Here is a 111,088-nt window from a genome sequence, read left to right on the forward strand (position 1 = left end):
ATGAAAAAACTGACAAACCTTCTAGCAGCAACCGCTCTGACCGCCGCCTCCGCAGCGCCCGCGCTGGCCGAGAAATGGGACATGCCGATGGCTTATTCGGCTTCCAATTTCCACTCGGCCACCGGTGCGGAATTCGCCAAATGTGTAACCACAGGTACAGGTGGCGAGATCGAGATCGTCACGCACCCGTCAGGATCACTGTTCAAAGGTGCTGACATCAAACGTGCAATCCAGACCGGGCAGGCGCCGATTGGTGAGCGTTTGCTTTCGGGGCACCAAAACGAAAACGCGTTGTTCGGCTTTGATTCGATCCCGTTCCTGGCCACCTCGTTTGACGACAGTGCCAAGCTTTGGGAAGCGGCGAAGCCGTCGATCGAGAGCCTGCTGGCCGAACAGAACCTGACGCTGCTTTATGCTGTTCCTTGGCCACCGCAGGGACTGTACTTCAAGAACGAAGTCAACTCGGTTGCCGAAATGGAAGGTATCAAGTTCCGGTCCTACAATAATGCCACCTCAAGGCTGGCCGAGTTGACGGGTATGCTGCCGGTGACCGTCGAAGCGGCTGAGATCAGCCAGGCATTCGCAACCGGTGTCGCTGATGCAATGGTGTCGTCTGGTTCCACGGGCTACGACCGTAAAGTCTGGGAAAGCCTGAATTATTTCTACGAAGTCGACGCCTGGTTGCCCCGCAACTACGTAATGGTGAATTCTGATGTCTGGTCCGGAGTTTCCGACGCGAACAAGAACGTCATCAAGGCTTGTGCCGAACTGGCCGAATATGCCGGAAACTGGCGTGCCAAGGAATATACCGGCTTCACCCTGCAAGGCCTGCGGGATGGCGGTATGACTGTTGGTCCGGCATCTGATCAGATGGTTCAGGAATTGAAAGAGATCGGCGTCACCATGACCAATGAATGGCTGGAAGCTGCCGGAGACGAAGGCAAGGCCATCGTCGACACCTTCAATTCATCGCAATAACCGCGCTTGCGGGCGGTGTATTATTCGCCGCCCGCGATTCATTCAATCATAACAAACGGGGACGGTATGGCGGTATTGCGAGGGCTTCGGTCCGTACTGGATTTCATCTATCTTGCAGCAGGGGTTATGGCGGCGCTCAGCCTGATTGCCATTTTGCTGCTGATTGTCGTGCAGATGCTGGCCCGTTGGACCGGAGAGGTTTTTCCCGGCGCGCCTGACTATGCCGGGTATGCAATGGCCGCTGCCTCGTTCCTTGCCTTTGCCAATGCGCTAAACCGGGGCAGTCACATCCGCGTATCGATCCTGCTGAACGCAGTTCCGGAAGGTGTGCGTCGCATCCTGGAAATCTGGTGTTTTGCCGTCGGCTCTGCCGTCATGTGGTATTTTTGCTGGTACGCCTACCGCTTTGTCTACTGGAGCTGGAAGTTCAACGATATCAGCCAAGGGCAGGACAAAACCGCCCTTTGGATTCCGCAATCCACCATGCTGATTGGCGCCGTGATCCTCGCTATCGCTCTGACCGATCACCTCATCCACGTCGTCTTCAAGGGTGATCACCGCATCGTCCGCGATCTGGCTGATCAGAGCCACGGGGAATAGGGAATAAGAGCATGGAAAACCTGTCTGTCATCATCCTCTTTCTCTTTGTTCTCTTTACGCTTCTGGGCACCGGTATTTGGGTCGGACTGGCCCTGATGGGCGTTGCCTGGGTCGGGATGGAGTTGTTCACGACCCGCCCCGTGGGCGACGTGATGATCACCACCATCTGGTCTGCGTCTTCGTCCTGGACCCTGACGGCGCTGCCCATGTTCATCTGGATGGGTGAAATTCTCTATCGAACGCGATTATCCGAGGACATGTTTAAAGGCTTGTCGCCATGGATGGCTCCGCTTCCCGGAGGGCTGGTGCATACGAACATCGTCGGCTGCACCGTATTTGCAGCCGTCTCGGGCTCGTCTGCGGCCACATTGACCACCGTCGGTAAGATGTCGATCCCGGAGTTGCGCAGGCGCAACTACCCCGAGCGGATGATTATCGGGACTTTGACCGGAGCGGCGACGCTGGGCCTGATGATCCCGCCATCGCTGACGTTGATCGTCTATGGCGTGACGATCAATGAATCGATCACCAAGCTGTTCTTTGCGGGCATTCTGCCGGGCCTCGTGCTCGCTGCGATGTTCATGGGGTATGTCGCAATTTACTCGAAGCTGGGCAAAGACTGGAATCCGAACCAAGAGGGTAAGCTGTCCTTCTCCGAAAAGATTAAGAACTCGCGTTTTCTGCTCCCTGTAATCCTGCTGATCGTGGTGGTCATCGGCTCGATGTATCTGGGCTATGCCACTGCGACGGAGGCTGCAGCGTTCGGCGTGATCGGGGGGTTGCTGCTGGCCGCAGGGCAGGGGTCGCTCAACTGGAAGACCTTCACCGAGAGCTTAATGGGTGCCACGCGCACCAGCGCGATGATCGCGCTGATCCTTGCAGGCGCGGCCTTCCTGTCGCTTTCGATGGGTTTCACTGGCCTGCCTCGTGGTCTGGCGGACTTGATCGCAGGTTGGGAGTTGACCCGATTCGAGCTGCTGATGGTTTTGTTGGTATTCTACATCATTCTGGGTTGCTTTCTTGACGGTATTTCTTCCGTCGTGCTGACCATGGCGGTGGTCGAGCCAATGATCCGCGACGCCGGAATTGATCTGATCTGGTTTGGCATCTTTATCGTGGTCGTCGTCGAAATGGCGCAGATCACACCGCCGATTGGCTTCAACCTGTTTGTGATGCAGGGGATGACTAATCATGAAATGAGCTACATCGCCCGCGCTGCGATTCCGATGTTCCTGATCATGGTGCTGATGGTCTTCCTCCTGATCTGGTTCCCTGAACTCGCCACATGGCTGCCCGAGAACCTGCGAGGGACCCCGGGCGGGTAGGGCAGCGCAGTGAACCCGCTGCTCTGGGCGGCGCGCAACGGCCCCTATGTTCTGGTCCTGGGGCTGGCTGCGGGGTTACTGCTGCCAGCTCTGGCCGAGCCGATGCGCCCACTATTGCCGCCGCTTGTGGTCCTGTTGCTGTTCTTGACCATTCTACGGATGGAGCCAGTGGCCATCTTGGGATCTCTGACCGATCTGGGTCGGGTCCTGATAGCGGTGATCGGTTTTCAGGTTCTTACGCCGCTGATCGTTGTCTCAATCGGATTTGCAGGTGGATGGACGGGTACGGCGGTCGTTCTGTCTCTGCTGATCATGACTGCGGCACCTTCGATCTCGGGCAGCCCGAACCTCTGCATGATGATGGGATATCCCGCTGAGCACGCAATGCGCCTGGTCGTGGTTGGGACGGCTTTGCTACCTTTTACCGCTCTGCCGATCTTCTGGCTGATGCCCGAGCTTGGAGATATTGGGGAAGTCCTGAAAGCTGTATTTCGCCTGTTTCTTACGATTTCTGGCGTTACACTTGTCGCCGTCTTGCTGCGTCAGAAAATGTTGCCGCGCCCATCTAAAGCAACACTACTGCAGCTTGAGGGCGGTGCCACGATCACCTTGGCCGTGTTTGTTATAGGATTGATGCCATCGGTCAGCGCGGCGGCTCTGATTGATCCGTGGCTGGCCGTGTTCTGGATCGCTTTCGCCTGTCTGATGAATTTTGGCGCGCAGATTGCCACCTTCCAACTGACTCGCAAGCGCTGGGCGTCGGCGGAGGCGACTGCGGTGTCGCTGATCGCGGGCAATCGCAACATCGCGCTGTTCTTTGTCGCTTTGCCACCCGAGGTCACCGCGCCGATCATGGTGTTCATTGGCGCGTATCAGATACCGATGTACCTGACGCCTTTGGTCATGCGCCGGATGTATTCCGGGTGATCGACCTACGTGTGTTCCATAGATATTTGCTTTAGCTTAACAGAGCGGCTGGTTAATAAGTGATATTAAGAGCTTATGTCATGCTGACAAATAGCGGATTCAGAGGCGGATCGAGGTGATATCTACGAAGCCAAGGAAGCTTTCGGCTGTCTCGTTATAGCGAGTTGCCACACGCCGCGCATTCTTCAGTTTGTTAAAGCATCTCTCGACCAGGTTTCTCAGCCGGTAGAGAGGCCAATCCAACCCAACGCGCCTCTTTCGGGACTTTCGCATTGGGATCACCGGTCAAATGCTCCGGCTGTGCAGTTCGGCGCGAATGCGGTCGGCATCGAAATCTTTATCGGCTAGCTGCACGAACGGCTCCGGCAGGTTGTCGTCCATAACCCGATCAAAGCCGAGGTCGAGCGGACACAGCCGCCTTTTTACCGACCAAGGTCCGCTCTTGGTAAAAGGCTTGGCCGGGCTGCATGCTGCGCTGGATTTCGGCAGCAGAGAGCCCAAAACGCGCAATGCTGCGTCTTGCGTGAAGTTCTGCAGTTAAGATTAGGCAACGCGCAACGAAGTAGGTCTTCCAACCTCCGCCGCGATTTCGTTGAGCAGTGCGAGAGCAGTGTCACTTCGGCTCTTAGGAATAGATCTTGCGACGTAGGCAATCGCCGGAGGCTCAGGAAAGATGCCTTCCATAACCTCTAGGTCTGAAGACAAATGGAGGCCGTTCATCAGTGCTACGCCAAGCCCTGCGCGCGTTGCCGCAAGAATGCCAGAGACGCTCGGGCATTCGAGAACAGCATCGAACTGGTGCCCCATTACGGTGCCGTGTGATTGCGCCCAATGCTTGTAAAAACAGTTCTCATCGAAGGCGAGGAACGGCACAGGTGCGTCCGGTTTCAACGGTAGGTCATGTGACTTGATCCAATGCAGCCGATCCTCGTAGAGCACAATGTCGTCGCGGCGAACCTCGTCTCTCAAAACCTGAATGACTGCGATATCGATTTCGCCCGCTGACAACCAATCCGACAAAGTTAGGCTCTGACCTATCCTAGTGTTTACCTTGGTATCGGGATGCAAGCGCGTGAACCGCCCGAGAATACGTGCCACGTCTCCACCAGTCGTGTCTTCGGTCATTCCCAAACGAATGATGCCAGCCAGAGGTTTCTTGCCCAGTGCGGCCAGAGCTTCGTCATGCAAATCCATCATCCGCCGCGCATATTCTAACAAGCGCTTCCCAGCCTCCGTGAACAATGGCCCACCGGCACGTCGTGCCAACAGTTCACAATCCAACACTGTTTCAAGCCGCTTGATTTTATGACTCACCGCAGGTTGCGACAACGCCAGATGTTCAGCGGCGCGCGTAACGCCACCGTGGGCAGAAATTGCAACCAAAGCACGCAGGCCTTCGATATCGAGGCGCTCAGTCATTCGAAAATTCGATCATGTTATGACAATCATTCATTTGATGTATTGATTAGCAAAGGGCTAAGGCTGGGAAAAGTAGAAAATGGAGTTTCCCTCATGGCCCACCTTGTTGATCAAGATGTTCTCATCAACGGCACACGCATTACTCACGGCGTGCATGGACACGGAGCCCCCGTGGTTCTTCTCCACGGCACGCCTTCCTCTTCCTATATCTGGCGCAACATCCTCCCGACGTTGGTTGAGTCCGGCTACAAGGTTCACGTGTATGACATGCTCGGTTACGGGTTGTCTGAGCGCCCGCAAAACACAAGCGTCGACACATCCGTTACAGGTCAGGTGCCGATCCTTGAGGGACTGCTGGAGGCATGGGAGCTCGATGACGCCCACATTGTCGCGCACGACATAGGCGGCGGCGTCGCACAGAGATTTGGTATTCGGTCCCCCGAACGGATGCGAAGCCTGACCATGATCGACGTAGTCAGCTTCGATAGTTGGCCTTCCAAGCGCACACATAAACAGATGCAGGCAGGGCTCGATAAGCTGATCAATGCGAGTGACGCGGACCACCGCGAACACTTCCGAGATTGGCTCTACTCGACGGTCCAGAACAAGGAACGTTTGGCAGAAACGTCGATGGAGACTTACCTCGACTTCATCTGCGGCCCGGTCGGACAAGGTAGTTTCTTCCAGCATCAAGTGATGCATTATGAGCCCAAGCATACTGACGAGATAGCACCGCGATATGCCGAGCTTGGGCAAAAGCCGGTGCAACTCATTTGGGGGGCAGATGATGCGTGGCAGGTCGTTGACTGGGCGAACAGATTGCATGCGGCAATACCCGGTACAGAGCTGCATGTGCTGGAAAACTGCGGTCACTTCTCGATGGAGGATCAGCCCGAAAAAGTCTCAACGTTACTAGTCGACTTTCTCGGTCGGAATTCGTGACGTAGAAGAAATAATGCTGCCGTTCCACAAATGAGAGTGGACGGTAGCTTCGTCCGCTTGTCGGGCCACCATCCGTCTTCCAGCTTCGCTCGCGCAGCGAGTGTCTCCTTTGATGGGCTAGCCGCTGCGACGAAGCCCACCGATCAACGGCGGCTCTGGACCGCTCAGCGAGCTAACAGCACTTCAGCGCATCGCCTTTACTTCTGGAGGGAAATTGCCAGTCTTGGGGCACACGTCAGCATCAAAAGGGCCAAGCATGAACGCCAACTTGTTTTTCACCAACGTAACGGCCAACGCAATAGTGATGTTTGCACGACTGGTGACTGCGGTTCGGGCGATATGGGATGGTGTGGAACCTGTCCAATCCAAACGTGTGTATTTTGCAAACCACACCAGCAATGGCGATTTCGTTTTGATCTGGGCCGTTCTGCCGCCGTCTGTCCGTCGCCGGACCCGGCCAGTGGCGGGAAGTGACTATTGGCTGACGTCAAATCTGAAGTCCTTTATCGGCCGCGACGTGTTCAATGCGGTGCTGATTGACCGAAATCCTGAGACCCGCACGGACGATCCGATCACCCAAATGGTTGAAGCATTGGACGACGGCAACTCATTGATCCTGTTCCCAGAAGGCACCCGCAACATGAGTGACGAGCCACTTTTGCCCTTTAAAACCGGTCTCTTTCATTTGGCTACAAAACGTCCCGATGTCGATTTGGTTCCGGTATGGATCGAAAACCTCAATCAGGTGATGCCTAAAGGCGAGATTTTCCCGATCCCGCTGATCTGTACTGTGCGTTTTGGCGGAGCGCTGCGGCTGCAAACAGACGAGAGTAAGGACATGTTTTTGAAGCGAAGCCATGCCGCTCTTGTCGCCCTAAAAAACAGTGGAGACGACGCATGAGCGCGCCCTATGAATTCATCCTGCTTTTGGGCGGCGTACTTTGCGTATTGATCCTAGCATCTTTGGTGGCCTCCATCTTGAAGAAACGCGTCGGGCCCGATGACACCAATCCTGTCATCGAGAACCTGGTAGCGCGAATAAATGCCTGGTGGGCCATGGTGGTGCTTTTGGCAATTGCAATGTTCTTCGGACGTGCAGGCGCGGTAATCCTGTTTGGATTTCTGTCCTTTGCCGCAATGCGCGAATTCCTGACACTGACCGCCAAATCCCGTGCCGATCACTATTCTCTTGCCGTCGCGTTTTTCGTTGTCTTGCCGTTTCAGTACTATCTGGTCTGGATCGACTGGTACGGCCTCTATTCGATATTCATACCAGTCTACGCCTTCTTGTTCCTACCGATCATTTCTGCGCTTCGGGGCGAGACAGACAATTTCCTTACCCGCGTTTCGGAAACCCAATGGGGGCTGATGATCTGTGTGTTCGCGGCCAGTCACGTCCCAGCGCTGCTTACACTTCAAATCCCCGGCTACGAGGGCAAATCAATCCTTTTGATCGCCTTCCTGGTGGTGGTCGTCCAGGGATCGGATGTTCTGCAGTATGTTTTCGGCAAGCTGTTTGGGCGCCGCAAGATCGCACCGGTCTTGTCGCCAGCAAAGACCTGGGAGGGTTTCCTTGGCGGCGTTTTGTCATCCAGCATGCTCGGCGCCCTTCTTTGGTGGATGACACCATTTACTCTTTGGCAGGCCTTTCTAGTTTCGCTGCTGATTACCGTCATGGGTTTTTTTGGTGGCCTTGTGATGTCGGCCATCAAACGCGACAAGGGCGTCAAAGATTGGGGGCACCTGATTGCCGGCCATGGCGGCATCATAGACCGGCTCGATTCGGTTGTATTCTCGGCGCCAATCTTCTTTCACGTCGTGCGTTACTTCTGGTCGACCGTATGAGCCTTCTTCAAAACAAGGCCGTTCATGGACTTGGAGGGTTTTTGCTGATGGGAGGATGGGCCGCTTTTGCCAATCGCGCACACGAGATGCCTGCACCATTGCTCGCTGGTCTGGTTCAGGGGATTTTGACCGCCACCATCACACTCTTTCTGAAGCGGATTATTGAGAGCATCTTTCATCGCACGACTGGAGTGTTCCGGTTGGCTCTCCCACCTCTCGCCGCCTTTATGATCTCTCTTGTTTTTCTGACGGCGATACACACTTTCGCCGGCACACCTGCATTGCTGGCGACGATTTCAGTTCCACTCACCATTTCGACGCTTTATGCGTTCTTCTACACACTTGCCCTGAGCCGCCATGTCTGAACGTCGCCCAATTGCCAGTCGTGATACAAAACTTGCCGCGCGCGTTGCCCGGGCACTGGCGGAACGTGGCGTGTCGCCCAACCGTATCTCACAGTTCTCCATGGTGTTTGCGGCTCTGGCAGGTTTGGCGTTCTGGCTGTCAGGTGTAACAGACGGTTTCTTGACGGCGATCTGTCTTCTTGGCGCGGCGCTTGGCTGTCAGTTTCGGTTGCTTTGCAACCTCTTTGACGGAATGGTTGCGATTGAAGGTGGGCGCGGCGCGGCTGATGGGCCGTTCTGGAACGAAGCGCCGGACCGGGTGGCGGATGCATTTATTCTGATCGGACTTGGATTGGGAACAGGGCACCCCACTCTTGGTTGGGCCGCCGCTGCATTCGCGATCGGAACAGCTTATGTGCGCGAGCTGGGCAAGGCTCAGGGGCAAAGTGCCGATTTCAGGGGTCCCATGGCCAAGCCACAGCGCATGGCGGTCGCGACTGCGGCTGCAATCCTTTCGATCTTCGTCCCCGTGATATTAGGATGGCCCGTTCTGTACATCGCCTTGTGGATCATTGTTCTGGGTTCGGCGGTCACGGTACTTCGCCGGAGCTTTAGCATAATCGCGATCTTAAGGTCCGCATCGAACGGAACCGAATAGAGAGAGATTCGAAATTCCCGCAACATACTTTGGCTCTATTGTTACAACGAGAATCGACCTGCTAGATTACGTGCTATTTGGTGGAAATTCGTGAATGCAGCGAATGTCGGAAACGCGAGCTGCGGCTGTAATATCCCCTGGCTCTCTTCAAGGTCAGTTATCCTCTTGGTCATTGGGGTCGGCTTCATTGCAGCCATTGCTCTGAAACTCGGCCCGCCTGAAACGTTCGCCATTTATTTTGCCGCTTTTGTCGTTATCGGTTCGGTCATCGGCAATTCCATCGTCAAGGGTCTGGCTTCGGCACTGATGGGCATCCTGATCGCCATGGTCGGTCTGGACTCGATTTAGAGCGAGGAGCGCTATACGTTCGGGTCGTTCGATCTGTCCAATGGCATTGGCTTGGTACCGCTGATGATTGGCGTCTTCGTGTTGGGCGAGGTCTTTAACCAGTTGGAAACCCGGCGCAAAACCACCGGCAACACCCAAGAGAACGAACGTGCAGCGGACGGAAACAGTCTGACCTGGGAGGAATACAAACCTTGTCTTCCGCATGCATTGCGTGGTGGGTTCATTGGTGTGGGTATCGGTGTTTTGCCAGGGCTTGGATCAGCCATCGCAGCGTTTATCTCTTATGGAGAAGGCAAACGCCGTGCAAAGAATGCCGAAATGTGGGGTCAGGGGGCGCTTGAAGGAGTAGCGGCGCCCGAGGCTGCCAACAACGCTGTGTCGGGACCGTCGATGGCGCCGCTGCTGACGCTGGGCATCCTGATCACACCCTACATCGTGATGGTGGTCTATGCCGCCTCAGTCGAGGTGTCTGTGGGCCGAATGTTCCTTGCAGGTGTCATTCCGGGGCTGTGTTGGCCAGTCTGATGCTGATGGTCACGATCTATCTGATCGCTAAGATCGAGAACCTACCAAAGGGCGAATAGAAAGGCTGGGACGAAGTGTTCCAGTCGGGCCGCGAGGCCGGTTGGGGACTGTTCCTGATCGTGATCATTCCGGGCGATATCTATGGTGGTATCTTCACTCCCACAGAGGCTGCCGCTGTATGCACCTTGATGGCAGATTGGACGCCTCGCTCGACCCAGCAATGGCGCGAAGAGCAATTGAGGTTGGCTGGGCAGTAGCACACCCTTGGGCCGACCAACGCCCCGGATGGAGCGGCTTTGTCATGATCTATACTCCGACCTCATCAGAAGAGCTGGATGTCGCCATCGATCTGGTAGAAAGTTCGTACACCTTCATCACCGGCAACTCTTTGAGTTAAGCACGTGTTGCCCAATAGAGTGCAGGGATGCCTGCTTTCTGTCAGAGATCAGTTTCAGCCACCTTGTTTCTCGCGGTCAATTTCTTTCTTACATTTTTGCCATGGCGAAGCGCTCGATACGTTCAAGCCTTTCGCATCAATGGTAGCTCCTGTCCCGCGAAGTTGAATTTGCAAAGCTCAGCGTCGAAGGTCCGCTTCGGGCTGAAAAAACTATCAGGCCACAGCCGTGGAACGCAGGATTTAAGTTTGTCGCGATTGTCGCCGGTGGCTGTGTCTGGTGACAGCACCTACAAAGCGAAACTCGAAAATCCGTTCATTCTTTAGTATCAGGCACACCCAGTTTTCGCAGATCTTCTACCCATCGATTGAGATACGCCTCACTCTTGAATGGCGCGTTCATTGCCTCTTGGATGGTGAATTCGGGATTGGCCGTTAGAAATTCATCGATAACGGCTTGCGCATCACTGGGAAGACCAAGACGCAAAAGAACTGGCGCGTAGGTGCGCTTCAAGCCGTCTGGTATTTCGTTCATCTGTTCAATTGAAACCCTTGCATCTTCATACTTCTCAGCGAAGTACTGAGCCCAACCCAGATTCCAAAGATACCAGTCTTGGTGATGTGGATTCAGCCGAATCGCCAGTTTCATGCGCTCAACGGCCTCAGGTGCCTTGCCGTCATAGACGAGCGGATCGATGGAATCTGCCAGCACAGATGCCGAATTTGGATTCAGGGAAATAGCTTTGTCATAAAGCGAAGCTGCCCGCTCAAGATTACCGCTCTGAGTTGTTGCATTGGCTAAGACCCAATGACCCTTGAAATTGAAGGGTTCCAATTCAATAGCTTTCCGCGCCATCTCAAATGCGCGCGCCAGCGACTCTTCGCGCGTCAAAGAGATGGTCCATCCCCAACGATACCCGTTTATATGTGCCCAAGCGTTTTCGACATACGCCCCGGCGTAGTTCGGATCAAGAGCAATTGCTTTTGCGCTAAGCTCTTCTGCCCTGATGTTTCCTTCTTTTGTGAAGGTAAACCACTCTTCCTGCGCGCGTTTGCGCAATTCGTAAGCGCCAAGACTATCAGTAGGCTGATGCTTAAGGCGGCTGTACTCCGCCAGATCGATATTTGTGGAGAGAAGCGAAGCTATCGTTCGGGTTATCTCATCTTGTACTGAAAAAATGTCCTGTAGGTCTCGATCATAGCTGTCTGCCCAGATATTCTGGCTCGTCGTCGCATCAATGAGTTGGGACGTCACGCGCAAGCGCTCACCTGCAATTTGAACGCTCCCCTCAACGATGTAGCGAACACCCAATTCCTCTGACACTTTCTGTATATCTGCCGGAGTGTCCTTATATGAAAACGTCGAGTTTCGGGCGACCACTAAAAAGTCTGAAAAACGGGACAAGGCGGTCAAGATGTTCTCACTCAGTCCGTCGCTCAGGTAATCTTGGCTCGGGTCGTTGTTGAGATTGTCGAACGCCATGACCGCGATGGAGGGTTTGCCAGACAGGGTCGCAGCTTGTTCATCCGTGTCCGGAGTCAGCACCGCGGACCAAGGTTGCAGCCATGCAGCGGCTACTAACGCCAGGATAATTGCGGTACAACTTACCATGACCAAGCGAGTTTTTGTTGGCTTATTCGCAAGTGGTACGACAGGAGAAACGATGGTTTTCGCCTTGTCATCCATTGTAAGGCTGTACACGTGAACGGGGTCGGGGATGTTCTTAACCTCTCGCATTCCCAAATCTTCGATGGTGAGATCGAGCTGGGTATGTACCTGTTCGAAAACACTAGCCGACATGTAAATGCCATCCGGGACAGCCAGGCTTTCAATGCGTGCGGCGACATTTACACCATCCCCATAAATGTCATCCTGATCTACGACGATGTCGCCAACATTGATGCCGATCCGGTATCGCACCTGCGAATCTTGCGGCAGGTCCGCGTTAGCGACCCCTATATAGTGCTGCATGTCCACCGCACATCGAACGGCCTCAACCGCGCTTGCAAACTCAAGGAGCAAACCGTCGCCCATCAATTTAACGATGCGCCCATGTCGTGAAGCGACAACTGGTTCAAAAAACTGCTCGCGATGGGCTTTGACCCTTGCAAGCACACTGGCCTCGTCATTTCGAATAAGACGACTATAGCCAACCACATCGGCGGCAAGTATCGCTGCTAGACGTCTTTCCAAAGACTGAACTCCCACAGTGGGAAACACGCTAAACACAAAATTACAACTAAGCCAGACGCGCAAGCCGACCATATAATTTGAAGAAAGCGATTGTTCAGTCTTTTTAAGACCGTCAGCAGCGAACCTGTGCCTGACAACGACGTGCAGTTGTTCATTGAATGCTCGCTTGGGGTTGCGACCGGCCAATTATACTTGCCGCAGAGAACGGCAATACTGAGTCCATTTTCACAGATGCTGCGTTCTGCACAAACGGCGGGTGTTCTAGTGAGGTGGCAAATTTAAAATTCCAGTTTCTGGTTCCCGATGTGCTGCTATCAGTGCCGATTTCGGCTCAGCCACCATGCGTGCATTTCTTCGAACTTTGATTTGAGCGCCAATCCGTCTTTTGTTGCACTAAACTCAACGCGAAGCGGTATCTCTGCAAAGACCTCACGCTCCACTAATCCATCTGGTTCAAGCGCGCGGAGTTGGCTCGTGAGCATCGTTTGGGAGATGCCATCAATATCAAGGCGCCACTCTCCGAACCTCTTTGTTCCGTGGAATATCAGCTCCTTCAAAATCGAGAGTTTCCACCTTCCACCGATCATCGTGAAGATGATTGGTAAGGAACACGGGTCGCCATTCTTTTACGGGCTATCCACTAAAATTCTCCAGTTTCCACTGTTACTAGGGAAATCTGCCTACTTTATAAATTAATGTAGTGGTGCAAAATCTGGCTAAATCAACACTTCAACAAGACATCAGAAAGCGGTTAACATACACGTCATCCTACTGAAACTCGGAGAAAACAAAGCTTCTGCACCAGAACACATGGCAGATCACAAGGCTTGGATAGTCATGACCATATTCGTCTACTCCCACGAGGTGAGCCCGTCGAGGTTTGAATGCAGTTGATGGCGATTGTAGCCGCCGCGCTATGCCGCAATCAGGCGGTAGGCATACCGAGCTTTTCGAGCATCTTGGAGGCCATTGAAACATACCAGCGTGAAACACGTAAGGGATTACGGGAGTGGGTTCGGCACTTCGCCGATCCCCAGAACGTCGCGCTGCCTCACTTCGTCGCGCCTGTAGTATTTGATGTGCCACGCGACGAATGACTGGATACTAACAATTTGACCCTGCGAACTTATGCGCGAATACCGCGCAAGGTAATGGGCGAGCACACTCGATTTTCCTGAATGAAATCAGTGAAAGGAATGTAGTGTTATGCGCGCCCTTACAGGCACTGTAGGGGTTCCCGCAGCACTGTGGCTTCTGCGCACAGTACCGCGGGGCACCTATTCATCCTTGTTTCCTGAGGACAGCAGATCGTTGCCTCTTACGTCGCCATGGCTTTGGCTATATCCAGAACGCAGCCCGCACTTCGGCTGGTCGGTCGCCATTTGGGGTTCGTACCTCTAGCAGCGTGCCTGCGTCCCAATGCTGTGTATCAACCATGCCAATTGCGACGTTTGTGCCAAAGTCAGGTGACCAGGCAGCGGACGTGATTTGACCGACCCGTTTTCCGTCTTTGAACAAAGGCCAAGCCGAACGAGCAGGAGGCACGGGATCACCGGGAATGGAAATCGCGCGGATCTGCCGGGTCGGGCCAGTTTCTACTTCGCGAGCAAGTGCTTGCTTGCCTATGTGGTCACTGTCCTCGCCCGGTTTGCAGAATTTGCCCAAACCACACTCCAGTGGTGAGTTTTCCATTGTCATGTCGTTGCCATAGCTCAACAGCCCGCCTTCGATCCTTTCGATCAGGTTTGGACATCCCGGGCGAACATTCAGATCAGCTCCGGCTTCGAAAAGGGTGTTCCATAGAGGCATACCGTAGGCACCGTTTTCGACATAGATTTCATAGCCGCCCTGTTTTGAGTAACCAGAGCGCGCGACCACAAAGTACGTGTCCTGAAACGCCAATCGTTTGTAACGGAAGAAGCGGATATCCCGAACCTCGTCTCCAAAGACCCGCGCCATCAGGTCATCCGACTTTGGTCCTTGAACGGCCAGTGGCGAGACGTCAGGTTCGAACACCCGCACATCCATACCTGCACCGACGGCCAAACCCTTAATCCACAAAAGCAGATCGCTGTCTGCGATTGAGATCCACCAGCGATCCTCGCTGTGTTTGATCGCCACCGGATCATTCAGCATACCGCCATTTTCGTCGACAATCGGCACGTAGTAGCACTGGTCTTCCTGCATTTTCTCAAGATTGCGAGGGGTCAACCGTCGCATCAGGCGGCCCGCATCCGGGCCATTCAGTTCGATCTGCCGTTCGCAGGACACATCCCAGACCTGGACGTGAGATTTGAGATGCCGGTAATCCGCCTCGACGCTCTCAAAAACGGTAGGCAGCAGCATCCGGTTATAGACGGTGTAGGCGGTAACGCCCTTGTCTTCGACGCCCTCGGAAAAAGGGGTCTGACGCAGGCGGCGGGATTGGGACAGCAGACGCATTTCAAGGGTCCATTGCTTTGGCGCGATCCCGAAGCTGGAACTTCTGGATTTTGCCAGTGGAGGTTTTGGGAAGAGTTTCGAAGACGACGGCTTTGGGGGCCTTGAACCCAGCCAGATGGTCGCGGCAGAAGGCTATGATCTCGTCAGATGTTGTTTCGGCACCGTCGCGCAATTCGACAAAGGCGCATGGTACTTCGCCCCATTTTTTATGCGGCATCGCAACCACGGCAGCGGCCTGTACGGCGTCATGGTGGTAGAGTACTGCTTCGACCTCGACCGAAGAGATGTTTTCTCCGCCGGAGATGATTACGTCTTTCAGGCGGTCACGTATCTGGATGTAGCCGTTTTCATGTAAGACAGCGCCGTCGCCGGACCAGAACCAACCATCCTCAAAAGCTTTCGACGTGGCCTCGGCGTCCTTGTAATACCCCGCCATCACCGTGTTACCCCGAATGGCGATTTCGCCCTGTGTATTGCCGTCACGCGCTACGGGTGTGCCGTTGCTACGGTCGATCACCGTAACCTCTTCGACCATCGGAAAGGCGATGCCTTGCTGCGCTTGCAACTCGGCTTGCTCAGCGGAACTGAGATCATCCCACTCCTCCTGCCAGAGGCATTGTGAGATATGCCCATAGGTCTCCGTCAGGCCGTAGACCTGCATGACGTCAAAACCCATTGCGCGGGTCTTTTCGAGAACCGAAGGCGGCGGCGGTGCGCCTGCCGTCAAAACGCGGATCGCAGGATCGAAGGAGGGCGTGCCGCTCTCGGCTTCGGCTAGCATTTGCAACACGATCGGCGCTGCGCCGAAATGGGTCACGCCATGAGTGCGGATCGCGTCCAGAATACGGTCTGCCGCTGGAACTCGGGTGAAAATGACCGTTGCGCCCAGCATGGTCATCAACCACGGGTGCCCCCAACCGTTGCAGTGGAACATCGGCACCACCGACAGATAGACCGGGTAAGGCGGCATCTGCCAAGCCGTCCCTGTGCCGAGCGCCATCAGATAGGCCCCGCGATGGTGATAAACAACGCCTTTCGGGCGACCGGACGTACCGGACGTATAGTTTAACGCAATGGCATCCCATTCATCATCGGGCAGTTCTATTGGTAGCGGTGTGGCTTCGGTCAACGCGTCATAGGTTTGACCACCAAGGCTCTCACCCGTAACCGCAGGATCGGCGATCTCGACCACTGGCAAAGATCGACCGAGAAGATCAAAGGCTTTGGACAGAAGCGGTACAAGCTCCTGATCCACGATTACCAGTTTCGTGTCCGCGTGATCCAGAATGTAGGCGATGGTTTCCGGTTCCAGCCGCGTGTTCAGCGTGTTGAGGACCCCGCCCGTCAGCGGCAGTGCAAAGTGCAACTCGAAGAGTTCCGGGATATTTGGGCTCAGCACTGAAACGGTATCGCCCTTCTGCACGCCAAGTTCGACGAGCCCACCGGCCACAGCACGAATACGGGTTGCAGTTTCGGCCCATGTTCGCTGAGTGTCACCATAGATCACCGCTTTGCGCGCGCCGTGCAGGTTTTCGGCGCGGCGCAGAAAGGATATCGGCGATAAGGGCACATGGTTGGCCCGCGTCTTCTGAAGAGCCTCGAAATGGTGACGCATCCCGGTTCCGCCTGATTTAGCTGTTAGGCCGCACTCGGGCGGCGGTTTTGTTTGCAAAGGCTTCCAGACGCGCACGAGCCGCAGGTTGGGTATTGACCACTCCGCCAACCACGGCCTCTGCATAGGCTGCATCCATGCCGGACATATTGTTCAAGTGGCTGATCGCAGAGCAGATGGCAAAGTTGGTCAGCGGCAGGTTCTGCGCAATTTGTTCTGCCAACTCCATCGCCTTGGCCATGCTACCGCCATCTTCAGTGATGTATTGCGCCAATCCCAGATCGACGGCCTCTTGCCCCTGATAGACGCGGCCTGTCAGGATCATGTCGATCATGCGGTACTTACCGATCATGTCTGAAACACGGATTGTCGCTCCACCACCGGTGAAAATCCCGCGCTGTCCTTCGGGCAGGGCAAAATAGGTGCCCGGGTCGATCACCCGGATATGTGCCGCGCTGGCAAGTTCCAGTCCTCCGCCAACAACCGCTCCTTTTAGGGCGGCGATGATCGGCACACCGCCATATTCCATCTTGTTGAAAGCCTCATGCCAGCGCAGACAAACATGCATGAAGTCATCCGGGCTACGGTCGGCTTTCCAATGTTCGACCAGATCAAGGCCTGCGCAGAAATGGTTGCCTTCACCGGCCAAAACCACAGCTCTAACACCGGCTATGCGGGCACCGCTGAAAAAGCGTATCAGTTCCTCGATGGTGGCCACATCCAGCGCGTTGCGCTTTGAAGGGCGGTTCAATGTCACGACAAACAGGCCGTTCTCACGCTCTGAAATCGCGAGGTTTTCGTAAGTGTCGGGGTTCACGACATCATTCATGGGTCAGGTCCCTTCAAGGAATTATTCGGGGAAGGCCGCATCAAGCAGGCTTCGCGAGCCGTACATGATGCGGGTGTGTTCGGTAGTGCACTCGGGCAAGACGTGCTGGGCAAAGAAGAGGGCAGTAGCGATTTTCTGGTTCATGAACTGCGCATCCTGTCCGGTGTCCAGCGCGGCTTGAGCAGCCAATGCCCCCTTCGCCAGCTTCCATCCGGCCGCGAGCGTACCTGCCAACATCAGGAAGGGGACAGAGCCGGCAAAGGCCGCGTCGACATCCTTTCGGCTGCTTTCCAACAACCAATCCAAGGCGATCTCGAACGCGCCTCGCGCTTGCGTCAGGCTTGCCCCGATAGCTTGTGCAGTGGCATCTCCATACGCCAGTTTCGCCTCGGACTCTGCAATTCGGGCAGCGAAAAGACGGGCGGTTTCACCACCGTCGCGCATCACCTTGCGCCCCAGAAGGTCATTCGCCTGAATTGCGGTAGTGCCCTCGTAAATGGGTAGAATGCGAGCATCCCGATAGTGCTGCGCGGCACCGGTTTCCTCGATAAAGCCCATGCCGCCATGAATTTGCACACCCAGCGAAGCGACCTCGACCGCGCGTTCCGAGCAGAAACCCTTAACCAGCGGAACCATGAATTCGGCCAGAGCGGTCAACTGGGGATCACTCTGATGATGTGCAAGGTCCAACAAGCCCGCGGTTGCCGCCGCCATAGCCCGCCCACCTTCGGTCAGGCTGCGCATCCGCATGAGCATGCGACGCACATCCGGGTGCTCGATGATTGGGACAGCGTCCTTGACCTGACCGTTCACCGGACGGCTTTGTACCCGTTCGCGCGCATAGGTCAGCGCGCGCTGATAGGCACGATCAGCGGTCGCAATGCCTTGCACCCCAACGGAAAACCGCGCCGCGTTCATCATGATGAACATGTATTCCAACCCGCGATTTTCCTCGCCGATCAGGAACCCCGTGGCGTCCTTATATTCCAGCATCGCCGTCGGGCTGGCGCGGACACCTAGCTTGTGTTCAATGCTCACGCAGTTGACCGTGTTCTCGGCCCCTACCGCGCCATCCGCTTCCACAAGCTTCTGCGGCACGATGAACAGGCTCAGCCCTTTTGGCCCGGCGGGTGCATCAGGAATACGCGCCAACACCAAATGGATGATGTTCTCGGTCAGATCATGAGCGCCATATGTAATGAAAATCTTGGTGCCAGATATGCCATAGCTGCCATCCGCGCGTTGCACCGCTTTGGTCGCCACGCGGCCAAGATCGCTGCCCGCTTGTGGTTCCGTCAGGTTCATCGTGCCGGACCAGCGTCCTGCGATCAGCGGCTCAAGATATGTGGCTTTCTGTTCGTCCGAGCCAGTCAGCAGTAGCGCCTCAATGGCCCCATCGGTCAGCAACGGGCAAAGGCCAAAGCTCATGTCGGCGGCATTCAGCATCTCTACCGCCGCCGCGCCAACAGTTCGCGGCAGTCCCATGCCGCCATAATCCACCGGGTGAGTCAGTGCCTGCCAGCCCATTTCGACGAACTGAGCATAGGCATGCGCGTCACCTTCAGGCATCGTCACGCGCCCGTTGTCGAACCGGGCACCCAGCGTGTCGCCGATATGCGACAATGGCGCAATCTGTTCACCGCAGAACCGGGCATAGCCTTCCAGCACGGCAGCAATATCAGACAGGTCGTAGTCTGAATACGCCGCCAACGATGACACCTGCTCCCAATGAGACAGGTGTTCGATACAAAACATCAAATCCTGGACGGGCGGCTGATAGGACATCCTAGGCTCCCTGGCGGCAACTATGGTTTCGCGTCATCTATCTGCTGAAGAGATTGCCGATAAGCTCATATTTTGCCAAAATGCTATCCGATCACGCCAAACAGAGATCTCTATGACCAGCCAGGACCCTATCTCTCTGACGACCGTATCAGCTGCATTTATTCAGGATTGGCTGGATGCACTTGGGTCTCGTTGCACCCCGGAAGAGATGGCTTCTCTGCTGGAACGCTCAGGCCTTCAAGCCCGCCCAATGGCACCAACTCAACGTGTCACGCTGAATGAGATCGCCCGGCTTTATCAGCTTGCCGCGCCCGAGACCGGGGACGAAATGATGGGGCTCTGGAGCCGCCCGATCCGGCCCCGAGCATTGCAGCATCTTGTGACGGTGCAGCGCGGCGCAGGCAGCCTGACCTCGGCTCTCTATCGGTTCTCGACGTTCTGGAACCTGCTCCTGGATGACTTCTATTTTGACCTACACAGCAAATCAGACGAGGTGGCGCTGACTTTGGTGCCTTACTTGGTTGAAACCCAGCCGCAACGGTTCGGCCACATGCTGATTCTGAAACTTGCGCATGGGCTGCTATCCTGGCTCAGCGGATCAGAAACGCCGGTGCAAACGGTTTGCTTTGCCTTCGCCCGTCCGGAGTTTGCCGCGGACTATTCGGTCGTCTTTCCATGCCCCGTCGAGTTCGACGCCCCACAAACCAGTATTCGCTTCGACTCACGCCAATTCACCCGCCCGATCACCCGCAGTCCCGCCGAGGCATCCGTATTTCTCCAGCGTGCGCCGCTGGATTGGATCTTTACCGGCTCGCGCGCCCATACTTACAGCCTGCGCGTTCGAGCCTTTCTTTACGGAGCGACATGGCAGGCTTGCCAGCTTCCGGATGCGGCCCGCGCTCTAAAAATAACGCCTCGGACGTTGAACAGACGCTTAAAAAACGAAGGAACGTCCTTTCAGGACATAAAAGACGCCCTACGCCGCGACATTGCGATACGGGCACTTCAGCAAAGCACGGACAGTATAGATCAAATCGCGTTTGACACTGGCTTCTCGGCTCCGGCGAACTTCCACAGGGCTTTCCGAAAATGGACAAACCGGACACCGGGGTCATACCGGATGTGAGTTCGAGACTCGGTCAAGAAGTCTCTTAACGAATGATCCGAACCCGTACTCTAATCTATGTCTTGAATGCAGTAGAAGATGCACCGGTTCTCCTGCATGTAAATCCACTAGCGCGAATTTTGGTAGGTTTCAGAAACTACGCTCAAATGAGAACATGGTTCGGCTATCGTAGGGGCCACCCCATTGCCCAAAGCGGCATTTGTGCTGACAGTTCGTTAGTTCTGATGAAGTCATTAGAGGTTCTATGCCGTGCATCCTCTGGGATTACAATCCAGGTGCTCGCGGCTGATTCAAAAGAATAATGTCATCCAACAAGAACATCGGACAAACGTTCAACCAACGCTCTTTGAACAACTGCAAACCTTGGAGTGTTTGCTATTTCGTCCAGCGTTGCGACCCAGAGCGGAACCTCAATTTCTGGGGTTACGTCGTGCGATCTCCGAAGCCGGGAGTCCGCGTTGCCAAAGAATGCTGGCAAAAATGTTTTTCCGATTCCCGCGGCAGCCATTTGCTGTAGCACTAAGAAACTGTCTGCTCCGTTGGTCATTTCGTCAGCGCTGACATTCTGCGCCAGCCATTTGGCAGGGAGTGAACGGCTTAACGCCCCATCAAGCCTCATCCATTTGCGTTTGTCGGAACCGTCGTCAAAAACCCCGAATGACAGTGTTCCTGCCCGCTGACCAATTAACCCCTCCCCGAGCTTTATTGATGGGCGTACAGCTATGTCCGCAGTCAGACGGGATAGATCGTGGTGATTGTTTCCGCTCAACAAAGTCAGTTTCAAGCCGGGGTAGGTGAGTGAGATATCGTTAAGTATTTGCGGGAGAACGATCTGACAAAGACTGTCGGTGGACGTAATTCGCACATGGCCTACAGGAGAACGATTTGCGCCGACAATCGCACGCTCCATGGAAAGCACGGCATCTTCAACACTTTCCATAGCCGAAAAGATCGCGCGGGCTTCAGGGAGAACGGAGTATCCCGACGGGCTTCTTTGAAAAATGAGGCAGCCGTTTCGCTCTTCGAATGCGGCAACCCTGCGCAGGACCGTAGCATGTGTCACCCCCAAGGCAGACGCCGCCGCGTTCAGCGACCCGAATTTGCTCACCGCAAGTGCGTATCGAATGTCATCCCAATTCTCATTGTTCATAAATTAACAAGTAGCGACCAATAACAAACAATTACAAGTAATTTCGTTCAAGTTAATATTCGATTTATTGAACAGGGAGACACATCATGATGAATAAGTTCTCAATCTTCGCGGCAGGTTTATTGTCAGTTGCCGCTCTTGGCACGGCCATCGCCCAGGAAAGTGAGAATCCGGCTGTGAAGGCTCGGACCTCAATCATGCAGCTTTATTCATTCAATCTTGGCACTCTCGGCGGCATGGCCAAGGGAGAGACGGAGTACGATGCGGAGGCCGCAACACGAGCCGCGAATAACCTTGTCGTTCTGACGCAGCTCGATCAATCCGCGATGTGGCCCGCCGGAACCGACAATGTTTCCGACCCCTCCACGCGCGCTCTACCCGCTATATGGGAAAACTTCCCGGACGTCGGTGCCAAAGGGCAGGCCATGGCTGACGCTGCTGTTGCGATGCAGGCTGCGGCAGGACAAGATGTTGAAGCGCTGAAAGCGGCAATGGGAGATTTAGGTGGAAGCTGTTCGGCATGTCACAAGGCATACAGAGCGCCAAAGGACTGATTAGGCATTGATGGTGCGGCGTTCTATTCTCTTTGTCGCTGGTGCCGTAGTTTTGGTCGGGTTGGCCGGTTTGGTGCTGACCCGACCGCAAAGATTGGATCAGGTTCAACTGGACGGTATTACTCCCGATCTCGCGAGAGGTGAGGCCGTTTTCTTTGCAGCAGGATGTGCATCCTGCCACTCAGCGCCGGACGCGGTTGGAGAGGAAAAGCTTATGCTCGCCGGCGGTCGTCGGTTTGAGACGGATTTCGGCACTTTCATAGCCCCCAATATATCCAGTGATCCATCTGCCGGTATCGGTTCCTGGTCCGCGCTGGATTTAGCCAATGCCCTGATCCATGGGACCGGACCCGAAGGGCAACACTATTACCCAGCGTTTCCATATACATCCTATGCCAACATGACCGCCGATGATGTTGTATCGCTCCATGCATTTCTTGGCACATTGCCAGCGGCCGTGACCGAAAGCGATGCGCATGAAGTGGGTTTCCCCTTCAGCGTTAGACGAGGGTTGGGAGGATGGAAGCTATTACACCTGGCACTAGGTTGGGCGGTTGAAGGTGATCTGACTGATCAACAAAGACGAGGCCGGTATCTTGTGGAGGCGCTGGGGCACTGCGCTGAATGTCATACGCCGCGAAACGGCTTGGGCGGTTTGAAACGAGATCTTTGGCTGACGGGTGCGCCAAACCCAAGCGGGAAAGGTCGCATTCCCGGGTTAACCCCAGACCAGCTTGATTGGTCCGAAGCTGACATAGCGGAATACCTGAAATCTGGCTTCACACCGGATTATGACAGTGCTGGTGGTGAGATGGTTGAAGTTATCGAAAACACATCTCGGCTTACAGATGACGACCGTTTAGCAATTGCCGCCTATTTGAAAGCTGTTCCTGTTTCGTCGACAGGGCTTTCATCCGAGTAACAGTCGTTTGACGCTATGATGCGGGCGCCGGTGTCTACAGTCGACCTCATATAACCGACCATATGTCTCGCTTCCATTCTTAAGCACGAATTGCTGGTTACCATGCTGTCGGCTTGGCAGAATGTCGGGTCATTGCTTCAGTGACTTCAAACCGAAACTGCTGATCTTAGTTGTTCCTTACCAATTTGGTTCTTCGAACCTTGCAGATACGGCGTTCCACGCTCCAGAACCAAGAACTCATTACCTAACGAATAAGCGAACTCAAAAAACTGTTCGACTAAGACAATTGCCATGTCGCCCCGATCCCGCAGCTGGCGAATGACTTCTCCGATCTGCTTGATGATGTTGGGTTGAATACCCTCCGTTGGTTCGTCCAACAGAAGAAGCTTTGGTTTTGTGATCAGCGCGCGCGCGATTGCAAGCTGTTGTTGCTGACCACCAGACAAGTCACCGCCACGCCGCGAAAGAAACTCTTTGAGGATCGGAAAGAGGTCGAAGATATAGTCGGGGATTGTGCGATCTTTGCGCGGCAGGCAGGCATAGCCGGTTTCGAGGTTCTCAAGAACCGTCAAAAACGGAAAAATCTCGCGGCCTTGCGGAACATAAGCCACGCCTTTTCTGGCGAGCTCATAGGATGTGGCGTTGCCGATCTCTTCACCGTTCAGCAGGTAGTTACCTCCGCTGCGGGGATGCGTGCCAGATATGGCCTTCAACAGGCTGGTTTTGCCGACGCCGTTGGTTCCCATCACGCAGGTCACCTGACCCTGGCGTGCGGTAACGTCAACGCCGTTCAAGATCTGGCTGCCGCCATAATGCAAAGATAAATCGGAGATTTTCAGAAGGTCAGCGGCCAAGATAAACCTCGATTACTTTTTCGTTCTGAGTGACGTGGTCCAACGACCCTTCGGCGAGAACCGACCCCTCATGCAGCACAGTTACTTTGCAATTGAGGCGACGGACGAATTCCATGTCGTGTTCGACAACGACGACGGCTCGAGTTTTGGCCGCTTCGACAAGAATGTCGGTTGTGTGCTGTCGCTCTGCCGGGGTCATCCCGGCCGCAGGCTCATCCACCAGCAGCAACTGTGGATCTTGAGCCAGCAGCATACCGATCTCGAGCCATTGCTTCTGCCCGTGACTGAGCTCGCCTGCCTTGCGGTCCAGGGATTGTCGCAGCCCGATTTCCTCGGCCAAAGCGGCGACTTTCTCATGATCTTCCTGACGTGCCCGGAACCGGAGTACAGAAAGCGGCCCGCGTTTGTTTTTCAGGGCAAGCATCAGGTTTTCGCGGACGCTTTGATCTTCGAAGACGGTCGGGCGCTGGAACTTTCGCCCCACTCCGGCCTGGGCGATCTGGCTTTCGCTCATCGACAGCAACGAGACCGACTTTTCACCCCAAAGAACGTGACCGTCATCAGGCTTGGTCTTGCCGGTGATGATGTCCATGAACGTCGTCTTTCCCGCCCCGTTCGGGCCGATGACAGCGCGCATTTCGGCTGGGCCGATTTGGAACGTCAGGTTGTTGATGGCCTTGAAACCGTCAAAGGCCACGGAAACACCAGAGACTTCTAGAAGCGTGCTCATTCATTCGCCTCCTTTTCACGCAGCGATCCAAAGTCCGGCCCCAGATCGGCACCGTGTCGGTCAGGCGCACGGCGTTCGGTGAGCTTGTCGATCAGCCCCCCTACGCCGCGGGGCGCGAACAGCGTGACCGCGACAAACGAGAACCCAAGCAGAATGGTCCACCAGTCGACCCACTGGATCGTATAAAACCCGAGTGAGATGTCGGGGGCTTGCCCGCCTGTAAACCAAGTGGACAGCAGCGAGACGAAAGCCGCACCGATGACGGCTCCGTACAGCCTTCCGCGTCCACCGATTGCCACCCAAACGGCGAGGTAGATTGAGGCGATGGGGGCGATTTCAGCCGGGTTGATGATGCCGGCTTGGGGGTAATAGAGGGCCCCGGCAATGCCGCAGATCACGGCGGTGAAAGTGAAGATAAACAGCTTATAGACCTCGACCGAGTAGCCGAGGAACCGGACACGGCTTTCATCGTCACGGATGGCGCGAATGACCGATCCGAACTTACCGGACACTACCCATGCGCAGACTAGGTAGCCCAGACCAAGCGCCAGGGCAGACGCCCAGAAGAACAGGATCGAAACCGTTGATTGCGGCACCGAGTCCAGGCCCGGCAGGTTCTGCAGCCCGGACAAGCCATTGTTCCCGCGCAACCCGCTGTCGTTTTGGAACAGGTACAGGGACAGCGCGAGCGTCATCGCCTGCGTTAGGATCGACAGGTAAACCCCGGTCACGCGGCTGCGGAACGCCAGCCATCCAAAGACTAGAGCCAGCAGACCGGGAACCAGCACGACGGCAGCCAGTTGTAGCGGCAGTGAATGCGCGATGGCCCAGATCGGGGGAAACTCGGAAGCACCAACAACGCCGAAAATCTGAGTGGCGATGCCATCCGAGATTTCCTGTGCCGTTGGTGGCAAGGCAGAAGCTGCGAGGCTATCGACCACGATAATCTCGGTGCGGGCATACATCAGCCACATGCCTATGGCGTAGCCGCCAATGCCAAAGAAGGCCATGTGCCCCAGCGACAGGATACCCGTATAGCCCCACACCAAATCCATCGCCAGTGCGGCAAGGCATAGGCAGAGCGTCTTACCCAGCGTCTTGATAAAGCTGGTGGAAATCAGCCCGATGCCAAACCCTTCGCCCAGAACAGTAATGATCGCCGTAAACAGGGACAGGATGATCAGAAAGATGGCGACAGAGGGATAGCGCAGCACCAGTGGCTTGCGCATCGGCTCGGTTGTGGATGTCATGTCAACCATATCACGCTTCCGCCGCCCGACCTTTGAGCGCGATGATGCCGCGCGGTCGGAATTGAATGAACAGGATGATGAACAGGATCATATAGGTCTGTGCCGCCAGAGTATTGGACGGGTTAAACCATTCGATCCCCTTTTGCAGCGTTCCAACCATCGTCGCGCCCAGCAGCGTGCCCCAGATGTTGCCGACTCCGCCGACAACGACCGTCATAAAGCTTTGCACGATGTAGTCAGAGCCCATCTCGGATGTAACTTTGGCGTAAAGCCCGATGGCCACGCCAGCGATGCCCGCGATGCCCGAACCCAGGCCGAATGTCAGCATGTTGATCCGGTCCGGGTTGATGCCCATCGAGGAGGCCATGCGAGGGTTCTGTGTCACGGCGCGCACCTCCAGCCCCAGCCGGGTCCGATTCATGACGATCAGGAATAGTGCCAGAAACAGCAACGCTAGTACGAATATCGCGATGCGGATGTAGCTGATCGATACGATGTCGTTCAGCACCATCGACCCGTCCAACCATTCCGGTGCGGTCAGAGGACGCGCTTGCGTGCCGAAGATGTTCTTGGCCAATTGTTGAAGCGCGATCGAGACGCCAAAGGTTGCAAGCAGGGTTTCCAGCGGGCGATGATACAGCCAACGAATGACCAATCGCTCCAGCAGAACTCCGGCCCCGAAGGTCACAAGAAAGGCACAGGGAATTGCGACAAAGATTGAGAGCGTCAGATCGGGAATGAACAGCTGTACCACGTAGCCGGTGTAAGCGCCCATCATGATGAATTCGCCATGGGCCATGTTGATTACCCCCATGACGCCGAAGGTGATCGCAAGTCCAATCGCCGCAAGGAAGTAGATCGATGCCAGAGACAGTGCATCCAACACCAAATCAGCCGTCTGGTTTAAAGCGACCTGTGTTTCGATGTTGTCCAGCGCTGCCTGCGCAGCAAGTGCGATCGGCAGAGGGGCCGAGACGTAAACCCGAAAGAACTTATGATTTTGAACGGCTTCGGCAATGTCATCTTGTGTCACCAGCGGGGCCGCAAGACCCTGTTGGGCCAGCACCTGATAGGCGGCCTTTCGTGCGGCGTCCTCGTCCAGGCTCGCCACTTGCACACCGGCGACGGTATCGCCGTTTATGTTGGCGATAAGGGTTTGCTTCATGGTTCCTGAATCTACCGGTTCCGGTGCCAAGCCATTTGCGACAAGCAGGCTATAGGCCTGTTCCTGCGACAGCGCGTCTGATCCGACCTCAATGCCAACCGCCCCATCCGGAACGTCATCCGCGACCTTGATTTCGGATGAAACCAAAGGATTGAGCGTTGCCCGGACATCGACGCTCAGGTCGCCAGCGAAGCTTTCGATGGCAGCTAGTCTTGCGGCCTCATCCTCGTCAAAACGGATCGTCAGCAAACGCTCCAGCCGGTCTTTGCGCGCTTTGAGATCGGCGTCTTGTTCAGCCTCGATTGAACCGCGCAGTGCGGACAGGTGCGACGCCTCGGCGTCTCGCTCGATCGCTGTCAAAGCAACGTCGCGGGTCTTGGGATTGGGGTCGTTCAGTTGAAACTGCACCAGAGCAGAGGCGATCAGACCTCGAATGCCGGAATTTGGCTTGAGTTGTTTATAGTCCTTCTTGTCGACAACCCCGATCTCCGTCCCGTCAGAGACGTCGAATATCTGCAACCCGCCGTCAGCCTTTGAAGCAAAGACAAACAGACCGGTTTCCTTGTTGAACCACATGCCCTTCGCTTGCCAACGCTCCAAGACGGTCTGCGCTTCGGGCAGTCCACTTTGCGCCAACGCGTCAATCGCCGGGCCAATTGTCTTGCGAGAGGATTTCTGGATCACCTCCGCGTAGGACTGCAATACCTGCTGCACCGGGGCGTCTGCGGATTGCGCTTGCAAAAGAGTAGGGACCACAAGGACCAGCAGGGCAAGCACTGCCCGCCTGAACGGAAGCGTCATTTAGGAAGACCTTTGTATTGAGCCTCGGGGCACAAGACGCGCCCCGAGGAATTCAGGTGAAGTCCTTAGTAGTTGGACTTGATCTGCACGCAGCTCTCAGTTTCGGTGTTGTACATACCGCAACCCAGCTCTTTCCAATCCGACACGAGAACGGCGGATTCAGGCAGATAGTCGGTCCAGGCGTCGCCCGGAACTTCTTCGGTCTGGCTGATGATGTCGAACTGACCGTCTTCCTGGATTTCGCCGATCAACACCGGCTTGGCCAAGTGGTGGTTCGGCAGCATCACCGCTGTACCGCCTGTCAGGTTCGGGAATTCCTGACCGTACATGGCAGTCCGAACCGCGTCGACATCGGTGGTTTCAGCAGCCGTCGCCGCGTTCACCCACATGTTGAAGCCAATATAGTGGGCCTCCATCGGGTCGTTGGTCACACGCTCTTCACCCATGCGGACTTTCCACGCTTCGACCCATGCGTCGTTCGCATCGCTTTCGGCTGATTGGAAGTAGTTCCAAGCCGCCAGATGACCGACGAGGTTTGTCGTATCGAGGCCTGCCAGCTCTTCTTCGCCGACCGAGAAGGCGACAACCGGAATATCGTCAGCTGAGATGCCAGCAGCGGCCAGCTCTTTATAGAAACCAACGTTTGCGTCGCCGTTGATGGTCGAGATTACGCCGACTTTCTTGCCGCCCGCGCCAAGCGCAACCACATCGGCTACGATCTTGGACCAATCCGAATGACCGAATGGCGTGTAGTTGACGAAGATATCTTCTTCCGCGATGCCCTTCTGCTTCAGATAGCTTTCGAGGATGTTGTTCGTGGTCCGTGGGTAAACGTAGTCAGTCCCCAACAGAGCGAATTTTTCAACTTCCAGTTCGTCTAGGAAGTAATCGGTGGCAGGGATCGCCTGCTGGTTCGGTGCGGCACCGGTGTAGAATACGTTTTTCGAGCTTTCTTCACCTTCATACTGAACCGGGTAGAACAGCAGACCGTTCAGTTCTTCGATCACCGGCAGGACTGATTTACGAGATACCGACGTCCAGTTGCCAAAAACAACATCAACTTCATGGACCGTCAGCAGTTCGCGCGCCTTTTCAGCAAACAGCGGCCAGTCAGAGGCCGGGTCAACAACTACAGCCTCAAGTTCGCACCCCAGAAGACCACCGGCTTCGTTTTGTTGTTCGACCAGCATTTCCATTGTGTCTTTCAGCGTGGTTTCCGAAATGGCCATGGTGCCGGACAACGAATGCAATACGCCGACCTTGATTGGGCAATCGGCCAGTGCAGGCAATGAACTGGCCAACAGAACTGCGGCGGTTGTGGTGAGAAGTTTGGTGTGCATCAGCATTTCCTTTTATGCGATGCGCAGCAGGGTTGTTCGGGCCGCTGAAACGTCCCATATACCCCCCTACGCATATTTGCGGTGTGCGAGGGCGTCTTCAGGTTCCTAGGCCGGGCACCTTCGCACATTTTCCAAGCCGTCTTGCGGCGCACCACAGTGCTAAGGCAGATTTACCCGGGCGTCAGAGTCTCATGGCCTGAGTTCTTGGATTGATTCAGAGGACTGCCTAAATTTGCGGCGATGCAGCATGCTCAGCCTAATAATGCGGCGCTGCAGCGAAGCGTCTTTTAAGCGCCGCCCAGGATCAACAGGTTGCACTGATCCAAATATTGCTTGGCAGTTCGGCGTGCTGCGCTTGCCTTTGCCGCATCTGAACCAAAGGTCGCAGTTTGCAATAGACGCGCATGTGCATGCTTGGAATTTACCCTGTGGCTTAAGACCAATTCGGTATTGTCCGCTGTGGCCGTCGCTTCCAGCAAAGACACAAATCCGCCACGGCGCAGTTCATAGTCCTGAGCTTTAGCATCGTTCAACAGCCACGCATGTTCCATTTCGGCTGAAAAGCGGCCCGCGCAGCTTGCAAACGATTTGACCATGTCACTTTCGGCATAAAGTAGTCCAGCAGACATTAAGAAGCATGACATTGAAAGGAAAATTGTTCTCAAAGCGCCCATATCTTAACCATTGCAACTGAAAATGTGCCCGTCAAGGCGGCGCTTATGAAATCAATGACTTGTAGCTTACGGGTTGCTCAGAACCGAGAGGCCCGATCTTCCCAGGTTCAGTGCTTGGTTATTCAGTTTTGCTCTGCACTAACGTTCAAGCTTGTAACAAAATGTCGAAGATGCTGAGCCAGCATTCCATACCGGCTTCAAGACCAAAGTACACACACATGCTATCACCAAATATCTCATCAGTCGGGCTGCGGTTCTTCTTCTTGAAGCAAGTTAACGACTTCATCGATCGCGGGATGTCGTCTCGATTTATGCGGAAGTTCCAGAGCCAGCACCTGGCCAGTTTCGATGCTTTCCTGTGAAACTTTCATAAGGTGCCCGGATCGAAGCGCCTGCTCAACCAGGCAACCATGCCCCATGAGCACGCCCGCGCCAGACTTCGCTTCTTCTAGGGCAAGGGCGTAGAGCGAATATCGCGGTCCCCTCGTCGGCTCACCAACTGAAACACCTGTCGCCTCTGACCAATTTGACCAGTCTTCATGCCACGTCTGATCGTGCAACAGCTGTGCAGACACGAGATCTAGCCCGGCTGACAGATTCGGTGAGCAAACAGGGAGAATTCTGTCTTTCGCCAGCACGATCTGATCCGGGGTTCCACTCGGATCAGAAAAGAACACGGAAAGATCAATTAGCTCTCGCGACAGGCTTGGGGGTTTCTCCATCGCAGTCACTGAGACGCGCAGGTCGGGGCGTTTTTCGCGCAGTTTGCCCAGTCGCGCTGGTAACCACAGCTGCGCTATCGAGGGCAGGGCGGCTATGTGGAAATCCGGGTTAGGCGCCAGATTGCGCAGGCTTTGTGTTGCCGCCGCTAGAAGATCGAAGGCCTCCGTGAACTCTTTCGTCAGCGTCCTCCCTGAGGATGACAACGAGATGCCATGGGCATTTCGTTCGAAAAGCGCAGTTCCGGCCCAAGCCTCCAAGGCCTTGATGTGCTGAGAGACTGCGCCAGCTGTAACGCCCAATTCCTCGGCGGCGGAAACGAAGCTTTCCAGCCTTGCGGCTGCCTCGAAGGCACGCAATGCATTGAGAGGTGGGCCCTTGGGGCGACGGGGTGCAACAGCCACTAATACCAGCCTTAGTTTTTCTAAGCCGAGAAATAGCAAAACTGGTTTGCTTTGTCATGCGATCTGTCCAATCTGGACAAAGCAAAGGAGGGAATTGCGATGACCATAGAAACGAGAAACTGGGTCCCTGCGGACTGTGAAGCCCTTGTCCAGAAGATCGCGACCGACACGTCACGCACCTCTTCCCGGGAACTGCTGGAGCGTATCGAGCATTTGGCGGACCGAAACCGGGAGATCCACGAGCAAGAGTGCTTTAACCTCAATCCCGCGACCAATGTGATGAACCCACGAGCCGAAGCGCTGCTGTCTTCGGGCATTGGGTCTCGGCCCTCGCTTGGGTATCCCGGCGACAAGTACGAAATGGGTCTGGAAGCCATCGAAGAGATCGAGGTCATCGCGGCAGAGCTTTGCGCGGAAGTCTTCGATGCGAAGTTCGCTGAAATCCGTGTGCCATCTGGTGCGATTGCCAATCTCTATGGCTTCATGGCCACCTGCAAAGCGGGTGATACGATCATTGCTCCGCCTGCATCGATCGGCGGGCACGTCACACATCACATCGCGGGATGCGCCGGGTTGTTTGGTTTGCGTACAGTGGATGCACCAACAGATGCTGATGGCTATACTGTCGACCTCGACGCGCTGCGCACGCTTGCGCAAAAGGAGCGTCCCAAGCTGATTACTGTTGGTGGCAGCCTCAATCTTTTTGAGCACCCGGTAAAAGAAGTGCGCGCTATTGCAGATGAAGTCGGCGCCAAGGTTATGTTTGACGCCGCGCATCAATGCGGGGTCATCGCGGGCAAAGCCTGGCGCAATCCGTTGGCCGAAGGGGCGCACTTTATGACCATGAGCACGTATAAGAGCCTAGGTGGCCCTGCGGGTGGTCTAATCGTTACAAATGATGCTGAGATTGCAAAGGCCCTGGACGCCATTGCCTTCCCGGGCATGACAGCAAATTTCGATGCGGCGAAGTCGGCTGCTCTTGCCGTAACGATGCTGGACTGGCGCGACTATGGGCAGGACTACGCCGCCGAGTTGATCGCTATGTCCCGAACGTTGGCGCAAAGCCTCGATGCCCAAGGCGTTCCCGTGTTCGCAGGGCGCGAGGGCTTTACCGCGTCTCACCAGTTCGCTGTTCTGGCAGAACGGTTTGGCGGCGGACAAACTGCATCCAAGACCCTGCGCAACGCCGGGTTCCTGGCGTGTGGCATTGGCTTGCCTGCACCGGAAGTTGCAGGTGACATGAATGGCTTGCGCCTCGGCACTCCCGAGTTGGTGAGATGGGGCATGACGTCTGATCACGCCGACAGACTAGCTTCTCTGATTGCGCGGGGATTGAAGGGTGAAACTATCGCCGCCGAGGTGACGGACTGGCGACGCAGTTTTTCGAGTGTGCACTTTGTTAACCTTTAGAATTGCAGAAATTTTCCGCCAAGGCCGGCTCTGCAGAAAGGCGAGCTTCTCTGGAACACTCTATCGTTGCGCCCCATAGTGGGACAGGAACATTGCCACGCATTCATGCATGATGCCGTTGGTCTCCTGTTTCTCACCCAGCAGGAATTCAGGCCAGTAGAAGAAATTCTTGACCAGAGCCAGGAGCTGGCCGGTGGCGAATGCGGGGTCGGCCTTGCGTAGCACTCCGGCCTCCATCGCTTGGGCGATCAGCTGGGTCATCGGGTAGTCATGCGCCGCGTTCTCGGCAAAGAAGGCGCGAGAGCGATCGAGGTCACGCAGGAATTCCGAGATAACCATGCGGTTCAATCCCATGGCGACCGGGTCGGTGATCACACCAACGAAACGCTCTAGCGCCTCGGTCAGCTGTTCGTCCAGCGGTCGCGAGGGGTCATAGTCGACAGGCGCCATCACTTGATTGCGCGCGATCATGATCTGGGTGATCTCGTCGAACAGCGCCTCTTTCGTTTCGAAATGATTATAGAGCGTGCGACTCGATACCCCCGCTCGTTTGGCGATGCTGGTGGTCTTTGCAGCCAGAAACCCGTTCTCACGGAATTCCTCGATCGCCGCTTCTACAATATCTTTTCGTTTTTTTTCAGTCAGTTTCACGTCAGATCATCCTTCTTCGCCGCAAAATGTAAATTTTACTGTTTACAAATCACCTGCTTTCTCTAAATGTAAACACAGAAGTTTACAAAGCAACCCCGAAACCGAGGCTCAAACAATGACCTTCACCGCCGGAAAAAACGAAATCACCTTCAAGTCCTTTGGCGTCGATTTGGCCGCCGATCTCTATCTTCCTGAAGATTTCGACCCGTCCAAAAAGTACAAAGCCATCGTGGGCGCGAGCCCCTTTCCACAGGTCAAAGACCAGATCCCGGCGACCTATGGCCCGGAAATGGCCTCACGCGGCTTCATCTATCTGGGCTTCGACTATCTGGGTATGGGCTCGTCCCCGGCGCTTCCCGGAGAGCACAAGCAGTCGCGCTATATGTTCCGCCTGATCGAAAATACATGGGACGCGGTGTCTTATCTGGGCACGCTGCCGTTCGTGGAAGAAATCTACGGTCTGGGCGTGTGCCAAGGCGGTTCGATCATCGCATCCGCCGCCGTGACCGATCACCGGATCAAGAAGATCGCCATGGTGTCCGGCATGATGGCGGCGGATGCGTTCCAATGGACCGACCGCGATATGGCCAACCAGCAGATCGCCGCCGCGAATGCGTCGAAGCAGAAAATCTATGAAACCGGCGAGCCCGACTATGTCGCCCCATTCCTTCTGAACGACGACATGAGTCGCGAAGAGTTTATCGAAGTGGGTGGCAACCCGATGGTTGGCGAGAGCTATGACTATTATGGGCGCGATGGGGTCAAAGGCCCGGTTGCTGTTCCAACCTTCACCAACATGCATATTGGCGATCAGGGAATGCAGTCCTTGATTTCTATCGGGGAAGCTTATGCAGACAAGATCGTTCAGCCGTCGTTGACCATCTAGAGCAGTTCGGCCTTCACTGCGATCTGTTCGACGGCGTTTGTCGAGAAGCTGACCAATGAGCATGAAGAGCTGGCATTTGACGAGTTCAGCCATGTGGATTTCTACTACAAGCCCGAGGCAGTGAAAGCGTCGACCGACGCCGTGGCCGAGTTCTTCAACAAGTAGGGCGTCTGAGAGGCTTTGACCCCGGGCAGCCTCACCATTGAAAGCACAGGCAAATGACCAATTCGAACCTCTTCAGCGTCAAGGGCTGGAGTCCCGAGCGTGCCGGCGACCTGACTGGAACCAGCTGATTGTTCCAGAAACAGAAGATCATCGCATAAGGAGACCCCTCATGACATTCGACAGAAACTCCACCACCACAGATGTCCTTCAAGGCATTGACCTGACAGGAAAAGCGGTACTGATCACCGGCGGCTCGACCGGTTTGGGCGCGGAAACCGCTCGGGCGCTGGCCGCCCAAAGTGCCGATGTGACGATCGTCGCCCGCTCGCCCGAGAAACTGGCCCGCGTGGCCGATACCATCAAAGCCGAGACCGGACGCGAGGTCGAAACGGCTTCGCTGGAGCTAGACAAGCCAAATACGATCCGCGCCTTTGCAGAGGGATGGTTGGCCAAGCATGACACGCTGGACATCCTAATTAATAATGCAGGGATCATGGCTACGCCTCTGGCGCGGACCGTCGAGGGGTGGGAAAGCCAGTTTGCCACCAACCATTTGGGTCACTTCCTGCTGACCAACCTTCTGGGTAATGCGATCAAAGCCTCCGGGTCTGCGCGGGTCGTGAACTTGTCTTCGGCAGGTCACTGGATTTCAACCGTCGATCTGGATGACCCGAATTACGAGAGCCGTGATTACGATGCCATGCAGGCCTACGGACAATCAAAGACGGCAAACATCTGGATGGCCACTGAACTGGCCCGCCGTTGGGCTGATGATGGTGTGACAGCCTTTGCCGTCCACCCCGGCGGCATTCAGACCGAACTCGCCCGCAATCTGGATGCCGGTCTTGAGGAGCGGTTTGAACAGATGTTCAAGGATATGCCTGACCTGTGGAAAACCATCCCTCAAGGCGCGGCGACCTCGTGCTGGGCGGCGACCAGCCCCGATCTGAATGGCAAAACCGGTCTTTATCTTGAGGACTGTCATATATCCGAGCCGGGCGGCGAAGACTTCGCAGTCGGAGGCTATGTCCCGCATGCCTATGACGCCGAAGGTGCAGGGAAGCTCTGGGATCTTTCGAACAAATTGTTGGGCACTGACTTCTAAACAAACGGGGGTGCTGAAGCGCCCCGTTTCCTGTTGGAACGGTGGAACGAACCCTTCGACCGCTGATTATCGCGAATTAGGCTTGTAATGGGTCAGAAACATCTGGATGCAATCCGCCATGACGCCCTCGGTGTTCTGCTTCTGCCCAAGCATGAGCTCGGGTGCGTAAAAGAAATCTCGGATCAGGCCGATGAGCTGGCGCGCGGCATAGCGTGGGTCGGCCGGTCGCAGAGCGCCGGCCTCCATCGCTTCTGAAATAAGCTGGCTGATCGGATCCTGAAATGTTGCTAGCTGTGCGTAGTAATCCCGTGATCGATCCAAATCGATCAGCATTTCGGCTGTAACCATTCGCGTCAACGAAATGGTTTCAGGTTCAGTCAGAGCTTCAACATATCGTTCAAGGGTCTCGGCAAGCTGATCGGCCAGATTACGATCAGGATCGAACGGTACTTTTTCCACCGCTGCTTTCTGTTCGATCATGACCTTTGAAATTTCATCCAGCAGCGCGTCTTTGGTTTCGAAATGATTGTAGAGCGTGCGTGACGAAACACTTGCGCGTTTCGCGATTCGGCTGGTCTTGGCCCCACGAAACCCGTGTTCCTGGAACTCTTCAATCGCCGCTGCGACAATATCTTTTCTTTTCTTTTCAGTCAGTTTCACATGAATCACCTTCAAAAGTAAACTAACAGTTTACATATTCTGCCACTTTCCTCTAAAAGTAAGTTGTAAGTTTACTTTCGTCTACCCCTCGCAAGGAGACAAATATGAAAACCGCCCTCAATTCCGTCGCCATCGCCGCCTCAATTGCCATCGCATCCCTTACCCCCGCGATCGGAGAAGAAATGAAAACCCTGGGAACACCCATTACGGCCGAGAACATCGTGGATGTTCTGGAAATTCAACGCGTCACTGCTAGCCTGACCAATGCCGCCGACAGTCAACATTGGGATGTGGTTCGCGACATCCTGGCGGATGAAGTGGACACTACTATCGGCGAGACCGAGCCTGGTGTGTCCAGCGTGAAAACCTCGGACGAGATCGCAACCCGCTGGGCCGGTTTCTTCGAAAGTGCCGACCGGTTCGTCATGCACCATGTCACATCAAACGAGCGCATCTTTTTCGATGACACAGACAACGCCACCGTGTTCAGCAAAGGCGTGATCGTGGTCGAGAACACGCCAGCCGGTGCCTATGCCGAAAGCGGTGGAATGCTTCGCGGCTCCCGTTGGGTCAGCTACGAGTTTGGTCTGAACCGGACCGACGAAGGCTGGAAAGTGATCAAGGTTTTGGTGAGCTACCACGTGCAGGAGTGGGATTCGTTCGAAGCGCCCAAGTAACCGCGCTCTAAAGCAAAGTGTCTCCCGTCCGGTTATCTAGGCGGGGAACGCTGTTCTGGTTCAGCTCATATGATCGTCAAAAAAGGCGACCATGGTTTCCGGGTTCTCGCCGAAATAGTTATAGCCATCGAACCGGGCTGTGGTGCCTTCAACCCAGAACAGTTTCTTGTCCTCGGATCCCAACAGGTCGAAGGTGGTCTGCACGTCCTCGGGTCGTGTCCACAGATCTTCGCGCACTTGGATCACATAAGTCGGCACATTGACGTTAGCCGCGAAGTGATGCGGGGTCATGCGGGCCATCGGGAAGGCGCCCAGCCGCTGTTGTTCTTGATCGACAAGATCAATGAAATCCCCGATGCCTTGCAGTTTGCCGATCTCTTCCGACGCTGTGCGCGAGGAACAGGGTTGTGGGCAGACGAAGGCGCGCACGTCCTCGAACAGGTCGGGGCGCCTGGTCATTGCAACCATTGCCGAATTACCGCCGTTGCAGGGATTGAACAGGCCGATCTTCATGTGTTTCAGCTTTTCGTGGTTCTGCACATAGACCTGCGCCCCCGCCACGTCGCGCCATTCGAACAACCCGTAGGCCGCGATCCCGGCATTGGCCGCGCCGCTGTGGCCGTGGTTTCGCATGTCATAGGTCAGCACATTGTAACCAGCGTCATGCAGCGCCTTATAGACCTTGTTGAATTCAACATTCACTGGGGCGAACTGCGACCAAGGCTCCAGATGGCCGGGGAAGCCATAGCGGCTGAAAGTCAGCGGGTGGTTGCAGATGATCAGCTTGTCACTGCCTTCGGCGGGGATGAACCATGCTTCAAGCGGCACACCATCCAGCGCGGGGAAGAAGACGTCTTCGTATTCCATGCCGTAATCGGCAGGCGTTTTCAAAACCGGCGTGCGGTTGATGATCGTGTTGCCTTGGGCCATGCCCTGGATGATGGCCATTTGTTCGGCAGTGGGTTGATTGGTCATGTTGATTTCTCCTTCGGGGGATGGGTTTGGGATCTATCAATGTGTAAACGATATCGTTTACCTAGCGCATACAAATACCAATGTAAACGTTTCCGTTTACATTTTCTGATACGCGACCTAGAACACCTGTATGCAAACGAAAAAAGACGACATTCTAACCGCCGCATTAGAAGTTTTTCAGGAAGAGGGATTGAAGGGCGCCCGCATGGAGCGGATCGCCGAGGTGGCATCTGTATCTAAGCGTACGCTCTACAAATATTTCGACAGCAAAGAGGCCCTATTTGAAGCGATCAGTTCGATGACTCTTAGGGTTCTGTCAGACATGGAGATTCCGGGCCACCAGCCATCTGCCCCGTTGGCTCCGCAACTGACAGCGGCGCTGAGGGCTTATATGTGCCAAACCATGACGCCGACCTTTCTGACTGGTTCGCGCGTGTTGCAGTCCGAGTTCATGCGCAACCTTGAGGCCGCGCAACGGTTCAACACAGCCTATGGCGAGGTGGACGCACCTCTGACCCGGTTTGTCGCACAGGCAATGGAGGCCGGGCAACTGGCGAAAACCGACGCAGATGCTGCCACCGCGCGGTTGCTTGCCCTGTACAAAAGTATGATCCTGATCCCGGCGATCCTGAACAGCGTGGGCACGCGGGAGAAAGAGGATATCGAAAGCGTAGCCCAGGAAAGCGTGCAGATGTTCATGATGAGATACGCAAACTCGGCAATCTGAGCCAAGTTCGTGAAACCTTTACCCAACTCGCTTTTGTTTCACTCCTGGTTCGCATTCGGCGAGCCGGATCTTCCGTGCGAAAATAGTGAATGACGGCAAAGGGCCGTGAAGCGCTAGTTACCGGTGTTTGGCTGAAGGTCGGGTAAGTTGCACGTTGTTTAAGCATACACGACTTCAGATATTGCGCTCACAGCGAGTGCCCTTTTCAATAATAAGTTGCTTTGCCTCTTACCTAGGTAGCATAAGGGAAGGCACTTAGGGCGTACTCGTACAGCAGGGGTGAAACCCCACTAGCCCCGATTATATTCACCCCAGGTATTCGGATAACCCAGGGAATGCGGTAGGGATGATTTAAGGGGTAACTTGGGGCACAGCCCGTATGGCGATGGTTATAACCTCAGACGCTAGATGGTGTATGGGCACTATAATCCGCTAAGCAGCCAGTTGAGGCCCGTATCTTTACCACTTCTCGCCGAATGGCCGAATATCGAGTTCGAAGGTCCAAGCGGATTTGTCCTGGTGCGCAAGCATCAACGCCGTTTCTGCAATGTGCTGGGGGTCGATAAAGAACTCGTCGGACTCGCGTGGAGCGAAGTTCGTTCGGGTGTCTTCCGTGTCGATCACGCCGTCGATGACCAAATATGCAACGTGTATACCCCTCGGACCCAGTTGCTTGGCAAGCGCGTTCGCCAGTGTGCGTTGTGCCGACTTCGAGGGGGCGAATGCTGTTGTCCAGAGGTTCCCCCGGAGCGCTGCAGTGGCACCAGATATGATTATTACACCTGAGCCGCGTTCGGACATTTGAGGTCCCAAAGCCTTGGCGGCAGCGAAGAGACCCAGCGCTCCAACACGCCAACTTTGTTCGAACTGGAGTTCTGAAACATCATCCAGAGCTCCAAACTGGGCGAGGTCAGCGTTGTAAATTACGACGTCGATGGGACCAAGATCGCTTTGAACGGATGTCAGAGCGCTCTTGAGACTATCGGGGTCGCCCGCGTCGCATCTGTAGGCTCGAACCGATGTATTGGTCGCTTCAGCTCCTTTAAACATTGCACCCGATCTGCTTAGCAGACCAAGACTGTATCCAGCTTGATTAAAGGAATCGGCGTAAGCTGTGCCGAGGCCTGGACCAAAGCCGATGATTGCACACACCTTTCCTCCCATGACGCAATTCTCCTCAAAGCTTGTCGAGTGCGAGCAATCATATCACGAACTGGCCTTGCCACATAGCGAACGGCAGCATCGTCCGCATAGCTAGTGTCCAAGGCTCCAAAACACTGCGTCATTGATTAAAGATCCGCTTCCTGTGTCTCGCCGCTGTCACCGAGGTCTAGTGCAGCACTGGCAGCGAAGTTCTACCGATTCACGTTACGCATGTTCGTCTCACTTGACGATACGTGGGGTGAACGTGTGGGGTTTGCCCTTGCCGCTTTTGTTTAAGTATCTGTTTTATATTGGCAATCTGGTGGTCTGGATCGATGGCGGAGACGAAGGGATTCGAACCCTCGAGACGGTTTCCCGCCTACTCCCTTAGCAGGGGAGCGCCTTCGACCACTCGGCCACGTCTCCGTTGGCCGGTATATCCTTGGCAGTTAACCGGATACAAGGCGATTTTCCATGCCTGGCGTAATTTTCTGAAGATCAAGGGGCAAATCCATCAGAACATGTCCGCTGCATCGACAGAAAGGCCCAGTCTGAAGGTGTCCGAAAGGTGGGTCGTGAAGTGAAAGCTTGCCAAATTCCACGTCTTTAGCGCATATTTGCTTAGATTTAATGCATCGCAAGACAATTTTGGTTTAGCGTACTGAGGTGACAGATATCGGGCGCGGGGTGAGTGTAATCCCCGATGGGTACCTTTTGGGGGAAGGGGACTTGGGTTTGGCTTGGTTGAAGTTGTTATTTGTTTTCATAGTCCTACTTGCGATACCGGCGCCGGTGATTGCGTCAATCGGAAAAGTTCTGAGTGTAAAGCCCGGTGCCGAGATAACTCGCTCCGGCAAGAAAATTCGCCTGCGTGAGGGTATGGATTTAGTGTCGGGGGACACGATCTCGACCAACCGGACGGGCGTTGTTCAGCTGTTGTTTGTCGATGAGACCAAGATTGCGGTGGGTCCGAATGCGCAGATGATTTTAGATGTCTCCATGCTGCGGGGGAATCGTAAGGCCAAGAATTTTACGGTTCAGGCGCTTGGGGGCAGTTTCCGGTTCATCTCGGGCAAAAGCCGCAAGCGGGCCTATTCGATCAAAACGCCGTCGGCCACGATGGCGGTGCGCGGCACTACTTTCGATATGTGGATCACTTCACAACAGCAGAGTGCGATGTTGGTACTCGAGGGGACCGTGCAGATGTGCGGGCGGCGTGGATCGTGTCGGTCGGCAAGTCGGCAATGCAGTATGTTCGCGACCAATTCAGGCGGACAGGTCGGACGACCTGCCGATCAGGCGCAATACGACAAGGCGCTAAAAGGCGGTTTTCCGTTTGTCAGATCTCAGCAGAACTTGTTGCCATCCTTTCAGTTCCGTGCCGAAGGCTGTTCTGACCGAACGGCGAGCGTACCACAAGTTGAACCGTTGCGACCGGACCGGAACCCTGCGGCGCCCCGTGAAGAGGCAACCCGCAGAGAGGTACAGTCGCGCACAGAAGCTCCGGCTCGTCAAAGCGGAGACAATCCCGGGGCGCGGTCGAGCGTAGGCTCGGGCACTTCGTCCGGCGCAGGTGTGAGCTCGGGGGGCGGTTTGAATGTCTCGGCTGATCCTTCCGGAGGCAGCGCTGCCGGATCAGGCGCGCAAGCCACGGCCACTGCAGGTGACGTGACCGCGACTGCGGGATGGTAGGCTAGATCAAGATTTGAGTTCTTTTCCCCCTGCGCCAGGGAGGCGACCGTGGCGGGTAAGATTAAAGACAGAATTGGGCGACGATTGGGATTTAGGCTGGTAGGCCTGGCACTGATCCTGTTGGGTTGCTTCATAAGAGTTCTGGACCCCTATCCCGTGCGCATGTCGCGCTTGATCTACTTCGACATTCTTCAGCGCATTACACCGAGGGAATACAACCCCGAACTGCCGGTTCGGGTTCTGGATATAGACGAGCAATCGCTGGCAAGCTGGGGGCAATGGCCTTGGCCACGCACCTTATTGGCGCAGATGGTCCAGAACCTCGGGGAAAACGGCGCGGCGGCAATTGCCTTTGATATGTTGTTTGTCGAGCCCGATAGATATTCGCCTGCGCGTTTGCTCAATGATCCGGCGCTTGATGGGGTTTTGACCATCGAGAGTCATGCGCAAAAGCTTGATTATGATGTCTTGTTCGGGTTGGAGGTCGCTCACTGGCCGGTCGTGATGGGCACCGCCGCACGAACGTCTCAGGAAGGAAGCAAAGTACGCGCGAAAGCCGGTATCGTCGAGATCGGTGAAAACCCGACGGCGGGCTTGGTCTCGGTGCCTTACTGGACGCCAATTGCCCCGCCGCTGGACCGCAGTGCGGCCGGAATCGGTGGCGTCAATGTCTCACCCATCGGCGGAATGGGGGTCGTGCGGCGGGTTCCGGCACTGTGGGGCGGACCGGATGGAGCGTTGCCGGGTTTGGGCATCGAAGCTCTGAGGATTGCTCTGGATGCGCCCTATATTCTGGTCGAGGGTTCTTCGGACGAGGAGGGGATCGTCCTTGCGATCGAGATCGGGGAATTTCGATTGCCAACAACCGAAAATGGCGAGGTTTGGGTCAGGTACAGGCGAGATCAGCCAGATTTGTACCTGTCAGCCGACGCAATCATGCAGAACCCGGATGACCCCGCGCTGCGTTCGGAAATCGAGGGCCGCATTATTCTGGTAGGCACATCCGCCGCGGGTCTGTTTGATATGCACCAAACCCCGTTGGGTGAATCGGTGCCGGGCGTGTCGATCCATGCGCAGATACTTGAACAGATACTGGCAGGTGAGATGCTCAGCAGATCGGATGTTACCTCTGCCCTTGAGCTGTTATCCTTTATTCTGCTGGGCCTCATCGTCATCGGAGTAATGTCCAGTTTCGGTGCGGTAGCCTCATTCATAGCCGGCGGCGTCGCGGCGGCGGTAGTGATCGCGATCAGTTGGCTGGCGTTCTACAACCAATCCGTTCTGTTTGACGCCACATTCCCGCTGGCCGGGGGGATGGCGAATTTCGGATTGCTGGCGGGATACTTGTTCGCCTCGACCGAGCGCGAGAAGCGCGTGATCAGACAGACATTCTCGCACTATGTGGCGCCAGAGATTCTGGATGAAATGGAGGCCAACGGTCATCAATTGCAGCTGGGTGGTGAATCGCAGGAGATCACCGTGATGTTCTCGGACATCCGCGGATTTACCCCTCTGTCCGAGTCGGTTTCGGCCACCGATCTCGTGGCTTTGCTGAACGAGTTGTTCTCGAAAATCGGCGACCAGATTCTGGATGAACGCGGCACAATCGACAAATTCATAGGTGACGCGGTGATGGCGTTTTGGAATGCGCCTCTACCGGTCGAAGATCACCCTTGTCGCGCCGCCTGGGCGGCACTGAAAATGCGCGCGGCATTGCGGGGGTTTAATGCCTCACCCATCATGCGAGGCCGTCCGGAAATCGCTTTGGCTACGGGATGCGCAACGGGATCGGCATGTGTTGGCAATATCGGATCGCGCAGCCGTTTCAACTATACGGTGATAGGCGATGTAGTGAATGTTGCGGCCAGAATCGAACAGAATTGCCGCCACGTGGATTACGATATCCTTGTGTCCCAGAGCGTACAGCAGGTAGCGCGATCCGATCTGGCGCTGTTGGAAGCAGGGTATGTCGACCTGAAGGGCAAAAGCGAACCCGAACCGGTTTTTGTTCTGGTTGGTGATAAGGCGCTGGCCGAGACTGAAGAGTTTGTAGCTCTGACGCGGGCTCATGATCGATTATTGACTGCCATACGCGAGCGTGCGCCTCAGCTTGCTATCGCAGATCTGTGTGACGGTTGCGCCGCTTTGGCACCAAGTGTTGAACCCGGCCTTGTAGGCTTCTATCGGTCTTTGCTTGGTCGCACGGTGGATTTCCGGGCCGAGCCGCAGGCTGAACTGGTAGTGTTCAGTCACCACAGCGCTGCGGGGCAGCTCGCCGAACAAAAATGAAAACGGGACGCAGTTGGATATCAACCGCGCCCCGCTTCAATCGGACAGAAAGACCAATCTCGCCCCCTCGAATACTATCTAAAACAATACGGGCTAAAACTTTCGATATATTCGAGACTGACCTTCTATCCTCATCGGAATGAACTCATACTGCACCACCATTGCGCGAGCGACAGTGAAGCAGTTCACATTAACGAGAAATTCTTAAATTAACGCCAGTCGAAGAACCCGGGGCCAGCCTGTTTCAACAAGGATTCGGCCATGGCGCGGCCCAGTTCGTGCCCGTTTTCGACGGGGCTTGTGGCTTCTTCGCTGATCGATTCGGACCCATCGGGGCGCAGCACTTCGCCGCGCAGGTGCAACTGGCCGTCCCGGACTTCCGCCAACCCGGCAATCGGAGTTTCGCAGGACCCATCCAGCCCCGCAAGAAGGCTGCGCTCTGCCGCGAGGCGCTGACTGGTTTCGATATCGTGGATGGCTTCCAACATCTGACCGGCGCGACTGTCGTCGCTGCGCCGTTCGATCCCGATGGTGCCTTGCGCAATAGCAGGTAGCATGTCCTCAGGCGCAATCGCGGTGGCCGGGACCTCGGACATTTGCAACCGACGCAATCCGGCCATCGCCAGAAATGTGCAATCCGCAACGCCATCGGCCAGTTTCTTCAACCGGGTCTGCACATTACCGCGGAACTCGACCACCTTCAGATCGGGGCGTCGGTTCAGCAACTGTGCCCGGCGTCGCAACGATGAGGTGCCGACCACAGCGCCTTGCGGCAGATCGTGGATTGAACTTAGGCTCGGTGAGATAAAGGCATCGCGCACATCTTCGCGCGGCAGGAAAGTATCCAACACCAGCCCTTCGGGTTGTTCCACCGGCATGTCTTTGGTCGAATGAACTGCGATATCGATTTCACGCTTCAACATCGCTTCTTCGATTTCCTTGGTGAAGAGGCCCTTGTTGCCGATCTCTTTCAGCGGGCGGTCCGCATCAATCATGGCGCGGTTATCGCCTGTGGTTTTGATCACCACGATCTCGAAAGCCTCTTCAGGCAGATCAAAAGCTTTTCCCAGGCGCGCGCGCGTTTCATAGGCTTGCGCCAGCGCGAGAGGCGATCCACGGGTGCCGATTTTCAGTGGCGATGCGGGGGTTGGCAATGTCAAAGTCATGGCCACAGCTTTAGTCGCGTCACATTGCCCTGACAATGGGGGCAGAGCTTGACAAATTGCCACTGAGGCCCGACGCGTGGCGGCAGACCAAAAGATTGGGGGCAGGTATGGCCGAGACAAAGAAACTGCTACGAGCACTGGCGGGAGAAGTTCAGGACGTTCCGCCGATTTGGATGATGCGCCAGGCGGGGCGCTATCTGCCCGAGTATCGCGCCACCCGCGCGCAGGCCGGTGATTTCCTGTCACTCTGCTATAATCCGGAACTGGCGGCAGAAGTCACCTTGCAGCCAATCCGCCGGTATGGGTTTGATGCAGCGATTCTGTTTGCCGATATTCTGCTGGTTCCGCAGGCCCTGGGTGCTGACCTGTGGTTCGTCACCGGCGAAGGTCCGCGTCTGTCCACGATCACGCAGCAAACGGATTTTGATGCGCTGAAGCCAGTCGAGGACATTCATGAAACCCTTTCGCCGGTTTATGAGACGGTTCGTATCTTGTCGCGGGAATTGCCGTCCGAGACGACTCTGATCGGATTCGCGGGCGCGCCGTGGACTGTGGCCACCTATATGATTGCAGGGCGCGGAACGCCGGATCAGGGCCCTGCCCATGCGTTGCGTGAGGAAAACACGGCATTGTTCGAGGCCCTGCTGGATCGGATCACAGCGGCGACGATCGAGTATCTGTCTGCTCAAATCGAAGCAGGCGCTGAGGTGGTGAAGATCTTCGACAGCTGGGCCGGATCGCTGAAAGGTGAGGCGTTTCAGAAATACGCGGTTGAGCCCTGTCGTGAAATCACGCAGGCGATCAAAGCGCGCCACCCGGGCATTCCTGTGATCGGCTTCCCACGCGAAGCAGGCGATGGCTATGTAGGTTTCGCCAAGGCCACCGGTGTGGATTGCGTGGCACTGGACAATTCTGTTTCGCCAGATTGGGCGGCTGAGCATGTGCAGGTCGATGGCTGCGTACAGGGAAACCTTGCCTCGTCCCATATGGTGACAGGTGGGCCGGCGCTGGTGGACGAGACGCGCCGGATTGTCGAGGCGTTTTCGAAGGGCCCGCATATTTTCAATCTGGGGCACGGGATAACGCCGGATGCGGATCCTGAGAATGTTCAGTTGATGATTGATACGGTGCGCGGGCGATAAGCGGGTGAGGGGGCCAGCCCCCTCTTGGCCTGCAGCCAATTCACCCCCGGGATATTTTTAGCCAGATGAAGCGGGCGGGAGGTCGTTCAGAACGTCCTGCGTATGCTCTCCGCGTTTGGGACTTGGTTTGGGGTGCCAATGATGGGTCGAGAACCGCGGAGCGGCGGCGGCCTGTCTCGTGCCGTCGGGGTCGATCCATGTTTGGCGCGCGGTGTTCATCGGATGGACCAGCGCTTCTTCAGGTGACAAGACGGGGGCTACGCACGCGTCGCTGCCTTGAAACAGGTCTGCCCAATGGTCGCGGGGTTTTGTGGCGAAGAGGTCTGTGAGGCGTTCTGTTAGGCGGGGCCAGGCGCGGCGGTCGTATTGTTTCGCAAACTCAGCGTCTTCAGAGAGGCCGAGTTGTTCGAGAAAGCAGGCGTAGAATTTGGGCTCCAGGCATTGTACCGAAATGTGCCCGCCGTCAGCGCATGTGTAGACGCGGCTCCAGTGGGGGCCGTCCAGCAAGCTTTGGCCACGTGTGTCCGAGATGTTTCCAGTTTGCCGCAAGCTCATCAGCAGGTTCATCATATGGGCCGAGCCGTCATAGATTGCGGCATCGACCACTGTACCGATGCCGGCGTTTTTTGCGTTGATCAAACCGGCCAACAAACCGGCCACCAGATACATGGCTCCGCCTCCGATATCGCCAACCAGCGTGGCGGGCGTCTGGGGTGGTTGATCTGGCTGGGATGCGTACCAAAGCGCCCCTGACAGGGCGATATAGTTCAGATCGTGGCCTGCGGTCTTGGACAGGGGCCCGTCTTGCCCCCAGCCTGTCATCCGGCCATAGACCAGTGCTGGGTTGAGGTGATGGCAAGGTTCAGGGCCGAGCCCAAGCTTCTCCATCACGCCGGGGCGGAAACCTTCGATCAGCGCGTCAGCGGTGGCGATCAGGTGTTTTGCGGTGTTCAAGTCCTCCTGATCCTTGAGGTCCAGCGCGATGGACCGTTTGCCACGATCCAAGAGGGAGCATTCGGGCATGCCGGGGGTGATTGCACCACCTTTGCGGTGAATGGTGATCACATCAGCCCCCATATCTGCCAGCGTCATGGCGGCGAACGGGGCGGGGCCGAGCCCTTCGAATTCGATGATACGCAAACCTGCCAGCATGGTGTCCTCCTGCGCGACAGGGTTTCGTCATGGGATATCAAATGCAAGCGGAGAATGCGCCGGGCCGTTGCAAATGGGTTGCTTGCGTCGTCGTTTCAGGGCTAGGTCGGTCGTAGTATTGTAAGAGAGGATTGCCAGATGCAGCTTAACGACACGCGTGAGATTCAAGCTCCGCCTGCCGCTGTTTACAGTGCCTTGCTGGACCCCGAAGTGCTGAAAGCCTGCATCGGTGGCGCGCAAGAGATCACCGGCAATCCGACAGACGGTTATCAGGCCACCGTTGTGCAAAAGGTCGGCCCGGTGAAGGCGACCTTCAAGGGTACAGTCACCATGTCCGATATGGTCGAGCCTGAGCGCTTGACTATCGCAGGCGAGGGCAAAGGCGGTGCGGCGGGCTTTGCCAAAGGCAGCGCCCAAGTGACGCTGGCGGCCAACGACGCGGGCGGAACTGCTTTGACATATGAGGTCGAGGCGAAAGTGGGGGGCAAGCTGGCGCAGCTGGGCAGCCGTCTGATCGATGGGTTTGCCAAAAAGATGGCCGATCAGTTCTTTGCCAATCTGCAAGCCCATTTCGATGATCCTGAACCAGAAGGCGACGCGTCGGAAGAGGAAGCTAAGCCGGGTTGGCTGGGGCGTTTGACGGGCCGCGACTAATCTCTGCGCTGGCGCGCAGGGCTCTGTGCGTGATGGGGCTGTTCCCTGTTGATCTGGCGCGATAGGTTGTAGGGCCAGAACGAGGGACCGCATGACAACCATTCTATCCATCCGGGATTTGCGCAAATCCTATGCCGATGGCTTTGAAGCGCTGAAAGGCGTGACGCTGGACATCGAAGAAGGCGAGATCCTGGCACTGCTGGGACCGAACGGCGCGGGTAAGACCACACTGATTTCGACCGTGTGCGGGATTACCACGCCGACTTCTGGGTCGGTGACGGTGGGCGGCCATGACATTCAGACGGATTTCCGAGCGGCGCGCAAGATGATCGGTCTGGTACCGCAGGAAATCGCATTGGAGCCGTTCGAAAAGGTCTGGAACACCGTTCGGTTCTCGCGCGGCCTATTCGGCCACGGGCGCGATAACGCGCGGATCGAAGAAATTCTGCGCAAGCTGTCGCTGTGGGACAAGCGGCGCAATGCGATCAAGGAGTTGTCGGGCGGCATGAAACGCCGGGTGCTGATCGCCAAGGCGCTGGCGCATGAGCCGCGCGTGCTGTTTCTGGATGAGCCCACCGCCGGCGTGGATGTCGAGCTGCGCAAGGATATGTGGGAGATCGTGGCCGAGCTGAAGCAGGCTGGCGTTACCATCATTCTGACCACCCACTACATCGAAGAAGCCGAGGCGATTGCCGACCGCGTCGGCGTCATCGACAAGGGTGAGCTTCTGCTGGTGCAGGACAAGGACACCCTTATGGCGCAGATGGGCAAGAAGCAGATCGAAGTGATGCTGACCGACCCGATCCCAGCCATTCCCGACAGCCTCTCGGAACATCAGCTGACGCTGAACGGCGAGGGGGACGTGCTGATCTACACCTATGACACTAACGCAGAACGCACGGGTATCACCACGCTGCTGAACGATGTGGCGCAGGCCGGGCTGGTGCTGCGCGATGTGCAGACACGGCAGTCGAGCCTTGAAGAGATCTTCGTCAATCTTGTCTCGGGAGAGCCCGCATGAGCTGGTCCGCCATTGCCGCCATCTATCGGTTCGAAATGGCCCGGTTCTTCCGCACTCTGGCGCAGAGCTTTCTGTCGCCGGTCCTGTCCACCTCGCTCTATTTCGTGGTCTTTGGGACCGCTATCGGTAGTCGTATCCAGGAGGTCGAGGGCGTATCCTATGGTGCCTTCATTGTGCCGGGGCTGATTATGCTGTCGGTGGTGATGTTGGCGATCTCGAACGCGTCGTTCGGTATCTACTTCCCGAAATTTCTGGGCACGATCTATGAACTGCTGTCTGCGCCGATCAATTTCATCGAGATCGTTATCGGCTATGTCGGCGCAGCGGCGACCAAGGCGCTGTTTGTCGGCGTGGTGATTCTGATCACGGCCACATTCTTCGTTGAGATACGAATCGAGCATCCGTTGGCGATGGTGGCCTTTCTGGTTCTGACCTGCCTCAGCTTTTCCCTTCTGGGGTTCATCGTCGGCATCTGGGCCAGCAATTTCGAACAGATGTCGCTGATCCCGCAGCTGGTCGTTACGCCTTTGATCTTCCTCGGAGGGACGTTTTATTCCATCTCAATGCTGCCACCTGTCTGGCAGACGATCACGTTGTTCAATCCTGTCGTTTACCTGATTTCTGGCTTCCGCTGGTCCTTCTACGGTATCGCGGATGTCCCGATATTCTGGAGCCTGTTGGCTATTCTCGGCTTTACCGGATTGTGTCTGGCGGTGATCGGCTGGATCTTCAAAACCGGTTGGCGTATCCGCAGCTAGTGCGTTGCATTTTTGCCGATTGGGTGTGTGAAATTGGTTCACGTCGCGTTTATGGCCCTTTGGGTCTCTTGTTAACGGGCCGAGCGCGCTCTACATCGGCTTCCATGAAGTTGAGCGTGCCGTTCCTGAAAAAACAGCCTGTCGTGGCCGTGGTCCGTCTGTCTGGCGCTATCGGAGTGGCTGGGCGTGGATCGATGAATGCCACCTCGCTTGCGCCGGTTCTGGAAAAAGCTTTTCGCAAAGGCAAGCCCGCGGCAGTCGCGCTTGAGGTCAACTCGCCTGGTGGATCACCGGTTCAAAGCTCGCTGATCGGGGCGCGTATCCGGCGTCTTGCGGATGAGCTAAACATTCCCGTCTATGCTTTTGTCGAAGATGTCGCCGCCTCTGGAGGCTATTGGCTGGCCGCCGCTGCGGATGAGATTTATGCCGACGATAGCTCGGTTCTGGGGTCGATCGGTGTGATTTCATCGGGGTTCGGCGCGCATGTCTTTCTGGCGCGTCAGGGGTTTGAGCGGCGCGTCCATACGGCGGGCCAATCAAAGTCGATGCTCGATCCGTTTGCCCCGGAGAAGAAAGAGGACGTCGCGCGGCTGAAGCGGCTATTGGATGACATCCACGAGAACTTCATCACGCATGTAAAGTCCCGCCGAGGGGGCAAGCTGGATGAAAATCAGGATTTGTTTACCGGCGAAGTGTGGTTGGCCCGGCGGGCGCAGGAATTGGGTCTGATCGACGGCATTGGTCATCTCAAGCCCAAGATGCAGGACCGTTTTGGTGAAAAGGTTAAATTCCGCCGTTACGGGTTGAAGAAACCAATTTGGTCGCGCTTTGGGGCCCGGATGGCACAGGACGCCATCGCCGGGCTAGAGGAGCGGGCGGCCTACGCGCGTTTCGGTCTGTAAAGTGATCATCAAGGCCGTTACCCTGTTCCTGGTCGGTATGGCCGTCTTGGCGATGTTCGGGAAGCTGCGCTTTCCCGGTCAAAAGCGTTTGAACTCGGCCAAATGTACGCGATGCGGAAGATTCAGAATCGGCAAAGGCCCCTGTGCCTGTGAAAAAGGAGGCCGTTCATGACAGCATGGCTGTTATCCGGCCTCGGCCTGCTGATCCTGCTGCTGGCAGGCGACGCGCTGGTGCGCGGTGCCGTTAACCTCAGCCTGCGTCTGGGGGTGCCCGCGCTGATCGTCAGCCTGACCATCGTGGCTTTCGGGACATCTGCCCCCGAACTGTTGATTGCCATCAGCGCGATCAAGGAAAACGCGCCCGGAATTGCGCTCGGCAACGTAGTCGGGTCGAATACGGCGAATATTCTGCTGGTTCTTGGTGTGCCTGCCCTGTTGGCCACCTTGCACACAAGCGAATGTGACAGCCGCAAGAACTATGTCTTCATGCTGCTGGCATCGGTTCTGTTCATTGGGCTGGCTTTCTGTGGTGTGTTTAACCTGTTCAGCGGGGCAATATTGCTTGCCGCGCTGGCACTGGTTCTCTGGAACGCCTTCCGCGAGGCGCGTGCCCACCGCAAAGCCTGTGGAGAAGCCTGCGCCGATGACGATGATTTGGATGGCCTGGAAGAGGCCGACCCCGACATGCCCTATTGGAAGATTTCCATTTATCTGGTGCTGGGGCTGATCGGCTTGCCCATGGGGGCGCATCTGCTGGTCGACAACGCGACGGTAATCGCCCGCACCTACGGTGTAAGCGAAACCGTGATCGGACTGACGCTGATCGCGGTCGGGACATCCCTGCCCGAGCTTGCGACCACAGTGATGGCGGCATTGCGCAGACAGGCTGATGTGGCGCTTGGCAATGTGATCGGGTCGAACATGTTCAACCTGCTCGCCATTGTCGGCATCGCCACCTTGTTTGGCCGCATTCCTGTCGACCCGGAGTTTCTGGAATTTGATCTGTGGGTCATGCTGGGCGCATCCCTGCTGCTTATCCCTTTTGTGTTCTTCAAGAAGGACATCACGCGTGGTTGGGGAATGTTGTTGACAGTTCTGTATGCGGTCTATGTCATCTCTCTGTTGGCGTAACTGGACAGGAAGAGACGTTTCATGCCCCAAGCTTTGGTGACCGGTGCTGGAATTCGCCTGGGCCGTGCGATGGCCCTCTACCTGGCAAAGCGCGGGTATGATGTGGCTGTGCATTACGCGACCTCGGAGCAACCAGCACAAGAGGTCGTTGCTGAAATCAAGGCGCTGGGCCGATCCGCCATTGCGCTGCAGGCTGACTTACTGGACGAAGGAAATGTCACGTCTCTGGTGCCGTGTGCGGCCGAGGCGCTTGGCGGTCCGATAACATGCCTGGTGAACAACGCCTCGATTTTCGAATACGACAACATCCATACCGCCACCCGCCAAAGCTGGGACCGGCACATGGACAGCAATCTGCGCGCGCCCTTCGTGCTGACGCAGGCGATGGCGGAACAGGAGCTGTTGCCCGAAATCGACGATGCTGGTGAACCGGTCGCGACCGGCTTGATCGTTAATATGGTCGATATGCGTGTGCGCAAGCTGACGCCCGAGTTCATGTCATACACCATTGCCAAGATGGGTTTGTGGGCGTTGACCCGTACTTCTGCGCAGGCTCTGGCACCCGCAATCCGCGTCAATGCGATCGGGCCGGGGCCGACGATACAGGGGCACCGCCAAAGCGAAGGCCATTTCAAGGCGCAACGCATGAACACGGTTTTGGAGCGTGGGGCGAATCCGTCCGATATTACCGCAGCCCTCGGCTATTTCCTGGATGCCCACACGGTCACCGGGCAGCTGTTGTGCGTGGATGGCGGGCAACATCTCGGCTGGCAAACCCCGGACGTTTTGGGCGTAGAATAAGTAATTTCGGTGCAAGTTTTGCACCGCTCTCAATCCCGTTACGAATACGTTACAAAAATGTCTTGTTTTTCATACACTTGTCCCATGAATGAAAAAGTATATAATAAATACAAATGCTTACATAAGTGCCTATTTTTTGTGCAAATCAAAGAATCCTTAATGAAACAAGGGAAATTCGAGACAGCCCAAAACTTATCTGCACAGTTATCCACAGAAACCGTGGATTTGTTTTCTCTTGATCATTGGCTCACAAGATTGCAGCCATGGCCACAGAATCATATCTCTGGCTCATGACCTCTCACTCCGACTCGACCTCTGATGTTCAGAAGACCGGCTACGCCTGTATTCAGCGCTATGTGAAAACGCTGGACAGCTCGCCGGGCGTGTACCGGATGTTGGATGGGGACAGTCGGGTTCTGTATGTGGGCAAGGCGCGGAACTTAAAAGCGCGGGTTTCAAACTATACCCGACCGGGACATTCCGGGCGGATCGAGAAGATGATCGCCGCGACGGCCTCGATGATGTTCCTGACCACCCGGACCGAAACCGAGGCGCTGCTGCTAGAGCAGAATCTGATCAAGCAGCTCAAGCCCAAATACAACGTGCTGCTGCGAGACGATAAGAGTTTTCCGAACATTCTGGTTGCCAAGGATCATGCCTTTCCGCAGATCAAAAAGCATCGCGGGGCGAAGAAAGAGAAGGGTGCCTATTTCGGCCCTTTCGCCAGCGCAGGAGCCGTGAACCGGACGCTAAACCAGCTGCAAAAAGCGTTTCTGCTGCGCAACTGTTCGGATTCCATGTTCGACAGCCGCACCCGGCCCTGTCTGCTCTATCAGATCAAGCGATGTTCAGGGCCGTGTGTCGGGTTGATTTCTGACGTGGACTACCGTGAAAGCGTCAAAGATGCAGAACGGTTCCTTTCGGGCCGGTCAACCAAGGTGCAGGAAGAGTTGGCCGAGCAGATGATGGCCGCTTCTGAGGCGATGGAATTCGAACGCGCCGCCGGTCTGCGCGACCGAATTCGGGCGCTGACGCAGGTACAGACCTCGCAAGGCATCAATCCGCGTGGCGTGACCGAGGCGGACGTGATCGGCCTTTATATGGATAGCGGGCAGGCCTGCGTTCAGGTGTTCTTCATCCGCGCCAACCAGAACTGGGGGAACAAGGATTTCTATCCTCGGGTTGGGGTCGATGTGTCCCCGGCTGAGGTGATGGAGGCCTTCCTCGGTCAGTTCTACGACAATAAGGAACCGCCCCGGCAGTTGATCCTGTCAGACGGGATCGAAAACGCCGATCTGATGCAGGAGGCGCTGACTGAGAAAGCAGGGCGCAAGGTAGAAATCCTGGTGCCCCAGCGCGGAGAAAAACAGGAACTGGTCGCAAGCGCCTTGCGCAACGCAAGGGAATCGCTGGCCCGCCGCATGTCGGAAAGCGCCACGCAAGCCAAGTTGTTGCGCGGGGTGGCCGACGCGTTTGAACTCGACGGCCCGCCGAACCGGATTGAGGTCTACGACAACTCTCACATTCAAGGCACCAACGCGGTGGGTGGCATGATCGTGGCGGGCCCTGAGGGGTTCATGAAAAACGCCTATCGCAAATTCAACATCCGTGGCGATGACCTAACCCCGGGTGACGATTTTGGGATGATGAAAGAGGTGCTGACCCGACGTTTCACCCGCTTGCAGAAAGAGGATCCGGACCGCGACAAGGGCATGTGGCCCGACCTTCTGCTGATCGACGGTGGGGCCGGGCAGGTGAGTGCAGTGCACGAGATCATGGTCGAACATGGCGTCGAAGACATCCCCATGGTCGGCGTCGCCAAAGGTGTGGACCGTGACCACGGTAAAGAAGAATTCCATCGGATCGGTCAGCGCGCTTTTGCACTGCAACGCAACGATCCGGTGCTCTACTTCATCCAACGCCTGCGAGATGAAGCGCACCGATTTGCCATCGGTACTCACCGGGCCAAACGCGCCAAGGCCGTTGGCGCGACGCCGCTGGATGAAATCCCCGGCGTGGGGGCTGCGCGAAAGCGGGCTCTGTTGGCTCATTTCGGCAGTGCGAAGGCTGTCAGTCGGGCTAATCTGGCGGATTTGAAAGCGGTCGAGGGGATCTCAGCCGGATTGGCGCAGAAGGTTTATGACTTCTTCCACGACAAGAGCTAGTCCCGCCGCCCACGCCAGAGGATATAGAGCCCCGAGGCGACGATCAGCGCGCTGCCGATCCACATGGTCTGGTCCAGACGCTCACCAAACATCGCCACACCCAGACCAATCCCGAACAGCAGTCGGGAATATCGGAACGGCGTGACCGATGAAACCTCACCCGTGCGCATCGCCTTCATCAACGAGGCATAGGCCATGACACCCATCAGGGTCGCACCAACCAGATGCAGGCTGACATCTGGCGTCAGAGGTTGCATGGGCGTGCCCTCCCAAAACCGATAGGCCAGCCCCGCGGCCACGATGCAGAGGAAGCCGTAGAATCCCAGAACCTCGGTTCCCAATGAGGCCGGCGCCGCGCGGCTGGCCAAATCCCGCCCGGCAAAGCCGAGCATCCCCAATACGGCAAGGATCGATAGGGCCGAAAAGCTGTCCCCAGTTGGTTGGATGATGATCACCACGCCGATCAGGCCGATCAGAATGGCGCTCCAGCGTCGCCAACCGACACTTTCGCCAAAGAACAGCGCGGCCCCCGCCACGACGACCAGGGGGGTGGCCTGAAGGATGACCGTGGCCGAAGACAGCGGGGTTAGCGCAATGGCCAGCACATAAAACAGCCGTCCCAAGATCTCGAAAACTACGCGGACCTTCATCGGGCGGGACAGGACGTCAGGCTGAAACAGCTTCGTGCCGCGCAGCATGGCGACCACGGCATAAATGACGGCACCCCCTGTGCCAAAAAGAACCAATACCTGCCAGATCGGGATTGCGCCCGACGCACTCTTCAGGAACGCATCCTCGAGCGCGAACAAGGCCATGGCTGCGATCATCCACGCGCTGCCGATCAGGTTTGACAGGGGATCGGTTTGAATATGAGTCGTCATGTTTCGCTCTGCTGGAACTGCGGGCCAATCTGACCGCAAAGCCAGCGCAGGCCAAGCCGTATCTGACCGAGATCTCGCTGTTGCGACCCTTTGGTCAAATGCATCGCAACCGCCTGTGATCGGGCCAGGTTTTCGAATGCCATCTTTTATGTCCCGAAGCAGCGATGTAAAGATTTAGCCATGAAGTGGAACCTGCCCAATATCCTGACCCTGCTGCGCCTGTTGGCCGCCCCCGGTCTGGCCGTGATGTTTCTGTATTTTACGCGACCCTATGCTGATTGGTTTGCGTTGATTCTGTTCCTGTCCGCCGCGATTACCGACTGGTTTGACGGCTACCTCGCACGGGCCTGGAAGCAAGAGACCAAAATGGGTGCGATGCTGGATCCGATTGCCGACAAGGCGATGGTGGTAGTCGCACTGATGATACTGGTGGGGTATTCGACCGAAAGCTGGACGCCGTGGCTGGTACTGCCCGCGACGGTCATCCTGTTCCGCGAGGTCTTTGTCTCGGGCCTGCGGGAATATCTTGGTGACGTGGCCGGAACCCTGAAAGTGACAAAACTGGCGAAGTGGAAAACTACGGCGCAAATGGTGGCGATTGCGATCCTGTTCTCGCAGGGGATCTTTGAACACTACTTTGTGATGGCTACGTTCGGCATGGACTCTGCCCTCATTGATCAGGTGCTTTCAGGGCAGGTGGAAGACCTCAATCATATCCGCTGGCATCTGGAAGGCATGTTCTGGTCGGGCCGCATCGGGCTTTGGCTGCTTTGGATCGCTGCGACGCTGACATTGATCACCGGCTATGACTACCTACGTAAAGCCATGCCCCACCTGAAGGAGACTTAAGCGATGGACGTGCTGTATTTCGCATGGGTACGTGAGCGCATCGGCCTGCCGAAAGAGAAAGTCGAAACTGAGGCGGCAACGGTCAATGACCTCGTTGCCGAACTCAGCGCGCGCGAGGATCGCTATGCCGCCGCCTTTGCCGACCTTTCGGCCCTGCGCGTGGCTTTGGATCAGGAACTGTCGGATTTCGACGCCCCCCTAACCGGCGTGCGCGAAGTTGCGTTCTTTCCACCCATGACGGGTGGCTGACATGCGCATCGCGGTTCAGGAAGAAGCGTTCGATCTGGGGGCCGAGGCCAACGCTTTCGCCGCCGGAGATGATGCAAATGGGGCCATCGTCACCTTCACGGGGGTCGTGCGTGATCTGGCCTCGGGCGATCTGGATGTGATGGAGATCGAGCATTATCCGGGCATGACCGAACGCGCCCTGACCAAGATCGCAGAAGAGGCACAGGCCCGATGGTCATTGGGGGATGTGCTGGTGATTCACCGCCACGGTCGGCTGGCTCCGGGGGACCGGATCATGATGGTCGCCACCGCCGCGCCGCATCGCAAGGACGCGTTTGAAGCGGCGGAGTATCTGATGGATTACCTCAAATCCCGCGCGCCGTTCTGGAAAAAGGAAATCACCAACTCCGGTGCAGAGTGGGTAGCCGCCAGAGATGAGGATGAAGACGCGCTGACCCGATGGTAAAGGCGCAGCGCTCTTAATCCGCGTTGTTGATCCGCCCGCGCATTTCTTCGGCTTCCTGCCGCGCTGCGCGAAGACCTTCCATCGCGGCGGTCAGCTCGGCTTCGGTCTGGGTTAGCTGATTGGTCAGCTCTGCTTCACGCTGCTGCAGATAGGTTATCGCCTGATCGCGGGTTTCCTCGGCCTCGTGTAATTCCTGGCTCATGCGGTCCAGATCGGCCACGTCGCTTTGGCGCACGCGAGACAGGCGATGGGCCAGCCAATTGGCAAACCATCCCATGCAGAAGGCTGCGAACAGGATGATGGCGGTGGCGATGATGAATTCCGTTCTGTTCAACTTACTGATCCTCTTCGCCCGCATCCGTTGCGTCGGTTTCTGGTGTCTGGGTTTCGGCCTCCATCGCCTCAAGCCCGGTTTCGGTATTGGCCACGGGCTCGGGCCGGATCAGACGAAACTCGATGCGGCGGTTTTCTTCGCGACCTTCTTCGGTGTCGTTGTCGGCGATCGGTTGTGTCTCACCATAACCCACGGCCGAAAAGCTTGAGGTCGGCACCCGCCGTCCGCGCAGCTCGTTCAGGATCGACTGCGCGCGCGCCTGGCTGAGTTGCTGGTTCATCTCTTCCCGGCCCTGACTATCGGTATGGCCCTGAATTTCCAACCGGATCGGGCCGCATTCTCGCAAGATATCCGCGATCTGGTTCAGGGCATCGCGGGAATCGGCGGCCACTGTCGCTGAACCCGGCTCGAACGCGATCTTGCTCGCGGCCTGCACCTCGGCCAGTTGCTCTTCGCAGATCTCGGGGTCGGGCGGGGCATCTGCAGGGGCGGGCGGCTCCTGATAGGTGATCGATAGGGAGTAGTCCTGTGCTTCACCCAGCTTGTCCGACAGCAGGCCTGCGATCCGGGCCTTGGCATCGGGATCATGGCTGAGCCCCGATAGCGTAACATTGTCTGGCGTCACGGTCAGCGCACCATTGTGCAACTGCGACAGCGCTTCCAGTCCGGCCAGAACGCGCACGGGCCAGTCCGCGGGCAGGTCAGGCGCGATCCGGGTCGCCGTATGCACCTGCAGGGAACCAAAGGCCGCGCGCGCGAAACTGTCCGTCATATCACGCAGGGTCTCGTCACCCACACGCCCGCGCAGTTGAACCAAACCCTCGGGGCTGCGGGTTGCAACGAATTCAATCGGCCCTGTCGGGTCATCTGGCTCGGGTTCGGGCAGAACCGCATGCAAGACGAACACTTCGGGAAGCGCGTTTTCCAACTCTCCTACAATGCGGTCAAACTCCAGCGGGCTGGTGTCCTGCGCGGCGACAAGAGTGATGTCGGCATCCGACAACGTGACCGAACCCCGTCCAAGTTCGGACAAAGCCCGGATGCTCAACTGCGCTGCGTTCGCCCAGCGTGGGGATGGTACGCCCAGACCGATGGTGCAGGAATAAGGTCCGCTAAGCCCGGCCTGTTGTGCGGCCTCGACGATCATGTCGCGCGCGTCTTCGTCCTGCGCAGAACAGGCGTCGAACTGCCCGCCGTCCTCGTTGATCAGGTAGCGCAGGGTGAACGGCGTGATCACAGGGCGCGGCGCCGAGATCGCCAGACCAATACGCAAGCCTGGAGGTGCGGCGCGGCTCAGGTCTAGTTCCAGCCGGTCTTTCTCTTGCTGGCTGTCCGCAATGGCGGTGATGCGTACGAGTCCCGGACTGGCCGATATCTTTGCGCGTGGTAGATCAGACAGTGCTTGAATCGCATAGTCCAGCGCCTGATCCCAGCCCTTGGGCGCGGGATAGTCGGCGCTTTCCATCAGGTCCGAAACCGTCGCGTCCTGATCCAACCGTTGCAGGCGGTTCATCAGATCGTCGCGATCCTCGCTGGCCGGCACCAGACCGATGACCGAAATACCACTATCGTTGCGCAGGATTTCGGCAGAGAACCGGGGGGGTGTCAGATCGGCGGTCGGTGCGACTTCCATATCGTCGATGACGCGCGAGGTATCGACCTCGGTTCCGGCGGCGGTCAGGGCGTTGAACCGTGTCGCCTCATCCGGAGCCATTCCGGTCAGCACGACACGCAGGCCATCGGATTCAACCTCGGCCCAGTCATGTCCCTGCAGGTTCAGCGCCCGGCGCACAGCAAGTTCCGATGCGTCTTCGATCTTGCTGACCGAAAAGCTGGCGGCCACCAGGGACAGACCGGCGGACACCGCAAAGATCAACGCAACAGCAAGGGCATAAGGCAGGCGCATGGGCGGGATCGAGACTCCTCGGGCGGTTAGTTTCGGACTCATACAGAGCCCGGCCCGGAGGTGCAATCAGAGCAAAAGGGCGACGCAGAGGAAGATCAGCGGAATCAAGCCGGTGTCGCGGTTGGCCCGGAATAATTGCAACAGTTTGGCGTTGTCCTCGGTATCGAGGCCGCGCAATTGCCACGCCATATGCCACCCCATGGCCCATGGCCCACCCAACGCTACGACGAGCGCCAGAACTGATGCGTTGGGCAGCGACGCATCGATAATGGCCAGCCCCATCAGGCCGACCGTACCAACCAGAAAATACTTGAGCCATCGGGCCGTATCGGTCCCGAACAGGCGGGCGGTGGATTTGATACCGATGAGTTCATCGTCTTCGGCATCCTGATGGGCATAGATCGTGTCATAGAATAGTGTCCAGGCGATGCCTGATAGATAGAGTATGATCGCAGGCCAACCAACCGTTCCTGTATGTGCCGCCCAGGCGAGCAGTACACCCCAGTTGAAGGCCAGCCCGAGAAAGACCTGCGGCCACCAAGTGAAACGTTTTGCAAAAGGATAGATCGTGACCGGCAACAGCGACAGGACACCCATGGCAATCGCCGCGCGGTTGAAAGTCAGCAGAATCAGCAAAGCCAGCAGGCATTGCAGCACCATCCAGAACATCGCCTGCCGCACGCTGACCTGACCCGATGGGATCGGGCGCGAGCGGGTGCGTTCCACTTTCCCGTCGAACTCTCGGTCGGTGATATCGTTCCATGTGCAGCCCGCGCCACGCATCAGGAAGGCGCCGATGGCGCAGCCGATGGCAATCCACAAGTCCTCCCATCGGGGTGAACCATCGCTGAGGATCGCCAGTGCCAGCCCCCACCAGCAGGGAATGAGCAATAGCCATGTGCCAATCGGTCGGTCCGCGCGGCTGAGCCGCAGATAGGGACGGATAAAAGCGGGGGCATGGGTGTCGACCCAGTTCCCGGTGACCGCATCCGCGACCTGACCGTCTGGTGTTGGGGCATTGCCTTGCATATGTAGGGTCTCATGACTGCGAAGATCAGACTGTATGTAGAGCACCCTTTGGGTCCGGGGCAATCGGTTCCTTTGACGCGCGAACAGGCGCATTACCTGTTCGGCGTGATGCGCCTGTCGGTGGGCGGGCAGGTTGCGTTGTTCAATGGACAGGATGGCGAATGGCTGGCAGAGGTTGCTGAGGCGGGCAAACGGGGTGGAACGCTGACCTGTGCCGAGCACACCAAACCCTTGCAATTGCCACCCGACCTGTGGCTGCTCTTTGCACCGATCAAGAAGGCGCGCACCGATTTTATCGTTGAAAAGGCAGCGGAAATGGGCGCAGCGCGGATCATGCCCGTGCAGACCGAGTTTACCAATTCCGAACGTATCCGTCAGGACCGCCTGCAGGCTCATGCGGTCGAGGCCGCCGAGCAATGCGGTGGCACCTTTGTGCCCGAAGTCACCGATTTGCAGCGGCTCGACCGGGTGCTGGACACATGGTCCGAGGACCGTCAGCTGATGTTCTGTGACGAGGCCGAGGTGGGCTCTGCTCTGCGTCTCGCTGCGAATGAGAAGGCTCAGCCATGGGCCATTCTGATCGGTCCCGAGGGCGGGTTCTCTGAGCGTGAGCGCAAGCGGCTGACGGGATTGCCTTATGCTCATATCGTCAGCCTGGGGCCGCGTATCCTGCGCGCTGACACGGCGGCGGTTGCGGCGATGACCATGTGGCAACAGGCTTTGGGAGACTGGTCGTGACCTGGCGCTTGGCGCAGGCCAGCGACGTTTCGCAGATCGACACTTTTCTATCGCAGCACATCCAGACCTCCATGTTCCCGCTGGCCAACATGCGTGACTTTGGTCTGAACGGCCCGCACCCTCGTTCTTTGAAAATGTGGCTGCTGGGAAATCCCATACGTGCCGTGTTTGCCATTACGAATGAGGGCATGGTGCTGCCACAATGCCCAGACTGCTCTGACGAAGAGTTGGCGGCGGCCATGCACCTGATCCGGGGGAACGCCTTGTTTGGTATCGCCGCCGAAGCCAGGCAGGCGCGCCGGATTATGAAGCTTGGCGGATGGGAAGACCGGCCTGCGACGCTCAACAGTGATGAGCCGGGATTCTCGCTGGAGCTGGATCGACTTGTCCTGCCGGAGGCAACAAGTGCCCAACTGGTGCCGATGGGAGAGCTCGACAGATCGGTTACCGAAAACTGGCGGCGGGACTATCTGATCGAGGCTATGGATTTCGATCCGAAGCGTGCAGCTAAACAGGCATGTGAAGATTTCAAGGCCTATACCAAGCGCGACTCCCACCGGGTCCTGTTGATTGACAATCAGCCTGTTTCCATGACCGGGTTTAACGCTCGCTTGCCTGAAATCGTGCAAATCGGTGGCGTATACACCCCGCCCGGGTTGCGTGGTCGTGGCTATGCCCGTCTCGCCGTGGCGCTGCATCTGATTGAGGCGCGAGAAGGTGGAGTTTCACGCGCCGTTCTGTTCGCAGCTTCCGATTCTGCTGCGCGTGCTTATATGGCAATCGGGTTCAAACTTGCGGGTCACTACTCGCTGATCCTGTTCACCAACCCGAAGGACATTGCATGAGTTTCATTCGACCCGAAGCCAAATTGACCTTATGGCGCTGGCGCGAAGTGTTGGTGGCTTTGGTCGTCCTTTTGGTGGGCCTCAGCTGGATCAGCGGCCCCGGGGGGTTGCTGGGCTGGCTCGGCTGGCTGTTGTTGGTGATTGCCGTGGCCTTGGCTGTGATTGGCGTACAGCGCGCCCGCTTCCGTACCGGCGCGGGCGGCCCCGGCGTGGTCACGATTGATGAAGGCCAGATCACCTATCTCGGCCCGCTTGATGGCGGCATCGTCGCGACGCGCGAAATCGAGCGTTTGGCGCTGGACCCGACCTCGAACCCGGCGCACTGGGTGTTGGACCAGCCGGGTCAACCAACACTTCACATTCCGGTGAACGCCGAGGGGGCTGAGGCGCTGTTCGACGTGTTCTCGAACCTGCCGGGTCTGAAAACCGAACAAATGCTGGCTGAACTGAACGGCGGCGCGATCCATCCGGTGGTGATATGGGAACGCCGTCCGATGCGACCTGCGCATCTGCGCCTGCATTGACACTGGCGCAGTTTGCGCTCAGGACTGGCGGCTAAGACAGACACAGCAGGATCGGAGACCGGTTCATGTCCATCCCCCAGTCCGGCGGCGGACCGATCGAACGCCATGAGCAACTGGCCGAATATCTGGAATCGGGCTGCAAGCCCAAAGACGATTGGCGCATCGGGACCGAGCACGAGAAGTTCGGCTATTGCAAGGACACGCTGAAACCGCTGCCGTTCGAAGGCACCCGGTCTATCGTGGCCGTGCTCGAAGGGCTGCGCGACCGCCACGGCTGGGCTGAGGTTCGTGAGGCGGGGCATCTGATCGGGCTTGAAAAGGACGGTGCCAATGTCAGCCTGGAGCCGGGCGGCGCGCTGGAGCTGTCGGGCGCTCCGCTGGAGACCATTCACGAGACCTGCGATGAGGTGAACACCCATCTGCGCGAAGTGAAAGATATCGCCGATGAGATCGGCGTGGGTTTCATCGGTCTGGGCGCGGCCCCGATCTGGACCCATGACGAGATGCCGCTGATGCCCAAGGGCCGCTATCGGCTGATGAACGACTATATGGAAGAGGTCGGCACCATGGGTCGCGCCATGATGCGGCGCACCTGTACGGTTCAGGTCAATATCGACTTCGGGTCCGAGGCCGACATGGTGCAGAAATTGCGCGTTGCTCTGGCGCTGCAGCCTGTTGCCACGGCGCTGTTCGCAAACTCACCCTTTTTCGAGGGTAAACCGATCGGTCAGAAAAGTTGGCGCAGCTATATCTGGAGGCACCTCGACGATGCGCGCACCGGTATGCTGCCTTTCGTCTTCGAAGAGGGCTTCGGGTTCGAGCGTTACGTGCAATACGCCCTCGATGTACCGATGTATTTCGTCTATCGCGACGGTCAGTACATCAATGCATTGGGCATGTCTTTCCGCGACTTCCTGCAGGGCAAATTGCCCGCACTGCCGGGTGAGACGCCAACCTTGTCCGACTGGGCCGATCACCTGACCACGGCCTTCCCCGAAGCGCGCATCAAGAAATTCATGGAGATGCGCGGTGCCGATGGTGGCCCGTGGCGGCGCCTGTGTGCTCTGCCCGCATTCTGGGTCGGTCTGACCTATGACCAAGGCGCTCTGGACGCCGCCTGGGATCTGGTCAAAGGCTGGGATGCCGAGACGCGCGAAGCATTGCGGGTCGCGGCGGCGAAAGATGGCCTGCAGGCGCAGGTAGGAAAGATCAATATGCATGATCTGGCACGCGAGGTCGTCTCGATCGCAGATGCCGGTCTCGCCGCGCGCGCACGCGCCGGGGCAGGCGGTTTGGTTCAGGATGAGACCCATTTCCTGAATGCGCTCAAAGACAGCATCGATTCGGGTCAGGTCCCCGCAGATGAATTGATGGATCGTTACAATGGCGATTGGGACGGGGATCTGACCCGCATCTATCCGGAATTCAGCTATTGAATCATATCGCCCCGGTGCGTGACTTTGGTGCGCATTGGATCCGGGCCTGTGGCCGTTAGGTGAACATTTGCCTTCTTTCGCAACCCGTCTTGCAGGATATGGGGTCCATGCGATTTAGTCGGGCCTAGAAATCATCGAGTGATAGCGCAATGGCCCGAATTAGTGAGCTCCATTACTCAAATGCCTATGTCGCCCAGACAGGTGTGGCAGAGTTTCTTGAGGTCTCTCTGGGGTCGACGGAAGTTCCGGCTGATTTCACAGTATCGTTCTATCAGACCAACGGACAGGTTGGCATCGAGATCCCTTTGACAGACGTGCCAGGGATCAGGGTCACCGTAGACCCGGATAACAACGAACAGATCTTTGTCATTTCAGCTGATGACTTTCCCATCCTGCTCACGGATCCGAACGGCGGCGGCGCTACCAATTTTGAGGCCTACGCGCTGACCAACACCGCGACAGGTGAGGTAATAGATTTTTATGACATCGGAGGGGGCACGCAAAACATCGTCGCGCAGAACGGGCTGGCGGCCGGGCAGACCTCGGTAAATCTGCCGGTTCTCGTTGGGCCCAGCCGGACCACGACGACGCTGCAGTTCAACCAGCCGGATCCGGACACTCTGGTTTATGGCAGTCTTTCGCCCGGCGACAGTGGTGCAACCTGTTTTGCCGCTGGAACACTGGTGGATACGCCGGGTGGTCCGCGACGGGTCGAAGCGTTGCGCCCCGGCGATCTGGTTCTGACCGTCGATCAGGGCGCATGTCCGGTACAATGGATCGGAGACCGCACGGTCCGAGGACAGGGGCGGTTTGCTCCGGTGCTCATCTCGGCAGGCGTTCTGGGGGCGGAAAGCGATATTCCCGTTTCGCCACAGCACCGTGTCCTGATCTCGGGCTGGCAAGCTGAGCTGTTGTTTGGCGAGGACGAGATTCTCGTACCGGCCAAGTCCCTGATCAACGGTACAACCATCACGCAAACCCCCTGCGATATCGTGCGGTATGTGCATCTGTTTTTTGACCGCCATCAATTGGTGACGACCTCAGGCCTGATCTCGGAAAGTTTCTTTCCCGGCGCTCAGGCTGTTGCAGGGCTTGGCGATGCCGCCGCCGAGGAACTGTTTGCCCTGTTCCCCGAGCTGCGACAGCACCCGAGTGTTTATGGCAACACGATCCGACCGGTGCGCAGTGGCCCGCAGGCGGCGGTTCTGACCGCAACCTGATCCGCCCCCTCTTGCTTTCGCGGACTGCTGTGATAGCAGAGCCTCAACAGCATTCAGGGGACCGTCATGGACGATCTTAAGGCAAAATATCTGGGTCAAATCGCCGAAGCGGGCGACGAAAACGCGCTGGAGGCGATCCGTGTCGCTGCCGTGGGTAAAAAGGGCGAAGTCGCGCTCAAGATGCGCGAGCTGGGTAAGATGACGCCCGAAGAGCGTCAGGTGGCCGGCCCCGCGCTGAACGCCCTGAAGGATGAGATCAACTCAGCGCTTTCCGCCAAGAAGGCAGCCCTTGCCGATGCCGCGTTGGATGAGCGTCTGCGCACTGAATGGCTGGACGTCACCCTGCCGACCCGCGCGCGCCGTCAGGGCTCGATCCACCCGGTCAGTCAGGCGACCGAGGAACTGACCGCGATCTTTGCAGAACTGGGTTTCTCGGTGGCCGAAGGGCCGCGGATCGAGACCGACTGGCACAATTTTGACGCGCTGAACATCCCCGGCCACCACCCCGCGCGGGCTGAGATGGATACGTTCTACATGCACCGCGCCGAGGGCGATAATCGCCCGCCGCATGTGCTGCGGACCCATACTTCGCCGGTGCAGATCCGTTCGATGGAATTGCAGGGCGCGCCGATCCGCGTGATCTGTCCGGGCGGTGTGTACCGTGCCGACTATGACCAGACTCACACGCCGATGTTCCATCAGGTCGAAGGTTTGGCCATCGACAAGGACATCTCGATGGCGAACCTGAAATGGGTTCTGGAAGAGTTCGTGAAGGCGTTCTTCGAGGTCGACGACGTCGAACTGCGTTTCCGCGCCTCGCACTTCCCCTTCACCGAGCCATCGGCCGAGGTCGATATCCGCTGTTCCTGGGATAACGGTCAGCTGAAGATCGGCGAGGGCGATGACTGGATGGAGATTCTGGGCTCCGGCATGGTCCACCCCAAGGTGATCGCCGCCGGTGGCATCGACCCCGAGGTTTATCAGGGCTTTGCCTTTGGCATCGGCATCGACCGTCTGGCGATGCTGAAATACGGCATTCCCGATCTGCGGGCGTTCTTTGATTCTGACCTGCGCTGGCTGCGGCACTATGGGTTCGCAGCGCTGGATATGCCGAACCTGCATGGTGGTTTGTCTCGGTGAATCCAGCGGAACTCGCATGGTATGCCAAGCCGTTCCTGTTTGGCTTAAGCATTGCAACTATTTGGCTTGTTATTGGTCCGATTGTATCTGCTGTGCTAGCCGCCATTGCTACTCACGTATTAACTCGCAGGCGTGATAGAGAAAACTTCCACCTAAGGCTGGAAGAAGAAGCGAAAATAGCTTCGAGGCAAATTAGGCGCGAGAAATTATTGAGTGCCTATCGTGCGCTGGATGATTCTGAGCCGGAAAGAGTTAAGCATCGGCAACTAGGCCCCGATTCAGAGGAATGGTGGCAGTTGGAACGTGCGAGAATGGCTGCACTAAGCGATGTGAACCTTTTTGGCGATGAGAAGTTGGCCTCAGAATTGGACTTAATTGTGAGAGACTATACGGCATACGACACCAGCCGGATAATGAACGATCTTAGAGACCTTTTGAGATCTGAGTTTGGATTGGAAAAAACTGTAGCCCGTTACAAGTGGGTGGATGTTGGCCCGAGGCAAGCAGAGCAAAACAACAATGGGAGTTCTGGTGAGTCTGTACCGCCAAGCCTGTAGAAGTTGAAGCGAATGAGTAGCAACTCGTCGCTAAAACTCTTGGGTGGTGCCAAAGCTCATCGAAAACGCGGCTTGTTACAGGTTCCCACAGGGTTGTGACGTGACAGTTGGCGTCAGGTGGCTAGGCTCCGGCCTATGATCTATCGACTGCTCTGCCTTCTTCTGCTGACCGCCACCCAAGCCGCCGCCGTGGATACCTGCCACGGTGATGTTGCCTGCGAGGTCGGTGACCGCTCGTACCATGTGCTCGAGCCCGAGGGCTGGGACGGGGAAACGCCTCTGCCGGTGCTGTTGCATTTCCACGGCTGGGCGCGGCAGGGGACTGTGGTGGTCAATCATGAACGCATCGCCGGGGCGACCAAGCTGCGGGGCGTGTTGCTGGTGGCCCCGAACGGTTTGGGCAAAAGCTGGGATTTCTGGACGTCGGACACGGGCGATGTGCCTTTTGCCGATGCGGTGCTGCAGGACGTCGCCAAACGCTATCCGATTGATCCGGACCGTATCTATGTCTCGGGCTATTCCTTCGGCGGCGCAATGGCGTGGCGCTATGTGTGCCAGTCGGGCAATGATATTGCCGCCTTGCTGGCCGTTGCGGGCAGCATCCGTCAGACGGAAGACTGCCCCGAAGCCCCGCGCGAGGCACGCCATGTGCACGGGCTGAGCGATACGGTGATGGATTTTCCCTATGGCGCGAATGGCGACACGACTTATCCGGTCGCGCTGTGGCGTGCGGCTTATGACTGCCACGATGCGACCCCGCGCGGGGATTGGAGCGTTGTTCCGATCCTGACCCTCAGCCGCGTGGAATGGACCGATTGCGCACGCGGGCAGGTCACATTGGACACCCATCCGGGCGGGCATTTCATCCCGCATGGCTGGATCGGGCGACAACTGGATGAACTGTTGGGGCGCAAACCGACCTATCCCTGAGGTGTTTGACATCGCCGCGCGTTCACACTCCCCTATGCGGTGCAACCTGATTAAGGACCCTATCTGATGAGACTGTTGCCGCTCGCCCTGATTCTGGCCGCCGCGCCTGCCTTCGCCCGTGACACTTATCCTCCGGTTGATGTCCTGTTGCAGACCGATACCACAGTCGCGGGTGAGCCACTGGAATACCCCGCAGGCACGCCGCAGATCACCATGGCCATCGTCACTCTGCAGCCGGGGCAGAAAACCGGTTTGCATCATCACGAGGCTCCTCTGGCGGCCTATATTCTGGAAGGTGAGATTACCGTCGATTACGGCGCGGCGGGTATCCGGGTCTTCAGAACCGGCGACGCATTGGTCGAGGCGCTGCATTCTTCACATGCGGGCGAGAACACCGGTGATGGAATTGCAAGGGTTCTGGCGGTGTTTGTCGGATCGGACAGCGTTTCAAACACGGTCGCAGAGGAGTAGGGAGGGGGACGCCACGCGCCCTCTTTCCCCTGTGTGCAATATCCGCTACATGCGGTCTGACCCGAGATTTACTGGCGGAAACCGACCGATGAAATTCACTCTTTCCTGGCTGAAGGACCACCTTGATACCGATGCTTCGGTGGACGAGATCGCCGAGGCGCTGACCGATCTGGGCCTTGAGGTCGAAGAGATCGTGAACCCGGCGGACCGGCTGGCGGACTTTACGCTGGGCCATGTGAAACATGCCGAGAAGCACCCGGATGCCGACAAGCTGCGCGTCTGCACGGTTGAGACCGATGAGGGCGATCTGCAGATCATCTGCGGTGCGCCCAACGCACGCGAGGGCATCACGGTCGTCGTATGTAAGCCGGGCATGTATATCCCTGGTTTGGATATCACCATCAGCGTCGGCAAAATCCGCGGTGTCGAGAGCTTTGGCATGATGGCCTCGGAACGCGAGCTGGAGCTGTCGGACGAGCATGACGGCATCATTGAGCTGCCCTCGGGCGAGGTTGGCGACAAATTCGTCGACTGGTTGGCCGAGAACGACCCGACGAAGGTTGATCCGATGATCGAGATCGCAATCACGCCGAACCGCCCCGATGCGCTGGGCGTCGAGGGGATTGCGCGTGATCTGGCCGCGCGGGGCATTGGTACGCTGAAACAGCGCGACTATGCCCCGGTGCCGGGTGATTTCGAAAGCCCGATCAAGGTGAGCATTGACGAGGACACGCTGGATGGCGCTCCGCATTTCACGGGGCGTTTGATCAAGGGCGTGAAGAACGGCCCCAGCCCGCAATGGCTGCAGGATCAGTTGAAGGCCATCGGTCTGCGCCCAATCTCGGCTTTGGTGGACATCACCAATTACATGACCTTCGATCACAACCGCCCGCTGCACGTATTCGATGCTGACAAGGTGCAAGGCAACCTGCGTGTGCATCGCGCCAAAGGCGGCGAGAAGCTGGTGGCGTTGGACGAGAAGGAATACACCCTGCAACCCGGCATGATGGTCATTTCTGACGACAAGGGTCCGGAATCGATCGCCGGGATCATGGGTGGTGAGCAAACCGGCTGCACCGAAGAGACGGTGAACGTCTTCCTTGAAAGCGCGTTCTGGGATCACGTGCAGATCGCTCTGACCGGCCGGGCGCTGAAGATTAACTCGGACGCGCGCTATCGGTTCGAGCGTGGTGTCGACCCGGAATACACCCGTGAAGGGCTGGAACATGCGACGCAGATGATCCTGGATATTTGCGGCGGTGAAGCCTCGAACGTGGTCGAGGCTGGCAAGGCCCCGAACCATGCGCGGGCCTATAAGCTGGATGCGGCGCGGGTGCAGTCCTTGGTCGGGATGGACATCCCTGAGAGCGAGCAGCGGCAGACCCTGACACGCCTCGGCTTCCGTCTGGACGGCGAGATGGCGCATGTACCCAGCTGGCGTCCCGATATCATGGGTGAAGCCGATCTGGTGGAAGAGGTCGCGCGGATCGCGTCCCTGACCAAGCTGCAGGGCAAGCCTTTGTCGCGTGTGACGGATGGTATTCCTAAGCCCGTGATGACACCGGCACAGCGCCGTCAGTCTATGGCCCGCCGGACCTGTGCCGCGCTGGGGTACAATGAATGCGTGACCTATACTTTCATCGATCAGGCCTCGGCGGTGCTGTTTGATGGCGGTGACGACAAGACCATGCTGGAAAACCCCATTTCGTCCGAGATGAGCCATATGCGTCCCGATCTGCTGCCCGGTTTGTTGCAGGCGGCTGCGCGCAATCAGGCGCGGGGTTATGCGGATCTGGCCCTGTTCGAGGTTGGGCCAGTGTTCCACGATGGCGAGCCGGGGGATCAGAAAACACAGATCTCGGGCCTGCTGGTGGGTCGGTCGGGGCCGAAAGACGTTCATGGTGCTTCGCGCCCGGTCGATGTGTTCGACGCCAAGGCGGATGCCGAGGCGGTGTTGGCTGCAATTGGCGCGCCTGCCAAGGTGCAGATCATGCGGGACGGTGATGCGTGGTGGCACCCGGGCCGCCATGGCAAGATCTGCCTGGGGCCGAAGAAGGTGCTGGGGGTGTTCGGAGAGCTGCACCCACGCGTGTTGCAGGCAATGGACATCAAGGGTCCCGCGATGGCTTTCACCATCTGGCCGGATGAGGTGCCGATGCCGCGCAAATCGGGCGCGACCCGCTCGGCGCTGGAACTGCGAGACCTTCAGGCGGTCGAACGCGATTTCGCCTTCGTCGTGGATGCCGATATCGAGGCACTGACACTGGTGAATGCGGCCGCGGGTGCCGATAAGGTGCTGATCGAAGATGTGCGCGTCTTTGACGAGTTCATCGGCGGCAGTCTGGGCGAGGGCAAGAAATCTTTGGCCATCACCGTGCGGCTGCAGCCTTCGGACACGACTTTGAAGGAAAAAGACATCGAGGCGGTCAGTGCCAAGATCGTCGAGAAGGTGGCGAAAGCCACGGGCGGCGTGCTACGCGGCTAAGACTGCATCCGCCTTTGGCGGGAGTATTTCTGAGAAGACGAAGGGGCGGCTGCGCCCCTTTTTCACGGGAGGAGCAAGAGATGCTAAAGGTTTATCTGTCCGGTGAGATTCACACGGATTGGCGCGAACAAATCATCACTGGTGCCGAAGGGTTGGACGTCGTGTTCAGCAGCCCAGTGACAGACCATGCAGCCTCGGACGATTGCGGCGTTGCGATCTTGGGTGAGGAACCAAACAAGTATTGGCACGACCACAAGGGTGCGATGGTGAACGCGATCCGGACCCGCAAGGGGATTTCAGAGGCAGACATCGTCGTTGTGCGCTTTGGTGACAAGTACAAGCAGTGGAACGCGGCTTTTGATGCGGGATATGCGGCGGCTCTGGGCAAATCGATCATCGTTCTGCACGGCCCCGATCATCAGCACGCCCTGAAAGAAGTGGATGCTGCTGCACTCGCCGTCGCCGAGGAGCCTTCGCAGGTCGTGGAAATTCTTCGCTATGTCGAGTCGGGCCGCTTGCCCGGCTAAGCCTGTAGGCGGGCGCGGCGCCGGGGCGCCGCTGCCCGGTTGTCAGGTCAGTCCCGTGGGGGGATAGCCAGACCCTTTTGGACCGTAGGCCGTTCAAGGAAGCGGTCGAGATAGGCGGTGACATTGGTGTAGCCTTCCCAGCCGATCACCTCTTTCACGCCGTAATAATCGAGGCCACGCAGCCAGGGCGCTATGGCGATATCTGCGATCGAATAGTCTCCGGCGATCCAATCCTGCCCATCCAGTTGCGTGTTCAGGACGTTCAGCAGGCGTTTGGCCTCGGTCACATAGCGTTCGCGGGGGCGGGGGTCTTCGATCTCGCTGCCAGCGAATTTGTGGAAATAACCCAGCTGACCGAACATCGGCCCCAACCCACCCATCTGGAACATCAGCCATTGGGTGACCCGATGCTTGTCCGCTTTGGTCCGGCCCAGCAGCATGTTGCTTTTTTCAGCCAGATACAGAAGGATCGCCCCGCTTTCGAAAAGACCCAGTGGTTCGCCATCGGGTCCATTCGGATCGATCAGCGCCGGGATCTTGTTGTTGGGGTTCAGCGACAGAAATTCGGGACTTTTGACATCTGCGTCTGCCAGCGTGACCAGATGCGCCTCATAAGGCAGGCCGGTCTCCTCTAGCATGATTGAGGCTTTCACACCATTCGGGGTGGGAAAGGAATACAGCTGAATGACACTCGGGTCCCGGGCGGGCCACTTGTCAATAATGGAATAGGATGCGAGGGCGGGCATGGGACCTCCTGAAAAATGCCGTTCGGGGAAAAATAGGCGCTGTTTCCCATAAAAACATGCATCTAATAGTGCAATTAGCGCACAATTACTCTGCGCCTGCGCGCGAAAACCAAAACAATCGGTTAAACACCACCGAAGAGAGGGAAACATGATTCAGGAATTCAAGACGTTTATTGCCAAGGGCAATGTCATGGATATGGCTGTCGGTATCATCATCGGCGCGGCGTTTACCGCAATTGTCACATCTCTGGTGGGCGACCTGATCAACCCGCTCATCGGTCTGTTCACCGGCGGTATCGACTTTACCAACAATTATGCTGTTCTGGCCGGTGAAGTAGCCGAAGGTGCAAGCCTAGAAGCTGCCCGCGAAACCGGTGCATCGGTCTTTGCCTATGGCGCGTTCATCATGGCGATCATCAACTTCCTGATCATAGCGTGGGTCGTGTTCCTGCTGGTGAAAATGGTCAACCGGATCAAGGACGCCGCTGCGGCCGAAGAAGAGGCGGCCGAAGAGGCACCCGCAGGCCCCAGCGAGCTGGACATCCTGGTGGAAATCCGCGACGCACTCAAGAAGTAAACCCTGCCAATTGTGCGGGTTGTGGCCTCGCCGGTTTGGCGAGGCCACATTTTATGAAATGACTGAAAGAAGGAAAGGCCAGAATGGATCAGACGATCGAAATGGCGAACCAAGCCATGGGTATGGCAAATGGCTATCTGCCGATATTGTTGAACGCGGGCAAGGCCCTGATCGTTCTCATTTTGGGCTGGATCATGGCCGGGATGATCTCGGGTGTTGTGCGCCGCCGCATCAACAAGACGCCTCAGATTGATCCAACGCTGGGCAACTTTGCTGCCAGCATGATCAAATGGGCCATTCTGGCCATGGTTCTGGTTGCCGTGCTGGGCATTTTCGGGATCGAGGCCACCAGCATCGTCGCCATTCTGGGTGCGGCGTCGCTGGCTATCGGTCTGGCGCTGCAAGGTACGCTCAGTGATCTGGCAGCCGGGGTGATGCTGGTGGTGTTCCGCCCCTACAAGCTTGGTCAATATGTGGATGTCGGTGGTACCGCGGGTACGGTGAAGGACCTGAACCTGTTCACCACTGAACTGGTGACGCCGGATAACGTTCAGATCATCGTCCCGAACGGTCAGGCCTGGGGATCTGTGATCACCAACTTTTCTGCGCATGACACGCGCCGGGTCGATCTGGTGTTTGGCATCGACTATGGCGACAGTGCAGATGAAGCGATGAATATCATTCTGGATGTGGCTAAGGCGGATGCGCGGGTTATGGGCGACCCCGAACCATGGGTGCGGGTCACCAACCTGGGGGACAGTTCGGTGGATCTGACGACCCGCGTCTGGTGTGCGGCTGCGGATTACTGGGATGTGAAGTTTGAGCTTACCAAAGCGGTCAAAGAAGCATTCGACGCGAAGGGTGTTTCGATCCCCTATCCGCATTCGGTGGAGATCCACAAAGAGGGCTGAGCCCTCCCACCCGTCGAGCGGGCATTGGAAATGCCCTCCTCCGGTTGGGCCAAGCGCCGCGCATTCTGCGCGGCGCTTTCGTTTTTTTGCTAAGGTTTCAACTAGCGCTGCCGCGCCGCGCAACAAGCGCGGCGCCTAGCCCAACGCTGTAAAGCACTCTCGTCAGAGAGCGCTTTCAGCGGAGGGAGGGTTTATGATTTGATCACAAGGCTGGGGGCGACCACATCGATGCCCAGCGCTTTGCCCACCGCGTAATAGGTCAGTTGACCGGCATGCACGTTCAGACCGGCCAGCAAATGCGGATCGTCCTGGCAAGCCTGTTTCCAGCCCTTGTCCGCCAGCGACAACATGAACGGCATCGTTGCGTTGCCCAGCGCGATGGTCGAGGTGCGTGCGACCGCGCCTGGCATGTTGGCGACGCAATAGTGCATGATGCCGTCGACGTCATAGATCGGATCGGCGTGGGTGGTCGCTTTCGATGTCTCGAAGCAGCCGCCTTGATCAATCGCCACATCTACCAGAACCGCACCGGGTTTCATGGTCGAGAGCTGCTCTCGCGTGATCAGCTTTGGTGCTGCAGCGCCGGGGATCAGGACCGCACCGATTACCATATCGGCGTCCTGGATCAATTCAGCAGTGGCGCCTGCGGTCGAATACTGGTTCTTGAAACGGCCGCCAAACACGTCATCCAGATAACGCAGGCGCGGCAGAGAGCGGTCCAGTACAGTGACATCTGCACCCATACCCGCAGCGATTTGGGCTGCGTGAGTACCTACAACGCCACCGCCGATCACCACCACTTTGGCAGGGCCAACGCCGGGGACGCCACCCATCAGAACGCCGCGCCCGCCATTGGCTTTCTGAAGGGTCCACGATCCGACCTGAGGGGCCAGCCGTCCCGCGACCTCGGACATCGGGGCCAGCAAGGGTAGGCCGCCGCTGGAATCCGTCACGGTTTCATAAGCAATCGCGGTGCAGCCGGAGGCCAGCAGGTCATGAGTTTGATCCGGATCGGGTGCAAGGTGCAGATAGGTGAACAGCAACTGACCTTCGCGCAGCATTTTGCGCTCGACGGCTTGTGGCTCTTTGACCTTGACGATCATGTCAGCCGTTGCAAACACCTCTTCTGCCGTGTCTACGATGCGCGCGCCTGCGGCCAAATAGGCATCGTTGTCAAAGCCCGAGCCCATCCCGGCACCAGTTTCGATGATCACTTCGTGACCGCGTGCCACTGCTTCCTGTGCGGCATTCGGGGTCATGCCGACGCGGAATTCCTGAGGTTTGATTTCCTTGGGGCAGCCGATTTTCATGAGAGACTCCGTTTATAAACTGCCTAAATTATGGGCAATTTGCAGCGCAATTTTTGTGAAACCCCGCTTGCTAATTGTTGAAACTGTGGGAAATTATCCGAAGAATTTCTTCATATACGCGATGGATGTGCGCAAATGACATTGGATGCAACAGATCGAAAGATTCTCGCAGCGCTGCAGCGCAAAGGCAGAATGTCGAATGCGGAGCTTTCGGAACAGGCAAACCTTTCGCCGTCAGCCTGTCACCGCCGCGTGCAGCGGCTTGAGGCCGATGGGTACATCAAGGATTACGTGGCCCTGCTGGATGCGCGCAAATTGAACGTACCAACAACCGTCTTTGTCGAGATCACTTTGCAAGGACAGGCAGAAGAAGTTCTGGAGGCGTTTGAAAAGGCCGTCGCACGGATACCGGACGTCCTGGAATGCCACCTGATGGCGGGCACCGCAGATTATATCCTGAAGGTTGTTGCCGAAAACACGGAAGATTTCGCGCGTATTCACCGTCAATTCCTGTCGCGCCTGCCGGGCGTGGCGCAGATGCAAAGCTCGTTCGCGCTTAGGACGGTATTCAAGACAACCGCTCTGCCAGTTTGAGGGGTCAAGCTGGGCCGGGATAAGTGAACAGCAGCAAGTGGGTCAGGTTGAAGCCGAGATGCATCAGCACAGGCACCCAAAGGCGACCCGTTGCGAAATAGCCAAGACCGCAGGCGAGCCCGAGTACGGCTGCGAATAAGACCAACACCGCACCACCCGCTGCGTGGGCAAGGCCGAACAGCAGGCTGGCCGTCACAATGCCTGCCAATGGTCCGAACCGGTTGGTCATCGCAGATTGAAGATAGCCACGAAAGAACGCCTCTTCCGTCAGGCAGGTCAGGAACAGATTGGACAACGCGAATATTAGCCACCACTCGGGCAGGCCGGGTTCCGGGTTCACTGCGCCGGATACCAGGCCTGCGGTCAGCAATATGGGCAGCAACACCAGCCCAACGAGCAGTGGTGCGAATTTGACGACGTGCTTTGCGTTCAGCATCGCAGGCCACGCCAACACCACGGCAAAGAAGATCATTGGCTTGTCCAGATTGACATACATCGTGAACAGGCTGCTTTCGGGTCCCGCCTGCACTTGATCAAGAACCAGCGGGTTGCGCACACCGGGCAACAGATGCGAGGCCAGCGCCAGGCACCAGCCGATTAGAATGAGGTGACCAAATACCAGCGGCGCGCCCTTGAGACGGGGGAGCTGAGCGGCCCCCAGCAGGCCCAAAAGGATGATCAGTGCTGCATCCCAAGATACAAGCCCGCGCAACAGAACAGTTGCTCCGAATGCTGCAAGCAGGATGAGCGCGATGTTGCGACTGCCGAACAGCATCCCAATCTGGGCAGCAATCAGAAACAGCCAGGGCCAAAGTACAGGCAGCAGAGGCAGAAGATGGCTCACGACAGACTCCGTTCGTACCAATCCTAGATGCGGAAGTTGGGGGTCGAAAGGCAAGTGCTGATATTCCAGGCAGTCGCGCCAGAATTGCGGCATTCTCTGGTGTTGCGGCAATTCAGACGCTTGTAACCCGAACAAGACCGCGCCAGTATTCCTGATCCGGAGACCTCGTAAACGTCCGCCGCGTTTATTAGACGATCACAGCGGGCGATGACATCCGCCGGTTACACAGCCCTGATATTGTCCGGTCCCGGTGAATGATAAGGAGCAGACCTTGGCCTACGAAAACGATCGCGCCCCCAAAGACTGGCTTGAAGCCGAACTCGAAGACACGCTGGACGAAGATTTTGAAATTGAATTCAGCGAACCCATGCTCTCGATGGAAGTGCGCAAGATCTATAAGGACCAGCACCCCGACATGCTGGACCGCAAGGTGTATTTCCGCAACCTGTTGCGTCTGCAGGCCGAGCTGATCAAGGTGCAGGACTGGGTGGTGCATACCGGGGCAAAGGTCTGCATTCTGTTCGAGGGGCGCGACAGCGCGGGCAAGGGGGGTGTGATCAAGCGGATCACCCAGCGTCTGAACCCGCGTGTGGCTCGTGTCGTGGCCCTACCGGCGCCCAGTCGCCGTGAGCAGAGTCAGTGGTATTTCCAACGCTATGTGCCGCATCTGCCGGCGGCGGGTGAGATCGTGTTGTTCGACCGCTCCTGGTACAACCGCGCCGGTGTCGAGCGGGTGATGGGATTTGCCAACGAAGATCAGGTCGAGCAGTTCTTTCAAGACGTTCCCGAATTCGAACGTATGTTGGTGCGGTCGGGGATCATCCTGTTGAAATACTGGTTCTCGATCACCGACGAAGAGCAGCAGTTGCGATTCCTGATGCGCATCCACGACCCGATGAAACAGTGGAAGTTGTCGCCCATGGACCTTGAATCCCGTATCCGATGGGAGGCCTATACGAAGGCAAAGGAAGACATGTTCTTCCGCACCAACATCTCGGAGGCCCCGTGGTACATTGTCGAAGGCAACGACAAGAAACGCGAACGCCTGAACTGTATCGAACACCTGCTGACGAAGATCCCTTATGACGACGTTCCGCAGGAAAAAGTGAACCTACCCGATCGGCGCTATAACCCGGAATACGAACGGCGCATTCTGCCGGACGAGCTGCACGTGCCGAAGATTTACTGAGGGCATAAAAGTGGCGCGGGAGAACTGATCCCCCGCGCCTGAATTGTGACATTAGCCGAAATCGAACGCGCAGTTCATTTCGTAGGTGAAGACGTTGCAGAAATCGTCCGTCGTATCCTCAAACGCGGTTTCGACGGTCTCGGTGACGTCTTCGAACATGTCCGCGCCGGGCACGAAGTCAAAATCATCAAGCTCGGGCGTCTTGGCCTGCTGTACCGGGGCCCAGTCGAACTGATCGAAACGGGCCTGAAGCGCGTTTACGAAAGATTCGATCTCGGCCAGGAAAGCCGCCACATCGAAGCAAGCCATATCGGGCATATCATCTTCGACGCTGTCGGTGTCAGGCGTTTCCGGCTCTGGCTCTTCGACTTCCGTGACATCGGTCTCAGGAACTGCGGGTTCCTCATTTTCTTCATCGATGGGATCCTCGACTTCGGTCACGTCGGTTTCCGGGGTTTCCGGTTCAGGCTCATCGACCTCTTCCACCGGGGCATCGGGCTCTGGCTCTTCAACCTCGGTCACGTCAGTTTCGGGGGTCTCATCTGACGGCTCTTCGGTTTCAGTCACATCCGTGTCCGGGGTCTCATCTGACGGTTCTTCGGTCTCGGTTACATCTGTGTCCGGGGTTTCATCCGAAGGTTCTTCCGTCTCGGTCACGTCGGTATCCGGCGTCTCGTCCACGGGGTCTTCTGTTTCTGTAACGTCGGTCTCCGGTGTTTCGACCACCGGCTCCTCGGTCTCAGTGACATCGGTTGCGGGTGTTTCGGGTTCAGGCGGAGTGACAACCTCTTCCTCGGGCTCGGCCACTTCGTCGACCGGCGGGGTTACGGGTGGGGTCGTGCCGTCCGTATCCAGCATGACTTCGGCCTGAGTGGTGGCGAAGTTCTGGGTAACCATGACCGCGTCAAAGCCCCGCATGTCACCGGTTTCGATCCCGATGCCGATATATTTGAAATCGGGATTCAGGATGTTGGCACGGTGGCCGGGGCTGTTCATAAGGTTTTCGTGCAGCTGGGCCACATCATCGCTGATGCCCGGCGCGCCGCGTTCCGATTGCCACGCGATGTTCTCGCCAGTGCGCCAACTGCCCGATAGATCGAACCCCGCCGCCTGCATGCGCTGCGTTGCGGATGAACCACCCGCTCCCGTGTGGCTGAAGCGGTCGGTATCCAGCATCCAGGCGCTGTGGTCCTCGGATGATTCATTCAATTGAGTCTCAAGTTGCAGGGGGTCTAACCCGCGGGATGTGCGCTCTTGGTTAATCAGCGCCAGCATTTCCCGCTCGACCGTGCTTGCTGTCGACATCAGTGCCTCCGTTTTGTTGTGTCTGAGTGGACGGGCTCAGATAGCGGGGAGGTGAAGACAGTTGATAGGGGCGCAGTCCGAATGAGCGTTTTTCGGCGAAGGAATGCAACTGCACCGCGATTCGATGCGCTGCAATATGCCGACTGTGGAAGACGTGGCCAAATCGGCAAGTTACCGCGTCTAAGCGGTGCGTCACCTGTCCTGAAACGACAAACCCCCGGGCGAAGCCTCGGGGGTCGTCAAATAGTGTCATCCAAAGCTGGACGAGGAAAGTCTTAGAGCAGACCTTCGCGCTGGGCTTTCTTGCGTGCCAGTTTACGGGCACGACGAATCGCTTCAGCTTTCTCACGCGCTTTTTTCTCGGACGGTTTCTCGAAATGTTGCTTCAGCTTCATTTCACGGAACACGCCTTCGCGCTGCAGCTTTTTCTTCAGGGCACGAAGCGCCTGATCGACGTTATTGTCGCGAACACTAACCTGCATGTGGTTGTCACCACCTTTCTAGATAGAGTTGCAAGGAAATTGCAGGAAGTGGCCGTATAGCAAAGCGGGCCTAACTTGTCTAGTACTGGACCCGCAGACCGGAGACCTGACATGACCGCCACTTATGAAGACATCAAAGAACAGCTTTTGGACGCTATGCTGAACCATGTGCCGTTCGACGGTTGGTCCGAAACCAGCTTTCGCGCGGCGATTGCCGATTGCGACCTGGATGCGGGACTGGCCCATGCAATCTGCCCGCGCGGCGCCGTTGATCTGGCGCTGGCCTTTCACGCGCGCGGTGACCAAGCGATGCTGGAGCGGATCAAGACCGAGGATCTGAGCGAGCTGAAGTTTCGCGACAAGATTGCCGCCGCCGTCCGATTCCGTCTGCAAGCGGTCGACGACAAAGAGGCCGTGCGGCGTGGTATGACGCTGTTTGCATTGCCGATCTACGCCGCAGACGGGGCCAAGGCGATCTGGGGTACCTGCGATCTGATCTGGGACGCATTGGGCGACAGCTCGGATGACGTAAACTGGTACACCAAACGCGCGACTTTGTCGGGCGTGTATTCCTCGACCCTGCTGTATTGGCTTGGCGATGACAGCCCGGGCTATCAAGCGACATGGGAATTCCTTGATCGGCGGATCGAAGGAGTGATGCAGTTCGAAAAGCTCAAGGCGCAGGTGAATGGCAATCCGCTTTTGAAACCGTTCCTGGCCGTACCCAATTGGCTGGCCGGTCAGGTGAAGGCTCCGGTGAAGATGCCCGATAACCTGCCCGGTTCGCTGTCATCCGGAAAATAGTCGCAGCGCTTTCACTTGCTGCTGGGCCTCTGCGCTACTGCCTGCTAGGCAATAGGCAAAGGAGATATGTCCATGACCCAGACAATGCGTGCTGTCGAAATCACCCAACCCGGTGGTCCGGATGTTTTGCAGGTGACTGAACGCCCCATTCCGAAACCCGCCGAGGGTCAGGTGATTCTGAAGGTGGCCTATGCCGGGGTGAACCGTCCGGACGCGCTGCAGCGGGCCGGGGCCTATGATCCGCCGCCGGGGGCAAGCGATCTTCCGGGTCTGGAAGCTTCGGGCGAGGTGGTTGCAATGGGCTCGGGCGTCGAAGGTCTGGCCGTGGGCGATCAGGTCTGCGCGCTGTTGCCGGGCGGTGGCTATGCCGAATACGTCGCCACGCCCGCCGCGCATTGCCTGCCGGTGCCTGCGGGCATGGGTTTGAAAGAAGCGGCCTGCCTGCCTGAGACCTTCTTTACCGTCTGGTCCAACGTATTCACGCGCGGTGGGTTGAAAGCAGGGGAACGTTTTCTGGTCCATGGTGGTTCCAGCGGGATCGGAACGACCGCAATTCAGTTGGCCAACGCATTTGGCGCTCGGGTCTTTGCAACGGCTGGCTCGGCTGAGAAATGCGAGGCTTGCCTTAAGCTTGGGGCGGAAAAGGCAATCAATTATCGCGATGAGGATTTCGTGGCTGCGATGCGCGCAGAAGGTGGCGCGAATCTGATCCTAGACATGGTGGGGGGTGATTACATCCCGCGCAACGTCAAGGCTCTGGCCGAGGATGGGCGGCTGGTTCAGATCGCCTTTCTGCAAGGCCCTGTAGTCGAGCTGAATTTTGCCCTGATGATGGTCAAGCGACTGACCCTGACCGGCAGCACCCTGCGCCCGCAAAGCGATCTGGCCAAGGCGCGTATTGCGCAGGATCTGCGTGAGGCCGTCTGGCCCTTGCTTGAGGCGGGGAAGGTCGGCCCGGTGATGGATTCCGAGTTTGAGCTGGCCGACGCCGCAGCCGCGCATGCGCGGATGGAAAGCTCAGGCCATATCGGCAAGATCGTCCTCAAGGTTGCTGACTGATCTGGCCTCCGGGTGGTCAGGCGACCGCCCGGCGATACAGGTGCCATGTGGCGTGGCCGAGGATTGGCATCACGACGATCAGCCCCAACAGCATCGGGATTGCGCCCAGTACCAACATGGCCGCTACGATTGCGCCCCATGTCAGGATCACGCGCGGATTGTGTCGCAGCACGCGGACAGAGGTTACGACGGCCACCGGCACGCCCACCTTCTTGTCCAGAAGCAACGGAAAGCTGACCACGCTGAGCGCCAGCGCGATCAACGCGAAGATAAAGCCCGTTGTCGTTCCGACCAGAATCATCGCCCAACCTGCGCTGGTGGTGAAGATGTCGGTCACGAAACTCGTAATCGAAGCTGGAGGCTCAGGCCCGAGCGTTTGCGCATAGATGCTCTGCGCGACCATCAGCCAAATCAGCAACAGCATGACCAGATAGAACCCCAGCGCCAGAATTGCACCGAATGAGGGCGAGCGGAAAACACCAAACGCATCAAGCCAATGGACCTCGCCGCCCTGTTCCCGCTTGCGACTGATTTCATACAGACCAACGGCCGCGACAGGTCCGACCAGCGCAAAGCCCGCAATCAGTGGGGCCAGCAAAGGCACCATGTCTTTGTTGAGCCCGATTCCGAACATCAAAAGCCCGGCTATCGGGTAGATCAGGATCACAAAAACCGCATCTGCGCGGGTTTGCAAAAAGTCCTCATACCCCGCCTTCAGACAGGCGCGCAGATCCTGCAGGGTCAGCGTGTGCACAACCGGCATTGCACTGGTATCCGCGCTGCCGATTTCGCTGACCGATTCCGCCATATGGTCGCCGGTTGCCCGCATCTGACGGGCGACCCAGCTAACTGGATTTCCGATTGTCTTGTCCATGATCATCCCCTTCCCTGGCATGGATATGCGGCGGGATGCATCCGGTGAGACGTGCGGTCGTGACCGGATCACCCGGCTACGTCTGGAGATAGTATAGCATATTTTGCAAAAACTTGCCCGATCAACCCTGCGCGACCGCAAGGATTGCCCTGTCGCACAGGCGTGTTAGCTTTGTTTCAAAAGGAAACGGAGGCATTCATGCAGCAAACAGCACGCACAGTCGTCATTCACGAAACCGGCGGACCCGAGGTCCTGCGGATCGAGGATCGCCCGTTGGGTGAGCCGGGCCCCGGCGAGGTGCGCATTCGACATCACGCCTGCGGTTTGAACTTCATCGATGTGTATCAACGCAGCGGGCTTTATCCGCTGGAATTGCCTCACGCTTTGGGTATGGAAGCGGCGGGTGTGGTCGAAGCTGTTGGCGAAGGTGTCACCCATCTTGTACCCGGCCAGCGCGCCGCCTATGCCGCAGGACCATCCGGAGCCTATTCCGAGGCACGCGTGATGCCTGCCGCGCAGGTCTGTCCGCTGCCCGAGAGTATCTCGTTCCGCTCTGCCGCCGCGATGATGCTGAAGGGCATGACGGTAGAATATCTGTTCCATCGTACGACACCGTTGAAGCGCGGCGATACGGTGCTGTTCCACGCTGCTGCCGGGGGTGTGGGTCTGATCGCCTGCCAATGGGCGAAATCCGAGGGGATCACGCTGATCGGCACCGCCGGGACAGATGAGAAATGTAGCCTTGCACAGTTCAACGGGGCCGCACATTGCATCAACTACCGGACCGAGGATTTTGAGCAGCGCGTCGCCGAAATCACCGGCGGCAAGGGTGTTGATGTCGTTATGGATTCAATTGGCGCGGATACGTTCGAGGGGTCTCTGAACTGCCTCAAACCGCTGGGCATGATGATCTCGTTCGGTAATGCGTCGGGGCCGGTTCCGGCTTTCGATCTGGGAATGCTGGCGCAAAGGGGATCGCTAAAGATCACCCGTCCGACACTGTTCACCCATATTGCCGACCATTCCGTTTGTCAGGCGATGGCGCGTAGGTTGTTTGGCAAGGTGGAAGGGCGCGAGGTCAAGATCCATGTGGACCAGCAATTCCCGCTGGATCAGGTTGCCGATGCCCACCGCGCGCTTGAGGCGCGCCAGACCACCGGCAGTACGGTTCTGGAACCGTAGGGGGCTGAGCCCGGCTTGTGCGCCGGGCTCCATAGTCTGACCTCAGAACCGATAGGCAACGCGAATTTGGAACGTGGTGGCGTCGACATCCACTCCGGATGAATTGAAGTCATCAAACTCGTGGTACAGCAACTCACCACCGACGCTGATATTCGGGGCCACGATCTGTTCATAGCCGGCGCCAATGAACCAACCGTTGTCGCTGCCCAGCGTATCGGTATCCGCATCGGCATAGCCCGCGGTCCCATAAAGCAGCCCTTGCGGGTTCACCTTGTAGCCCGCGCGTGCCTTGATGCGCCAGACGTTCTCGACCGTGGCCGCACCTGACAGGTCCACATCGGTCCAGTCATAGTCGAAGCCACCACCAACAACCCAGTCGCCCAGATCGTAATCGTAACCCAGAACGATACCGCCGATCAGGCCATCCCCGTTCACGCCGGACAGGTTGGTATCGATATCGGCATACCCCAACTGCGCACCGCCGTAAAATCCGGTCCAGTTGCCCGAGGCTTGCGCCATTGCTGATCCCGCCGCCAGAGTCGCGACAGTCGTGAAAATCGCCAGTTTACCTGTCATTCTTTATCCTTTCGCTCAGAACCCGGCCGCAGCATGTCATCGCGTGGCCATATCGATAGATACGGTCCGACCCTCGGGCCGGATCATTGAATATTCTGCTATTCCGAACAGTGTGCGCATGGCCTGCTTGCCTGGCAGCGCTGGCCCGTTGCCATCGGGCGCTTATCTGCTGGATCAGATAGGTCCCGAGCAGAGGGTCTTCAAACGACAAACGGCGGCGGATACGATCCGCCGCCGATGCACTGGATTTAATCAGCGGATTACTGCTCTTGCAGTTCCGCAGGGGTCTTGTGAGCGATGTCTTTCCAGTTGGCGTCGGCGCGCTCGTTGAAGCCGGGGATGTCGCCTTCCCAGCGTTCCTGAATGTCGGCCGACAGGTTCAGATACAGTTTGTTGTCAACGATCTTCCAGTAGTTCGGGTCACCGTCGAACTTGAAGCCCATCGCGGTGCCGAACGCGCAGTAGCCGCCATATGCAGGCAAGTATGCTTCTGGGTTTTCTTCAAAGGCTACTTTGTTTTCTTCCGAAGCAAAGCGGTACAGCGCGTCGTTGTGCAACGCGGTGATTTTGTAGCTGCCTTTGGTGGCTTCACCGACAGTGAAATAGGCAACCGGGTCATAACCCTGCAGCGCCAGACCGGTCGAGCTTGCGTTCAGTTCTACGCCAGCGGCCAGGGCCGTGCTTGCAACTGCAACAGACAGTGCAACACCGCCGATGAGGGATTTGAACTTGTTCATTGTGTTCACCTTTCGTGAATAGGCTCGCGTTCGAGCAACTGAATTTTGCTCCGGCGAACCGGATTTGTTTTTGCGAAGCCCGTAATTGGCCGTCACATCATCCAATTGGGAGGTGCCCTGTTCACGTTCAAAGCAATCAATTGTGATTGTGCATGCGCGAATAGCGCCTGTTCATTCGCGCACGTCAGGGACCAGCGCGAGAACGAAGGCCGCCACCTTTTCGGCAGGCATTTCGCAGGGACGCAACAGTGCCCCACTGTTGCGTGTCAGATAGAGGTTCAGGCTGATATAGTCCGGTCCGCCAAGCTCGTGCGCCACCAGTTTGTGCGACTTTCCACGCGCCATGATCTGGTGAGACACGACATAGCGCCGGTTGTCGGCGATCCCGGTGAATGTGCCTGTCGGCAGATTGGCCAGAGCGTTTGCGACGCGCTCCGACTGGGTCACGATTTGCCGATTTTGGGCTCGGTCCCGGCCTTGATCCGGGCCAGATTGGCGCTGTGCCGCCAGTAGACCAGCAGGGTCAGCACGATCCCCAGAATGAATGTGCTGCCATCGGTCAGCACCATGATCCACGTTGTTGACAGCGCCGCGGCAGCCAGGGCGCCAACTGACGAAATGCGCCAGATCGCGGCGGCCACCAGCCAGGTTGCGCAGCAGGCAAGGCCGACGCGCCAGTCCAGCGCCAGCCAGATGCCCAGAAACGTGGCGACTCCCTTACCGCCCCTGAAGCTCAGCCAGACCGGAAAGCAATGGCCGAGGAACGCCATCAGGGCTGCGATCTGCGCGGCGTCTTCTCCGACCATTGCCCGCGCCAGCAGTACCGCGACCGCCCCCTTGGCTGCATCCAGCAGTAGTGTCAGCGCCGCAGCCGCCTTATTGCCGGTCCGTAGCACATTCGTCGCGCCGATATTGCCCGACCCGATATTACGCAGATTGCCCAGCCCCATCACCTTGGCGATGACCATTCCAAACGGGATCGATCCCATCAGGTAGCCCAGAACCGCCCACAGGATCAGCTGGATCATTGTGCTGTCGAAAAGGGGCATCAGGCTCTCCGGTAGACTTCGTTTCCGGCCACATAGGTTGCGGTGACCTTACCCTGCATACGCTGGTCGTCAAATGGAGTGTTCTGCGATTTGGATTTCAACGCAAACCGATCCAGCACAAAAGGCACATCCGGATCGAACAACACCAGATCGGCGGGCGCACCCTCGGCCAGTCGGCCACTTTCCAGACCCAACCGTTTCGCCGGGTTCAACGCCATGGCGCGGAACAGGGTCGGCAGGTTCAGCTGTTCGGAATGATACAGGCGCAACGCTGCGGGCAGTAGCGTTTCCAGTGCGACCGCGCCCGAGGCTGCCTCTTCAAACGGCAGGCGTTTGCTTTCCTCGTCCTGCGGGGTGTGCATCGAACTGATCGTGTCGATCAAACCGCTCCGCACCGCCTCGATCACGGCCTGCCGGTCATCTTCCGACCGCAGCGGAGGCTTCACCTTGAAGAAGGTGCGATAGTCGGCCACGTCCAACTCATTCAGCGTCAGATGGTGGATCGAGGTCCCGGCGGTGATGTCCAGCCCGTTCCGCTTGGCGCGTTCGAGCGCAGGCAGTGCGCGGGCAGTGGTGATCTGATCGGCATGGTAGGCCGCGCCTGTCATCTCCAGCAGAGCGATATCGCGGTCAAGCCCCATGCGTTCGGCCATGGGCGACACAGCAGGCAAACCGCGCAGCGCCGCGAACTTGCCGCTGGTTGCCGCCGCACCGCTGCTGAGTCCCGGCTCTTGCGGATGCGCAATCACCAGTGCGCCGCAGGACTTCGCATAAGTCAGGGCGCGCGAGAACACCTTGGTATTGGTTATGACATGGTCGCAATCGGTAAAGGCCACGGCGCCTGCGTCCTGCAGAAAACCGATCTCGGTCATCTCGCGCCCCTCGCGCCCCTTGGTCAGGGCGGCCATCTGCAACACATTGACGGGCGCATCCGCCTGCGCGCGCCGGGTCGCGAATTCCAGCGTCTCGGGCGTGTCGACCGAAGGCAGCGTATCGGGGCGGGTGACGATGGTGGTCACCCCTCCGGCAGCCGCCGCGAGACCAGCGGATTTGTAGCTTTCCTTGTGCCGCTCGCCGGGTTCGCAGACCTTGACGCCGATATCGACGATACCGGGGGCGAGGCATTGCCCGCCGCAGTCAATCACCTGCGCGTCCGTGGTCGGAGCATCGCCCTCACCACGCGCAACGATCCGGCCATCGATGACCTGCAACCAACCGGTGCTGTCTGTACCCGCCTCGGGATCAATCAGGCGAGCGTTGGTAAAAACTAAAGATGTCATGTGGAGGCCTCGCGGGCTTGGTGCAGCGCCTTCATAGCGGCATCGGGGTCAGCAAGATGATCAAATGAAAAAAACGGGTTCCGGTTGAATAAGATAGCGCGGCGTCCGGTTCGGAAGTTGAGAAACTGATCGATCTTCAAGTTTTTGGTCTTTAGCTCTTTGTTGAGTACCCACGCATTGTGCGAGGTTACTACATACATGCGTTGTGCCCGAACAAAACGGTCTGCCCACATCGTGACAGGCAAGATCAAAGTGCCGCAGATGAGTTTCCAGAAGTCTCTAACTGTGTCAAATATCCAAGGGCTGGCAAGCCACAAAGCAGTTAACCCGAGAAGCCCAGCTTTGTAGGCCCAACCGTATCGGGGTGGGAAAAACCCTTGATCCGGTTGCCCAAACCACAGAACTTCTTCAGTTTCAGGTATGCTTTTGCGCCACCACTCGTCACTCATGCCATGGCCCTTTCGATTGCGGCTTTGGTGGTTGCGGGATCTGCTTGATACTTGATCAGGTGCTTGTCGCCGCCCTTGGTGACGATCTGGACGAAACTGCCCATCGTGTTGACGACCTCAATCTGGTTCAACGCCACTTTGCGCGGACCGGGGCCGGTGAGGGTGGTGTCCGTCATCTCCCAAGTGGCGGTCAGCTCTTCCGAGGCCAGATACCACGCGCGGAAGCCGATCGCGGCTAGACCCGCAGGCGCGCCGGTCCAGACGTATGGATTGCCGATCAGCCAGAGCACCACCATTGCGCCTGCCATCGCAAGGGCGGCCAGCCAGGTATTGGTGCGGATATAAGCACCTTTGTCTGGGGTGAAGATCACAGGATCAGCCACAAGGCACCTCCGATGACAATCAGGATCAGCAAAGCAATGATTGAGGAGCCGAAGCGGCGCGGTGTGTCATCGGTCGGCATGGTCTGTGGGGCCGAGAATGGCTTGGCGCTTTCGGTCTCAATTGTGCCGCCGGTCCAGTTGGTCGCCTCTTCGGTGAAGAGTCCTATCAGATGCAGGCGGGGGTCAGGTGAAAGTGTGGCCGACCGGCCGCCGAATGCGGCACTGCGCAAGACCATTACCCAGCCTTCAATGGCCTCCAACCTCGGGCGGTCCAACTGGTCTTCGGAAACGCCACAGCCTTCGCTGAGATAGCCATAGAGTCCGAGGTCTTCGAGGTCGGATACCGGAAAGATATCGATCTGTTCAGGGTCCAGCCCTTTGACGCCCAGCACCTGATCGACAGCCCCCGGTTCACGCAGGAATTTCGCCTCTTCCGGGCGCATGTCCAGCGAGAACAGGCGGATCACGCCACGTTCGTGGGGGGCAATGGTCAGATTGCTCATGCGGCTTCTCGCATATTGCGCGCCAGCAGATCCATGGCAGCCATGCGGACGGCGACGCCCATCTCGACCTGTTCCTGAATGACGGACCGGTTGATGTCATCTGCCAGCGTACCGTCGATCTCGACCCCGCGGTTCATGGGGCCGGGGTGCATGACGATGGCATCGGGTGTGGCCAGCGCCAGCTTTGCAGCATTCAGACCGTAGCGGTGATAGTATTCGCGTTCCGAGGGGATGAAGCCGCCGTCCATCCGTTCCTTCTGAAGACGCAGCATCATCACGACGTCGACGTCTTTCAGCCCCTCATTCATGTCGTCGTAGATCTCAGCCCCAAACTCAGCGAACTGAGACGGCACCAGCGTCGGCGGGCCAATCAGTCGGATGCGGTTCTCCATCTTGCCCAACAGGATCAGGTTCGAGCGTGCCACGCGGGAATGCGCCACGTCTCCGCAGATCGCGATGTTCAGCCGGTGCAGACGGCCCTTGGCCCGGCGGATGGTCAGCGCGTCCAGCAAGGCTTGCGTCGGGTGTTCATGCCGCCCATCGCCCGCATTCAGCACGGCGCAGTTTACCTTCTGCGCCAGCAGGTCCACTGCCCCGGAATGGGGGTGCCGCACCACCAGCAGATCGGGATGCATCGCGTTCAGCGTCATCGCCGTATCAATCAGCGTCTCGCCTTTTTTGATCGAGCTTGCCTGCATCGCCATGTTCATCACATCCGCGCCCAGACGCTTGCCCGCCAGTTCAAAACTGGCTTGCGTGCGGGTAGAATTCTCAAAGAACATGTTGATCTGCGTCAGCCCCGACAGCACATCCGAATGCTTGGTCGATTGCCGGTTCAGATCGACATAGGTTTCAGCCAGATCGAGGATAGCGGTGATATCGGATTGCGACAGATGCTCGATGCCAAGAAGGTGACGATGGGCGAAACGCATGGGCGGGCTCCTGTCTGACAATCGGACCGCTTATAGGAAGCCACGCGGGCAGAGGCAACCTAAGGTTCCGACCCTTCGGGCAGTTTCTCGCATCCGCCTTCAGGCAGGCATTGCTCGCCGGGTTTGCACCATTTGCCATAGCCGCAATCGATAGCCTTGATCGGCACGCAGCCCTGATGGGCCGAGCATTTGAAGCCGGGGCGGCATTGCGAACCGGTTTCCTCGCACAAAAACCAGCCGGGGCGCGAGCATCCACCGCCGGGCAGGCACGAGGAACCTGACTCACAGGTGCGCCCATCCGCGCAGGTCGTGGCTGGTGCGGGATCGATATCCGGAGTGATGCGCTCACATTCGCCGCGCCCGTTGCAGAAGCTGCCGCCCGGGCAATCCAGACGTGAAGTACATTTATTCGCCCCCGCTGGGGCACAACGGGTTCCCCCTGCCACGCAGCGCTCGAACGGGCCGCAGGTACGACCGCCACCGCAATAAGTGTGACCTGGGGGAATACAGCGGCCATCGAAACTGCAGCGTTGGCCAGCAGGGCAACAATTGCGACCGCATTGCAGTTGGCCGGCGCGGCACTGCCCCTGCCGGTCGTGAAAGCTCGCCTGCGCAGGGTCGCTGGCGAGGGTCAGCAACAGTCCGATCAGAAGGATTCGTAGGATCAAGAGCATGAATAACCGTATGGTCGACCTCAGAAGGGGCTGTGGCAAGGTCTATTCGCTTTCCCTCGATCAAAAGCTGGTTAGATTGAGAGCTATGGAATCGGGCTTGGACTATCATACCGCGCGGGCGCTGCTGGAGTGGCAGATTGAGCTGGGCGCAACTGACGCGATCGCGGATGCGCCGATCGATCGCTATGGGCTGCCGGACAAAGCGCCCAAGGCCAAAAAGCCCGCCTCAGTGAAGTCAACTGCGCCATCCGAGGCACCCGAAAAGGTTGATCCTGCAGAGGTTGCGCAGCACGCAGCGAAAGCCGCCGGGACGCTGACCGAATTGCGCGCTGCGATGGAGTCCTTCGGGTTGTGCGACCTGAAACGCGGCGCGCGGCAGTTGGTGTTCGCTGACGGCACGCCTGGCGCGCGGGTGATGATCATCGGCGAGGCACCCGGGCGCGATGAAGATCGCGAGGGCAAGCCCTTTGTCGGACGCGCCGGGCAGTTGCTGGACCGGATGCTGGCCGCGATTGATCTGGACAGGCGTGAGAACGTTTATATCACCAATGTGCTGCCGTGGCGGCCGCCGCAGAACCGAGATCCCAAGCCGGAAGAGATCGGCATGATGAAGCCGTTTCTGGAACGCCATGTGGCGCTGGCCAAGCCCGAGGTTCTGGTGGTGATGGGCAATATCAGCTGTCAGGCGGTGCTGGGCAAACGCGGCATCACCCGTCTGCGCGGCAACTGGGATCAGGCGCTGGGCCTGCCGGTGATCCCGATGTTTCACCCCGCCTACCTGCTGCGGCAACCGCAGATGAAGCGGCAGGCCTGGGCTGATCTGCTGGAACTGAAAGCGCGGCTGGGGGCCGGGGCATGAGGGTTCTGGCGTTTTCTGACCTGCACATGGCGCGCAACCGGGCCGCGGATCTGGTCGCCGCCAGCGCCGAGGCCGATCTGGTCATCGGGGCCGGAGATTTCTGCAATGGACGACGCGGGTTGGATGAGGCGATGGATATGCTTTCAGGTATCGCCGCGCCGCTGGTTCTGGTGCCCGGCAATGCCGAAAGCGCCGAGGAACTGACCGCCGCCGCACCCGACGGTGCACATGTTCTGCACGGAACGGGCATGACCCTTGATGGTTTGCGCCTGTTTGGTCTGGGTTATGGCGTGCCCGTGACCCCATTTGGCGACTGGTCTTGTGATCTGACCGAAGCGGAGGCAGCAGAGCTGCTGAATCGTTGCGAAGCCACAGATGTCCTTATCGTGCATTCTCCGCCCAAGGGGCATGGCGATACCACTTCGCAAGGCCTGTCCGTGGGATCGGTTTCTGTGCTGGACGCAATTGAACGGCTTCAACCAACTCATGTCTTTTGCGGGCATATCCATGACAGCTGGGGCTATCGCGGCACGATCGGGCGCAGCCAGATCGCCAACCTGGGCCCCAAAATACATTGGTTCGAGGTGAACACATGATCGAAACGGTCACCCTTTTGGCCTTCATTCCGGCCGCGCTGGCGCTGAATTTCACACCCGGCGCAGATATGATGTTTTGTTTCGGTCAGGGCTTGCGCGCGGGTCCGCGTCCGGCGCTTGCCGCAAGTGCTGGGGTCGCTGTGGGTGGCATGGTACACGTCCTGATTGCTGGTCTCGGCCTTGGCGCTGCAGTCGCGACGCTGCCGTGGCTGTTCGATGTGATCCGCTGGATGGGCGTTGCTTATCTGCTCTATCTCGCGTGGGGGGCGATCCGGAAGGGGGCGGTTTCGGGCGACGCCCCAAGTAAACCGAAGCATTTCGCGTTTCGCGACGGGATGATTGTGAACCTTACCAACCCCAAGGTGATCCTGTTCGTGCTGGCCTTCATCCCGCAATTCGTAAACCCAGCGCTGGGCTCGGTTCTGGTGCAGTTCCTGATCCTCGGTGCCATTATCGCGCTGGGCGGTTTTGTGGTGAATGGCCTGGTGGGTCTGTTTGCCGGTGGCGCCGGACGGATGCTGATTTCTAACCCGCGCGCCTCGCGCATCATGGGCTGGGTAACGGGGGGGATTTTCACCGCCCTCGCCATCCGGCTTGCCATCATGGAAAGGGCCTGACGTCATATGTCACGCATTGACGAAAGCATGGAGTTCATTCCCGTCCGCATCGCTGTTCTGACCGTGTCAGACACCCGATCTCTGGCCGAAGACCGCTCAGGCCAGACGTTGGTGGATCGGATCGAGAAGGCGGGCCATTCGGTGGCGGATCGCAAGATAATTCAGGATGAACGCGCCCAGATTTCCGACCAATTGCGTAAATGGATCGCGGACCCTGAAATCGACGTTGTGATCTCGACCGGCGGCACGGGTCTCACGGGTCGTGACGTGACGGTTGAGGCACATCGGGACGTCTACGAAAAAGAGATTGAGGCCTTTGGCACTGTCTTCACCATCGTGTCGATGGAAAAGATCGGAACGTCGGCGGTGCAATCCCGCGCCACGGGTGGCGTGGCGGGCGGGACATACCTGTTTGCACTGCCGGGCAGCCCGGGCGCGTGCAAGGACGCATGGGACGCGATTCTCGAGAAACAGTTCGATTATCGCCACCGGCCCTGCAATTTCGTGGAAATAATGCCCAGATTGGACGAACATCTGCGACGGAAGTAGACTGGTTCTGCGTTCAACGCATCATAACCGCTTTGTGGCTTGGCATTTTTTACGACCCGGCTACCTTTGCGGAAGGCAGCATGTGCGACCCGAGGTAAGTGACCGATGCGATTTCTGCGGCAAAGCCTTGTTGGGGTGTTCCTGGCGTTTCTGACGCTGGGCCTGTTGATTGTTGCCGCGCAGATGATCTCGGGCGCGGTGCAGGATGTGCTAACCAAAGACAAGCAGGCCCCGGAGGCGCGGGAACGTATCTTCGCCGTGAGTGTCCGCACCGCCGAGCCGGAAACCGTCACGCCTTATCTGGAAGCATTCGGACAGATTCAAAGCCGCCGCCGGTTGGAGCTGCGGGCGGCATTGGGCGGGCGCGTTGTGTCACTGGCCGAAGATTTCGAAGACGGCGGCACCGTGACCGCTGGCGAGCTGCTGGTCGAGCTTGACCCGGCCGATATGCAATCGGCATTAGACCGCGCAAAATCCGATCTTCTGGATGCCCAGTTTGAAGAGCGGGATGCCGAACGCTCTCTGCTGCTGGCGCAGGACGAGTTGAAATCAGCAGAAGCGCAGGCTGAACTGCGCGACCGGGCGCTGCAGCGTCAACAGGACCTGCAGACTCGCGGCGTCGGCGCAGCTGCCAGCGTCGAAGAGGCGGAACTGGCCGCAACATCTGCTCATCAGGCGGTTCTGGCGCGCCGGATTGCATTGGCGCAAGCCGAATCTCGGGTGGATCAGGCGACCACTCTTTTCGCCCGCGCCCGCATTGCTCTGGAAGGGGCCGAACGCGATTTGGAGGATATGTCGATCCATGCCGGATTCGATGGGACGCTGACCGAAGTCACGCTGGTCGAAGGGCGTCTGGTAGCGGCCAACGAAAAACTGGCTGAACTGGTGGACCCCAACGCGCTTGAGGTCGCTTTCCGTGTCTCAACTGCCCAGTTCGTGCGCCTGCTTGATGCCGAGGGTGATCTGATCTCCGCTCCGGTCACAGTCTCGCTTGAGGTCACTGGCACCGATCTGACCGCCAGAGGCCGGATCAGCCGGGACAGCGGTGCCGCGGGTGAAGGGCAGACGGGGCGGTTGATATACGCCCGTCTCGACGATGCGCCCGGCTTCAAGCCGGGGGATTTCGTCACCGTTTCGATCGAGGAACAACCGCTCGACAATGTTGTACGTCTGCCATCCTCGGTTCTGGATGCTGCGGGCAATGTGTTGGTGCTTGGTCCGGATGACCGGCTGGAACCGTTGGCCGTACAATTGATCCGCCGTCAGGGCGATGAAGTGTTGCTGCGTGGCGACGGTCTGGAAGGTCGGGAAGTGGTGATTGGCCGGACCCCATTGCTGGGCTCGGGCGTACGGGTGCGGCCCCTGCGGATTGAGGCGAGCGCCGAAGCTGACCCGCGCATGGTTGAGCTTTCGGATGAAAAGCGCGCCCAGCTTGTCGCGCAGGTCGAAGCCAGCGATGCGATGTCACAGGAAGACAAGGCGCAAATGCTGGGTCAGCTGAGTGAGGCGAAGGTGCCCGCCGCCCTCGTGCGCCGTCTTGATGACAATCGGGCCGGGGGCTAGGCGCTATGATCCGCGACATTCCCAACGCGGCGGGCGGTATCCTGAGTTATTTCACCCGGCACAGGACAGCGGCCAATCTGCTGCTGCTGGTCATGCTGGTGCTGGGTGTCGCAGCGATCCCCAACATGCGGGCACAATTCTTTCCCGACGTTATTCTTGAACGCGTCGATGTGGATGTCGAGTGGGAGGGCGCAGGTCCCGAAGATGTCGATAATGGCATCATCCAATTGCTGGAACCGGCGCTGCTGGCTGTTGAAGGCGTTGCGAGTACCGAATCCACCTCACGTGAAGGCTCGGCACGGGTTCGGCTGGAGTTCGAGCCGAACTGGGACATGTCCCGCGCGGTTGAGGAGGTGCGGACTGCCGTCGACAGCGTGACCAACTTGCCCGAAGATGCCGAAGAACCGACGATCCGGCGCGGGGCGTGGCGGGATCGCGTGACGGATGTGGTCATCACTGGCCCTATCGAGGCCGAGCAGCTGGCCAAGTTCACCGATGAGCTGATCAGCCGCCTGTTTGCCGTCGGTGTTACGCGCACCACGATCCGGGGTCTGGCCGCTCCGCGTGTGGTGGTCGAGGTGCCCACTGCGCAGCTGATTGCCAACGATATATCGCTCTCGGAGGTCGCCGAGGCGATTGCCGCCGAGGTCACGGCAAACCCTGCGGGTGATGTCACGGGCGCCAATGCGCGCATCCGGACCGGCATCGAGAAGCGTACCCCGGAAGAGATTGAAGGTATCGCTCTGCGTAACTTTGCCGATGGCTCAAAGCTGGTTGTTGGCGATGTGGCGCAGATCCGGGTCGAGGGCGTCACGCGCAATCGCAGCTATTTCGTGGGCGACAATCCGGCCATGTCGATCCGCGTTGACCGCTCGAATCTGGGTGATGCCATCGGTATTCAGCGCTCGGTCGAGGATGTGGTGGCCGAAATGCAGGCCAGCCTGCCCGAAGGCATCACGGTCGAGTTGATCCGCACGCGCGCGCAGGCAATCACCGACCGTCTGGATATTCTGGTGGACAATGGGCTGGTGGGCCTCGGGCTGGTGGTCTGCCTGCTCTTCCTGTTCCTCAACGCCCGCATCGCCTTTTGGGTGGCCGCAGGTATTCCGGTGGCGATGTCGGCGGCGATTGCGCTGATGTATCTGGGTGGGTTGTCGCTGAACATGGTGTCGCTGTTTGGTCTGATCATCACGCTGGGCATCGTGGTCGATGACGCCATTGTCGTGGGTGAGCACGCCGATTTCCGCGCCCGCCGTCTGGGTGAGGCCCCAATGATCGCCGCCGAACGCGCCGCCCGGCGCATGGCGATGCCGGTGTTTGCGGCAACCATTACAACGGTCATTGCTTTCTTCGGCCTGACCGCCATCGGTGGCCGGTTCGGAGAGCTGATCCGCGATATCCCCTTCACGGTCATTGCTGTCCTGATTGCTTCGTTGATCGAGTGCTTTCTGATTCTGCCGAACCATATGGCGCATGCCATAACACATTCGGCCAAGGAACATTGGTATGACTGGCCAAACCGCATCGTGAACAAGGGGTTCCGCTGGGTACGCGATCATCTGTTCCGTCCACTGGTCGCCTGGGTGGTCTGGGCGCGATATGTGGTGGTCGCGTTAATGGTGGTTATTCTGGCCAGCCAGATCGCGCTGTTCATCCGGGGCGACGTGAACTGGCGGTTCTTCAACGCGCCGGAACGCGGCTCAGTCACCGGTAATTTCATCATGGTCGAAGGTGCCACCCGCGCCGACACGCTGGAAATGATGCGCATGGTGCAGCAGGCCACCGAGGAACTGGGCCAGATCTACGAAGAGCGTCATGGCCGCAATCCCATCGAATATGTTCTGGCCGAGGTCGGCGGCTCTGCCGGGTACGGCCTGCGCGCGGCAGACGGCAAGGATGGTGATCTGCTGGGCGGTATCTCGATCGAATTGATCGACGCCGATCTGCGCCCCTATTCCAGCTTCGAGTTCGTGGGCGAGCTTCAGGATTTCGTGCCGCGCCACCCGAAGGTCGAATTGCTCAGCTTCCGCGGCTGGCGTTCGGGACCGGGCGGTGACGCGATCGATGTGGAGTTCTTTGGGGCGGATGTAAACACGCTGAAATCCGCGTCCGAGGACCTGCAGGCGGCATTGTCGAAATACCCTGAGGTCTCGGCCCTCGAGGATAATCTGGCCTATGACAAGGAAGAGTTCATTCTGGATCTGACCGCGCAAGGTCAGGCGCTGGGCTTCCGTATTGAGACGCTGGGCCGGGTGCTGCGAAACCGTCTGAACGGGATCGAGGCGGCCACCTTCCCCGACGGTCCACGCAGTGCCGAAATCCGGGTGGAACTGCCCGAAGGCGAGTTGACCGCTGACTTCCTTGAGCGCACGCTGATGCGGACGCCGGACGGGGTCTATGTGCCGCTGGCTGATATCGTATCAGTCGAACGGAAATCGGGGTTCTCGACCGTCCGGCGTGAAAACGGCCTGCGCGTGATCTCGGTGAATGGTGATATTTCCGAGGATGATCCGGCGCAGGCTGCCGAAATCGCACGCGCTATGCGCGAAGAGATTCTGCCCAACATTGCTGCCGAACGTCAGGTCGAATGGCGCATGGCCGGTCTGAGCGAGCAGGAGGACGAGTTCCTGTCCGAAGCGCGGACCGGGCTGATCCTGTGTCTGACCGGGATTTATCTGGTGCTGGCCTGGGTCTTTGCCAGCTGGACGCGACCTCTCGTGGTGATGGCGATTATCCCCTTTGGCCTCGTGGGTGCGATCTGGGGGCATTACCTGTGGGGCGTGCCGCTGAGCATGTTCACCGTCGTTGGACTGTTGGGCATGACCGGAATCATCATCAATGACTCGATCGTGTTGGTGACCACGATTGACGGATATCAACAGGAACGCGGGCTTGTGCCGTCGATAGTCGAAGGCACGGCTGACCGATTGCGGCCCGTGATGCTGACTACCCTGACCACAGTGCTGGGTTTGACGCCATTGATGTATGAAAGCTCACAGCAGGCGCAGTTCCTGAAACCGACGGTAATCACTCTGGTCTACGGGCTGGGCTTTGGCATGGTGCTGATCCTGTTGCTGGTGCCTGCGTTGCTGGCCATCCTAAACGACGTTTCGCGGCCCATGACGTCGATGCGACGTGCCTTGCGCGCGCCAGACAGGGTGGTGCGTATCGCTGTGCGCATAACAGGCGTTGCATTGGCGGTCTGGCTGGGCGCCTCGATGATCTGGCCCGCGGTGACAGGCACGCCTTTGGCGTTGCTTTCTGGATTCTATCCAGCTGCCGAAGGCCCAAGCGTTTTGCAGATGGGTTTTGGTGTCTTCGCGGTCGGAGCGGTGCTGATCCTGCTGTTGGGTGTGGTGTTGTCCAGCGTGCTCTATGCGCGCCTGTCTGAGCGGTCCGCTGCCTGATCGGTGGCCAAGGCAAGTTGCAGCAGGTCGGGCACCCGGTCGCTCATCGGAAGGTCCCCGGTCATAATCATTTCGACTGGAAACCACCGCGCATCCCGAGCGTCATCCGCTGCGACCGGCGTGCCCGACATATAGCTGCACGCCACACCAACCAGCAAGTAATGCGCCCGCACCTGCCCATCGCTATCGCGCAACAGCAGGTCGAGATTGTCGAGATAGGCCAGAGGCTCGGCGATAACGCCGGTTTCTTCCCGCAATTCACGGGTGGCGGCGTCCAGAACGGTTTCACCCCATTCCACATGGCCGCCGGGAAATCCCCAAAGACCCGCATCGGGTTGCTTGTTACGCTGCACCAACAGCACTTGATTGTCGTGTAGCACGACCGCCAAAGCACCGATCTTTGGGGTTTGGCTCATCCGGTCAGCCTGCGCTGCACCCTTGTATGTCCACGGCATGGTTCGCGCCAAGAACGGTGATGCGCACCTCAGACCGATCCAATGCAAATGGCCCGCCCGAGGCACTGATGACCTCTGAGCTTGCGATCAGAGTATTGCCTTGGCGGCGTGTCTCGGGTTGCGATGCCCAAAGCGCCGGATTGCCCGGTTCGATGACGGCGAATTCGGCCCCGCCCGCAGAGGGCATGGTGATATGCGCCTCGATCTGCATCCCGTCCGCGGTCGGTGTCAAATGGCAGGTTGCACCTGCCACACCGGCCTCACGCTCGGAAAACGGGCGCTGGGCGAGGGCGGCAGCGATGGCCGGATTGCGCCCGGCCGCGGCATCCAGCGTGTGATCGAAATCCAGTCGACCGGGCACACAGACATCCTTGCAAACGCCCAGATCCATCTCACCGCGCAAACGCACAGGTTTAGCCGGGTTCATGGGGGTGATTTCGACCGGCAGCACCAGCTGATCCTCATACCCGACCGAGCGCAGGCCGTTCTGGTCAAACACATGCGGCGCGGGCCATGTGATCGCGACATCCGCGACATTGCCGGAACCGTTCCAGTCAAACTGCGGCGGAATGCCTGCATCGCCCGGCGCACGCCAATAGGTCTTCCACCCATCCTTGAGCGTCAGGCGCAAAGCCCCCTGATAGGTACCCTCGGAGGTCTTGCCGCCGTCCAGCACCTCAAGCTGCACCAGATTGTCGAGCCCTTGCGCGAGGGCAGGGGAGCCGATGCAAAAGGTGGCGGCCAGCACGGCTGCAGTGGGTTTCCAAAGCGTTTTCATATGCAGAACATGCGCATTTCGGGCGTGAATTCCAAGTCACGTTCCGGTCACTTAGCTGAAATGCACGGAAATCCGGGCTGATCCCTTGCCATTCCGGCTTCCGCAGGGTCATTCTAGGATCATCCTATGGCGCAAGAGATGTCTGCTGATGGACCTTACGGGAAAACTGTTGATTGCGATGCCCGGCATGGGCGATCCACGATTCGAGCATTCGGTCGTGTATATCTGCAGTCATGGCGAAGACGGCGCGATGGGCTTGATCGTGAACAAGCCCTCGGATCTGCGAATCAAGACCCTGCTGGAACAGCTCAACATCCCCTGCCGTGTTCCGGTGGTGGGGGAACGTCTGGTCCAGTTCGGCGGCCCGGTCGAGATGTCGCGTGGTTTTGTCCTGCACAGCTCGGATTACGAGGCCAATTTGCATTCGATGCAGATTTCCGAAGATTTCAGCATGACCGCCACGCTGGATGTGCTCGAGGATCTGGCCTCCGGCAAGGGGCCGCTGAATTCGATGTTGACGCTGGGCTATTCCGGCTGGGGTCCCGATCAGCTTGAGGATGAGATCGCGATGAATGGCTGGTTGACCACCGATGCGACCTCGAAACTGGTCTTCGACGTGCCCGACGATGAGAAATGGGAGGCCGCTTTGGCCACGCTCGGGGTTGATCCTTTGTCCCTGTCTGCCAGCGCAGGCCGCGCCTAGTCGCGTGGGGCTGCCGCGCGGCGCAGGCGGTCGTTGATGGCTGCGCCCAGTCCGTGGTCCGGTATCGGGGATACTGCAATCGGTTTGCCGGTTTCGTTCAGCGTGTGCAAGGCGGCGAATAGATTGGCGGCGGCCTCGGGCAGGCTGCTGCTCTCAGACAGGTTCAGATCGCAATCGACCCGTCCAAAACCCAGCAGAACTTCATCCCCTTGGCGCGACCCGGCGTTCAGGCGGACCGGCGCATCTGGTGCGTAATGCGATTGCAACTGCCCCGGAGCGGTCAGAAGATCACCCGCTTGATGGTGATGCAATTCCGTCTGCAGAACGTCTTCAATCTGTTCCAAAGCAACCCCACCCGGGCGCAGCAGAGCCGGGGCACCGGCCAGACCGACAATAGTGGATTCAAGCCCGACACCACATGGCCCATCATCCAGAATCGCTGCAATGCGCCCCTCCAGCCCTGCCCGGACATGCGCCGCCGTGGTCGGGCTGATCTGACCGGAAGGATTGGCCGAGGGGGCTGCCACCGGGCCATCGAACGCCGCCAGCAATGCCCGCGCAGTCGGATGTGCGGGCACACGGACGGCCAAAGTATCCAATCCGGCGGTGACAAGCGATGATATCCCGTGGTCGGCGCGCAAAGGTAGAACCAGTGTCAGCGGACCGGGCCAGAAGGCCTGCGCCAATTGCTCGGCCTGATCGGTCCATTCAACGAACCGTTTCGCAGTCTCGGTCGAGGCGACATGGGCGATCAGCGGGTTAAAGCTGGGCCGTCCCTTGGCCTCATAGATCGCGGCCACTGCCTCTCCGTTTCGTGCATCACCTCCGAGGCCATAGACAGTCTCGGTCGGGAAGGCGACCAGTAGCCCCTGCCGCAACAGGTCGGCGGCCTGAGCGATGCCATCCGCGTCTGCGGATAAGTCTTGAGTACCGAGAAGGGTCATGGATCGTGACGCCGCGTTTTGGTTGCTTGCAGTTCAGGTAACGGTAGGTAATCGTGCCAGCCCAGATGAATACCGGCGTGGGGCCGGGATTCCAACCCCACGCTGACAACTTGCCAGACTCAGAGGGAAACAATGCCCTATCGCGCCCCGATCTCAGACTATGAATTCCTGTTCCGCAACGTGATCGGATTTGACCAGATCGCCGCGACCGAGAAATTCTTGGAAGCCAGCGAGGACGTGGTCAGCGCCATCCTGACCGAAGCGGGGAAGATGTGCGAAGAGATCATGGCACCGCTTCAACGCCCCGGTGATCTGGAACCCGCCCGGTTGGAGAACGGTGTATTGCGCACCTCTCCGGGCTACGCGGAAGGGTGGAAAGCAATCGCCGAAGGCGGTTGGATCGGGATGAGCGGTGACCCCGAATATGGCGGCATGGGCCTGCCCATGACCATGACCACCGCCGTGAATGAGATGATGAGCGCCGCCTGCCTGTCGCTGCAGCTGGCTCCGTTGATGACCCAGGGCCAGATCGAAGCGTTGGAGCATCACGCAAGCGACGCGTTGAAAGCGCTCTATCTGCCCAAGATGATGGCGGGCGAATGGTCAGGTACCATGAACCTGACCGAACCGCAGGCCGGATCGGATGTCGGCGCGCTGACCTCGAAGGCCGAGGATAACGGTGACGGCACCTATTCGGTGACCGGCCAGAAGATTTACATCTCATGGGGCGACAACGACTTTACCGAGAATGTCTGCCATCTGGTTCTGGCCCGCCTGCCGGACGGCGTGCCGGGGACCAAAGGCATATCGCTGTTTCTGGTGCCCAAGTACATCCCTGATGAGAACGGCAATCCCGGCGTGGCCAATGACCTGAAGGTGGTTTCGCTGGAACACAAGATGGGTCTGCACGGCTCGCCCACCTGCGTGATGCAATATGACGGGGCCAAAGGCTGGCTGGTCGGTAAAGAGCATGGCGGGATGGCCGCGATGTTCACCATGATGAATAACGCGCGCCTTGGCGTCGGCGGGCAAGGCGTGGGGGCCGCCGAAGGAGCCTATCAGCACGCGCTGGCCTATGCGTTGGAACGCAAGCAAGGCAAGACGCCCTCAGGCACGATTATTGACCACGCAGATGTGCGACGGATGTTGATGAGCATGCGGGCAGATGTATTTGCGGCGCGGGCGATCATCTTGGCCAATGCCGCCGCGATCGACATGGCGCAGGCCACCGGTGAGGCCGATTGGGCAGCACGAGCGGCGCTTCTGACGCCGATCTGCAAGGCGTTCGGCACCGAGACCGGTATGCGCGTATCCGAGACCGGGGTGCAGGTGCATGGCGGTATGGGGTTCATCGAAGAAACCGGTGCGGCACAGTATTACCGCGATGTCCGTGTGACCGCGATCTATGAAGGCACCAACGGCATTCAGGCCATGGATCTTGTGGCGCGCAAGATGATAGACGGGGGTGAGGCGGCCTCGAACCTTCTGGATGAGATCGAGGATCAGGCCGAAAAAGCCCGCGCCACCATGCCGGAACTCGCCGGTCCGGTGTGGGAGGCCACTGAGTCACTGCGTGAAGCCACCGAGTGGATCGTCGCGCAATCAGACATGAACAACCGCTTTGCCGGGGCGGCGACCTATCTCAAGGCTTTCGCGCGGGTGTTGGGTGGGCACTACCATTTGTCTGCCGCTTTAGCCGACCCCGATGGACCGCGCGCCAAACTGGCAAGGTTCTACATCAACGCGTTGCTACCCGAACATACCGGCCTTCTGGCACAGGCGCAGAACGGGGCGGATGACCTATACGCACTTAGCGCAGAGGAGTTGGCGGTCTGATGGATGGCGAGGCTCCACAAGTGATGCGATACCCGTGGGAGAAACCACCTGCTCCCGGCGAATGGGTCGAGGTTGCCGAGGGGGTTTTGTGGATCAGGCTGCCTCTGCCTATGGCGCTGGATCATGTGAATGTCTACGCGCTGGATGATGGTGACGGTTGGACAATCGTCGATACCGGGCTTTCTTCGAAGAAAACGCGTGCCATCTGGCAGAACCTGATGGCAGGGCCTCTGGCCGGTAAGCCTGTCCACAGGGTTGTGGTCACCCATCACCACCCCGACCATGTGGGCAACGCGGGCTGGTTCCAGTCCGAACATAGCGCCGAACTGGTTACCAGCCGCACCGCCTGGCTGTTCGCCCGAATGCTGACGCTGGACGTGCAGGAGAACTGGCCGAAGGAAACGCTCGATTACTATCGCAGCGCCGGAATGGACGCGGATGTGTTAGCGGGTCGGATGGCCGAGCGGCCCTTCAACTTTGCCGACACCGTCTACCCTATGCCGCTGGGCTTTACCCGGATCAAACAGGGTGATGTGATCCGCATGGGGGGGCGTGATTGGGATGTCCACATGGGCAATGGTCATGCGCCGGAACACTGCACGTTCTGGAGCCGCGACGACAATCTGGTGCTGACCGGCGATCAGATTCTCAGCTCGATCAGTTCCAATCTGGGCGTCTATGCGACCGAGCCCATGGCCGATCCGGTGGCCGACTGGTTAGAGGCCTGCGAACGCCTGCAACCATTGGCCCGGCCTGATCATCTCGTTCTGGGTGGTCACAAGCTGCCGTTCACCGGATTGCCCACCCGCATGCGTCAGTTGATCGACAATCACCACGGCGCATTGGAACGTTTGCTAAACGACCTCGACCACCCCAAAACCGCCGCCGAGTGCTTTCCCCCGCTGTTCAAGCGCCAGATCAAGGGCGGTGAATACGGCCTCGCGCTGGTCGAAGCGGTTGCACATGTGAACCATCTCTACCACATTGGATCTGTCACCCGGACGCGCCGCGCGGACGGGGCGTGGGAGTATCAGCGCAAAGGGTAGAGCGATGCAGGACCAGATCGAAACCTCGGCCGAAGCGGCGGAATCCGCAGCTTTACCACGATGCTACGAGGTGCATGCCAACCCCGAGGCGGCCTCGGGCAACAAGGATCTGCCCAAAACTTTGCAAGCGCCGGTCGAAACCAAAAGCCCGGCGCAATGGGCCTATGAGCGGCTGATCATGTATATCCAGAACTTCGAAAAGACGCTGGATGGCGATCAAGAGGTCGCCATGGGCTTTACCGGCGGCGATGCCGGTGTGATGCGGATTGAAGGCATGGGTTATTTTGATCCCGATGTGATCACCTTCTATGGCTCGGATGGCGGTGGGGCGAAGACCCAGCTTGTTCAGCATGTCAGCCAGTTGAACGTGATGCTGCGCGCTCTGCCCAAAACGGTCGAGGATAAACCGGCCAATCGCATCGGGTTCCGACTGGCGGCTGATCTGGAAGACAACTAACGCACACTCTTGCAATTCATGCTTTCGCAGCCTTGAATGAGATCATCATTCAGGAGGGTGCTGCGTGACCAATTTCTCAGCCGTTACAACCGCCTATCGCGGCGCATGGGCGCGGCGGCGCGTCTTTGTGCCGATCTATCTGGCGGTGCGGTTGCTGCTGGTGGCTTTGATCGCGCCGGGGGTGGCCATCGCGGTCAATCTGGCCGTCTCCCTGTCGAATCAATCGGCGCTGACCGATCAGGACATCGCCATGTTCCTGCTGTCGCCTGCGGGCTTCATCGCGGCAATTGCGGTGCTCAGCCTGTTTCTGCTGGCCGAAGTCTTTGTGTTCTCGGTTATGGCCGGTTCATTGCGGATGGGTGAGAGCGATCCGTGGCGGGCAGGCAGTGCCTCCATCCGTTTGATCCTGACCCGCTTGCCTGCGCTGTTCGGCTTTGCGGCGCGTTTCATCCTGCGCGTTTTGCTTCTGGCGCTGCCTTTCGTGCTTGTGGCCGGAGCAATAGCGTGGTGGACGCTGACGGAATACGACATCAATTATTACCTCACATTCCACCCACCTTCATTCTGGGTCGCGGTGGTCCTGATCGGCTTCGTGGTTCTCTGTCTGGCGTGGGTTCTGATCCGCAAGCTTTCGGCCTGGGCCTTGGCGCTGCATCTGGTGCTGTTCGAAAGCTGCACGCCGGCGCAGGCCTTTGATCGCAGCGCCGAGCGGATGGAAGGGCGCCGTGGCCGCCTCAAGATCGAACTTGCCCTGTGGCTGGTCCTGCGTATCGTCATCGCATCGCTGATCGCAATCGTTGCCGGGTTCTTCTTCGATCTGGTGCCGCTACAAGAGGGTACGAACCTGCGCCTCGCCCTGATCCTCAGCCTGATCGTTGCTGGTCTCTGGTCGCTGGCCGGGTTGGTGCTGGCCGCGATCGCGCTGGGCGCGCTGGCGGTTCTGTTGGATGGGTTCTTAGATGCAAAGGGCAAAGAAGTGCCCCATCCCGAACCCGGTAATCTGCGTGCGCCGCTATATGCCGTGGTTGGGGGCGCGGTCGCCGCTCTGCTCATCGGGCTCTGGTTCGGGCAGGAACTGCTGGAACGGGTGCAGGCTCCGGATCATGCGGCTGTCATTGGCCATCGGGGCGCGGCGGCGTTGCGACCCGAGAACACGATGGCGTCGGTTCTGAAAGCGATCGAGGATGGCGCCGACTGGGTTGAGATCGACGTGCAGGAAACCGCAGACGATGTGGTCATTATCGCCCATGACAGCGATTTCATGAAACTGGCGGGCGTGCCGCTCAAGGTTTGGGACGCGACCATGGAAGACGTGGCCGAGATCGATATCGGCAGTTGGTTCGGCCTGGAATATGCCTCGGAACGTACGCCCACGCTGCGCGATGTTCTGGAAGCCGCGAAGGGCAAATCCAAGGTCATCATCGAGCTGAAATATTACGGCCACGACGTTGATCTGGAAAACCGTGTTGCTGCGATTGTCGAAGAGCTAGGTATGCAAGACGACATCGCCACCATGTCGCTGAAATACCCGGCAGTGCAGAAGATGAAAGCGCTGCGCCCCGATTGGCGGGCGGGGGTGCTGGCGGCAACAGCGATAGGCGACTTGTCGGGGCTGGAGGGCGATTTCGTGGCCGTGAATGCGGCAACTGTTTCGCCGGGCCTCATCCGCTCGGTCCACGAGGCGGGCAAAGATATCTATGTCTGGACGGTGAATGATCCGCTGCAAATGTCGGCCATGGCCTCAATGGGGGTCGACGGGCTGATTACCGACCGTCCGGCGATAGCTCGCGAGGTGCTGCGTGTTCGGTCCGAGATGGGACCGGGTGAACGGCTCATGCTGTGGCTGGCGACCACCTTTGGTCTGTCGGTTGACACTGCCGAGATGCGCGATGAAAGCCCTTAAGCTTGCCACCTTTCTGGCCTGCTTCGCGCTGCCCGTTGCCGGACAGGACCTGATGCGCAACGTGGAAATGCCAGCGCACCGGGCGTTGATGAGTTCCATCAAAGGGGTCGAACTAATCCCGTTCGAAACCGATGGCTGTTCGGGTGGATTGTCGTCAAGCTGGCGTCTGGTTGCCGAGACTTTCCCCAAGTTCAGCCTGCTCTATGAAGAGCATCCGCCCTGGGAATATTGCTGTGTCACCCATGACCGCGCCTATCAAAATGCAGGCGGCGCATCACAGGCCGAGGCCAGCTTTGACGCCCGCCTCGCGGCTGATGACGCCCTGCGTGCCTGCGTCAAAGCCCATGGTGTGACCCATGCCGAGGACTATGCTGAACGCTACGACATGACACCGGAGCAGATTAGATCTGTCCATTCCATCACCTCCGAGGCGATGTTCCTGGCGGTGCGTTTTGGGGGCGGTCCCTGCAGTGGGTTGCCCTGGCGCTGGGGGTTCGGTTATCCGGGCTGCACGATCTTTGGTTCAACTGCGCGAGAATGACGTCGTGACAGGCCCTGAATTTTGCATTATCCAACATCTCAAACACGCGAATTGGGATTCTTACGAACATGGCTGATCACAAGCACGGCGAGATGGACATCACCGTTCAGACCAAAACCTTCGACGGTTTCGTCAAATTCACCACCTGGTGCGTGGTGGCGATTGTCTTCCTTTGCATTTTTCTGGCGGTTTTTGCGTCCTAATCGGTCCCCGAGGCGCGTTCCGTGTTTAGGTTTCTGATAGCCTGCCTGTTGGCGGTGACCGTCGCGGGCTGCGCCGGTTCGCAGCGCCCGCAGGCAGATTCGTCTGAGATTGTGGCCCGATCCTATCGTGATCCGGGGCCCTCGACGTTGACGCTCTATACCATGATCAGCACGCGCACCGGGTCAGGCGCGCATACATCGTTGATGATCAGTGGTAGCGAACGCGTGATCTTCGATCCTGCCGGGTCCTTCCGGGCGGATGTGGTTCCGATCAAGAACGACGTGCTTTATGGCATCACCCCGAATGTCGAACGGGCCTATCGCAGCAGCCATGCGCGCGAAACGCACTATGCACGCATCCAGACCATTGAAGTGACCCCGCAACAAGCCGAGATTGCGCTGCAACTGGCCAAACAGATGGGGCCGGTGGCAGGGGCGTTCTGCGCGAACTCAACCTCGCAGCTGTTGCAGCAGGTCCCGGGATTCGAGCAGATCAGCACGACCTTCTATCCGGTGAAACTGTCAGACCAATTCGGGCAGGTCCCGGGGGTTGTCACCACCGAATATCGTGAGAGTGACTCGGCCGATCTGCAGCAGGGGCTGGCGGAAAACAACGCGCGGCTCAATCAGCTTGAAGCGACCTCAACCAACTAAATAAAGCAGACCATAGAGCGTGGCCGCACCGCTAAAGATCGCCGCCAGAACATTCTTGGTAACGTACCCGACCGTCAGCGCCACCGCAGCCGCGGCCATGCGCGGCAAGTCCGGTTGCCCGTCGGTTGCCGATGGCCAGACCACAAGCGGCGCGATCAGGGCAGGGATAATCGCAACGGCGGTGTAACGCAGATGGCGCAGCAGCCAGGGCGGCATCGGGCGATCTCCGACCAACCCGATGAAGGTGAATCGCAGAAGATAGCTTCCGACCGCCAGACCGATGATGATGATCCAGATAGTCACGTTGTCGATCTGAGTCATGGCTTGTTCCGCTCCAGCATCAGTTCTGCTTGCGCGCCGGCAATCATCCCTGCGGCACCTGCGATCAGAAGGCCGAGGTTGAACGGCACTGCGACGGTGAGCAGAGCAACCGCAATCGCAACAAGTGCGGCAACCACATGCGCAAAGGTGCGCATCATCGGCCCGATCATGGCCAGAAACGTGATCGGCAAGGCAAAGTCCAGGGCCCAGCTTTCCGGGATCTGCGTGCCCAGCACCGCCCCCAGATACGTGCCCAGAATCCAAAGCGGTGTGATCGGTGTGACCGAGCCGACGAAATAGATCATGCGTTGGGGCACAGACATATCAGGTTCTTTTTCAAACCGGACCATCGAGCAGGCATATGATTGATCGACGATCAAATAGGCCGCACAGGCGCGCTGCCACAATGGTGCCGCGCCCAAGTAAGGCGTCAGCGAGGCCGAATACATCGCGACCCGCAGGTTCACAGCCAGCGCCGAGATCAGAACGATCATTGTGGGGGTATTGTCCTGCAGCAATTGCAGCGCCGTGAATTGTGCCGCCCCGGCAAAGACGGTGGCGGAAAAGGCCAGTGTCTGAACGACATTAAACCCCGCCTCGGTCGCGAAAACGCCGAACAACAGACCAAAGGGCATCGCGACAAAGACAAACGGCGTCCCGTCGCGAAAACCTTTCCAGAAGTAAGACTTGGATGTGGCAGAGGTCATGGCTAAATCCTATGGTGTTGCGAGCAGCAGTAGCCGTCTTGGGAAAGGGTTGCAATTGGCCACGGAATTGGACCTGTCAGACTATCTCATCGCGCCCGATCCTGGGGCCGCCCGCCTGACCCGTGCCGTGGAAGGCGTGGATCAGAATGGTGAGGTCAGCCAGATCTCGGTGGTCGAGGAACGCCCGCTGACGATTTTTCTAAACTCGCAGGAAATCGTGACGGCGATGACCATTGGTGACTATCCCGAGTATCTTGCGCTGGGGTTCCTGCGCAATCAGGGCATGCTGCTTGCGGATGATGAGATCACGCAGGTCGACTATGACGACGATCTGGAAACCGTGGTTGTGCGCACCGCGCGTGAAACCTCGTATGAGGACAAGCTGAAGAAAAAAACCCGCACGAGCGGATGTGCCGTGGGCACGGTTTTTGGTGACATGATGGAGGGGCTTGAGGACGTGCGTCTGCCGCAGGTCTCGGTGCGCACCTCGTGGCTGTATGATCTGGCCGCCAAGATCAACCGCACCCCGTCGCTGTACCTTGAGGCCGGGGCGATTCATGGCACCGTGCTGTGCCGTGAAAACCGCCCGCTGGTCTATATGGAAGATGTGGGCCGCCACAACGCCGTCGACAAGATCGCGGGATGGATGCTGTCCGAGGGTGAGGGGGCCGCGGACAAGATCCTTTATACGACCGGTCGTTTGACCTCGGAAATGGTGATCAAAACGGCGATGATGGGCATTCCGGTTCTGGCCTCGCGCTCCGGCTTCACCGCTTGGGGCGTCGAGATCGCGCGCGCGGTCGGCCTGACTCTGATCGGTCGGATGCGCGGGCAGCGGTTCGTGTGTTTGTCAGGTGAGGATCGTCTGATGCGCGACGTGGACCCGGCGACTGTAGCGGTCGAGGATAAGAAACATCGCAGGAAGAGTGCCAATGGCTGAACAACAGCAAAAGCCGTTGGGTGTTATTCTGGCTGGTGGCCTCGCGACCCGCATGGGAGGAGGCGATAAAGGGCTGTTGCAGATCGGTGGAATTAGCCTGCTGGATCGCGTGACAGATAGGCTGCGGCCTCAGGTGGACGGTCTGTCGCTCAACGCGAACGGAGACGCCTCTCGGTTCTCTGAGTTGGACTTGCCCGTGATCGCAGATTCGATTGAGGGTTTCGCCGGACCGCTGGCCGGTGTTCTCGCAGGTCTCGATTGGGCCGCTGAACAAGGCGCGCAATCCATCGTGACGGTTGCCGCGGATACACCGTTCTTTCCGCGTGATCTGGTGAGACAGTTGGTACGGGCTTCCGATGGGCAGAAATATCCCCTTGTACTTGCCACAACTCCGCGCACTGGCGATGAAGCATTGAAATCCGGCGGCGGCAAACGCGTGAACCGGCACCCGACCTTCGGCCTCTGGCCCGTCGCGTTGCGCGATGATCTGCGGGCGGCGCTGAAGGACGGGCTGCGCAAGGTGGTGCTTTGGACCGATCAGCACGATGGGCGCGAAGCCCTGTTTCCGGCCGAGCCCTTTGACCCCTTCTTCAACGTCAACACTCCCGATGATCTTGCCCGCGCCGAGACACTGTTGGAGCAGGCATGAGGATCTACGGCGTCACCGGCTGGAAAAACGCGGGCAAAACCGGGTTGATGGAGCGGTTGGTGGCTGAAATCACCGGTCGTGGTCTCACCGTTTCCACCGTGAAACACGCGCATCATTCCGTTGACGTCGACCAACCCGGCACCGACAGTTATCGCCACCGCGCGGCAGGCGCATCAGAGGTGCTGCTGGCCTCGGGGCAGCGCATCGCAGTGATGCAGGAACTGCGCGGCGCGCCGGAGCCGTCTTTGGCAGATCTGCTGGGCCGCCTCTCGCCGGTTGATCTGGTATTGATCGAAGGCTTCAAACGCGAATCCCATCCCAAGGTCGAGGCGTTTCGCGCTGTTGCGGACAACCCGCTGATCGCCCCCGGTGATCCATCCATTCGAGCGATTGCAAGCGATACTCTATTGGACACGGATCGTGTGGTTTTCGATCTGAACGACACCACCGCCATCGCGGATTTCATACTGAAAGAGGTCGGGTTATGAGCAAACCGGATATCACGCCTCCGCCCCTGCGCGACGATTGTTTTGCGCTGCCCGCCGGGGTGAAATGGACACCGGTCGATGACGCCTTGGCGCTATTGCGCGACCGTTTGACGGTGGTGACCGGGGTAGAAACCGTGCCTTTGATGCAGACCGTTGGGCGCATTCTGGCAGAAGATGTGATTGCCAAACGCTCCAATCCCCCGCTGCCGAATACGGCGGTGGATGGCTATGGCTTTGCCGGGGCCATACCCGAAGGCCCCTGCGTTATGCCGTTGATTGAAGGGCGGGCGGCCGCAGGCGTTCCGTTCGAAGGGGTAGTGCCGCAGGACCACGCGATCCGGGTTCTGACCGGGGCCGCTCTGCCAGAGGGTGTGGAGACAGTCATTCTGGAAGAGGACGTGACGGTTCAGGACGGTCACATTGCCTTTCACGGCCCGCTGAAACAGGGGGCCAATGCGCGAAAGGCGGGCGAAGACGTCGCCGAGGGTGACGTCGCGTTGGCCGCGGGGCGGTATGTCACGCCGGCGGATCTGGCGTTGATGTCGGCGGTAGGCATTAATGAGGTCCCGGTCCGTAAGGTCCTTCGCGTGGGTATTCTGTCCACAGGCGATGAATTGGTCGAACCGGGCGGCGCTGTGGGACCCGGGCAGATTTACGATGTCAATCGCCCGATGTTGCTGTCTCTGATGGCGCGTATGGGCTTCGATGCGGTCGATTTAGGGCGTGTGCCCGATGACCGGGACGCGTTGAAACAGCGACTGGACGACGCAGCGACGCAAGCTGACGTGATCCTGACCAGCGGCGGGGCTTCGGCGGGGGATGAGGACCATGTCTCGGCCCTGCTGCGTGAGGCGGGGGCGATGCAGGAATGGCGCATCGCGTTGAAACCGGGGCGGCCTTTGGCGCTGGGTATGTGGCAGGAAACTCCGGTATTTGGTCTGCCCGGCAACCCCGTGGCCGCGCTGGTCTGCACGCTGATCTTCGCCCGCCCCACATTAAGCCTGATGGCTGGTGCAGGATGGCAGGAACCGCAGGGCTTTGATGTGCCCGCCGCGTTCGAGAAACGCAAGAAACCGGGCCGTCGCGAGTACTTGCGCGCGCGAATTCGAGAGGGCCGAGTCGAGGTGTTCCGGTCCGAAGGCTCTGGCCGGATCAGCGGGCTCAGCTGGGCCGAGGGGCTGGTCGAGATCGAAGACGGCGCGCGCCATATTCAGCCGGGTGATCCAGTGCGGTTTTACCCCTACGGAAGCTTCGGTCTCTAAACGCCTTAGTCAAACGTCCCCGCCACGCGACCAACCAGCATGAAGGCTCGCGCCGTTCGGGTCTCACCCAGTGCAGTCAGTTCGGCGTCGCTGGCCTCGGGTTCGAAATCGGCGATCATGTGATCGAATCGGCGCAGGAAGTGATGGGCCGCATCGCGAAAGATCGGGTCCTGCTTCATCCGCGCCGCCGTCAGCGCCAGCGAGGACCGGTCGCGGATGCCGCCCAACGTGGCCACCGCCCGCCCGCGCTCGCCATGCGCAAACTGTCGCCAGACTTCAGGCCGGGCCATGTCGGGGCGCAAATCGTCCATATAGATCCCCTCCTGGCTGAGGAGGGTCAGAACGTCTTGCGAGGCCTGCACCAGCTTTGCCGCCTTGCGATCCTTCAGCGCAACGCGCAGAGCGTTGAAGCCTTCCTTGTCATCCTGGGTTTCCGGAAAGTTCAACGCACGGAT

The 111,088-nt window shown here is 58.1% G+C and carries 116 protein-coding genes, 1 tRNA gene and 3 pseudogenes (1 of these 120 only partly in view); 70 read left to right on the top strand and 50 right to left on the bottom strand.

Going from position 1 to position 111,088, the window contains the following annotated elements; all coding sequences use genetic code 11:
* From ACR0NF_RS07495 to ACR0NF_RS07510, 4 genes are all read left to right on the top strand, one after another.
* The gene (locus ACR0NF_RS07495) at positions 1-978 is read left to right on the top strand and encodes a TRAP transporter substrate-binding protein (RefSeq protein WP_480471039.1); all 978 of its coding nucleotides are present in this window, start codon (positions 1-3) and stop codon (positions 976-978) included.
* Positions 979-1,044: 66 nt separating this feature from the next.
* Positions 1,045-1,578, top strand: coding sequence for a TRAP transporter small permease (locus ACR0NF_RS07500; protein ID WP_480471038.1), 534 nt, complete (start codon positions 1,045-1,047; stop codon positions 1,576-1,578).
* Between the two features lie 11 nt (positions 1,579-1,589).
* Positions 1,590-2,903, top strand: coding sequence for a TRAP transporter large permease (locus ACR0NF_RS07505; RefSeq protein WP_480471037.1), 1,314 nt, complete (start codon positions 1,590-1,592; stop codon positions 2,901-2,903).
* Positions 2,904-2,912: 9 nt separating this feature from the next.
* A complete protein-coding gene (locus ACR0NF_RS07510; protein ID WP_480471036.1) occupies positions 2,913-3,830 on the top strand; it encodes a hypothetical protein in 918 nt (305 codons plus the stop codon).
* Positions 3,831-3,929: 99 nt separating this feature from the next.
* Here the strand turns inward: ACR0NF_RS07510 and ACR0NF_RS07515 are convergent.
* Both ACR0NF_RS07515 and ACR0NF_RS07520 read right to left on the bottom strand, forming a co-directional pair.
* Positions 3,930-4,226 (bottom strand): annotated as a pseudogene (locus ACR0NF_RS07515) (transposase family protein); the annotation flags it as partial.
* A 147-nt stretch (positions 4,227-4,373) separates the two neighbouring features.
* Positions 4,374-5,249 carry a LysR family transcriptional regulator gene (locus ACR0NF_RS07520; RefSeq protein WP_480471035.1) on the bottom strand — a complete coding sequence of 292 codons (876 nt, stop codon included), beginning with the start codon at positions 5,247-5,249 and terminating at the stop codon, positions 4,374-4,376.
* A gap of 93 nt (positions 5,250-5,342) precedes the next feature.
* Between ACR0NF_RS07520 and ACR0NF_RS07525 the strand changes: the two genes are divergently transcribed.
* From ACR0NF_RS07525 to ACR0NF_RS07560, 8 genes and pseudogenes are all read left to right on the top strand, one after another.
* A complete protein-coding gene (locus ACR0NF_RS07525; protein WP_480778012.1) occupies positions 5,343-6,191 on the top strand; it encodes an alpha/beta fold hydrolase in 849 nt (282 codons plus the stop codon).
* 256 nt (positions 6,192-6,447) lie between these two features.
* Positions 6,448-7,092 carry a lysophospholipid acyltransferase family protein gene (locus ACR0NF_RS07530; RefSeq protein ID WP_480667201.1) on the top strand — a complete coding sequence of 215 codons (645 nt, stop codon included), beginning with the start codon at positions 6,448-6,450 and terminating at the stop codon, positions 7,090-7,092.
* Complete coding sequence (locus ACR0NF_RS07535; protein WP_480471033.1) at positions 7,089-8,036, top strand: phosphatidate cytidylyltransferase; 948 nt, start codon at positions 7,089-7,091, stop codon at positions 8,034-8,036. Before ACR0NF_RS07530 ends, ACR0NF_RS07535 begins: the two co-directional genes overlap by 4 nt.
* Positions 8,033-8,401, top strand: a complete 369-nt coding sequence (locus ACR0NF_RS07540; RefSeq protein WP_480471032.1) for a hypothetical protein — start codon at positions 8,033-8,035, stop codon at positions 8,399-8,401. Before ACR0NF_RS07535 ends, ACR0NF_RS07540 begins: the two co-directional genes overlap by 4 nt.
* Positions 8,394-9,038 carry a CDP-alcohol phosphatidyltransferase family protein gene (locus ACR0NF_RS07545; RefSeq protein ID WP_480471031.1) on the top strand — a complete coding sequence of 215 codons (645 nt, stop codon included), beginning with the start codon at positions 8,394-8,396 and terminating at the stop codon, positions 9,036-9,038. Before ACR0NF_RS07540 ends, ACR0NF_RS07545 begins: the two co-directional genes overlap by 8 nt.
* Positions 9,039-9,203: 165 nt before the next feature.
* Positions 9,204-9,782 (top strand): annotated as a pseudogene (locus ACR0NF_RS07550) (tripartite tricarboxylate transporter permease); the annotation flags it as partial.
* 9 nt (positions 9,783-9,791) lie between these two features.
* Positions 9,792-10,105: pseudogene (locus ACR0NF_RS07555) on the top strand (TRAP transporter large permease subunit); the annotation flags it as partial.
* A 26-nt stretch (positions 10,106-10,131) separates the two neighbouring features.
* On the top strand, positions 10,132-10,308 hold the full coding sequence (locus tag ACR0NF_RS07560; protein ID WP_480471030.1) for a luciferase domain-containing protein: 177 nt from the start codon (positions 10,132-10,134) through the stop codon (positions 10,306-10,308).
* 313 nt (positions 10,309-10,621) lie between these two features.
* Here the strand turns inward: ACR0NF_RS07560 and ACR0NF_RS07565 are convergent, their stop codons facing one another.
* Complete coding sequence (locus ACR0NF_RS07565) at positions 10,622-12,685, bottom strand: adenylate/guanylate cyclase domain-containing protein (RefSeq protein WP_480471029.1); 2,064 nt, start codon at positions 12,683-12,685, stop codon at positions 10,622-10,624.
* A gap of 128 nt (positions 12,686-12,813) precedes the next feature.
* Positions 12,814-13,086, bottom strand: coding sequence for a winged helix-turn-helix transcriptional regulator (locus ACR0NF_RS07570; RefSeq protein WP_480471028.1), 273 nt, complete (start codon positions 13,084-13,086; stop codon positions 12,814-12,816).
* Between the two features lie 297 nt (positions 13,087-13,383).
* Between ACR0NF_RS07570 and ACR0NF_RS07575 the strand changes: the two genes are divergently transcribed.
* A complete protein-coding gene (locus tag ACR0NF_RS07575; RefSeq protein WP_480471027.1) occupies positions 13,384-13,596 on the top strand; it encodes a hypothetical protein in 213 nt (70 codons plus the stop codon).
* A gap of 241 nt (positions 13,597-13,837) precedes the next feature.
* Here the strand turns inward: ACR0NF_RS07575 and ACR0NF_RS07580 are convergent, their stop codons facing one another.
* Genes ACR0NF_RS07580 through ACR0NF_RS07595 form a run of 4 tightly spaced genes read right to left on the bottom strand, consistent with a single transcriptional unit; the run spans position 13,838 to position 19,167 of the window.
* Positions 13,838-14,941, bottom strand: coding sequence for a dimethylsulfoniopropionate demethylase (locus ACR0NF_RS07580; protein ID WP_480471026.1), 1,104 nt, complete (start codon positions 14,939-14,941; stop codon positions 13,838-13,840).
* Position 14,942: 1 nt separating this feature from the next.
* Positions 14,943-16,556: an AMP-binding protein gene (locus ACR0NF_RS07585; protein WP_480471025.1), complete on the bottom strand. Its 1,614-nt coding sequence runs from the start codon at positions 16,554-16,556 to the stop codon at positions 14,943-14,945.
* A gap of 16 nt (positions 16,557-16,572) precedes the next feature.
* On the bottom strand, positions 16,573-17,382 hold the full coding sequence (dmdD, locus tag ACR0NF_RS07590) for a methylthioacryloyl-CoA hydratase (protein ID WP_480471024.1): 810 nt from the start codon (positions 17,380-17,382) through the stop codon (positions 16,573-16,575).
* Between the two features lie 21 nt (positions 17,383-17,403).
* Positions 17,404-19,167: an acyl-CoA dehydrogenase family protein gene (locus ACR0NF_RS07595; protein WP_480471023.1), complete on the bottom strand. Its 1,764-nt coding sequence runs from the start codon at positions 19,165-19,167 to the stop codon at positions 17,404-17,406.
* 112 nt (positions 19,168-19,279) lie between these two features.
* Between ACR0NF_RS07595 and ACR0NF_RS07600 the strand changes: the two genes are divergently transcribed.
* The gene (locus ACR0NF_RS07600) at positions 19,280-20,293 is read left to right on the top strand and encodes an AraC family transcriptional regulator (RefSeq protein WP_480471022.1); all 1,014 of its coding nucleotides are present in this window, start codon (positions 19,280-19,282) and stop codon (positions 20,291-20,293) included.
* A gap of 304 nt (positions 20,294-20,597) precedes the next feature.
* Here the strand turns inward: ACR0NF_RS07600 and ACR0NF_RS07605 are convergent, their stop codons facing one another.
* On the bottom strand, positions 20,598-21,443 hold the full coding sequence (locus ACR0NF_RS07605) for a LysR family transcriptional regulator (RefSeq protein ID WP_480667206.1): 846 nt from the start codon (positions 21,441-21,443) through the stop codon (positions 20,598-20,600).
* 86 nt (positions 21,444-21,529) lie between these two features.
* On the opposite strand from ACR0NF_RS07605, the gene ACR0NF_RS07610 reads away from it, so the two are divergent.
* Both ACR0NF_RS07610 and ACR0NF_RS07615 read left to right on the top strand, forming a co-directional pair.
* A complete protein-coding gene (locus tag ACR0NF_RS07610; RefSeq protein WP_480667207.1) occupies positions 21,530-21,997 on the top strand; it encodes a c-type cytochrome in 468 nt (155 codons plus the stop codon).
* A gap of 13 nt (positions 21,998-22,010) precedes the next feature.
* Positions 22,011-22,919: a c-type cytochrome gene (locus tag ACR0NF_RS07615; RefSeq protein ID WP_480778110.1), complete on the top strand. Its 909-nt coding sequence runs from the start codon at positions 22,011-22,013 to the stop codon at positions 22,917-22,919.
* A gap of 146 nt (positions 22,920-23,065) precedes the next feature.
* Here ACR0NF_RS07615 and urtE read toward each other — a convergent pair whose 3' ends face one another.
* From urtE to ACR0NF_RS07650, 7 genes are all read right to left on the bottom strand, one after another.
* Positions 23,066-23,773 (bottom strand): urea ABC transporter ATP-binding subunit UrtE, encoded by a 708-nt coding sequence (gene urtE / locus ACR0NF_RS07620; RefSeq protein WP_480778013.1) that lies wholly within the window; start codon positions 23,771-23,773, stop codon positions 23,066-23,068.
* Complete coding sequence (gene urtD / locus ACR0NF_RS07625) at positions 23,763-24,503, bottom strand: urea ABC transporter ATP-binding protein UrtD (RefSeq protein WP_480778014.1); 741 nt, start codon at positions 24,501-24,503, stop codon at positions 23,763-23,765. The genes urtE and urtD overlap by 11 nt, the downstream gene beginning before the upstream one ends.
* Positions 24,500-25,753 carry an urea ABC transporter permease subunit UrtC gene (gene urtC / locus ACR0NF_RS07630; protein WP_480778111.1) on the bottom strand — a complete coding sequence of 418 codons (1,254 nt, stop codon included), beginning with the start codon at positions 25,751-25,753 and terminating at the stop codon, positions 24,500-24,502. Before urtC ends, urtD begins: the two co-directional genes overlap by 4 nt.
* A 10-nt stretch (positions 25,754-25,763) precedes the next feature.
* Complete coding sequence (gene urtB, locus ACR0NF_RS07635) at positions 25,764-27,719, bottom strand: urea ABC transporter permease subunit UrtB (protein WP_480778015.1); 1,956 nt, start codon at positions 27,717-27,719, stop codon at positions 25,764-25,766.
* Positions 27,720-27,784: 65 nt separating this feature from the next.
* On the bottom strand, positions 27,785-29,059 hold the full coding sequence (urtA, locus tag ACR0NF_RS07640; RefSeq protein ID WP_480778016.1) for an urea ABC transporter substrate-binding protein: 1,275 nt from the start codon (positions 29,057-29,059) through the stop codon (positions 27,785-27,787).
* A gap of 287 nt (positions 29,060-29,346) precedes the next feature.
* Complete coding sequence (locus tag ACR0NF_RS07645; RefSeq protein ID WP_480471013.1) at positions 29,347-29,733, bottom strand: hypothetical protein; 387 nt, start codon at positions 29,731-29,733, stop codon at positions 29,347-29,349.
* Between the two features lie 239 nt (positions 29,734-29,972).
* A complete protein-coding gene (locus tag ACR0NF_RS07650) occupies positions 29,973-30,896 on the bottom strand; it encodes a LysR family transcriptional regulator (protein WP_480667212.1) in 924 nt (307 codons plus the stop codon).
* A gap of 60 nt (positions 30,897-30,956) precedes the next feature.
* On the opposite strand from ACR0NF_RS07650, the gene ACR0NF_RS07655 reads away from it, so the two are divergent.
* Positions 30,957-32,267 (top strand): aminotransferase class I/II-fold pyridoxal phosphate-dependent enzyme, encoded by a 1,311-nt coding sequence (locus ACR0NF_RS07655; protein ID WP_480778017.1) that lies wholly within the window; start codon positions 30,957-30,959, stop codon positions 32,265-32,267.
* 60 nt (positions 32,268-32,327) lie between these two features.
* On the opposite strand, the gene ACR0NF_RS07660 is transcribed toward ACR0NF_RS07655, so the two are convergent.
* Positions 32,328-32,918 (bottom strand): TetR/AcrR family transcriptional regulator C-terminal domain-containing protein, encoded by a 591-nt coding sequence (locus ACR0NF_RS07660; protein WP_480667214.1) that lies wholly within the window; start codon positions 32,916-32,918, stop codon positions 32,328-32,330.
* Between the two features lie 115 nt (positions 32,919-33,033).
* On the opposite strand from ACR0NF_RS07660, the gene ACR0NF_RS07665 reads away from it, so the two are divergent.
* Together ACR0NF_RS07665 and ACR0NF_RS07670 are read left to right on the top strand one after the other, a co-directional pair.
* On the top strand, positions 33,034-33,804 hold the full coding sequence (locus ACR0NF_RS07665) for an alpha/beta hydrolase (protein WP_480778018.1): 771 nt from the start codon (positions 33,034-33,036) through the stop codon (positions 33,802-33,804).
* A gap of 334 nt (positions 33,805-34,138) precedes the next feature.
* Positions 34,139-35,074 (top strand): SDR family NAD(P)-dependent oxidoreductase, encoded by a 936-nt coding sequence (locus ACR0NF_RS07670; protein ID WP_480667216.1) that lies wholly within the window; start codon positions 34,139-34,141, stop codon positions 35,072-35,074.
* Positions 35,075-35,140: 66 nt separating this feature from the next.
* Here the strand turns inward: ACR0NF_RS07670 and ACR0NF_RS07675 are convergent, their stop codons facing one another.
* Positions 35,141-35,734: a TetR/AcrR family transcriptional regulator gene (locus ACR0NF_RS07675; protein ID WP_480667217.1), complete on the bottom strand. Its 594-nt coding sequence runs from the start codon at positions 35,732-35,734 to the stop codon at positions 35,141-35,143.
* A gap of 104 nt (positions 35,735-35,838) precedes the next feature.
* Here ACR0NF_RS07675 and ACR0NF_RS07680 point away from each other — a divergent pair, with 104 nt between their 5' ends.
* Positions 35,839-36,411: a nuclear transport factor 2 family protein gene (locus tag ACR0NF_RS07680; protein ID WP_480778019.1), complete on the top strand. Its 573-nt coding sequence runs from the start codon at positions 35,839-35,841 to the stop codon at positions 36,409-36,411.
* Positions 36,412-36,471: 60 nt separating this feature from the next.
* On the opposite strand, the gene ACR0NF_RS07685 is transcribed toward ACR0NF_RS07680, so the two are convergent.
* Complete coding sequence (locus ACR0NF_RS07685; protein WP_480778020.1) at positions 36,472-37,386, bottom strand: alpha/beta hydrolase; 915 nt, start codon at positions 37,384-37,386, stop codon at positions 36,472-36,474.
* A gap of 130 nt (positions 37,387-37,516) precedes the next feature.
* Between ACR0NF_RS07685 and ACR0NF_RS07690 the strand changes: the two genes are divergently transcribed.
* Positions 37,517-38,113, top strand: a complete 597-nt coding sequence (locus ACR0NF_RS07690; protein WP_480778021.1) for a TetR/AcrR family transcriptional regulator — start codon at positions 37,517-37,519, stop codon at positions 38,111-38,113.
* A 459-nt stretch (positions 38,114-38,572) separates the two neighbouring features.
* Here the strand turns inward: ACR0NF_RS07690 and ACR0NF_RS07695 are convergent, their stop codons facing one another.
* Both ACR0NF_RS07695 and ACR0NF_RS07700 read right to left on the bottom strand, forming a co-directional pair.
* Entirely contained in the window at positions 38,573-39,277 is a 705-nt protein-coding gene (locus ACR0NF_RS07695) for an SDR family NAD(P)-dependent oxidoreductase (protein WP_480667221.1), read from the bottom strand.
* Positions 39,278-39,592: 315 nt separating this feature from the next.
* Positions 39,593-39,682 (bottom strand) — tRNA-Ser (locus ACR0NF_RS07700).
* A gap of 453 nt (positions 39,683-40,135) precedes the next feature.
* Between ACR0NF_RS07700 and ACR0NF_RS07705 the strand changes: the two genes are divergently transcribed.
* Together ACR0NF_RS07705 and ACR0NF_RS07710 are read left to right on the top strand one after the other, a co-directional pair.
* Complete coding sequence (locus tag ACR0NF_RS07705) at positions 40,136-40,948, top strand: FecR family protein (RefSeq protein WP_480561570.1); 813 nt, start codon at positions 40,136-40,138, stop codon at positions 40,946-40,948.
* A gap of 48 nt (positions 40,949-40,996) precedes the next feature.
* Positions 40,997-43,237: a CHASE2 domain-containing protein gene (locus ACR0NF_RS07710; RefSeq protein WP_480471009.1), complete on the top strand. Its 2,241-nt coding sequence runs from the start codon at positions 40,997-40,999 to the stop codon at positions 43,235-43,237.
* 209 nt (positions 43,238-43,446) lie between these two features.
* Here ACR0NF_RS07710 and hemC read toward each other — a convergent pair whose 3' ends face one another.
* A complete protein-coding gene (gene hemC, locus ACR0NF_RS07715) occupies positions 43,447-44,403 on the bottom strand; it encodes a hydroxymethylbilane synthase (protein ID WP_480778022.1) in 957 nt (318 codons plus the stop codon).
* A gap of 107 nt (positions 44,404-44,510) precedes the next feature.
* Between hemC and hemE the strand changes: the two genes are divergently transcribed.
* A complete protein-coding gene (gene hemE / locus ACR0NF_RS07720) occupies positions 44,511-45,545 on the top strand; it encodes a uroporphyrinogen decarboxylase (RefSeq protein WP_480471007.1) in 1,035 nt (344 codons plus the stop codon).
* A gap of 57 nt (positions 45,546-45,602) precedes the next feature.
* Here the strand turns inward: hemE and ACR0NF_RS07725 are convergent, their stop codons facing one another.
* Positions 45,603-46,697 carry a CaiB/BaiF CoA transferase family protein gene (locus ACR0NF_RS07725; protein WP_480471006.1) on the bottom strand — a complete coding sequence of 365 codons (1,095 nt, stop codon included), beginning with the start codon at positions 46,695-46,697 and terminating at the stop codon, positions 45,603-45,605.
* 138 nt (positions 46,698-46,835) lie between these two features.
* Between ACR0NF_RS07725 and ACR0NF_RS07730 the strand changes: the two genes are divergently transcribed.
* The 7 genes from ACR0NF_RS07730 (at position 46,836) to uvrC (ending at position 54,129) form a co-directional block, all read left to right on the top strand.
* The gene (locus ACR0NF_RS07730) at positions 46,836-47,351 is read left to right on the top strand and encodes an SRPBCC family protein (protein ID WP_480667226.1); all 516 of its coding nucleotides are present in this window, start codon (positions 46,836-46,838) and stop codon (positions 47,349-47,351) included.
* Between the two features lie 91 nt (positions 47,352-47,442).
* On the top strand, positions 47,443-48,372 hold the full coding sequence (locus ACR0NF_RS07735; RefSeq protein ID WP_480471004.1) for an ABC transporter ATP-binding protein: 930 nt from the start codon (positions 47,443-47,445) through the stop codon (positions 48,370-48,372).
* Complete coding sequence (locus tag ACR0NF_RS07740; protein ID WP_480778023.1) at positions 48,369-49,130, top strand: ABC transporter permease; 762 nt, start codon at positions 48,369-48,371, stop codon at positions 49,128-49,130. Before ACR0NF_RS07735 ends, ACR0NF_RS07740 begins: the two co-directional genes overlap by 4 nt.
* A 104-nt stretch (positions 49,131-49,234) precedes the next feature.
* Positions 49,235-50,032 carry a S49 family peptidase gene (locus ACR0NF_RS07745; protein ID WP_480778024.1) on the top strand — a complete coding sequence of 266 codons (798 nt, stop codon included), beginning with the start codon at positions 49,235-49,237 and terminating at the stop codon, positions 50,030-50,032.
* Positions 50,033-50,200: 168 nt separating this feature from the next.
* Positions 50,201-51,163, top strand: coding sequence for a calcium/sodium antiporter (locus ACR0NF_RS07750; RefSeq protein WP_480659175.1), 963 nt, complete (start codon positions 50,201-50,203; stop codon positions 51,161-51,163).
* 21 nt (positions 51,164-51,184) lie between these two features.
* Positions 51,185-51,964 carry an SDR family oxidoreductase gene (locus tag ACR0NF_RS07755; RefSeq protein ID WP_480778025.1) on the top strand — a complete coding sequence of 260 codons (780 nt, stop codon included), beginning with the start codon at positions 51,185-51,187 and terminating at the stop codon, positions 51,962-51,964.
* A gap of 290 nt (positions 51,965-52,254) precedes the next feature.
* Positions 52,255-54,129, top strand: a complete 1,875-nt coding sequence (gene uvrC, locus ACR0NF_RS07760) for an excinuclease ABC subunit UvrC (protein ID WP_480778026.1) — start codon at positions 52,255-52,257, stop codon at positions 54,127-54,129.
* On the opposite strand, the gene ACR0NF_RS07765 is transcribed toward uvrC, so the two are convergent.
* Positions 54,126-55,010: a DMT family transporter gene (locus ACR0NF_RS07765; RefSeq protein WP_480470998.1), complete on the bottom strand. Its 885-nt coding sequence runs from the start codon at positions 55,008-55,010 to the stop codon at positions 54,126-54,128. The genes uvrC and ACR0NF_RS07765 overlap by 4 nt on opposite strands.
* A complete protein-coding gene (locus ACR0NF_RS07770) occupies positions 55,007-55,153 on the bottom strand; it encodes a hypothetical protein (RefSeq protein WP_480470997.1) in 147 nt (48 codons plus the stop codon). The genes ACR0NF_RS07765 and ACR0NF_RS07770 overlap by 4 nt, the downstream gene beginning before the upstream one ends.
* A 37-nt stretch (positions 55,154-55,190) precedes the next feature.
* On the opposite strand from ACR0NF_RS07770, the gene pgsA reads away from it, so the two are divergent.
* The 3 genes from pgsA to ACR0NF_RS07785 are packed head-to-tail and all read left to right on the top strand — an operon-like array spanning position 55,191 to position 56,553.
* Positions 55,191-55,859, top strand: coding sequence for a CDP-diacylglycerol--glycerol-3-phosphate 3-phosphatidyltransferase (gene pgsA, locus ACR0NF_RS07775; protein WP_480470996.1), 669 nt, complete (start codon positions 55,191-55,193; stop codon positions 55,857-55,859).
* Positions 55,860-55,862: 3 nt separating this feature from the next.
* Positions 55,863-56,108, top strand: coding sequence for a molybdopterin converting factor subunit 1 (gene moaD, locus ACR0NF_RS07780; protein WP_480470995.1), 246 nt, complete (start codon positions 55,863-55,865; stop codon positions 56,106-56,108).
* Between the two features lies 1 nt (position 56,109).
* Positions 56,110-56,553 carry a molybdenum cofactor biosynthesis protein MoaE gene (locus ACR0NF_RS07785; RefSeq protein WP_480470994.1) on the top strand — a complete coding sequence of 148 codons (444 nt, stop codon included), beginning with the start codon at positions 56,110-56,112 and terminating at the stop codon, positions 56,551-56,553.
* A 13-nt stretch (positions 56,554-56,566) separates the two neighbouring features.
* On the opposite strand, the gene ACR0NF_RS07790 is transcribed toward ACR0NF_RS07785, so the two are convergent.
* The 3 genes from ACR0NF_RS07790 to ubiA form a co-directional block, all read right to left on the bottom strand.
* Entirely contained in the window at positions 56,567-56,887 is a 321-nt protein-coding gene (locus ACR0NF_RS07790) for a hypothetical protein (RefSeq protein WP_480470993.1), read from the bottom strand.
* Position 56,888: 1 nt separating this feature from the next.
* On the bottom strand, positions 56,889-58,793 hold the full coding sequence (locus ACR0NF_RS07795) for an OmpA family protein (RefSeq protein ID WP_480778112.1): 1,905 nt from the start codon (positions 58,791-58,793) through the stop codon (positions 56,889-56,891).
* Between the two features lie 66 nt (positions 58,794-58,859).
* Entirely contained in the window at positions 58,860-59,822 is a 963-nt protein-coding gene (ubiA, locus tag ACR0NF_RS07800; RefSeq protein WP_480659180.1) for a 4-hydroxybenzoate octaprenyltransferase, read from the bottom strand.
* Between the two features lie 12 nt (positions 59,823-59,834).
* On the opposite strand from ubiA, the gene ACR0NF_RS07805 reads away from it, so the two are divergent.
* The 11 genes from ACR0NF_RS07805 (at position 59,835) to ACR0NF_RS07855 (ending at position 70,695) form a co-directional block, all read left to right on the top strand.
* Entirely contained in the window at positions 59,835-60,560 is a 726-nt protein-coding gene (locus ACR0NF_RS07805; protein WP_480778027.1) for a 16S rRNA (uracil(1498)-N(3))-methyltransferase, read from the top strand.
* Positions 60,557-61,405: a GNAT family N-acetyltransferase gene (locus ACR0NF_RS07810; protein ID WP_480778028.1), complete on the top strand. Its 849-nt coding sequence runs from the start codon at positions 60,557-60,559 to the stop codon at positions 61,403-61,405. The genes ACR0NF_RS07805 and ACR0NF_RS07810 overlap by 4 nt, the downstream gene beginning before the upstream one ends.
* Complete coding sequence (locus ACR0NF_RS07815) at positions 61,402-61,929, top strand: hypothetical protein (RefSeq protein WP_480778029.1); 528 nt, start codon at positions 61,402-61,404, stop codon at positions 61,927-61,929. The genes ACR0NF_RS07810 and ACR0NF_RS07815 overlap by 4 nt, the downstream gene beginning before the upstream one ends.
* Positions 61,930-61,994: 65 nt before the next feature.
* A complete protein-coding gene (locus tag ACR0NF_RS07820; RefSeq protein ID WP_480470988.1) occupies positions 61,995-63,365 on the top strand; it encodes a glutamate--cysteine ligase in 1,371 nt (456 codons plus the stop codon).
* 149 nt (positions 63,366-63,514) lie between these two features.
* Positions 63,515-64,585: a Hint domain-containing protein gene (locus ACR0NF_RS07825; RefSeq protein WP_480778030.1), complete on the top strand. Its 1,071-nt coding sequence runs from the start codon at positions 63,515-63,517 to the stop codon at positions 64,583-64,585.
* A gap of 66 nt (positions 64,586-64,651) precedes the next feature.
* Positions 64,652-65,725, top strand: a complete 1,074-nt coding sequence (gene pheS, locus ACR0NF_RS07830) for a phenylalanine--tRNA ligase subunit alpha (protein ID WP_010443591.1) — start codon at positions 64,652-64,654, stop codon at positions 65,723-65,725.
* Positions 65,722-66,282 carry a hypothetical protein gene (locus ACR0NF_RS07835; protein WP_480667230.1) on the top strand — a complete coding sequence of 187 codons (561 nt, stop codon included), beginning with the start codon at positions 65,722-65,724 and terminating at the stop codon, positions 66,280-66,282. The genes pheS and ACR0NF_RS07835 overlap by 4 nt, the downstream gene beginning before the upstream one ends.
* Before the next feature lie 135 nt (positions 66,283-66,417).
* Positions 66,418-67,212 (top strand): CE1 family esterase, encoded by a 795-nt coding sequence (locus ACR0NF_RS07840; protein WP_480470984.1) that lies wholly within the window; start codon positions 66,418-66,420, stop codon positions 67,210-67,212.
* Positions 67,213-67,278: 66 nt separating this feature from the next.
* Positions 67,279-67,683 carry a cupin domain-containing protein gene (locus ACR0NF_RS07845; RefSeq protein WP_480470983.1) on the top strand — a complete coding sequence of 135 codons (405 nt, stop codon included), beginning with the start codon at positions 67,279-67,281 and terminating at the stop codon, positions 67,681-67,683.
* An 88-nt stretch (positions 67,684-67,771) separates the two neighbouring features.
* Positions 67,772-70,168, top strand: a complete 2,397-nt coding sequence (pheT, locus tag ACR0NF_RS07850; RefSeq protein ID WP_480470982.1) for a phenylalanine--tRNA ligase subunit beta — start codon at positions 67,772-67,774, stop codon at positions 70,166-70,168.
* Positions 70,169-70,248: 80 nt separating this feature from the next.
* Positions 70,249-70,695, top strand: coding sequence for a YtoQ family protein (locus tag ACR0NF_RS07855; RefSeq protein WP_480470981.1), 447 nt, complete (start codon positions 70,249-70,251; stop codon positions 70,693-70,695).
* Between the two features lie 47 nt (positions 70,696-70,742).
* Here the strand turns inward: ACR0NF_RS07855 and ACR0NF_RS07860 are convergent, their stop codons facing one another.
* Positions 70,743-71,441, bottom strand: a complete 699-nt coding sequence (locus ACR0NF_RS07860; protein ID WP_480667232.1) for a glutathione S-transferase family protein — start codon at positions 71,439-71,441, stop codon at positions 70,743-70,745.
* A 148-nt stretch (positions 71,442-71,589) separates the two neighbouring features.
* Between ACR0NF_RS07860 and mscL the strand changes: the two genes are divergently transcribed.
* Positions 71,590-72,018: a large conductance mechanosensitive channel protein MscL gene (gene mscL, locus ACR0NF_RS07865; RefSeq protein WP_480470979.1), complete on the top strand. Its 429-nt coding sequence runs from the start codon at positions 71,590-71,592 to the stop codon at positions 72,016-72,018.
* A 116-nt stretch (positions 72,019-72,134) separates the two neighbouring features.
* On the top strand, positions 72,135-72,929 hold the full coding sequence (locus ACR0NF_RS07870) for a mechanosensitive ion channel family protein (RefSeq protein ID WP_480471925.1): 795 nt from the start codon (positions 72,135-72,137) through the stop codon (positions 72,927-72,929).
* Between the two features lie 191 nt (positions 72,930-73,120).
* Here the strand turns inward: ACR0NF_RS07870 and ald are convergent, their stop codons facing one another.
* Positions 73,121-74,239: an alanine dehydrogenase gene (gene ald / locus ACR0NF_RS07875; protein WP_480470978.1), complete on the bottom strand. Its 1,119-nt coding sequence runs from the start codon at positions 74,237-74,239 to the stop codon at positions 73,121-73,123.
* A 135-nt stretch (positions 74,240-74,374) separates the two neighbouring features.
* Between ald and ACR0NF_RS07880 the strand changes: the two genes are divergently transcribed.
* On the top strand, positions 74,375-74,833 hold the full coding sequence (locus tag ACR0NF_RS07880) for an Lrp/AsnC family transcriptional regulator (protein ID WP_480470977.1): 459 nt from the start codon (positions 74,375-74,377) through the stop codon (positions 74,831-74,833).
* A gap of 4 nt (positions 74,834-74,837) precedes the next feature.
* Here ACR0NF_RS07880 and ACR0NF_RS07885 read toward each other — a convergent pair whose 3' ends face one another.
* The gene (locus ACR0NF_RS07885; RefSeq protein WP_480778031.1) at positions 74,838-75,677 is read right to left on the bottom strand and encodes a CPBP family intramembrane glutamic endopeptidase; all 840 of its coding nucleotides are present in this window, start codon (positions 75,675-75,677) and stop codon (positions 74,838-74,840) included.
* 271 nt (positions 75,678-75,948) lie between these two features.
* On the opposite strand from ACR0NF_RS07885, the gene ppk2 reads away from it, so the two are divergent.
* A complete protein-coding gene (gene ppk2, locus ACR0NF_RS07890; protein ID WP_480470975.1) occupies positions 75,949-76,866 on the top strand; it encodes a polyphosphate kinase 2 in 918 nt (305 codons plus the stop codon).
* A 51-nt stretch (positions 76,867-76,917) separates the two neighbouring features.
* Here the strand turns inward: ppk2 and ACR0NF_RS07895 are convergent, their stop codons facing one another.
* Together ACR0NF_RS07895 and rpsU are read right to left on the bottom strand one after the other, a co-directional pair.
* A complete protein-coding gene (locus tag ACR0NF_RS07895; RefSeq protein ID WP_480470974.1) occupies positions 76,918-78,171 on the bottom strand; it encodes a CAP domain-containing protein in 1,254 nt (417 codons plus the stop codon).
* A gap of 275 nt (positions 78,172-78,446) precedes the next feature.
* The gene (gene rpsU / locus ACR0NF_RS07900; RefSeq protein WP_005614280.1) at positions 78,447-78,653 is read right to left on the bottom strand and encodes a 30S ribosomal protein S21; all 207 of its coding nucleotides are present in this window, start codon (positions 78,651-78,653) and stop codon (positions 78,447-78,449) included.
* Between the two features lie 111 nt (positions 78,654-78,764).
* Here rpsU and ACR0NF_RS07905 point away from each other — a divergent pair, with 111 nt between their 5' ends.
* Both ACR0NF_RS07905 and ACR0NF_RS07910 read left to right on the top strand, forming a co-directional pair.
* Positions 78,765-79,457 carry a COQ9 family protein gene (locus tag ACR0NF_RS07905; protein WP_480778032.1) on the top strand — a complete coding sequence of 231 codons (693 nt, stop codon included), beginning with the start codon at positions 78,765-78,767 and terminating at the stop codon, positions 79,455-79,457.
* Positions 79,458-79,529: 72 nt separating this feature from the next.
* Positions 79,530-80,516, top strand: coding sequence for an NAD(P)H-quinone oxidoreductase (locus ACR0NF_RS07910; protein WP_480470972.1), 987 nt, complete (start codon positions 79,530-79,532; stop codon positions 80,514-80,516).
* 16 nt (positions 80,517-80,532) lie between these two features.
* Here ACR0NF_RS07910 and ACR0NF_RS07915 read toward each other — a convergent pair whose 3' ends face one another.
* Positions 80,533-81,390 carry a DUF2189 domain-containing protein gene (locus ACR0NF_RS07915; protein ID WP_480470971.1) on the bottom strand — a complete coding sequence of 286 codons (858 nt, stop codon included), beginning with the start codon at positions 81,388-81,390 and terminating at the stop codon, positions 80,533-80,535.
* Positions 81,391-81,588: 198 nt separating this feature from the next.
* Between ACR0NF_RS07915 and ACR0NF_RS07920 the strand changes: the two genes are divergently transcribed.
* Positions 81,589-82,572, top strand: a complete 984-nt coding sequence (locus tag ACR0NF_RS07920; RefSeq protein WP_480470970.1) for a quinone oxidoreductase family protein — start codon at positions 81,589-81,591, stop codon at positions 82,570-82,572.
* A 42-nt stretch (positions 82,573-82,614) separates the two neighbouring features.
* On the opposite strand, the gene ACR0NF_RS07925 is transcribed toward ACR0NF_RS07920, so the two are convergent.
* From ACR0NF_RS07925 to ACR0NF_RS07970, 10 genes are all read right to left on the bottom strand, one after another.
* Positions 82,615-83,148 (bottom strand): outer membrane protein, encoded by a 534-nt coding sequence (locus ACR0NF_RS07925; RefSeq protein WP_480659207.1) that lies wholly within the window; start codon positions 83,146-83,148, stop codon positions 82,615-82,617.
* 260 nt (positions 83,149-83,408) lie between these two features.
* A complete protein-coding gene (locus ACR0NF_RS07930) occupies positions 83,409-83,885 on the bottom strand; it encodes a YHS domain-containing (seleno)protein (protein ID WP_480778033.1) in 477 nt (158 codons plus the stop codon).
* A gap of 171 nt (positions 83,886-84,056) precedes the next feature.
* On the bottom strand, positions 84,057-84,332 hold the full coding sequence (locus ACR0NF_RS07935) for a hypothetical protein (protein WP_480778034.1): 276 nt from the start codon (positions 84,330-84,332) through the stop codon (positions 84,057-84,059).
* Positions 84,329-84,934: a glycerol-3-phosphate 1-O-acyltransferase PlsY gene (gene plsY, locus ACR0NF_RS07940; protein WP_480778035.1), complete on the bottom strand. Its 606-nt coding sequence runs from the start codon at positions 84,932-84,934 to the stop codon at positions 84,329-84,331. Before plsY ends, ACR0NF_RS07935 begins: the two co-directional genes overlap by 4 nt.
* Positions 84,934-86,214, bottom strand: a complete 1,281-nt coding sequence (pyrC, locus tag ACR0NF_RS07945) for a dihydroorotase (protein WP_480778036.1) — start codon at positions 86,212-86,214, stop codon at positions 84,934-84,936. The genes plsY and pyrC overlap by 1 nt, the downstream gene beginning before the upstream one ends.
* Positions 86,211-86,663 carry a hypothetical protein gene (locus ACR0NF_RS07950; protein ID WP_480778037.1) on the bottom strand — a complete coding sequence of 151 codons (453 nt, stop codon included), beginning with the start codon at positions 86,661-86,663 and terminating at the stop codon, positions 86,211-86,213. The genes pyrC and ACR0NF_RS07950 overlap by 4 nt, the downstream gene beginning before the upstream one ends.
* On the bottom strand, positions 86,660-87,046 hold the full coding sequence (locus ACR0NF_RS07955; RefSeq protein ID WP_480659215.1) for a hypothetical protein: 387 nt from the start codon (positions 87,044-87,046) through the stop codon (positions 86,660-86,662). The genes ACR0NF_RS07950 and ACR0NF_RS07955 overlap by 4 nt, the downstream gene beginning before the upstream one ends.
* Positions 87,031-87,549, bottom strand: a complete 519-nt coding sequence (locus tag ACR0NF_RS07960) for a hypothetical protein (protein ID WP_480659216.1) — start codon at positions 87,547-87,549, stop codon at positions 87,031-87,033. The genes ACR0NF_RS07955 and ACR0NF_RS07960 overlap by 16 nt, the downstream gene beginning before the upstream one ends.
* Positions 87,546-88,481, bottom strand: coding sequence for an aspartate carbamoyltransferase catalytic subunit (locus tag ACR0NF_RS07965; protein WP_480659217.1), 936 nt, complete (start codon positions 88,479-88,481; stop codon positions 87,546-87,548). The genes ACR0NF_RS07960 and ACR0NF_RS07965 overlap by 4 nt, the downstream gene beginning before the upstream one ends.
* A gap of 59 nt (positions 88,482-88,540) precedes the next feature.
* Positions 88,541-89,155 (bottom strand): scavenger receptor class F, member 2, encoded by a 615-nt coding sequence (locus tag ACR0NF_RS07970; protein ID WP_480778038.1) that lies wholly within the window; start codon positions 89,153-89,155, stop codon positions 88,541-88,543.
* Positions 89,156-89,240: 85 nt separating this feature from the next.
* Here ACR0NF_RS07970 and ACR0NF_RS07975 point away from each other — a divergent pair, with 85 nt between their 5' ends.
* The 6 genes from ACR0NF_RS07975 to ACR0NF_RS08000 all read left to right on the top strand — a co-directional run bounded on the left by ACR0NF_RS07975 (position 89,241) and on the right by ACR0NF_RS08000 (position 96,746).
* Complete coding sequence (locus tag ACR0NF_RS07975; protein ID WP_480471924.1) at positions 89,241-90,014, top strand: uracil-DNA glycosylase; 774 nt, start codon at positions 89,241-89,243, stop codon at positions 90,012-90,014.
* Positions 90,011-90,610 (top strand): metallophosphoesterase family protein, encoded by a 600-nt coding sequence (locus ACR0NF_RS07980; RefSeq protein ID WP_480778039.1) that lies wholly within the window; start codon positions 90,011-90,013, stop codon positions 90,608-90,610. The genes ACR0NF_RS07975 and ACR0NF_RS07980 overlap by 4 nt, the downstream gene beginning before the upstream one ends.
* Positions 90,607-91,227: a LysE family translocator gene (locus ACR0NF_RS07985; protein ID WP_480470959.1), complete on the top strand. Its 621-nt coding sequence runs from the start codon at positions 90,607-90,609 to the stop codon at positions 91,225-91,227. Before ACR0NF_RS07980 ends, ACR0NF_RS07985 begins: the two co-directional genes overlap by 4 nt.
* Before the next feature lie 6 nt (positions 91,228-91,233).
* Positions 91,234-91,776 (top strand): molybdenum cofactor biosynthesis protein B, encoded by a 543-nt coding sequence (moaB, locus tag ACR0NF_RS07990; RefSeq protein ID WP_480470958.1) that lies wholly within the window; start codon positions 91,234-91,236, stop codon positions 91,774-91,776.
* A 105-nt stretch (positions 91,777-91,881) separates the two neighbouring features.
* Positions 91,882-93,339 (top strand): efflux RND transporter periplasmic adaptor subunit, encoded by a 1,458-nt coding sequence (locus ACR0NF_RS07995; RefSeq protein ID WP_480470957.1) that lies wholly within the window; start codon positions 91,882-91,884, stop codon positions 93,337-93,339.
* A gap of 5 nt (positions 93,340-93,344) precedes the next feature.
* Positions 93,345-96,746 (top strand): efflux RND transporter permease subunit, encoded by a 3,402-nt coding sequence (locus ACR0NF_RS08000; protein WP_480778040.1) that lies wholly within the window; start codon positions 93,345-93,347, stop codon positions 96,744-96,746.
* On the opposite strand, the gene ACR0NF_RS08005 is transcribed toward ACR0NF_RS08000, so the two are convergent.
* A complete protein-coding gene (locus ACR0NF_RS08005; protein WP_480667316.1) occupies positions 96,713-97,162 on the bottom strand; it encodes an NUDIX hydrolase in 450 nt (149 codons plus the stop codon). The two genes, ACR0NF_RS08000 and ACR0NF_RS08005, sit on opposite strands and share 34 nt — an antisense overlap.
* 4 nt (positions 97,163-97,166) lie before the next feature.
* Entirely contained in the window at positions 97,167-97,979 is an 813-nt protein-coding gene (locus tag ACR0NF_RS08010) for a protein-disulfide reductase DsbD domain-containing protein (RefSeq protein ID WP_480667240.1), read from the bottom strand.
* A 148-nt stretch (positions 97,980-98,127) separates the two neighbouring features.
* On the opposite strand from ACR0NF_RS08010, the gene ACR0NF_RS08015 reads away from it, so the two are divergent.
* Positions 98,128-98,682, top strand: coding sequence for a YqgE/AlgH family protein (locus tag ACR0NF_RS08015; RefSeq protein ID WP_480667241.1), 555 nt, complete (start codon positions 98,128-98,130; stop codon positions 98,680-98,682).
* On the opposite strand, the gene ACR0NF_RS08020 is transcribed toward ACR0NF_RS08015, so the two are convergent.
* Positions 98,679-99,626 carry an L-threonylcarbamoyladenylate synthase gene (locus tag ACR0NF_RS08020; RefSeq protein WP_480778041.1) on the bottom strand — a complete coding sequence of 316 codons (948 nt, stop codon included), beginning with the start codon at positions 99,624-99,626 and terminating at the stop codon, positions 98,679-98,681. The genes ACR0NF_RS08015 and ACR0NF_RS08020 overlap by 4 nt on opposite strands.
* Before the next feature lie 132 nt (positions 99,627-99,758).
* Between ACR0NF_RS08020 and ACR0NF_RS08025 the strand changes: the two genes are divergently transcribed.
* The 7 genes from ACR0NF_RS08025 to ACR0NF_RS08055 all read left to right on the top strand — a co-directional run bounded on the left by ACR0NF_RS08025 (position 99,759) and on the right by ACR0NF_RS08055 (position 106,266).
* Positions 99,759-101,462 (top strand): acyl-CoA dehydrogenase family protein, encoded by a 1,704-nt coding sequence (locus ACR0NF_RS08025; RefSeq protein ID WP_480778042.1) that lies wholly within the window; start codon positions 99,759-99,761, stop codon positions 101,460-101,462.
* Positions 101,462-102,508 carry an MBL fold metallo-hydrolase gene (locus tag ACR0NF_RS08030; RefSeq protein ID WP_480778043.1) on the top strand — a complete coding sequence of 349 codons (1,047 nt, stop codon included), beginning with the start codon at positions 101,462-101,464 and terminating at the stop codon, positions 102,506-102,508. The genes ACR0NF_RS08025 and ACR0NF_RS08030 overlap by 1 nt, the downstream gene beginning before the upstream one ends.
* A gap of 4 nt (positions 102,509-102,512) precedes the next feature.
* Positions 102,513-102,965 carry a DUF6173 family protein gene (locus ACR0NF_RS08035; RefSeq protein ID WP_480470950.1) on the top strand — a complete coding sequence of 151 codons (453 nt, stop codon included), beginning with the start codon at positions 102,513-102,515 and terminating at the stop codon, positions 102,963-102,965.
* Positions 102,966-103,029: 64 nt separating this feature from the next.
* Positions 103,030-104,868 (top strand): glycerophosphodiester phosphodiesterase family protein, encoded by a 1,839-nt coding sequence (locus ACR0NF_RS08040; RefSeq protein WP_480778044.1) that lies wholly within the window; start codon positions 103,030-103,032, stop codon positions 104,866-104,868.
* Positions 104,855-105,409 carry a hypothetical protein gene (locus tag ACR0NF_RS08045; protein WP_480778045.1) on the top strand — a complete coding sequence of 185 codons (555 nt, stop codon included), beginning with the start codon at positions 104,855-104,857 and terminating at the stop codon, positions 105,407-105,409. Before ACR0NF_RS08040 ends, ACR0NF_RS08045 begins: the two co-directional genes overlap by 14 nt.
* Before the next feature lie 68 nt (positions 105,410-105,477).
* Complete coding sequence (locus tag ACR0NF_RS08050) at positions 105,478-105,612, top strand: aa3-type cytochrome c oxidase subunit IV (RefSeq protein WP_480470947.1); 135 nt, start codon at positions 105,478-105,480, stop codon at positions 105,610-105,612.
* Between the two features lie 21 nt (positions 105,613-105,633).
* The gene (locus tag ACR0NF_RS08055) at positions 105,634-106,266 is read left to right on the top strand and encodes a hypothetical protein (RefSeq protein WP_480470946.1); all 633 of its coding nucleotides are present in this window, start codon (positions 105,634-105,636) and stop codon (positions 106,264-106,266) included.
* On the opposite strand, the gene ACR0NF_RS08060 is transcribed toward ACR0NF_RS08055, so the two are convergent.
* Together ACR0NF_RS08060 and ACR0NF_RS08065 are read right to left on the bottom strand one after the other, a co-directional pair.
* Positions 106,255-106,587, bottom strand: a complete 333-nt coding sequence (locus tag ACR0NF_RS08060; RefSeq protein WP_480778046.1) for an AzlD domain-containing protein — start codon at positions 106,585-106,587, stop codon at positions 106,255-106,257. The genes ACR0NF_RS08055 and ACR0NF_RS08060 overlap by 12 nt on opposite strands.
* A complete protein-coding gene (locus ACR0NF_RS08065; protein WP_480778047.1) occupies positions 106,584-107,294 on the bottom strand; it encodes an AzlC family ABC transporter permease in 711 nt (236 codons plus the stop codon). Before ACR0NF_RS08065 ends, ACR0NF_RS08060 begins: the two co-directional genes overlap by 4 nt.
* Between ACR0NF_RS08065 and ACR0NF_RS08070 the strand changes: the two genes are divergently transcribed.
* The 4 genes from ACR0NF_RS08070 to ACR0NF_RS08085 are packed head-to-tail and all read left to right on the top strand — an operon-like array spanning position 107,293 to position 110,633.
* Entirely contained in the window at positions 107,293-108,234 is a 942-nt protein-coding gene (locus ACR0NF_RS08070; RefSeq protein WP_480667245.1) for a formate dehydrogenase accessory sulfurtransferase FdhD, read from the top strand. The genes ACR0NF_RS08065 and ACR0NF_RS08070 overlap by 2 nt on opposite strands.
* Entirely contained in the window at positions 108,227-108,883 is a 657-nt protein-coding gene (gene mobA / locus ACR0NF_RS08075) for a molybdenum cofactor guanylyltransferase MobA (RefSeq protein ID WP_480778048.1), read from the top strand. Before ACR0NF_RS08070 ends, mobA begins: the two co-directional genes overlap by 8 nt.
* Positions 108,880-109,371, top strand: coding sequence for a molybdopterin-guanine dinucleotide biosynthesis protein B (gene mobB / locus ACR0NF_RS08080; protein ID WP_480470941.1), 492 nt, complete (start codon positions 108,880-108,882; stop codon positions 109,369-109,371). The genes mobA and mobB overlap by 4 nt, the downstream gene beginning before the upstream one ends.
* Positions 109,368-110,633, top strand: a complete 1,266-nt coding sequence (locus tag ACR0NF_RS08085; RefSeq protein ID WP_480470940.1) for a molybdenum cofactor synthesis domain-containing protein — start codon at positions 109,368-109,370, stop codon at positions 110,631-110,633. The genes mobB and ACR0NF_RS08085 overlap by 4 nt, the downstream gene beginning before the upstream one ends.
* 5 nt (positions 110,634-110,638) lie before the next feature.
* Here ACR0NF_RS08085 and ACR0NF_RS08090 read toward each other — a convergent pair whose 3' ends face one another.
* A protein-coding gene (locus ACR0NF_RS08090; protein ID WP_480470939.1) for a hypothetical protein crosses the window boundary here: on the bottom strand, positions 110,639-111,088 show its 3' portion. Its footprint extends 543 nt past the window's final position; only the last 450 of its 993 coding nucleotides appear in the window; its start codon lies beyond the right edge, outside the window; it ends in the stop codon at positions 110,639-110,641.

The sequence above is a fragment of the Ruegeria sp. CF4 genome (genome assembly GCF_056537345.1).

Bases quoted from the DNA above. Each gene is read 5' to 3' on its own strand.
- ubiA (WP_480659180.1), bottom strand. From the start codon at position 59,822: ATGCAAGGCAATGCCCCAACACCAGACGGTCAGGTCGCGGATGCGGTC.
- ACR0NF_RS07605 (WP_480667206.1), bottom strand. From the start codon at position 21,443: ATGAACAATGAGAATTGGGATGACATTCGATACGCACTTGCGGTGAGC.
- ACR0NF_RS07755 (WP_480778025.1), top strand. From the start codon at position 51,185: ATGCCCCAAGCTTTGGTGACCGGTGCTGGAATTCGCCTGGGCCGTGCG.
- ACR0NF_RS07610 (WP_480667207.1), top strand. From the start codon at position 21,530: ATGATGAATAAGTTCTCAATCTTCGCGGCAGGTTTATTGTCAGTTGCC.
- ACR0NF_RS07585 (WP_480471025.1), bottom strand. From the start codon at position 16,556: ATGCGTCACCATTTCGAGGCTCTTCAGAAGACGCGGGCCAACCATGTG.
- pyrC (WP_480778036.1), bottom strand. From the start codon at position 86,214: ATGACATCTTTAGTTTTTACCAACGCTCGCCTGATTGATCCCGAGGCG.
- ACR0NF_RS07580 (WP_480471026.1), bottom strand. From the start codon at position 14,941: ATGCGTCTGCTGTCCCAATCCCGCCGCCTGCGTCAGACCCCTTTTTCC.
- ACR0NF_RS08035 (WP_480470950.1), top strand. From the start codon at position 102,513: ATGCAGGACCAGATCGAAACCTCGGCCGAAGCGGCGGAATCCGCAGCT.
- ACR0NF_RS07975 (WP_480471924.1), top strand. From the start codon at position 89,241: ATGGAATCGGGCTTGGACTATCATACCGCGCGGGCGCTGCTGGAGTGG.
- ACR0NF_RS08015 (WP_480667241.1), top strand. From the start codon at position 98,128: ATGGACCTTACGGGAAAACTGTTGATTGCGATGCCCGGCATGGGCGAT.
- ACR0NF_RS07920 (WP_480470970.1), top strand. From the start codon at position 81,589: ATGCAGCAAACAGCACGCACAGTCGTCATTCACGAAACCGGCGGACCC.
- ACR0NF_RS07595 (WP_480471023.1), bottom strand. From the start codon at position 19,167: ATGTCCTATCAGCCGCCCGTCCAGGATTTGATGTTTTGTATCGAACAC.
- ACR0NF_RS07645 (WP_480471013.1), bottom strand. From the start codon at position 29,733: ATGGGCGCTTTGAGAACAATTTTCCTTTCAATGTCATGCTTCTTAATG.
- moaD (WP_480470995.1), top strand. From the start codon at position 55,863: ATGGACGTGCTGTATTTCGCATGGGTACGTGAGCGCATCGGCCTGCCG.
- ACR0NF_RS07970 (WP_480778038.1), bottom strand. From the start codon at position 89,155: ATGCTCTTGATCCTACGAATCCTTCTGATCGGACTGTTGCTGACCCTC.
- ACR0NF_RS07530 (WP_480667201.1), top strand. From the start codon at position 6,448: ATGAACGCCAACTTGTTTTTCACCAACGTAACGGCCAACGCAATAGTG.
- ACR0NF_RS07655 (WP_480778017.1), top strand. From the start codon at position 30,957: ATGACCATAGAAACGAGAAACTGGGTCCCTGCGGACTGTGAAGCCCTT.
- ACR0NF_RS08005 (WP_480667316.1), bottom strand. From the start codon at position 97,162: ATGAGCCAAACCCCAAAGATCGGTGCTTTGGCGGTCGTGCTACACGAC.
- ACR0NF_RS07495 (WP_480471039.1), top strand. From the start codon at position 1: ATGAAAAAACTGACAAACCTTCTAGCAGCAACCGCTCTGACCGCCGCC.
- ACR0NF_RS07785 (WP_480470994.1), top strand. From the start codon at position 56,110: ATGCGCATCGCGGTTCAGGAAGAAGCGTTCGATCTGGGGGCCGAGGCC.
- ACR0NF_RS07795 (WP_480778112.1), bottom strand. From the start codon at position 58,793: ATGCGCCTGCCTTATGCCCTTGCTGTTGCGTTGATCTTTGCGGTGTCC.
- ACR0NF_RS07525 (WP_480778012.1), top strand. From the start codon at position 5,343: ATGGCCCACCTTGTTGATCAAGATGTTCTCATCAACGGCACACGCATT.
- ACR0NF_RS08030 (WP_480778043.1), top strand. From the start codon at position 101,462: ATGGATGGCGAGGCTCCACAAGTGATGCGATACCCGTGGGAGAAACCA.
- ACR0NF_RS07540 (WP_480471032.1), top strand. From the start codon at position 8,033: ATGAGCCTTCTTCAAAACAAGGCCGTTCATGGACTTGGAGGGTTTTTG.
- ACR0NF_RS07860 (WP_480667232.1), bottom strand. From the start codon at position 71,441: ATGCCCGCCCTCGCATCCTATTCCATTATTGACAAGTGGCCCGCCCGG.
- pheS (WP_010443591.1), top strand. From the start codon at position 64,652: ATGGACGATCTTAAGGCAAAATATCTGGGTCAAATCGCCGAAGCGGGC.
- ACR0NF_RS07725 (WP_480471006.1), bottom strand. From the start codon at position 46,697: ATGCTGGCAGGTTTGCGTATCATCGAATTCGAAGGGCTCGGCCCCGCC.
- hemE (WP_480471007.1), top strand. From the start codon at position 44,511: ATGGCCGAGACAAAGAAACTGCTACGAGCACTGGCGGGAGAAGTTCAG.
- ACR0NF_RS07575 (WP_480471027.1), top strand. From the start codon at position 13,384: ATGCAGTTGATGGCGATTGTAGCCGCCGCGCTATGCCGCAATCAGGCG.
- ACR0NF_RS07985 (WP_480470959.1), top strand. From the start codon at position 90,607: ATGATCGAAACGGTCACCCTTTTGGCCTTCATTCCGGCCGCGCTGGCG.
- ACR0NF_RS08045 (WP_480778045.1), top strand. From the start codon at position 104,855: ATGAAAGCCCTTAAGCTTGCCACCTTTCTGGCCTGCTTCGCGCTGCCC.
- ACR0NF_RS07825 (WP_480778030.1), top strand. From the start codon at position 63,515: ATGGCCCGAATTAGTGAGCTCCATTACTCAAATGCCTATGTCGCCCAG.
- rpsU (WP_005614280.1), bottom strand. From the start codon at position 78,653: ATGCAGGTTAGTGTTCGCGACAATAACGTCGATCAGGCGCTTCGTGCC.
- ACR0NF_RS07930 (WP_480778033.1), bottom strand. From the start codon at position 83,885: ATGAACAAGTTCAAATCCCTCATCGGCGGTGTTGCACTGTCTGTTGCA.
- moaB (WP_480470958.1), top strand. From the start codon at position 91,234: ATGTCACGCATTGACGAAAGCATGGAGTTCATTCCCGTCCGCATCGCT.
- urtC (WP_480778111.1), bottom strand. From the start codon at position 25,753: ATGACATCCACAACCGAGCCGATGCGCAAGCCACTGGTGCTGCGCTAT.
- ACR0NF_RS07730 (WP_480667226.1), top strand. From the start codon at position 46,836: ATGCAGCTTAACGACACGCGTGAGATTCAAGCTCCGCCTGCCGCTGTT.
- ACR0NF_RS07705 (WP_480561570.1), top strand. From the start codon at position 40,136: ATGGATTTAGTGTCGGGGGACACGATCTCGACCAACCGGACGGGCGTT.
- ACR0NF_RS07500 (WP_480471038.1), top strand. From the start codon at position 1,045: ATGGCGGTATTGCGAGGGCTTCGGTCCGTACTGGATTTCATCTATCTT.
- ACR0NF_RS07845 (WP_480470983.1), top strand. From the start codon at position 67,279: ATGAGACTGTTGCCGCTCGCCCTGATTCTGGCCGCCGCGCCTGCCTTC.
- ACR0NF_RS07570 (WP_480471028.1), bottom strand. From the start codon at position 13,086: ATGATCGGTGGAAGGTGGAAACTCTCGATTTTGAAGGAGCTGATATTC.
- ACR0NF_RS07965 (WP_480659217.1), bottom strand. From the start codon at position 88,481: ATGCGTTTCGCCCATCGTCACCTTCTTGGCATCGAGCATCTGTCGCAA.
- ACR0NF_RS07770 (WP_480470997.1), bottom strand. From the start codon at position 55,153: ATGGCATTCGAAAACCTGGCCCGATCACAGGCGGTTGCGATGCATTTG.
- ACR0NF_RS07740 (WP_480778023.1), top strand. From the start codon at position 48,369: ATGAGCTGGTCCGCCATTGCCGCCATCTATCGGTTCGAAATGGCCCGG.
- ACR0NF_RS07910 (WP_480470972.1), top strand. From the start codon at position 79,530: ATGACCCAGACAATGCGTGCTGTCGAAATCACCCAACCCGGTGGTCCG.
- pgsA (WP_480470996.1), top strand. From the start codon at position 55,191: ATGAAGTGGAACCTGCCCAATATCCTGACCCTGCTGCGCCTGTTGGCC.
- ACR0NF_RS07815 (WP_480778029.1), top strand. From the start codon at position 61,402: ATGAGTTTCATTCGACCCGAAGCCAAATTGACCTTATGGCGCTGGCGC.
- plsY (WP_480778035.1), bottom strand. From the start codon at position 84,934: ATGCCCCTTTTCGACAGCACAATGATCCAGCTGATCCTGTGGGCGGTT.
- ACR0NF_RS07880 (WP_480470977.1), top strand. From the start codon at position 74,375: ATGACATTGGATGCAACAGATCGAAAGATTCTCGCAGCGCTGCAGCGC.
- ACR0NF_RS07905 (WP_480778032.1), top strand. From the start codon at position 78,765: ATGACCGCCACTTATGAAGACATCAAAGAACAGCTTTTGGACGCTATG.
- ACR0NF_RS08065 (WP_480778047.1), bottom strand. From the start codon at position 107,294: ATGACCTCTGCCACATCCAAGTCTTACTTCTGGAAAGGTTTTCGCGAC.
- ACR0NF_RS08085 (WP_480470940.1), top strand. From the start codon at position 109,368: ATGAGCAAACCGGATATCACGCCTCCGCCCCTGCGCGACGATTGTTTT.
- ACR0NF_RS08025 (WP_480778042.1), top strand. From the start codon at position 99,759: ATGCCCTATCGCGCCCCGATCTCAGACTATGAATTCCTGTTCCGCAAC.
- urtA (WP_480778016.1), bottom strand. From the start codon at position 29,059: ATGCACACCAAACTTCTCACCACAACCGCCGCAGTTCTGTTGGCCAGT.
- ald (WP_480470978.1), bottom strand. From the start codon at position 74,239: ATGAAAATCGGCTGCCCCAAGGAAATCAAACCTCAGGAATTCCGCGTC.
- ACR0NF_RS07840 (WP_480470984.1), top strand. From the start codon at position 66,418: ATGATCTATCGACTGCTCTGCCTTCTTCTGCTGACCGCCACCCAAGCC.
- ACR0NF_RS07600 (WP_480471022.1), top strand. From the start codon at position 19,280: ATGACCAGCCAGGACCCTATCTCTCTGACGACCGTATCAGCTGCATTT.
- hemC (WP_480778022.1), bottom strand. From the start codon at position 44,403: ATGACTTTGACATTGCCAACCCCCGCATCGCCACTGAAAATCGGCACC.
- ACR0NF_RS07925 (WP_480659207.1), bottom strand. From the start codon at position 83,148: ATGACAGGTAAACTGGCGATTTTCACGACTGTCGCGACTCTGGCGGCG.
- ACR0NF_RS07855 (WP_480470981.1), top strand. From the start codon at position 70,249: ATGCTAAAGGTTTATCTGTCCGGTGAGATTCACACGGATTGGCGCGAA.
- mobA (WP_480778048.1), top strand. From the start codon at position 108,227: ATGGCTGAACAACAGCAAAAGCCGTTGGGTGTTATTCTGGCTGGTGGC.
- ACR0NF_RS07545 (WP_480471031.1), top strand. From the start codon at position 8,394: ATGTCTGAACGTCGCCCAATTGCCAGTCGTGATACAAAACTTGCCGCG.
- ACR0NF_RS07680 (WP_480778019.1), top strand. From the start codon at position 35,839: ATGAAAACCGCCCTCAATTCCGTCGCCATCGCCGCCTCAATTGCCATC.
- urtB (WP_480778015.1), bottom strand. From the start codon at position 27,719: ATGACGCTTCCGTTCAGGCGGGCAGTGCTTGCCCTGCTGGTCCTTGTG.
- ACR0NF_RS07765 (WP_480470998.1), bottom strand. From the start codon at position 55,010: ATGACGACTCATATTCAAACCGATCCCCTGTCAAACCTGATCGGCAGC.
- ACR0NF_RS07950 (WP_480778037.1), bottom strand. From the start codon at position 86,663: ATGAGTGACGAGTGGTGGCGCAAAAGCATACCTGAAACTGAAGAAGTT.
- ACR0NF_RS07670 (WP_480667216.1), top strand. From the start codon at position 34,139: ATGACATTCGACAGAAACTCCACCACCACAGATGTCCTTCAAGGCATT.
- dmdD (WP_480471024.1), bottom strand. From the start codon at position 17,382: ATGAATGATGTCGTGAACCCCGACACTTACGAAAACCTCGCGATTTCA.
- mobB (WP_480470941.1), top strand. From the start codon at position 108,880: ATGAGGATCTACGGCGTCACCGGCTGGAAAAACGCGGGCAAAACCGGG.
- ACR0NF_RS07665 (WP_480778018.1), top strand. From the start codon at position 33,034: ATGACCTTCACCGCCGGAAAAAACGAAATCACCTTCAAGTCCTTTGGC.
- ACR0NF_RS08050 (WP_480470947.1), top strand. From the start codon at position 105,478: ATGGCTGATCACAAGCACGGCGAGATGGACATCACCGTTCAGACCAAA.
- ACR0NF_RS07745 (WP_480778024.1), top strand. From the start codon at position 49,235: ATGAAGTTGAGCGTGCCGTTCCTGAAAAAACAGCCTGTCGTGGCCGTG.
- ACR0NF_RS07995 (WP_480470957.1), top strand. From the start codon at position 91,882: ATGCGATTTCTGCGGCAAAGCCTTGTTGGGGTGTTCCTGGCGTTTCTG.
- ACR0NF_RS08020 (WP_480778041.1), bottom strand. From the start codon at position 99,626: ATGACCCTTCTCGGTACTCAAGACTTATCCGCAGACGCGGATGGCATC.
- ACR0NF_RS07870 (WP_480471925.1), top strand. From the start codon at position 72,135: ATGGGTATGGCAAATGGCTATCTGCCGATATTGTTGAACGCGGGCAAG.
- ACR0NF_RS08010 (WP_480667240.1), bottom strand. From the start codon at position 97,979: ATGAAAACGCTTTGGAAACCCACTGCAGCCGTGCTGGCCGCCACCTTT.
- ACR0NF_RS07735 (WP_480471004.1), top strand. From the start codon at position 47,443: ATGACAACCATTCTATCCATCCGGGATTTGCGCAAATCCTATGCCGAT.
- ACR0NF_RS07695 (WP_480667221.1), bottom strand. From the start codon at position 39,277: ATGGGAGGAAAGGTGTGTGCAATCATCGGCTTTGGTCCAGGCCTCGGC.
- urtD (WP_480778014.1), bottom strand. From the start codon at position 24,503: ATGAGCACGCTTCTAGAAGTCTCTGGTGTTTCCGTGGCCTTTGACGGT.
- ACR0NF_RS07520 (WP_480471035.1), bottom strand. From the start codon at position 5,249: ATGACTGAGCGCCTCGATATCGAAGGCCTGCGTGCTTTGGTTGCAATT.
- ACR0NF_RS08060 (WP_480778046.1), bottom strand. From the start codon at position 106,587: ATGACTCAGATCGACAACGTGACTATCTGGATCATCATCATCGGTCTG.
- ACR0NF_RS07690 (WP_480778021.1), top strand. From the start codon at position 37,517: ATGCAAACGAAAAAAGACGACATTCTAACCGCCGCATTAGAAGTTTTT.
- ACR0NF_RS08070 (WP_480667245.1), top strand. From the start codon at position 107,293: ATGGCTAAATCCTATGGTGTTGCGAGCAGCAGTAGCCGTCTTGGGAAA.
- ACR0NF_RS07980 (WP_480778039.1), top strand. From the start codon at position 90,011: ATGAGGGTTCTGGCGTTTTCTGACCTGCACATGGCGCGCAACCGGGCC.
- ACR0NF_RS07820 (WP_480470988.1), top strand. From the start codon at position 61,995: ATGTCCATCCCCCAGTCCGGCGGCGGACCGATCGAACGCCATGAGCAA.
- ACR0NF_RS07750 (WP_480659175.1), top strand. From the start codon at position 50,201: ATGACAGCATGGCTGTTATCCGGCCTCGGCCTGCTGATCCTGCTGCTG.
- ACR0NF_RS07685 (WP_480778020.1), bottom strand. From the start codon at position 37,386: ATGACCAATCAACCCACTGCCGAACAAATGGCCATCATCCAGGGCATG.
- pheT (WP_480470982.1), top strand. From the start codon at position 67,772: ATGAAATTCACTCTTTCCTGGCTGAAGGACCACCTTGATACCGATGCT.
- ACR0NF_RS07915 (WP_480470971.1), bottom strand. From the start codon at position 81,390: ATGGACAAGACAATCGGAAATCCAGTTAGCTGGGTCGCCCGTCAGATG.
- ACR0NF_RS07560 (WP_480471030.1), top strand. From the start codon at position 10,132: ATGGCGCGAAGAGCAATTGAGGTTGGCTGGGCAGTAGCACACCCTTGG.
- uvrC (WP_480778026.1), top strand. From the start codon at position 52,255: ATGACCTCTCACTCCGACTCGACCTCTGATGTTCAGAAGACCGGCTAC.
- mscL (WP_480470979.1), top strand. From the start codon at position 71,590: ATGATTCAGGAATTCAAGACGTTTATTGCCAAGGGCAATGTCATGGAT.
- ACR0NF_RS07805 (WP_480778027.1), top strand. From the start codon at position 59,835: ATGACTGCGAAGATCAGACTGTATGTAGAGCACCCTTTGGGTCCGGGG.
- ACR0NF_RS07535 (WP_480471033.1), top strand. From the start codon at position 7,089: ATGAGCGCGCCCTATGAATTCATCCTGCTTTTGGGCGGCGTACTTTGC.
- ACR0NF_RS08000 (WP_480778040.1), top strand. From the start codon at position 93,345: ATGATCCGCGACATTCCCAACGCGGCGGGCGGTATCCTGAGTTATTTC.
- ACR0NF_RS07960 (WP_480659216.1), bottom strand. From the start codon at position 87,549: ATGAGCAATCTGACCATTGCCCCCCACGAACGTGGCGTGATCCGCCTG.
- ACR0NF_RS07895 (WP_480470974.1), bottom strand. From the start codon at position 78,171: ATGTCGACAGCAAGCACGGTCGAGCGGGAAATGCTGGCGCTGATTAAC.
- ACR0NF_RS07505 (WP_480471037.1), top strand. From the start codon at position 1,590: ATGGAAAACCTGTCTGTCATCATCCTCTTTCTCTTTGTTCTCTTTACG.